Genomic DNA, 115,343 nt, shown 5'->3' with positions numbered 1-115,343 from the left:
GTTCTGCTCGACTCTGATGTAGAAAAAGCCAACCTGAAGAGCAGTGAAGCAAAACTGCCAGCAGCAGAAGCGAAGTACAAACGCTATCAAGGCCTCTTCAAAAAAGGCTCGATTTCAAAAGAAGCGTACGATGAAGCCGAAGCCAATTACTACTCGTTAAAAGCCGATATTGAAAGCTTGAAAGCTTCGATTGCACGCCGTGAAATCAAAGCGCCATTTTCAGGCGTCATTGGTATTCGTAATGTTTACCTAGGCCAATACCTACAAGCAGGTTCTGATATCGTACGTTTGGAAGACACCAGCGTGATGCGCTTGCGTTTTACCGTGCCGCAAAACGATATTTCTCGCATCAATCTTGGCCAGGAAGTGGATATTTTTGTCGATGCTTATCCGCAAAACCCATTCAAAGGCTCAATCACCGCGATTGAACCCGCTGTCAATATCCAAAGTGGTTTGATTCAAGTTCAAGCCGATATTCCTAACAGTGATGGTAAGCTTCGCAGCGGTATGTTTGCCCGCGCTAACATCATTCTGCCAAAAGTAGAAGACCAAGTCACACTGCCACAAACGGCGATCACATTTACGCTCTACGGTGACAATGTTTACATTCTAACGGAAGAAGACGGCGTGCAGCGTGTGAAACAACATGTGGTGAAAGTGGGTGAACGCACTGGGAATATCGCACACATTCTCGACGGCGTAAAAGTGGGTGATCAGGTGGTGACATCTGGCCAGGTTCGCTTGAGTAACGATGCCAAGGTTCGTGTTGTCGAAAGCGACGCGATTACACCTCCGGCTGAAACCCCTATGCTGTAATTGGAGGCATCATGCGCTTTACTGATGTTTTTATAAAACGTCCAGTTTTAGCGGTATCCATCAGCTTTTTGATCGCCTTGCTTGGTTTACAAGCGGTGTTCAAGATGCAGGTGCGAGAATACCCTGAAATGACCAATACCGTCGTAACGGTAACCACCAGTTACTACGGCGCCAGTGCTGACTTGATCCAAGGTTTCATTACTCAACCTTTGGAGCAAGCCGTTGCGCAGGCAGATAATATTGACTACATGACCTCGCAATCGGTGCTGGGTAAATCCACCATCACGGTGAACATGAAGCTCAATACGGATCCAAATGCTGCCTTGGCGGATATTTTGGCCAAAACTAACTCGGTTCGCTCACAGTTACCAAAAGAAGCCGAAGACCCAACCGTGACCATGTCGACGGGGTCGACAACGGCGGTGTTGTATATCGGCTTCACCAGTGATGAGCTGTCATCAAGCCAAATCACGGACTACCTAGAGCGCGTGATTAACCCACAACTTTTTACCATCAATGGTGTATCGAAAGTTGACCTCTATGGGGGTTTGAAATACGCGTTACGTGTGTGGCTGGATCCGGCCAAAATGGGCGCACTACGCCTCACCGCAACCGACGTGATGGGCGTACTCAACGCCAACAACTACCAATCGGCAACGGGTCAGGTAACGGGTGAATTTGTCCTGTACAACGGCAGTGCCGATACTCAGGTCTCAAACGTACAAGAGCTGGAAAACTTGGTGGTAAAATCGGGTGATGGTGAAGTGATTCGCTTGGGCGATATCGCAAAAGTCACACTAGAAAAAAGCCACGATGTTTATCGCGCCAGTGCAAACGGCCAAGAAGCCGTGGTGGCCGCAATCAACGCAGCACCAAGTGCCAACCCAATTAACATTGCGGCAGATGTTCTTCAACTGCTTCCTCAGCTAGAGCGCAACCTGCCTAGCAATATTAAGATGAACGTGATGTACGACTCGACCATCGCCATCAATGAGTCCATTCACGAAGTCGTGAAAACCATTGTTGAAGCGGCTGTGATCGTACTGGTGGTGATCACCCTATTCTTGGGATCGTTCCGCGCCGTTATCATCCCTATCGTCACCATTCCACTGTCGTTGATCGGTGTGGCTATGGTGATGCAAGCGATGGGGTTCTCGTGGAACCTGATGACGCTGCTGGCGATGGTTTTGGCTATCGGCCTAGTAGTGGATGATGCGATCGTCGTACTAGAAAACGTCGACCGCCACATCAAAGAGGGTGAATCACCATTCCGTGCGGCCATCATTGGTACGCGTGAAATTGCGGTACCGGTTATCGCCATGACGCTCACACTGGGCGCGGTGTACGCACCGATTGCGCTCATGGGAGGCATCACTGGTTCGCTGTTTAAAGAGTTTGCTCTGACCCTTGCGGGTTCGGTATTTGTATCCGGTATTATCGCGTTAACACTATCGCCAATGATGTGTTCGAAGATGCTAAAGGCGCATGAAAAGCCAAGCAAATTTGAAGAGAAAGTGCATCACGTGCTAGATGGCATGACCAACCGCTACGAAAAAATGCTCAAAGCGGTCATGGACCATCGCCCTGTGGTGATCGGTTTCGCACTGATTGTTTTTGGTACGCTCCCTGTTTTGTTTAAGTTCATTCCAAGTGAATTGGCACCTTCAGAAGATAAAGGCGTGGTGATGTTAATGGGTACTGGCCCATCTAACGCAAACTTGGATTACCTACAAAACACCATGAATGACGTAAACAAAATTCTGTCTGATCAGCCAGAGGTTGAGTTTGCTCAGGTGTTTACTGGGGTGCCAAACTCGAACCAAGCCTTTGGTCTAGCAACATTGAAGCCATGGAGCCAACGTGAAGCGAGCCAAGCGGAAATCACTAAGCGTGTTGGTGGTTTGGTTTCCAATGTTCCAGGTATGGCAGTGACGGCTTTCCAAATGCCAGAACTTCCAGGCGCAGGCTCTGGTCTACCAATTCAGTTCGTGATTACCACACCAAATAGCTTTGAAAGCTTGTACACCATCGCCAGTGACATTCTGACGGAAGTGACTTCAAGTCCATTGTTTGTTTATTCAGATTTGGATCTGAAATACGACTCTGCGACGATGAAAATCAAGATCGACAAAGACAAAGCGGGCGCATATGGCGTCACCATGCAAGATATTGGTATCACGCTAGGCACTATGATGGCCGATGGTTACGTCAACCGTATCGACCTGAATGGCCGCTCTTACGAAGTGATCCCGCAAGTGGAACGTAAATGGCGTCTAAACCCTGAGTCGATGAAGAACTACTATGTACGCGCTGCCGATGGCAAAGCGGTGCCACTGGGTAGCTTGATCACTATTGATGTGATCGCTGAACCGCGCTCATTGCCTCACTTCAACCAGTTGAACTCGGCTACCGTCGGTGCAGTTCCTTCACCAGGCACAGCGATGGGTGATGCCATCAATTGGTTCGAAAACATTGCTAGCAGCAAACTACCGACTGGCTACAACCATGACTACATGGGTGAAGCTCGTCAGTTTGTTACAGAAGGCAGCGCCTTGTACGCCACCTTTGGTCTTGCTTTGGCAATTATCTTCTTGGTATTGGCGATTCAGTTTGAATCGATTCGCGATCCAATCGTTATCATGGTATCGGTGCCACTGGCGATTTGTGGTGCTCTGATTGCGTTAGCATGGGGGCTTGCGACGATGAACATTTACTCGCAAGTGGGTCTGATTACCTTGGTAGGTTTGATCACTAAACACGGTATCTTGATTTGTGAGGTGGCCAAAGAAGAGCAGCTACATAACAAGCGTTCACGCATTGAAGCGGTCATGGAAGCGGCGAAAGTGCGTCTTCGTCCTATCCTAATGACAACAGCGGCAATGATTGCTGGTTTGATCCCACTAATGTATGCAACGGGCGCTGGCGCAGCTCAACGCTTCAGCATCGGTATCGTTATCGTAGCTGGTCTAGCGATTGGTACACTGTTTACGTTATTCGTGTTGCCTGTGATTTACAGCTACCTCGCTGAAAAACACAAACCGCTACCTGTATTCGTAGAAGATAAAGATTTGGAAAAACTCGCTCGAGTGGATGAAGCAAAAGCCGCTCAACGCCAAATCGCAGAACAGTAATTGCGATGCAATATAAACGAAAGGCCGCTTATGCGGCCTTTTTGTTACTTTTCACGCCACATCTGTGTCGCTTTTTTACGCTGGAGATAGCGACTTTCGCCAGTCAATTACATAGAATACCAACAAAGAAATCAGGAGCTACCTCATGTTTGACCCAAAGAAAATTGAGCAGATTGCAAAACAAATTCACGACTCTATGCCACAACCCGTTAAGGATTTAGGTGCAGATGTGGATCAAAAAATCCGTCAAGTCATTCAAGGCCAACTCAACAAGCTTGATGTGGTTAGCCGTGAAGAGTTTGATGTGCAAACGCAAGTCTTACTGCGCACTCGTCAAAAGCTAAGCGAGATGGAAAAGAAACTGTCAGAGCTTGAAGAAAAGCTCGCTGATAAGTAATCCCAAAACGCTACTGTTAGGGGCATTTTTTCTTGGTGCTAAAGCATCAATAAGCGAATAAACAAAAGGCTTGGTCAGAGACCAAGCCTTTTAATTACATGTTGTGTTTTCTTTTGTATTTATCACCCCAGTCTGTCTGGAGTTTTGTTAGCGCCCTTTTTAGACACTAGAATGAGGATAGGTGGATAAACGAGACTTAGCCACCAACAGCGATGCGTTTCATGTCAGTCATGTAACCACGCAGCTCTTCACCGATGTACTCAACAGGGTGATTGCGGATAGTTTCATTGACGGCAATGAGCGTCGCGTTATCAACTTGATTAGAGGTTTCACCTAACCCCTTACCAATCACATCTGTCCCGACCGACGGCATAAACTTCTCACGAAGTAGCGGTGTTGCCACATTAGCAAACAGGTAGTTACCGTATTCCGCTGTGTCTGAGATAACCACGTTCATTTCGTATAGACGCTTACGTGCAATCGTATTTGCGATAAGTGGTAACTCATGCAGCGACTCGTAGTAAGCCGATTCGTCGATAATGCCAGAAGCCGTCATTGCTTCAAACGCAAGTTCAACACCAGCACGAACCATAGCAACCATTAAGATACCGTTATCAAAATACTCTTGCTCAGAGATTTCAACATCCGTTGATGGGTAATTTTCGAATGCCGTTTCACCCGTTTCAGCACGCCAGCCTAGCAGATTTGCATCATCATTCGCCCAATCAGCCATCATAGTGCTAGAGAAGTGACCTGAGATAATGTCATCCATATGTTTGTTGTACAGAGGACGCATCAAATCCTTCAGCTCTTCAGAAAGCTCAAATGCTTTGATCTTCGCTGGGTTTGATAGACGGTCCATCATATGAGTGATACCACCAAACTTCAGTGCTTCAGTAATGGTTTCCCAACCGTACTGCAGTAATTTACCTGCGTAACCTGGGTCAATGCCTTCCGCAACCATCTTCTCGTAACATACGATAGAACCCGCTTGAAGCATGCCACACAGGATGGTTTGCTCACCCATCAAGTCTGATTTCACTTCAGCAACAAAAGAAGACTCTAGACAACCTGCACGATGACCGCCAGTCGCAGCCGCCCAAGCTTTCGCAATGTCCCAACCTTCACCCTTTGGATCGTTTTCTGGGTGAACAGCAATCAATGTAGGAACACCAAAGCCGCGTTTGTATTCTTCACGAACTTCTGTACCAGGACACTTAGGCGCCACCATAACAACCGTCAGGTCTTTACGGATTTGCATGCCTTCTTCAACAACGTTAAAACCGTGTGAGTAGCCTAGAGCCGCACCTTCTTTCATCAGAGGCATTACCGTTTCCACCACATTGGTGTGCTGTTTATCTGGCGTCAAGTTAACAACAAGATCAGCTTGAGGGATCAGCGTTTCGTAACTACCCACTTCAAAACCGTTCTCTTTCGCATTTTTGTATGATTGACGCTGCTCATCAATCGCAGCTTGACGCAGTGCGTAAGCAACATCAAGACCGGAGTCACGCATGTTTAGACCTTGGTTTAGACCTTGCGCACCACAACCTACGATGACGACTTTTTTACCCTTTAGATAATCCGCCTCTGTAGCGAATTCACTGCGATCCATAAAACGACAACGACCCAATTGGTCTAGTTGCTCACGAAGGTTCAAAGTATTGAAATAGTTCGCCATCAGGGCTCTCCTTAAAATTCATCCATCATGGTCGGTGGTTACTCACCGAATGAATTCATACTAAAGCAGACTTTAAGTTGCTCAAAGTGATATATTCACAATTAGTAATTGCAAATAATGCAACGCGGAAGAACATATACAATGAACATCAAAAGCTTACAGTTATTCATTCACCTCTGTGATAGTAAGAACTTTGCCAAGACGGCAGCAGCAATGCACATCAGTCCATCCGCGCTCAGTCGTCAAATTCAAAAGCTAGAAGAGGAAACGAACCAACAACTCTTCACCAGAGACAATCGTAGTGTTGATATAACACCTGCCGGTAAAAAATTGATGCCAGTTGCGCTTAAAATGCTTAACGAATGGCAGCAGTATCAATTACAAAATCGTTATTCAGAAACCGAACTCAAAGGGGAAATACGCTTATTTTGTTCCGTCACCGCCAGCTATAGCCACTTACCAGAACTTCTTTCTGAATTTCGACTACAACATCCTTTCATTGAGTTCAAAATATCTACCGGTGATCCTGCACAAGCCATGGATAAAATACTGAATGGAGAGGCTGATATTGCTATTTCCGCCAAGCCAGACACAGTACCTGCAAAAGTAGCTTTTGAGCCCATCAGCGAAATTCCGCTCTCTGTAATTGCCCCTCAAGGAGTGAGCAGTTTCACGGATGAAATGAATAGCGATAAACCTGATTGGTCTTCGATCCCCTATATAGTTCCTGAAGCCGGTACCGCTAGAGAAAGGGCTAATACTTGGTTTAAGAAGATGAAAATTAAACCCAATATTTATGCTCAGGTTTCAGGTCATGAAGCGATTGTGAGTATGGTCGCTTTGGGATGTGGGATCGGTATTGCGCCAGATGTTGTGATCAATAACAGCCCAGTCAAAGAGAAAATACAGAGATTAAAAGTCGCTCCCATTAAACCTTTTGAGCTGGGAGTATGCTGCATCAAATCTCAGCTCGAAAATCCCCTAATTCAAGCCTTGTGGAAAGTCGCTGAAAGTAAATACATCGTGATTTAATACCAACCTAACTAAAAATATGATCTAATTGAGGCTGTTACTTCTTCGTGATAAATGACACTATTGACAGTCTCAATAACATTGATTTCAAAAAACTTGCTAGCCAACAAAAATCTATTCAAATGAAGATGTGATTACTCACATTGGCCCATTTTAAAGATGGTCACTCTCGAACCCAAATAGCTAAGTTCCTGAAGGTAAGTAGAACCAGTGTGAATAAATGGGTACAAACATTCCTTGAAGAAGGGCTTGAAGGACTGCAAGAGAAACCAAGAACGAGTCGCCCAGCAAAACACGACAACTCGACTTTGGGCTGAGCGTGGCTCAAGACCAAGAGTGCTAAAACAGCAGCAGTTTGAACATGCGTGTTTGTTTGGCTCAGTATGTCCCGCTAGAGGTATTGGCGAGGCCATGGTCGTTCCTTGGGTTAACAAGAACATTATGGTTGAGCATCTGAAGCAGATCTCCGCGGTGACCGAAAAAGGTCGTCACGCAGTGGTCATTATGGTTGGCATACCAATGACATTGCTGAGCCATTTGATAATGTCAGTATCATCAAGCTCCCAACCTATTCTCCAGAGCTAAACCCGATAGAACAAGTGTGGAGTGGGTTAAGACAACACTATCTCGCCAATCCATCTTTTGCGGATTACGAAGACATTGTCTCCAAAGTATGTAGGGCTTGGAAGAGTTTTTTGGAATGTTCGGCCAGAGTCAGACAGATGTGCTCGAGAAGATGGATAGACCTGACAGTTAATTTTCCAGATTGGTATGACATGAGCAAGATGCATTCCCTTGAAAGAAAAATTCATCACGCTGAAAACGACAAAACCCAGTCCGAAGACTGGGTTTCTAAATAAGTGGCGGAGCGGACGGGACTCGAACCCGCGACCCCCGGCGTGACAGGCCGGTATTCTAACCAACTGAACTACCGCTCCGCACTGGTTAGACCTAAGTCTAAATTAAAAGCCTGGCGATGTTCTACTCTCACATGGGGAAACCCCACACTACCATCGACGCTATTTCGTTTCACTTCTGAGTTCGGAATGGGTTCAGGTGGGTCCAAAACGCTATGGTCGCCAAGCAAATTCTTAAAATTCGGAAAGCTGTCTGCGTTCTCTACACATTCAATTCGTTCTTGCTTTGAGTCCATCAAAACCCTTTGGGTGTTGTATGGTTAAGCCTCACGGGCAATTAGTACAGGTTAGCTCAACGCCTCACAGCGCTTACACACCCTGCCTATCAACGTTCTAGTCTCGAACAACCCTTTAGGATACTTAAAGTATCAGGGAAGACTCATCTCAGGGCTCGCTTCCCGCTTAGATGCTTTCAGCGGTTATCGATTCCGAACTTAGCTACCGGGCAATGCGTCTGGCGACACAACCCGAACACCAGAGGTTCGTCCACTCCGGTCCTCTCGTACTAGGAGCAGCCCCCTTCAATCTTCCAACGCCCACGGCAGATAGGGACCGAACTGTCTCACGACGTTCTAAACCCAGCTCGCGTACCACTTTAAATGGCGAACAGCCATACCCTTGGGACCGACTTCAGCCCCAGGATGTGATGAGCCGACATCGAGGTGCCAAACACCGCCGTCGATATGAACTCTTGGGCGGTATCAGCCTGTTATCCCCGGAGTACCTTTTATCCGTTGAGCGATGGCCCTTCCATTCAGAACCACCGGATCACTATGACCTGCTTTCGCACCTGCTCGAACCGTCATTCTCGCAGTTAAGCGGGCTTATGCCATTGCACTAACCTCACGATGTCCAACCGTGATTAGCCCACCTTCGTGCTCCTCCGTTACTCTTTGGGAGGAGACCGCCCCAGTCAAACTACCCACCAGGCACTGTCCGCAACCCCGATTAGGGGCCAACGTTAGAACATCAAACATACAAGGGTGGTATTTCAAGGACGGCTCCAACGCAACTGGCGTCACGTCTTCAAAGCCTCCCACCTATCCTACACATGTAGGTTCAATGTTCAGTGCCAAGCTGTAGTAAAGGTTCACGGGGTCTTTCCGTCTAGCCGCGGGTACACTGCATCTTCACAGCGATTTCAATTTCACTGAGTCTCGGGTGGAGACAGCGTGGCCATCATTACGCCATTCGTGCAGGTCGGAACTTACCCGACAAGGAATTTCGCTACCTTAGGACCGTTATAGTTACGGCCGCCGTTTACCGGGGCTTCGATCAAGAGCTTCGCTTACGCTAACCCCATCAATTAACCTTCCGGCACCGGGCAGGCGTCACACCGTATACGTCATCTTACGATTTTGCACAGTGCTGTGTTTTTAATAAACAGTTGCAGCCACCTGGTATCTGCGACTCTCGTCAGCTCCATCCGCAAGGGACTTCACCATCAAGAGCGTACCTTCTCCCGAAGTTACGGTACCATTTTGCCTAGTTCCTTCACCCGAGTTCTCTCAAGCGCCTTGGTATTCTCTACCCGACCACCTGTGTCGGTTTGGGGTACGATTCCTTACAATCTGAAGCTTAGAGGCTTTTCCTGGAAGCATGGCATCAATGACTTCACTACCGTAGTAGCTCGACGTCGTGTCTCAGCCTTAAGAGTGTCCGGATTTACCTAAACACTCAGCCTACGCACTTGAACCTGGACAACCGTCGCCAGGCCCACCTAGCCTTCTCCGTCCCCCCATCGCAATTGTAAGAAGTACGGGAATATTAACCCGTTTCCCATCGACTACGCTTTTCAGCCTCGCCTTAGGGGTCGACTTACCCTGCCCCGATTAACGTTGGACAGGAACCCTTGGTCTTCCGGCGGGGAGGTTTTTCACCCCCCTTGTCGTTACTCATGTCAGCATTCGCACTTCTGATACCTCCAGCATGCTTTACAACACACCTTCAACGGCTTACAGAACGCTCCCCTACCCAATGTTCATAGAACATTGCCGCAGCTTCGGTTTACAACTTAGCCCCGTTACATCTTCCGCGCAGGCCGACTCGACTAGTGAGCTATTACGCTTTCTTTAAATGATGGCTGCTTCTAAGCCAACATCCTAGCTGTCTAAGCCTTCCCACATCGTTTCCCACTTAGCTGTAATTTGGGACCTTAGCTGGCGGTCTGGGTTGTTTCCCTCTCCACGACGGACGTTAGCACCCGCCGTGTGTCTCCCGGATAGTACTTACTGGTATTCGGAGTTTGCAAAGGGTTGGTAAGTCGGGATGACCCCCTAGCCTTAACAGTGCTCTACCCCCAGTAGTATTCGTCCGAGGCGCTACCTAAATAGCTTTCGGGGAGAACCAGCTATCTCCGAGTTTGATTGGCCTTTCACCCCTAGCCACAAGTCATCCGCTAATTTTTCAACATTAGTCGGTTCGGTCCTCCAGTTGATGTTACTCAACCTTCAACCTGCCCATGGCTAGATCACTCGGTTTCGGGTCTATATCCAGAGACTATGGCGCCCAGTTAAGACTCGGTTTCCCTACGGCTCCCCTAGATGGTTAACCTTGCCACTGAATATAAGTCGCTGACCCATTATACAAAAGGTACGCAGTCACACCACGAAGGTGCTCCTACTGCTTGTACGTACACGGTTTCAGGTTCTATTTCACTCCCCTCACAGGGGTTCTTTTCGCCTTTCCCTCACGGTACTGGTTCACTATCGGTCAGTCAGGAGTATTTAGCCTTGGAGGATGGTCCCCCCATATTCAGACAGGATAACACGTGTCCCGCCCTACTCGATTTCACTGAACATGCATCTACAACTACGGGACTATCACCCTGTATCGTCGGACTTTCCAGACCGTTCGTCTAACACATGTAAAGCTTAAGGGCTAATCCAATTTCGCTCGCCGCTACTTTCGGAATCTCGGTTGATTTCTTTTCCTCGGGGTACTTAGATGTTTCAGTTCTCCCGGTTCGCTTCATTGAGCTATGTATTCACTCAATGATACTGGCTTATGCCAGTGGGTTTCCCCATTCGGAAATCGTAGACTCAAGTGGCTGTTACTGCCTCATCTACGCTTATCGCAAGTTACTACGTCCTTCATCGCCTCTGACTGCCAAGGCATCCACCGTGTACGCTTAGTCACTTAACCATACAACCCCAAAGGGTCTTTGTTAAACAACCAAAGTTGCTATCTCATTATTTGAATGAGCGAGATAGCGTTGATTTTGCCGGACTCAATTTCGAATAGTCACTAAAAGTGACATTCCCAAGAACACTTGAATGTGTTTGTTGGTGTTTGTCTTAAAGACAAACATTGAGAACTTTACAAACAACAATAAATTGTTGTTTTGTCAGCTTTCCAAATTGTTAAAGAGCAGATTTTCTAATGAAAACCATGTTTAAACACACTCGTAAGAATGCTTAAAGATGGTATCCCGTAGGGGAGTCGAACCCCTGTTACCGCCGTGAAAGGGCGGTGTCCTAGGCCTCTAGACGAACGGGACACTAAGATACTCTAAACTTTCTAAACCATATCAATCTGTGTGAACACTCATCGCAATAATCATCGTATAAGGAGGTGATCCAGCGCCAGGTTCCCCTAGCGCTACCTTGTTACGACTTCACCCCAGTCATGAACCACAAAGTGGTGAGCGTCCTCCCGAAGGTTAAACTACCCACTTCTTTTGCAGCCCACTCCCATGGTGTGACGGGCGGTGTGTACAAGGCCCGGGAACGTATTCACCGTGGCATTCTGATCCACGATTACTAGCGATTCCGACTTCATGGAGTCGAGTTGCAGACTCCAATCCGGACTACGACGCACTTTTTGGGATTCGCTCACTTTCGCAAGTTGGCCGCCCTCTGTATGCGCCATTGTAGCACGTGTGTAGCCCTACTCGTAAGGGCCATGATGACTTGACGTCGTCCCCACCTTCCTCCGGTTTATCACCGGCAGTCTCCCTGGAGTTCCCGACATTACTCGCTGGCAAACAAGGATAAGGGTTGCGCTCGTTGCGGGACTTAACCCAACATTTCACAACACGAGCTGACGACAGCCATGCAGCACCTGTCTCAGAGTTCCCGAAGGCACTCCAGCGTCTCCGCTAGATTCTCTGGATGTCAAGAGTAGGTAAGGTTCTTCGCGTTGCATCGAATTAAACCACATGCTCCACCGCTTGTGCGGGCCCCCGTCAATTCATTTGAGTTTTAATCTTGCGACCGTACTCCCCAGGCGGTCTACTTAACGCGTTAGCTCCGAAAGCCACGGCTCAAGGCCACAACCTCCAAGTAGACATCGTTTACAGCGTGGACTACCAGGGTATCTAATCCTGTTTGCTCCCCACGCTTTCGCATCTGAGTGTCAGTATCTGTCCAGGGGGCCGCCTTCGCCACCGGTATTCCTTCAGATCTCTACGCATTTCACCGCTACACCTGAAATTCTACCCCCCTCTACAGTACTCTAGTCTGCCAGTTTCAAATGCAGTTCCGAGGTTGAGCCCCGGGCTTTCACATCTGACTTAACAAACCACCTGCATGCGCTTTACGCCCAGTAATTCCGATTAACGCTCGCACCCTCCGTATTACCGCGGCTGCTGGCACGGAGTTAGCCGGTGCTTCTTCTGTCGCTAACGTCAAATGATAGTGCTATTAACACTACCACCTTCCTCACGACTGAAAGTGCTTTACAACCCGAAGGCCTTCTTCACACACGCGGCATGGCTGCATCAGGCTTGCGCCCATTGTGCAATATTCCCCACTGCTGCCTCCCGTAGGAGTCTGGACCGTGTCTCAGTTCCAGTGTGGCTGATCATCCTCTCAGACCAGCTAGGGATCGTCGCCTTGGTGAGCCCTTACCTCACCAACTAGCTAATCCCACCTGGGCATATCCTGACGCGAGAGGCCCGAAGGTCCCCCTCTTTGAGCCGAAGCTATCATGCGGTATTAGCCATCGTTTCCAATGGTTATCCCCCACATCAGGGCAATTTCCCAGGCATTACTCACCCGTCCGCCGCTCGCCACCCGAGAAACAAGTTTCTCTGTGCTGCCGCTCGACTTGCATGTGTTAGGCCTGCCGCCAGCGTTCAATCTGAGCCATGATCAAACTCTTCAATTAAAAGTTTTTTGAAGCTTTCGCTTCAGCTCAATGAATACTGAATAAATTGACTGTGCCGATACTTAGTATCGTTTTGGTCACTCAGTTCATTGATAAATCTTTTGGATTATCATCAACGAGTGCCCACACAGATTGATAGGTTTATATTGTTAAAGAGCTTTCTTCTTTTGTGAATCGCATCACTTCGGAAGAGGCGGCCATTTTAGCGAGTTAAGTTTTAGTGTCAACCACTTTTTTCAAAACTTTTTTCAGGTGATTCACCTGGCTAAATGCCTTGGCTGATGGGCTCTGGTTTCTTACGAAGCCTTGCCGTTTCAGCGAGGTGGCATTATAGAGATCGGCGTCACGTTGGCAAGCCCTTTTTCACGTTTTTTTTGATTTTTCTATCGTTTGAGTGTTTTTTATTCTAAACGGTGAGTTTTTGCTACTCTTCTCACTCGATATCACCATTGATAAGGCTTTATAAGGAGGAAAAATGAGTTCGATTAGAAGTTACAAAGGCATTCATCCCCAAATAGGCGAACGCGTCTATATCGATTCAACCTCTGTCATTGTCGGTGATATTCGAATAGGTGACGATTCGAGTATTTGGCCATTGGTTGCGGCACGTGGCGATGTTAACCATATCCACATCGGAGCTCGCACCAACATTCAAGATGGCAGCGTGCTGCACGTGACCCATAAAAACGCAGAAAATCCTCATGGCTACCCTTTGCTGATTGGTAATGACGTGACCATTGGCCACAAAGTGATGCTGCACGGCTGCGATATTCACGATCGTGTATTGGTTGGTATGGGGGCGATTGTTTTAGATGCTGTCGTGGTTGAATCAGACGTGATGATTGGCGCGGGCAGCCTAGTGCCACCAGGAAAAAGATTAGAGAGCGGTTATCTTTATGTCGGTAGCCCAGTAAAACAAGCCCGTCCTCTGTCAGAAAAAGAACGCGCTTTTTTACAAAAGTCAGCGGACAACTATGTCCAAAACAAGAATGACTATTTAAATGAAGTAAAAGACCTTCATGAAAGGTGAGTTAGTCGATAATGATATGGCCTTCTTCATTGAAGGCTTCATCTTCTATTAACTCTTCAGCTATTTCTTCCAGATCAAATCGGTAATCAATAAAAGCAGCGATCACGGCTTGCTCAGTATCTAGCTCTAAGCCAGATAACTTTTCTAGCTTATGTTTCGCCACAAAACACTCTATGAGTGCACCCGATTGTTGCGCTGCAAAATTCACGGATTGTGATGCTTCATCCCAAGATTGCATGTCTGGAAATAAGATGGCTTGATTCATCGCTTATAGCCCTTCAAGATTTTTTCTTAACTCGCGCAAGATTTGTTTAGACCCGGGACGCAACCCTCGCCATAGCATGAAACTTTCGGCAGCTTGCCCAACTAGCATACCCAACCCGTCATAGGCATGAGCAGCGCCGTGTTGCTTAGCCCATTGATTGAAGGTGGTATCGCCCTTGCCATACATCATGTCGTAGCTAGTACTGTTGGCGGCGAATATAGAGGAAGAAAGAGCTGGCAACTCACCACTCAATGATGCAGACGTAGAGTTGATAATAACATCGTACTCTTCATTCACTGTTTTCATCTCTTTTGCAGTAACAGACCCATAAGCAGCAAACAATGCAGCCAGTTCTTCGGCTTTAGAGAAAGTACGATTCGTAATGGTGAGAGAGACTGGCTTCTGGTCGAGTAGCGGTTTAAGCACGCCACGAGCTGCGCCCCCTGCTCCTATCACTAGAATACGTGCTCCTTCTAACACAACTTGGTGCTGCAACAAATCTTGCACAAGGCCTGCGCCATCAGTGTTGTCACCAATGATGTCACCATCATCCAGTTTTTTTAGTGTGTTCACTGCACCAGCCAATTGGGCTCGCTCCGTTAAACGACTCGCAAACTGATACGCCTCTTCCTTAAAAGGTAAGGTCACATTGCACCCTTTTCCCCCTTCAGCAAAAAACGCTTTCATTGCCTCAACAAAGCCCTCTTTTGGCGCGCTTTCTGCTGTGTAGATTAAAGACTGGTTGGTTTGGCGGGCAAACAAGGTGTGAATAAATGGCGATTTACTGTGTCCGATAGGGTTGCCAAACACAGCATAACGATCGATTTGTTGAGTCATTTCCTTACCTTTGTTGTTCTTACCGCTTGCTTAACTATAGAGAAAACAGGGCCACCTGATTAACGATGACCCTATCACTATCTATCTATATAGAAAAGAGGAGATTCCTTGCTTACCATTCTCTCGGTTTTAAGTAATGCTGGTAAAGGTCCGCTTCTGGTGAACCAGTTTGTGGTTCATAGCTGTATTCCCAGCGAGCCAGTGGCGGCATCGACATCAAAATCGACTCGGTACGCCCACCACTTTGCAAGCCAAACAAAGTCCCGCGATCATACACTAGGTTAAACTCAACATAGCGGCCACGGCGATACAACTGGAACTCACGTTCACGCTCGCCATACTCTGTGGCTTTACGACGTTCAACAATGGGTAAGTAAGCATCGCAATACCCTTCACCAACAGCTTTGATGTAGTCAAAGCACTTCTCAAACTCCCACAGATTGAGGTCATCAAAAAATAGGCCGCCGATACCTCGCGTTTCACCGCGGTGAGGCAAATAGAAATAGTCATCACACCAAGCTTTATGCTGCGGATACACATCAGCACCAAAGGGCGCACACACTTCCTTGGCGGTGTTGTGCCAAAATTGGCAATCCTCTTCAAACGGATAGAACGGAGTTAAGTCAAACCCACCACCAAACCACCAGATCGGTGCTTCCCCCTCTTTTTCAGCAATGAAGAAACGCACGTTTGCATGCGATGTCGGAACGTAAGGATTGTGAGGATGCATGACGAGAGAAACGCCCATGGCTTCGAATCGGCGCCCAGCCAATTCTGGACGATGCGCCGTTGCAGAAGCTGGCATTGCACTACCCTGCACATGGGAGAAGTTAACCCCCCCTTGCTCAAACACGTTGCCATCACGCATTACGCGTGTTCGGCCACCGCCACCTAATCGGTCTCCTGGCTCTCGATGCCAAGCATCTTCTATAAATGTTGCTTTGCCATCTTCTTGTTCCAGTCGTTGACAAATTTGATCTTGTAACTGCATCAAGTAAAGCTTGACGGCGTCTTTATCTATTGTGGACATCTAAACTACCTTTTGAAGCTGAGCAGGGTTATCCCTGTCTTAATAATTGTTCTGTACGAGCATCGCGGATTTCACTGGGTCGATGGCGCTCACCAATCTCACCAAGCAAAATGGCGGAGATCTGGTTGCCCAATTGACCTTGAACCTGCTCAACGGTTTTACATTCCGTTTGGCCTGACAAATTCGCACTGGTAGAGGTTAGCGGCTTTCCATACTCACTGCACAACTTTTGTACCAAAGGATGATCACTCACACGAACCGCAACGGTCTGGCGATAACCTGTGACGAGCGCCGACGCTCGTGCACTTGCTGGCATTACCCATGTATAAGGACCTGGCCAAGTGGCGAAAACTCTCTGAAGTTGCTCCGATGACAAACTTGTTAAATCGAGATACGGTTGAAGCTGTTGAAAATCAGCGGCGATCAAAATCAAGCCTTTATCTCTGGGTCGCTGTTTAATCGTCAGAAGACGCTCAACGGCCACCTCATTATCAGGATCGCAACCTAAGCCAAACACGCCCTCTGTCGGGTAAGCCACCACTTGACCTTGCTTTAACGCCTTCACGACTTGCTGTAAATTACTCACCGCTTCTTCTCTCTAGACACTCAACCTACTACAAATAAGCCAATAACCCGCCGAATGCCAGCGAAAAACGCGCGTGGTAGCTTTCACCCAAACGCAAACGTTTGCTTGCGGTAAAAAACCTCGTATAATGCGCACAAAATTGATCAGCTCACCCAATTATGCAGCTTGAAGGAGTTTGAGATGAAAGTCGGTATCATCATGGGTTCTAAATCGGATTGGCCAACCATGAAACTAGCAGCAGAAATGCTGGACAGATTTGGCGTGAAATACGAAACCAAAGTAGTTTCAGCACATCGAACTCCTCATCTCCTTGCTGAATATGCCTCAACCGCCAAAGAGCGTGGGTTGAAAGTGATTATTGCTGGTGCAGGTGGCGCGGCGCATTTACCTGGCATGGCGGCGGCATTTACCAGCTTGCCCGTTTTGGGCGTACCCGTGCAATCACGCGCGTTATCAGGGCTCGACTCTCTCTACTCTATTGTGCAAATGCCAAAAGGCATCGCAGTAGGGACATTGGCAATTGGTGAAGCTGGTGCAGCGAACGCTGGTCTTCTCGCTGCGCAAATCCTTGGAACTCACGACGAAAATATCATGGCCAAAGTTGAGTCCTTCCGCCAAGAACAAACAGCAAGCGTCCTTGCTAACCCGAATCCTGCAGAGGACTAAATCATGCACGTATTGGTTCTGGGCGCTGGACAATTAGCACGTATGATGTCATTAGCTGGTGCGCCTTTGAATATCCAGATTTCTGCCTATGATGTGACAACGGGTGATGTCGTTCATCCTTTGACGTTGCATCTTCTTGGTCACGGCTTAGAGCAAGCGATTGAACACATTCCTCATGACGTATTGGCGATCTGCCAAGCAAGTGGCAAGTTTCTTCCAAGCAGTGAGGCGATAAAGGCAGGTGGTGATCGTCGTTTGGAAAAAGCCTTGCTCGACAATGCGGGGGTACGCAATGCCAATTACTACGTCATTGAAACGCGTGAAGACTTCAATAAAGCGATTGAGCACGTTGGCATGCCAATGGTGCTAAAGAGCGCATTAGGTGGCTATGATGGTAAAGGGCAATGGCGTTTGAAAGATGCCGCGCAAATTGAAACCCTTTGGCAAGAGATGGAAGCTTGTATCGCGGCTACGCCAAATCAAGCGATTGTCGCTGAAGAATTTGTTCCATTTCAACGTGAAGTTTCATTGATTGGCGCTCGTGGTAAAGAAGGGCAGATCGAAGTCTACCCACTGGCAGAAAACATTCACGTCAATGGCGTGTTAAGCCTTTCAACGGCGATTGACTCACCAGAGCTGCAAGAGCAAGCACAACACATGTTTACTGCTGTCGCTGAAACACTGAATTACGTTGGTGTGTTGGCGCTTGAATTTTTCGATGTCGACGGACAATTGTTAGTCAATGAAATTGCACCTCGAGTACATAACTCCGGCCATTGGACCCAGCAAGGAGCCGAAACTTGCCAGTTTGAAAATCACTTGCGCACCGTTTGTGGTTTACCACTTGGTAGCACTAAGCTGGTTCGTGAAACCTCAATGATCAACATCCTTGGTGAAGATACTCTGCCCGCAAGCGTGATGGCGATGGACGGTTGTCATATTCATTGGTATGGCAAAGAGAAACGCGCAGGCCGAAAAATGGGCCATATCAACGTGTGTGGTGATTACAGCGGAGAGCTGCAGCGCCGCCTTTGTGCTCTCGCCAATGTATTGGATGAGAAAGCCTTTCCAGCGGTACATGAGTTTGCCAAAAAGTGGCAAGCGTAGTCGCCCTTTCGGCTTTTAAACAGATAGCAAAAGGGTCGCCATGTGCGCAATGTAGATCAGATAAGGATCGGTTGACCGATCCTTCTGATGAGAGACAATCGGAAACCTGTTTATAGGTTTCCGATTTTTTATGTCTATCCAAAACTATTTTGCTGACTTTCTTGAAGAGAGTCCTGTTGATGTCGCTCAGCTAACCACCTTCTCCGAGCATATTCCTGATGAGTGGGTTGCTAAAGCGGCAACACTTTCCGATAAAGCGACAATTCGTCGACGTCGTTTACCTAGTGATATGGTTCTTTGGCTTATTGTTGGAATGGCGTTTTTCCGCAATGAGTCTATTGCAGAAGTCGCACGGCGAATGAATGTCTGTGCCGAGGGCTTAGCCGATGAGGAACTGCTAGCTAAAAGTGCTTTAACGCAAGCAAGGCAACGCCTTGGTAAAGCTGCTCCAGAATGGTTGTTTAGACAATGCAGTCACACATGGGGTCTAGAGCGTTACCCCGAGGATACTTGGCAAGGCTTACAAGTCTTCGCTATTGATGGGGCTCTTTTTCGAACCGCTGATACATCAGAACTAAGAGAACATTTTGGGTCAGGTAATACATCCAGCGAGAGGCAGACACCTCATCCAGTACTTAGGGTGGTGACCATGATGAATGTTCGCTCACATGTCATTGTAGACGCAGCTATAAGCCCCTATCGTCGTGGTGAAATACCGCTTGCAATGCCCTTTATTGACTCTCTACCTGATAACTCAGTGACTTTACTAGATAAGGGGTTTTATGGCGCAGACTTACTTCTTTCTCTCCAAAATAGTGGCTCCAACAGGCATTGGTTGTTACCAGCGAAGAAAGGGGTGAAATTCAGACTTCTGGACGATGAAGAGAGCGACGACATGTTGGTAGAAATGAAAGTCTCTCCACAGGCTCGCAAGAAAAATCCTAACCTACCTGAAAAATGGCAAGTCAGAGCCGTTACTTATCAAGTACAAGGTAAGCACAAAACAGTGTTTACGTCTTTGCCTAGGGAAGAGTACGATGCGGAATCAGTAGCCGAGCTTTACCATGAGAGATGGGAAATTGAGTTAGGGTACAGAGACATAAAAAGTTCGATGCAGCACAACGCGTTAGTGCTGAGGAGTAAGACGGTCGAGCTTGTCTATCAAGAGTTATGGGGGCTGTTGCTTGGTTATAACTTGGTAAGACGAGAAGCCAGTCAAGCGGCCGTAGCACATGGTCGAATGGCCAATGAAATCAGTTTTAAATACGCTTGTCAGTTCATCGCTAGTCAACTGAAAGTAATGAGCAAAGCGGTATCTCCAGGTAATACACCGAAGCGTCTAAAAAGTCTGCGCGGAGACTTATCCATCCTTTTTATAGACAAACGCCCTAAGCCAAATCGGCCTAGGGCGGTAAAAATATCAAAGACCCGATATCCTGTTAATCGCAAGGCAGCTCCTCTTAAGTGAACTACATTGCGCCATGTGCGACCCTTATCAATGTGAACTCAATGCGATTGAGCATGCTGACATTTGCGGTTTGCGCATTGTAACTTCACACCACTGGCGAGCTTCTTCTCAACCAACAAAGTAAAACCACACTCTTCACAACAACCTTTTACCGGTGGCAGGTTAACCGCAAACTTACACTTCGGATAGTTATCACAGGCATAGAAGGTTTTACCAAAGCGAGTTTTACGCTCAACTAAGTGTCCTTTGCCACACTCGGGGCAAGCAAACAACGCTTTGGGATTCTGCTCTGGTTCAGGCTGGTTGATTGGTTCAATATGATGGCAATGTGGGTAATGACTGCACCCGACAAACATGCCGTAACGTCCCTGACGAAGCACCAACTCGTTCCCGCACTCAGGGCAAGCGACCCCCAACTCTTTGACGATATGGCCATCATTTTGATGAAGGGGCTTGACGTAATCACACTGTGGGTACTGATTACACCCCAAAAACGCGCCATGCTTACCGTGTTTTAACACCAACCCTCCACCACATTGCGGACAAGGCGTATGCTCAAGCGCATGCTCGTGAGCGGAAAACAAAGTGCGATCAATTTTACTACTCATAGATACTGTATTCGCGGAACAACTTAGTGAAGAATGCCTTGCTCTTTGGTGTATAACAGCTCTTCCATTAGCGTGTAGGCGTTCTCGTTACCGGGAACATTGAATAGCACCATCAAAATAATCCACTTGAGATCTTCAAGCTCAAACTCATTGGTTTCCAACCCCATCACTCGATCGATGACCATTTCACGAGTCTCAGTGGTTAACACATTGATCTGTTCTAGAAACAGCAAAAAGCCGCGACATTCTAGATCCAATCGTTGCATCTCTTTAGGTGTGTACACTCGTGTTGAAGAGATCGCACTGCAACGCGAAATAGCAGAGTGATCATCACTCTTTTGTAATGCTGCCAGCTCTTCTAACCAAAGAAGGGCTTTGTAGATATCTTGCTGGTGAAATCCCGCTCGAAGCAATTCGTCTTCAAGCTCATCTTGATCCACTTGTAAATCTGCATCGCTATGGATGTAGGTTTCAAATAGATACATCAGTATATCCATCATCATAGCTAGCCCCTCCCCCTTCGAATATAGCCACCGTTAACTGCAACAACATGCCCTGAAAGCTCAAGCTCTAAGAGCTGCATCATGACTTCTTGCACAGGTATATTGGTCCTGTTTGCTAGAATATCAACTGGTGTAGCCTCACTACCTACGTTAGCTAACAGCTGAGGAAATGGCAATTGTTCTTCAGTATTAGAGGAAGAAAATAAATCCGCTTGTTGGTTTGTCGACCAGTCAAGCAAGGTTTGCACTTCACTCAGTACATCCTCAACACCAGTGACCAAACAAGCTCCGCTTTTTATCAGCGCGTTTCCACCACGTGCGTTGGTAATATGAAGAGAACTGGGCAAAGCAAAGACTTCTCGGCCTTGCTCAGCGGCATAACGGGCAGTAATCAAAGAGCCACTTTTCTCTGCTGCTTCGACCACCAAAACCCCCAGAGACAAGCCACTAATGATTCGATTTCGACGAGGAAAATGTTCTGCTTTGGCTTTGGTACTCGGACGGAACTCCGAAACCAGCGCACCTTGTTGACAAATTCTCGCGGCAAGACCTTTATGGCGAGCGGGATAAATGTATTGAAAGCCCGAACCAAGTACTGCAACGGTTTCACCGCCCGCTGTCAGCGCACCATCATGGGCATGGCCATCAATCCCAAGCGCCAAACCACTGGTCACCACCAACCCATGCTGTACCAATTGAGCCGCAAAATCGCGGGCATGCTGCAACCCTTCCATGGTCGCATGACGACTCCCCACCAGCGCAACTTGTGGCTTGGTTAAACAATGAGGATCACCTTGTACAAACAGTTGGCAAGGCGGTGAAGCCGTTTCCTTAAGTAGCGGCGGATATAGGCCATCATGAAGGGTAATAATATGATGCTGGGAGGAAAGCTGCTGCCATTGAAGAGCGGCTTCAGCGTCTTGCTGAGCACTACTTCGCAAGGTGATGATTTGCTGGGACGACAGTCCCAGCGACAGTAGCTGCTCGTGGGAATAACGCAGAATATTGAGCGGAGAATCAATACTGAGTAACTTGGTTAGCTTCTTAACCCCAATATTGGGCGTAAAACTAAGTGCTAACCAAGCATGCAGTTCATCCTGACTCATCAGGGCGTTTGCGCCGTGGCTGATTCGTCAACTTGCACTGGCGCCACGACCAAAATGTCACGGCTGATCGGTTGAGTGCTGCGGGTGATCAACGCCAAGCTGAAATATTCGTAAGGACGAATGATCATCAACTCACCAATGCGGCTTTTCGGCAGGGAGATCTCATCCGAAGAACCACTTTTTTCGTAGCTGAATTGGCTATCACTGCTGCGATAAACGTTGTTTGAGGCTTTATAGAGTTCGAAAATATGCCCTTGACGTAAATTGTCTACTTTCCCCTTGTCCAAAATCACCACTTGGCTTGGTGCGCTATAATCGATGCCATCAATACTGCCCAATATCTTGGCATCAACATCTTGAGGGGCTGGCGCAGGATAAAAGGTCGTAGACAGTTCTTCGACGAGGTTTTCAGATTGAGGCAATGCAATGTCGTTGATCAATACTTCTTGTCGCTGACTGGTCACTTCAATGCCGGAATAATCTTGTGCCGATTCTTTAAGCTCACCTTGCGCAACCACACGTAGCGCGATCATGTTGGCATCGGGATCGGCTCGTTCAAATTCTTGCACTTGCCGATAAATCGCCCAATGGGTTTCCGTTTGTTGGCCACTGATGAAAATACGCTCATCTTTAGCAAGGTATTTTCGTCCATCACTGGTTCCCATCACGCGCGCGACACTGCTGAGCTTCTCTTTACTCAGCAGTCGGTCTGATTGCAGATAAGGCATCACTAACCCTTCATCCACTGTTGGAACCGCTTTTTTCTCCGTGATTCGAGCTTTCGGGCTCAATGTCACCACCGGTTTTAAACTCAACATCGGCTGACCATTTTTCCACACTAAAGAGAGCTTATCGCCAGGGTAGATTAAGTGAGGGTTGTCAATATCTGGGTTGATTTGCCATAAACGCGGCCATAGCCAAGGGCTATCCAAATAGAGCGCAGAGATATCCCAAAGAGTATCCCCCTTTACCACCACATAAGTTTGTGGCGCATCGGGCTTAATATTCAGTGGAGCTGGCGACTCTTGGGCTGCCACACTCACACTAAACAACAAGGGTAATAACACGCGTGAAGCGGCTTGCAGCACTGAGTTCATGCCTTAACTCCTAGATGGATTAGCGAAGCGACAAATGGGAAATTGCTGCTAGGATGCTGTCATTTAGGCTATAAAATGTCTAGAATTGAGCCAACAAGGTTTGTGCTGTTTCGGCACAGTTCAACATTTCGAGTGCATATGTCTGTATTACAAGTATTAACATTCCCGGATGATCGTCTTCGTACAGTAGCCAAACCGGTTGAAAAGGTGACACCAGAAATCCAAAAAATCGTCGATGACATGATTGAAACCATGTATGACGAAGAAGGTATTGGCCTTGCCGCCACGCAAGTCGATATTCATCAACGCATCGTTGTGATTGATATTTCTGAGAGCCGTAACGAGCCGATGGTGTTAATCAATCCTGAAATTTTAGAAAAGCGTGGCGAAGATGGCATTGAAGAGGGCTGTCTATCGGTCCCAGGTGCCCGCGCACTAGTGCCACGCGCCGCTGAAGTCACGGTTAAAGCGTTAGATCGTGATGGAAACGAGTTCACCCTCGAAGCCGATGATTTACTGGCTATCTGTATTCAACACGAGTTGGATCACCTGCAAGGTAAGCTGTTTGTCGATTACCTATCACCACTCAAGCGCAAGCGTATCCAAGACAAGCTAGCCAAAATCAAACGTTTTAACGAGAAACAGCGCTAAATCGCGCTGATACCATAAGAAGGAAGGTACCTTGAGCAAGCCTTTACGTATTGTATTTGCAGGTACTCCGGACTTCGCCGCCCAGCATTTGGCGGCGTTGTTGTCTTCGGAGCATGAAGTCATTGCGGTTTACACCCAACCTGATCGCCCAGCCGGTCGCGGGAAAAAACTCACTGCAAGCGCTGTCAAAACCATTGCTTTGGAACACAACATCCCGGTTTATCAACCAGAAAACTTTAAGTCTGACGAAGCCAAACAAGCCCTCGCGGATCTCAATGCTGACATCATGGTCGTGGTCGCTTATGGCCTGTTATTGCCACAAGCGGTGTTAGATACACCGAAGTTGGGTTGTATCAACGTGCACGGTTCGATTCTGCCTCGCTGGCGCGGTGCTGCGCCAATTCAGCGCTCAATTTGGGCGGGTGATGCTGAAACGGGCGTGACCATCATGCAAATGGACATCGGCCTAGATACCGGTGACATGCTGAAAATTGCCACGCTCCCGATCGACGCAAGCGATACCAGCGCCACCATGTACGATAAATTGGCTCAACTTGGCCCTGTTGCGTTAGTTGAGTGTTTAGCCGATATCGCCGCAGGTACAGCCATCGCGATTAAACAAGATGACGAGCGAGCAAATTACGCCAAGAAACTGAGTAAAGAAGAAGCTCGCATCAATTGGCAAGACGATGCAGAGCACATCGAACGTTGTGTCCGTGCTTTCAATCCGTGGCCAATGAGCCACTTCGAAGTAGCGGAAAACAGCATTAAGGTGTGGCAAAGCCGCGTCGAAGCGAGCAGTCATGACGCCCCTGCGGGGACCATCCTAAAAGCGGATAAAAGTGGCATTTATGTCGCCACTGGCCATGGCAGCCTAGTGTTGGAACACATCCAAATTCCAGGCAAAAAAGCGATGCCTGTACAAGATGTTCTCAACGCTCGCGCCGCTTGGTTTGAAGTTGGCAGTGTACTGAGTTAACCTGCCAAGCAATCGGGCATTTTTGTCCAGTTTAAGAACTTTACGAGGGCAGAGACGCCCTCTTTAACTTTAAGGTACTCATCATGAATGTTCGCGCTGCGGCTGCCAACGTCTTGTATCAAGTTGTCGACCGAGGCAACTCTCTATCGACCGCCCTTCCTGAAGCTCAACAATCCATTCGCCCTCGCGACCACGCCTTACTGCAAGAGATCTGCTACGGCGCGTTACGCTACCTGCCTCGTTTAGAGAGCATTGCCGGTAAGTTGATGGATAAGCCACTCAAAGGTAAACAACGTGTTTTTCATCATCTCATTTTGGTTGGCTTATACCAATTAGGTCACATGCGTATTCCAGCGCACGCGGCGGTTGGTGAGACAGTGGAAGGCGCACAAGCACTGAAAGGGCCTCGCTTACGCGGCTTGATCAATGCGGTTTTACGCAACTATCAGCGTGAACAACAAGCATTAGATGAGTTCTCTATCAGCCACAATGCCGGCAAGTACGTTCACCCAAGTTGGCTACTGAAAATCCTACAAGACGCTTACCCTGAGCAATGGCAGACGATTGTTGAAGCCAACAATAACAAAGCGCCAATGTGGCTGCGTGTGAATCACGCCCACCATGACCGCAATGAATATCTGCAACTGCTCAAAAATGCAAACATTGATAGCACCCTGCACAGTGAAGCGATGGACGCCATAAAATTGGCCGCCCCTTGCGATGTACACAGTTTGCCAGGGTTTGAGCAAGGCTGGGTATCGGTGCAAGATGCCGCTGCACAGTTGTCGTTTAACTATCTACAACCTAAAGATGGCGAACTGATCCTCGATTGCTGCGCCGCACCTGGTGGTAAAACCGCACACATTTTAGAGCGAGTCTCTGCTCGTGAAGTCGTGGCACTGGACTGCGATGAACAACGCTTGAAAAGGGTGACGGAAAACCTGAAACGCCTCAATCTTCAAGCAAAAGTGATTTGCGGTGACGCGCGCAATCCTGAACAATGGTGGCAAGGTGAACAATTTGACCGTATTTTGCTCGATGCTCCTTGCTCTGCCACTGGGGTGATTCGTCGTCACCCTGACATAAAATGGCTACGCCGAGCAGAAGACATTGCGGCTCTCGCTGAGCTACAAAGCGAAATTTTTGATGCCATGTGGGCACAACTTAAGCCCGGCGGTACCTTGGTTTACGCTACTTGTTCTATCACCCCAATGGAAAACGTGGAGCAAGTGAAAGCGTTCCTCGCAAGAACACCAGAAGCACAACTGATTGGCTCTGAACGCGAGAATCCAGGCCGTCAGATTCTTCCAGGGGAAGAAGATATGGATGGCTTCTATTATGCAGTGCTGGTTAAGCAAGCATAAGCAAACTGGCGATTGAATCTCTTCAATCGCCTTTTTCGAATTACGAGAACAGAGTATGAAAATCATTATTCTTGGCGCAGGTCAGGTTGGCGGCACGCTGGCAGAAAATCTGGTTGGCGAAAATAACGATATCACTATTGTCGATAAAAATGGCGACCGTCTGAGAGAGCTGCAGGACAAATATGACTTGCGAGTGGTGAATGGCCACGCCAGTCACCCGGACGTGCTACACGAAGCAGGTGCACAAGATGCCGACATGCTGGTGGCCGTGACCAATACTGATGAAACCAACATGGCTGCTTGTCAGGTGGCTTTTACTCTGTTCAACACCCCCAACCGAATTGCTCGCATTCGCTCACCGCAATACTTAATGCAAAAAGAAGCGCTGTTTAAATCCGGCGCGATTCCTGTCGATCATTTGATTGCCCCCGAGGAGCTGGTGACCAGCTACATTGAACGTTTGATTCAATACCCTGGTGCATTGCAAGTGGTGAGCTTTGCGGAAGAAAAAGTCAGCCTCGTTGCCGTAAAAGCTTACTATGGCGGCCCGTTGGTGGGTAACGCACTTTCTGCCTTACGCGAACACATGCCTCACATTGATACCCGTGTTGCCGCAATTTTCCGCCAAGGCCGTCCGATTCGTCCTCAAGGCACCACCATCATTGAAGCCGATGACGAAGTCTTTTTCGTTGCCGCCAGCAACCATATTCGCTCTGTGATGAGTGAGTTACAACGACTGGAAAAACCTTATCGCCGTATCATGATCGTCGGTGGTGGTAACATCGGCGCCAGCTTAGCCAAGCGTTTAGAACAAACCTACAGCGTGAAACTGATTGAGCGCAACCTGCAGCGAGCAGAAAAGCTTTCAGAAGAGTTGGAAAACACCATCGTGTTTTGTGGTGATGCTGCCGATCAAGAGCTGCTAACCGAAGAGAATATCGACCAAGTCGACGTTTTTATCGCCCTCACCAACGAGGACGAAACCAACATCATGTCAGCGATGTTGGCCAAACGCATGGGTGCTAAAAAGGTAATGGTGCTTATCCAGCGTGGTGCTTACGTCGACCTAGTGCAAGGCGGCGTCATTGATGTGGCCATTTCACCTCAACAAGCGACCATTTCAGCGCTCTTGACCCACGTTCGTCGTGCTGACATCGTCAACGTATCGTCTCTACGCCGCGGCGCTGCTGAAGCAATTGAAGCGGTGGCACACGGCGATGAAAGCAACTCGAAAGTGGTGGGCCGCGCCGTTGGCGACATCAAACTGCCACCGGGCACCACCATTGGCGCGATTGTGCGTGGTGAAGAGGTGCTCATTGCCCATGACCGCACCGTGATTGAACAAGATGATCACGTAGTGATGTTCTTGGTCGATAAGAAATACGTACCAGACGTCGAAGCCTTGTTCCAGCCGAGCCCATTCTTCCTCTAGGATTTTCCTATGGTGAACTTTCGTCCCGTACTGTTTGTGATTGGGCTAGTGCTTTCCAAGCTCGCCCTTTTCATGTACGTCCCTACCCTTGTGGCCTTTTTTACTGGCACAGGCGGCTTTCTTGATTTCGGCCAAGCGGTGTTGATCACCCATTTTGCCGCGTTTGTCTGCCTGAGCATTGGCCGCACCGCACACTTTAAACTCAGTGTACGCGACATGTTCCTTATCACCAGTTTGGTGTGGACCATCGCCAGCGCGTTTGCCGCGCTACCGTTTATGTTTATCAACCACATCAGCTTTACTGACGCCTACTTCGAAACCATGTCTGGTATCACCACCACCGGTTCCACCGTGCTGAGTGGTTTGGATAACATGGCTCCGAGTATTTTGCTGTGGCGTTCGATCTTACAATGGCTCGGAGGGATTGGCTTTATTGTGATGGCCGTTGCGGTGTTGCCGATGCTTAACGTCGGTGGGATGAAGCTGTTCCAAACAGAATCTTCCGATTGGTCAGACAAAAGCAGCCCAAGAGCCAAAACCGTAGCGAAAAACATTGTGGTGGTGTACTTGGTACTCACCGGACTATGTTTGATTGGGTATCTATTGACCGGAATGAATCTGTTTGATGCCATCAACCATTCCTTCACCACACTTTCAACGGGCGGCTACTCCACTTCTGATGGTTCAATGAACCATTTTTCTAACGGCGCACACTGGATCGCAACCTTATTTATGTTCTTGGGTGGCTTGCCGTTTTTGTTGTTTGTTTCGGCGATGCGCAAGCGCCGATTAGACGCTTTAATCAAAGACGCTCAAGTACGTGGTTTTACCTACCTGTTTTTAGGCACCAGCTTGGTCATTTCGGCTTGGTTGGTGATTCGTGACGGTTACACTATTGCTGACGCACTACGCGTGGCGATGTTTAACATTGTTTCTGTGGTGACGACGACGGGTTTTGGTTTAGAGGATTTCACCGCCTGGGGCGCACTCCCAACGACCTTGTTTGCGTTTTTGATGATGGCGGGCGCCTGTTCAGGCTCCACTTCTGGCGGCATTAAGATCTTCCGCTTCCAGATCGCCATGACACTGCTGAATAAACAGATAATGAAACTGATTCATCCATCAGGCATTTTTGTCCAACGCTACAATCAACGACCAGTGAATGATGACATTGTGCGCTCTGTGGTGGCGTTTGGTTTAATGTTCTTCATTACCATCATCGCCATTGCGGGCGGCTTAAGCGCGATGGGGCTTGATCCCGTCACCAGCATTTCTGGCTCAATTACCGCGGTGGCCAACGTCGGCCCAGGTATGGGCAGCATCATTGGGCCAACAGGTAACTTCGCTCCGCTGCCTGATGCCGCTAAGTGGCTTCTCAGTTTCGGTATGTTGATGGGACGCTTAGAAATTCTCACCTTATTGGTGCTGTTTTTTCCTGCTTTCTGGCGCCGTTAAGTTTTGTCGAAGCGGCGCTATCTACAGCCCCAAAACAAAGGACCCGGTTTAAACCGGGTTCACATAAAGATAGATCGCGAGGAAGTGACAAACACAACCGGCCAACACAAAACAGTGCCAAATGGCATGATTGTAGGGGATCTTCTTCGCCACATAGAAAATAACCCCGAGCGAATAAATCAATCCACCGGCAGCGAGCAGCGTCAAACCTCCAATCTCTAATGAGATCGCCAATTGGTAAATCACTATCAGTGACAACCAACCCATCAACAGATAGCTCACCAAGGAAAAGCGCTTAAAGCGATAGACAAACGCCACTTTCATAATGATGCCCAACAAGGCTATCGACCAAATCACAATCATTAAGCCGATCGCCAAAGGCGTGCGCAAACTCACCAACAGGAACGGGGTATAACTGCCCGCGATGAGCAGATAAATCGCACTGTGGTCAAAGGTTTTGAGCCAACGTTTCGCCTTAGGATGAGGAATGGCATGGTAAAGCGTCGAAGCCAAAAACAACACAATGATGCTCGACCCGTAAATCGCCATGCTGGCAATGGTCAGCCCATCGGCATGGTGCTCCGTGGCTTTCACCAACAGCATCACCAAACCAACAATACCAAAAATCATGCCTAACCCGTGTGTGGCTGCATTCGCCACTTCTTCACGCACACTATATTGACTGACTGACATAGCAAATACACTGAAACCTCTAATGGAATAGTTGCTCTAGTATGTCACACTTAGCTTACACGTGTAAGCTAAAAAGGTTAAATTTTGGTTATTTGATGTCGGCTTAAAGTGAGGGCGTATTTTTCGCTTTTCCATCATCATGCGAGTGAATGCTAGGTCGTTTCTTCTAAATAACCCAGCACCTTCTCTCCCGCCTGTTTTGCCGAGAAGTCCAGTGGTAACACCAACTCTCGCTGTAGTTTTCCCAACCCCAGCAAACTCGCCAACATGCCTCTTCCCCCTTCACGATGGCGATCAATTTCAAACCATAACTTCAGTTCACTCGGAGAACGATACGCCACCACTTCCAGCTCACGCCAACGACCATGAAATGGCCCAGTGGTTGGAACAAACTCGAACTCTTGCACAAAGGGCAGTTCAAAGCCTTTCACTTCTTCACACTCCACTTGGCGAATACGCAGCCCTTGCTCTTCCAAAGCGGTAAAAATGCCGTCCATCATAGGATCAGGCCTTACGGTGAGCATGTCTTTGTCTGTTGGGTCAATCGCCAAAGCGATATCCAAACCGGTTTCCAACCACACTTTGGCATCACCAATGGTAATTGGGGTGTTGAACGGAATGTCTAACACGACATCAAACACCCGCTCTTCACTCGGTTTGATGACAAACGCGTATGGCAGGCTCCAACTGGCCAGCACATGACTTTGTGGCACGCGGCGAGTTTGTTGCCCTTGAGAGCTGCTGCCGCGATCTTCTTTCACTTCCGCAATGTAACGACAACACAGCTTCAAATGAATATTGTCGATCTCTTGCTCGCTCGAACCGCCATAAACATGCACCTTAATGTTGGCCGCTTGGCCGGGGTACAGCACTTCTTGCTGTAAGATGGAATCAACTTTCGCACTTCCAATACCAAAACTGGCGAGGGTTTTCTTCAAAAATGACATACGCACCTCCTGCTGCTGTTCTGATAGTACTGATAATTTCTGATTGGGTACTACTATCTAGCTCACATCTCATTGGATATTTATCAAGATTGTAACGTTTTGCAGACATTTTTTTATCGCAGCAACTGCTCAACTATCGATCGATCAGCATAACGGTGCTACTCTATGTTCGATATGCATGCATATCGTTATTCCTGCACTTTTATTTGGATTGGCGAAAGCCAGAAAGAGCCAACCTTCACTCAACTGAAGCTCAACTCATAAAAATGTAGGCCATTACATTGGCAATGGATATGCCTGACAGTTAGGTAACTTAATGCGCCCAACAACAGTCAGGTTCTCGCACACCAATCGCAGTGCGATGCGTCGTCGTAGCGGCTTTGCCGCAGCTCCGACAAGCAAAAAAACGGCTTCAGGTATGACCTTGGTCGAGAAAAATGCACTTATGCCGCAGACTCCGGCTAAAGTCGTTCAAGCCGCTTAATTAAAAAGCGCAGCCACCGCTGCGCTTTTTTCTTTCTCTCCACTCGGTTTGTTATTTTGCTTCGCCAAGCAATTTGATACCTTTACGCCAAAGACCTATAAAATTTGTGGAGAAAGAAATGAAGTGTCACCGTATTGAAGAGCTACTTGAGTTGCTTGAGCCAGAATGGCAAAAAGACCAAGAGATGAATTTACTGCAGTTTATCGTTAAGTTAGCGGGTGAAGCGGGTTATCACGGCAAGCTAGAAGAGCTGACTGACGATGTGCTGATCTACCACCTAAAAATGCGTAACAGTGCGAAAGATGAAATGATTCCAGGCCTGAAAAAAGACCAAGAAGATGATTTCAAAACAGCGATTCTACGCGCACGCGGTATCATTAAATAAGTTAACAACTCACTCACTAAGCGACCTTTTGGTCGCTTTTTTATTTTCTGCCACTGTTCAGCGAAAAATTGCGTTAATTGTCCTGCTTTTTGTTGTTAAAGGTTGATAGCCTTAAAGAAATACAAATGTTATTGATTGTATAATCGTCGTCCATCAGTTTTTACTAAAATATTAGCAAAGCCTTATTGTGTATAAACACATCGGCATTTGTGAGCAAAGTCAGTGAGCGCAAACCAAGAGAAATTGCGCCATTAAAGCCTAAGAAGGATCAATCCATGAGTCAGGATAAAATCGATATCAAAGATGTGACTCCGAAAACCTTTAACCCCAAGACCCACAAAGGCAAGGGGGATAGGTTTAACCCAAGTAACCGCATTTACGTACGTGAGAGTAAAGGCACATTCCAAAAACTACGCCGATATGGTGGCTGGTTTTTGCTGCTGCTATTTACTTTAACTCCGTGGATTTCCTACGGCGATCGCCAAGCGATTCTGTTGGATATCGGTAGCCAACAATTTAACTTTTTCGGCACTACCCTCTACCCACAAGACCTGACGTTGCTGGCCTTGCTGTTTATGATTGCCGCCTTTGGTCTGTTTTTCATCACCACCTTTTTGGGCCGAGTGTGGTGTGGCTACTTATGCCCACAAACCGTTTGGACCTTTATGTACATCTGGTTTGAAGAGAAGCTCGAGGGCAGCGCCAACAAACGCCGCAAGCAAGATTCCGGCAAACTGACGCCCAATCTCGCCATGCGAAAAAGCGCCAAGCATATCGCGTGGTTTGCCATCGCGCTCGCGACAGGCTTCACCTTCGTCGGTTATTTTGTCCCGGTGCGTGAACTGGTGGTGGATTTCTTCACCTTTAACGCCAGCTTCTGGCCTGTTTTCTGGGTGATGTTCTTTGCCATCTGTACCTACGCCAACGCAGGTTGGATGCGCTCTATCGTTTGTTTGCACATGTGCCCTTACGCGCGCTTCCAATCGGCGATGTTTGATAAAGACACCTTCATCGTCGGCTATGACAGTCAACGCGGCGAACAGCGTGGCCCACGTTCACGCAAGGCCGATCCGAAGCAGCTCGGGTTAGGTGACTGTATTGATTGCGATCTGTGTGTGCAAGTGTGCCCAACGGGCATCGATATTCGTGATGGCCTACAATACGAGTGCATTAACTGTGGCGCGTGTATCGATGCCTGTAATACCACCATGGATAAAATGGGTTATGAAAAAGGGTTGATCAACTACACCACCGAGCATCGTCTGTCCGGGAAACACACCAAAGTCATGCGACCTAAGTTGATCGGTTATGGCTTGGTGTTGCTGATGATGTTGGGTTTGTTCTTCGCACAAATCGCGGCCGTCGATCCTGCTGGCCTCAGCGTAATTCGCGATCGCAACCAGTTGTTCCGCGTCAACAGTGCCGGTGAAGTGGAAAATACCTACACCCTCAAAATCATCAACAAAACTCAACAAGTGCAAGAATATCACTTGGATGTGAAGGGGCTCAGTGATGTAACTTGGTATGGTAAGCAAACCATTCAGGTCAACCCAGGCGAAGTTCTCAACTTACCACTCAGTCTTGGCGTGGATCCCGAGAAGCTCTCCTCTCCAATTAGCACGATTCAGTTTATACTGGACGACAAGAGCAACGACTTCACCATTGAAGTAGAAAGCCGTTTCATCAAGAAACTGTAACTTCAACCCAATTCATGGACAAAGGCTCAGCAATGAGCCTTTTTATTTACTATGTCGCTAGGCGCATTCAATTTTGACGCATTAACGCCCGATTTTATGTGGTATGCCCTTGAGAGCATCGGCATTCGCGCTGAATCAGGCTTATTGCCTCTCAACAGCTATGAAAACCGCGTATACCAGTTCACCGATGAAGAGCGTCGCCGTTTTGTGGTGAAGTTTTATCGCCCAGAGCGTTGGACGCCGGCACAAATTGTTGAAGAACATCAGTTCACTCAAGAGCTGGTGGAAAATGACATTCCTGTCGCCGCTCCGGTCAACATCAACGGTGCCACCCTACATCATTATCAAGGCTACCAATTTGCCTTGTTCAACAGTGTCGGTGGCCGTCAATTTGAAGTGGATAATCTCGATCAACTCGAGTGGGTTGGCCGCTTCCTCGGTCGAATTCACCAAGTGGGTGCAAAACAGAGATTCCAGCACAGACCGAGCATAGGGCTAGATGAGTACCTCTATCAGCCACGCGCACTCTTGCAACAATGCAACATGATCCCGATGCATTTAGAGAACAGCTTCTTTCAGGATCTCGACCGACTCATCGCCGCCATTGAAGCGCAGTGGCCAAAAAACACTCACGCTATCCGCTTGCACGGTGATTGTCATCCCGGCAATATTTTATGGCGTGATGGCCCGATGTTTGTTGACTTAGATGACGCGCGCAATGGCCCTGCGGTTCAAGATCTCTGGATGTTGCTCAATGGTGATCGCCAAGAAAAGCTCATGCAACTCGATATTTTGCTGGAGTCGTATGGCGAATTTAGTGATTTTTCGCACCAAGAGTTGAAACTGATCGAGCCTTTGCGTGGTCTACGAATGGTGCATTATATGGCATGGTTAGCAAAACGATGGCAAGACCCCGCGTTCCCACTCGCTTTTCCTTGGTTTAATGAGCCAAAATACTGGGAAGGTCAGGTATTGGCGTTTAAAGAACAAATCGCCGCATTGGAGGAGCCCCCTCTTTCATTGATGCCACAGTGGTAACTGCCTCAATAACATAACGGAGAAATAAATAGATGAAGAAACTGTTCGCGTTTTTTTCAATGCTGTTACTCAGCCTGACAGCCAACGCAGCGACCCAATTTAAAGAAGGTGAACACTACAAGGTGCTGAATACGCAAGTTTCTAAAAAGCCCATGGTAAGTGAATTTTTCTCTTTCTACTGCCCACACTGTAATACGTTCGAGCCCATCATCCAGCAGCTCAAAGCACAGTTACCGGAAGGGGTAAAACTGCAAAAAAACCACGTTTCCTTTATGGGTGGTGCGATGGGGCCATCAATGAGCAAAGCTTACGCCACCATGATCGCACTTAAAGTCGAAGACAAAATGGTGCCAGTGATGTTCAACCGCATCCACAACATGCGTAAAGCGCCAAAAGATGACGCGGAACTGCGCCAGATCTTCCTTGATGAAGGTGTTGATGCGACTAAATTCGATGCAGCCTTTAACGGTTTCGCCGTCGATTCGATGGTGCGCCGTTTTGACAAGCAGTTTAAAGACAGTGGCCTTTCTGGTGTACCTGCGGTGATTGTAAACAACAAATACCTCGTGCAGGCTCAAGGCATCAAGACCATGGATGAGTATTTCGAACTGGTGAATTTCCTGCTGAAAAAACAGTAAGCACCCAACGACAACTCACAAAAAACAGGGAGCCGTTGTGCTCCCTGATGTTTATCCTTTGTGGATCTCTTTCAACAACTGATCTTTTTCTTGCCAAACATCCCCTAACCAGAGCTGAAATTGGCGTTTATACGGCTTATCGTTGAAGTAATCCCCTTTCACCTGATCATCCACCGGCAGCAAACGAATCTTTACAACCACTTTGCGCATCCGACCCATTAACATATCTTGGAAAGGTTTATCAGTATTTTTCGGGTAGGCTAACGTCACATCGATAATGTGATCAAACTGCTCACCCATCGCCGCGAGTGTATAAGCGATACCGCCGGATTTCGGCTGTAACAGATAATCGTACCCCGCGTTACTTTTGTTTCGTTTTTCAGTCGTAAAGCGAGTGCCTTCCACATAGTTGACCACCGTAGTGGGCGTATGACGAAACTTCTCGCAAGAACGACGCGTCGTTGCCAAATCTTGTCCGCGCTTTTCTGGATGACGGATCAAATATTCACGCGAGTAACGGCGCATAAACGGCATGTCCAATGCCCAACAAGCCATACCAATAAAAGGCACGTACAGCAGTTGTTGCTTGAGAAAGAACTTGGGCATGGGAATGCGATCCTTAAACACGCAACACAACACCACAATATCGGTCCAGCTCAGATGATTACTGATCATCAGATACCATCCCTCTTTTTTCAGCCCTTCGCCGCCTTCGATATCCCATTCGATGCGGTTAAACATCACCAGAATCGCTGCGTTAACCGTCGCCCATAACCACATCATTTTGTTCGCCGCATCGGTTGCTTTCGCTTTCAGCCCTTGAGTCGGCAAGACCAGTTTGACGATCGCAATCAAACAGATCGTCATCGAGCACATTGCAGAATTAAGAATGACCAAAAAAACGTTAATAAAAAGTAACAGATATGCCAACATAGTGATGTTCGAAAACTCTTATATTCGATGAAGAAAAAAACAGCGTGTAATTATACTGCTCCCAGCCCAGTTTGGAATCTTTGTCAAAATGGTCAGATTAGTTTGTGACCAAAAAGGTGGGAAGTCTCTCTCGTCAGGATGAATGGCTAAAGGAATCGCAATGAAAAATCGAATCTTAATCACGACGGCTGCACTGTTTGCTCCGCTCACTCATGCTGCACTCAATGAAGCGGCAGGTTTTAGTGGTGAAATTTCACTGATTACTGGCTTTGGTGCCTCGGAATCTCATTTTAATACCGACGGTAATGCAACCATCAACAGTGACAAGCAAGCCCCCTCAAGTGAAAGTGCGGTGTTGTTCGCGCCCTTAGGTAATATCGCTTACACCTTTGGAGATCAACTCGAGCATCAAGTTTACCTCGGTACCGCGAGAGAGGATATTGCCGTTGGTACCCTTGCCTTTGAGTTGGGTTATCAGTACCAATTGAACTCTGGCGTGGTGATCGATTTTTCATTGTTGCCAACCGTGATGTCAGGAGAAACTTGGCAAGACCCTTATCTGCTCAATCAGAAGCGCACGGTCACCGATGAAAGTGGTATCGCCTATCGCCTGCAGTTTCACAACCTCTGGGGTGGCAATGTTAACCTCGACACCGCATATGGCACCAAAGAACTGGATAAAGACACCATCACCGATCCAAGCCTCAAACGTGATGGCGAAAGTTATTATGCCAAACTGGATTACCGCTACCGACTCAAACCCACCAGCTTTGTCCAACCCGCTGTGGTTTACTTAAAGCATCAAGCGGATGGCAAAGCGGCCTCTTATGATTCACTCGGGGCTGAAGTGAGTTGGTTTAATCTGTTTGCTAAACACCGCTTAGTTCTGACCGCGGGTTATAAAGTGCAAGATTATCAAGCCGCCAGTCAACGATTTGGCAAAACGCGTGAAGACCAACAGCTCAGCCTATTTCTTGCTTATGAATATGCCCAACTGTTCTCTTCCCCCGATTGGTCTTTCGTTGCTCTGGCTGGGTACAACCAAACCGACTCCAATATCAAGTTTTACGAGCAGAGTGATTACTTACTTTCTGTTGGCGTGAACTACAAGTTTTAACTCATCGCCACCGCGGTTTAATCACGTCATAATCGTGATTAAACCGCTTGCAGAGTTAACTGTTTGAGCAAGCGATCCATCGCCCGATAACCGAGTGCTTCGGCTAAGTGTGCACGTGTTATCTGAGGTGCGCCTTCTAAATCGGCAATGGTTCGCGCCACTTTAATGATGCGGTGATAAGCGCGAATCGATAATCCTAAACGGTGCAACGCCGTTTCAAGAAACTCGGCATCTTGCTTACTCAATGGGCAAAACGCTTCGATTTCTCGGCTGCCTAACAGAGCATTAACCTTGCCATTACGAAGCTGCATACGCTCTCTCGCCTGCGCCACTCGCTCCTTCACCACCGCCGTTGGTTCACCTCGGTCACCCCCTTCTGCCAATGTACCTTTGGGTAATGCAGGGATCTCGAGTGACATATCAAAACGATCCAACAGTGGGCCCGATAAACGGCCTAAATAACGCAAAATCGCCTGAGGATTGGCGCGAGCTTGGTTCCCTTCGTAATAGCCCGTTGGGCTCGGATTCAACGCACCGACCAACTGAAAGCGAGCAGGAAAACGAGTTTTACCTTGTGCTCGTGAAATGATGATTTCCCCAGACTCTAGCGGTTCACGCATTGAATCGAGCACTTTGCGCTCAAATTCCGGCATCTCATCCAAAAACAGTAAGCCGTTGTGGGCAAGTGAGATTTCTCCGGGACGCGGAATGGTTCCACCGCCCACCAGCGCCGCCATAGAACTTGAGTGATGCGGCGCGCGAAATGGCCGCTGCTTCCAATTGTGCTCGTTGATATCGCTTTGTGTTAAAGAAGCCACCGCTGCCGTTTCCATCGCCTCTTCCTCACTCATTTCAGGCAACAAATCTCGCAAACGTGACGCCAGCATGGTTTTTCCGGTCCCAGGAGGCCCTAAAAACAACAAATTGTGATTGCCTGCCGCTGCAATTTCTAGCGCTCGCTTTCCTTGTTGTTGACCAATGATGTCTTGTAAATCTCGACCATGTGATGAGGGCTGCAATGCTTGCTTGGTTTGATGTAATGACAGGGCTTGCTGGCCACATAAATGGGCACAAACTTCAATCAGCGAGCACGCCGACTTATGCATGTTCTTGCCCACCAGGGCGGCTTGATCCCCATTCGCATGAGGTACCACCAAACTGCGGGAGACCCCTTTGGCGGCAAGAGCAGCTGGCAACACCCCTTTCACCGCTCGTAGCTCACCACTTAAGGCTAACTCACCGACAAATTCATGTTGCTGGAGAAATTGAACGGAGATCTGCTCAGAAGCAGCTAAAATACCGAGTGCGATCGGCAAATCAAAGCGCCCCCCTTCTTTGGGCAGATCGGCGGGCGCCAAGTTAACGGTGATCCGCTTAGCAGGAAATTGAAAGTTGCTGTTGACGATCGCACTGCGTACGCGATCTTTTGATTCCTTTACGGTGGTTTCCGGCAACCCAACCAAGGTAAATCCCGGTAAGCCGTTACTGATGTGCACTTCCACGCTCACGGAAGGCGCTTCGACGCCCACACTGGCACGGCTATGAATAATCGCCAACCCCATCACTGCCTCTTCAATTTTAGTTGTTCTATAAATACAAGTTTTTTTATACAGAACTGTTATATAGCGTGAAGCGATGAGGCTTAAATGTGAAAAAAGAATGACTTTTTGCTTGTCACGAAACAGTTTTGTGTGTTACCACTAGTGACGCAAACAATTTCGTAGAACATTACACAACATTTTAACGACAGACAGATGAACTTTGCCGCTCAAATTAACTCTCTGATTAACCTGATTATCGTGGTCCTCATTAGCACCGCGCGGGGGAGAGTGGGCGCAAAATAACCACTAGATTTACAAACCCCCGCACTGAAAAGTTCGGGGGTTTTTTTTCAGCCATGGGTTGGCGAAGTTCTAAACTGATTGAATCACATTTAGACAGTTCAGAAATGACGGGAAGTATGGGAGCGCACACTATGTGCAAGATGTATGGAAACGGCTACAACCAAAAGAGTAGTCAAGGAGGCCAACGATGACAGGAGCAGAGTTAGTCGTTGCCGCATTAAAACAGCAAGGCATCAAAACCGTGTTTGGTTACCCAGGTGGTGCCATCATGCCAATCTACGATGCCTTGTATGACGGTGGTGTTGAACACATTTTGTGCCGTCATGAACAAGGGGCTGCGATGGCAGCGATTGGGATGGCGCGAGCCACACAGGATGTCGCGGTGTGTATGGCCACATCGGGCCCCGGAGCCACCAACCTTGTCACTGGTTTAGCCGATGCTTTTCTTGATTCAGTGCCGTTAGTTGCTATCACCGGTCAGGTCGCCAGTTCTCATATCGGCACCGATGCGTTCCAAGAAATGGATGTGATTGGTATGTCGCTATCGTGTACTAAGCACAGTTACCTAGTGACCGACATCAACGAGCTGGCTCCAACCTTGGCGGAAGCCTTTGAAGTAGCCAAAACCGGACGACCGGGCCCAGTGATTGTCGATATCGCCAAAGACGTCCAGCTAGCAAAAGCGCCTGTTGAACTGCTTCCTCCTTTTACGCCTCCAGCATTACCCCAAGTCAGCCAAGTTGATGTGGCTCGAGCCCAAACGCTTCTCGATCAATCCACCCGTCCAGTATTATACGTCGGTGGTGGTGTGCAACTGGCTAAAGCGACCCACACGGTACGCGAATTTTTGCGCCTCAACCCGATGCCTGCCGTCAGCACCTTAAAAGGGTTAGGTACCATCGAGCGTCACGATCCTCACTATTTGGGCATGCTAGGCATGCATGGCACCAAAGCGGCCAACCTCGTGGTGCAAGAAGCGGATCTTTTGCTGGTGGTGGGAGCACGTTTTGATGACCGTGTGACGGGCAAATTAGAAACCTTCGCCCCTCACGCGAAAGTGATCCACATTGATATCGACGCGGCAGAAATCAATAAACTGCGTCACGCGAATGCGCCTTTACGTGGCGATATCAATGTCATCCTGCCTCAGTTAGAACTGACTCGTGATATTTCCCCTTGGGTTCACCATTGTGAAAGCTTACGCAGCGGTTTTAAGTGGCGTTACGACCCCCCGGGAGAGCTCATCTACGCGCCGGGGCTGCTAAAGCAACTTTCCGATCTCATGCCAGACAACACCATCGTCTCCACCGACGTAGGCCAGCATCAGATGTGGGCAGCGCAGCACATTCAGCCACGCGAACCACAAAACTTCATCACCTCTGCTGGCCTTGGCACCATGGGTTTTGGCTTGCCAGCGGCGATGGGCGCCGCGGTGGCAAGACCGGATGCACAGTCGGTGCTGATCTCAGGTGATGGCTCAATCATGATGAACATCCAAGAGTTAGGCACGCTGAAGCGCCGCCAAATCCCAGTCAAAATCGTATTGCTGAACAACCAACGTCTTGGCATGGTGCGTCAGTGGCAATCGCTGTTCTTCGATGGTCGTCACAGTGAAACCATCCTTGATGACAACCCTGATTTCGTCATGCTGGCGAAAGCCTTCGACATTCCGGGCAAAACCATTACCAAGAAAGAAGAAGTGGAACCGGCACTCAAAGAGATGCTCGCAAGCAAAACGTCTTACTTGCTGCATGTGCTGATTGATGAAGAAGAAAATGTGTGGCCGCTGGTACCGCCAGGTGCGTCAAACAGTGATATGTTGGAAAACACCTAGGAGAGCCACTGATGGAACGTTATTTATTAGACATCAAAGCCGATGACAAACCCGTGCTGTTAGAGCGTGTTCTCCGTGTGATTCGCCACCGCGGCTTTGTCATCAAACAAGTTGCTGCAACGCAAAACCATGAGAGCAAGGTCGCCAGTGTCGAAATCATCGTAGACAGCGATCGCCCTATCTCATTTCTCACCAATCAAATTGAAAAATTGTGGGATATTCGTAGTGTTGAGGTAATGAAGATTCGTAACGACGAACTCCCTAACAACAATCTACAACAACACGTAAGTGCATAAGGAAGGCAATAATGGCAACGAAAACAGCAGATTATATCTGGTTTAATGGCAAGATGGTTCCCTGGGCAGAAGCGAATGTACACGTTCTGACTCACGCCATGCACTACGGCACCTCCGTGTTTGAAGGGGTTCGCTGTTACAACACGCCAAAAGGCCCGATTGTCTTCCGTCACCAAGAACATGCACAGCGCCTGAAAGATTCAGCCAAGATTTATCGCTTCCCAATCCCCTTTTCGGTGGAAGAGATCATGGAAGCGACTCGCGAAACTCTGCGTCAAAACAAGCTGGATAATGCCTATATTCGTCCACTGGCGTTTGTTGGCAACGTTGGCTTGGGCGTTTGTCCTCCGACCGACACAGAAATGGATCTGATCATTGCCGCCTTCCCTTGGGGCTCTTACTTAGGGGAAGAAGCGTTGGAAAATGGCGTTGATGCCATGGTCTCAAGCTGGAACCGCGCCGCGCCAAACACGATCCCAACCGCAGCGAAAGCGGGTGGCAACTACCTTTCTTCTCTCCTGGTTGGTGGTGAAGCACGTCGACATGGTTATGCCGAAGGGATTGCATTGAGTGTTGATGGTTACCTTTCAGAAGGCGCCGGTGAAAACATTTTCGTGATCAAAAATGGCGTCATCACAACACCACCTGCAACGGCCGCGATTCTACCGGGCATCACTCGTGACTCAATCATGACACTGGCGCGTGAGATGGGTTATGAAGTGCGTGAAGCCAATATTGCACGTGAAGCCCTCTACTTGGCAGACGAAGTCTTTATGACGGGCACAGCTGCAGAAGTGGTTCCAGTGCGTAGTGTCGATCAAATTCAAGTGGGCGCAGGTAAACGCGGCCCAATCACCAAAGCCGTTCAAGAAGCGTACTTTGGCTTATTCAATGGCACCACCGAAGATAAGTGGGGCTGGTTAGATTACGTGTACCCAGAGAAGAAGTAGGGAGACAACAGAATGCCTAAATACAGATCAGCCACCACCACTCATGGTCGCAACATGGCCGGTGCACGCGCACTATGGCGTGCCACAGGCGTAAAAGATGAAGACTTCGGCAAACCAATTATTGCCGTGGTCAACTCCTTTACTCAGTTCGTACCAGGCCACGTACACCTAAAAGACCTTGGCCAATTGGTGGCAAGAGAAATTGAAGCGGCTGGCGGCATTGCCAAAGAATTCAACACCATCGCGGTAGATGATGGTATCGCCATGGGTCACGGAGGCATGCTTTATTCACTGCCTTCTCGTGAATTGATTGCTGACTCGGTGGAATACATGGTCAACGCGCACTGTGCCGATGCCATGGTATGTATCTCCAACTGTGACAAAATCACCCCGGGAATGCTGATGGCGTCAATGCGCCTTAATATCCCGGTGATCTTTGTCTCGGGCGGGCCAATGGAAGCGGGTAAAACCAAGCTTTCAGATCAGATCATCAAGCTGGATCTGGTCGATGCCATGATCCAAGGCGCGGATCCTAAAGTCTCCGATGAGCAGAGCGAACAGATCGAGCGCAGCGCTTGCCCTACCTGTGGTTCCTGCTCGGGCATGTTCACCGCCAACTCGATGAACTGCCTCACCGAAGCGCTTGGCCTTTCTCAGCCAGGTAACGGCTCCTTGCTCGCAACGCATGCCGATCGCAAACAACTGTTTATCAGTGCAGGCCAACGCATTGTCGAACTGACCAAGCGTTACTATGAGCAAGATGATGAAAGCGCACTGCCACGCAACATTGCAACCAAAGCAGCATTTGAAAACGCCATGGCGCTAGACATCGCCATGGGCGGTTCAACCAACACCGTTTTACACCTATTGGCTGCGGCGCAAGAAGGTGAGGTGGATTTTGACATGACAGACATTGATCGCATGTCACGCATGGTGCCTCACCTATGTAAAGTGGCGCCATCAACCCAGAAATACCACATGGAAGATGTGCATCGCGCGGGTGGCGTAGTGGGTATTTTGGGTGAACTAAACCGAGCGGGCCTGCTGCACAATCAATCGAAAACCGTGCTTGGCCTCACTTGGGAAGAGCAGCTTGCCCAATACGACATCATGCTGACCGATTCGGAAGAAGTGAAACGCTTCTACCGCGCAGGCCCTGCGGGTATTCGTACCACTCAAGCATTCTCGCAAGATTGCCGCTGGGACACCTTAGACGACGATCGCGCCCAAGGCTGTATTCGCACCAAAGAAAACGCCTTTAGCCAAGATGGCGGCCTCGCTGTCCTCAAAGGCAACATTGCGCTGGATGGCTGTATCGTTAAGACGGCGGGTGTGGATGAAAGCATTCTTAAATTCACGGGCCCTGCAGTGGTCTTTGAAAGCCAAGAAGACGCGGTGGAAGGTATCTTGGGTGGTAAAGTCAAAGCAGGCGATGTGGTGGTGATTCGCTACGAAGGTCCGAAAGGCGGCCCAGGCATGCAAGAGATGCTCTACCCTACCACTTATTTGAAATCGATGGGCCTTGGCAAAGCGTGTGCGCTACTGACTGACGGACGTTTCTCTGGCGGCACATCGGGTCTTTCTATCGGCCACGCCTCACCTGAAGCGGCCAACGGTGGCGCGATCGGTTTGGTCAAACAGGGCGACTTGATTGCCATCGACATTCCAAACCGCACGATTTCTCTGCAAGTTTCCGAGCAAGAAATGGCAGAGCGCCGAGCAGAACAAGACGCACTTGGCTGGAAACCCGTCTCTCGCCAACGCGAAGTGTCGTTTGCACTGAAAGCCTACGCCAGCATGGCAACCAGTGCCGACAAAGGCGCGGTACGAGACAAGTCAAAGCTTGAGGGCTAAGCAATGTCATTAACCCAACAAACTGGCGCAGACTATCTGCGCCAGATATTGCGCGCTCCAGTGTATGAAGTGGCGACCGTCACCCCTTTGCAAGAGATGCCGCGTTTATCGGCACGTATTGGTAACAATGTGCAGATCAAACGTGAAGACCGCCAGCCGGTGCATTCGTTTAAGTTACGTGGTGCTTACAATATGGTGGCCAATCTGTCGCAAGCGCAGAAGGACGCGGGGGTGATTGCTGCCTCTGCGGGCAACCATGCGCAAGGCATGGCTCTGTCAGGAACGCGCCTTGGCATTGAAACCACCATCGTGATGCCTCGCACGACGCCAGATATCAAAGTCGACGCAGTGCGCGGCTTTGGCGGCAAAGTCGTCTTGCACGGCAGCAACTTCGATGAAGCCAAAGCCGAGGCCGAACGCCTTTCTCAAGAGAAAGGCTACACCTTTGTTCCTCCTTTCGATCACCCTTTAGTGATTGCTGGACAAGGCACCATCGGCATGGAAATGCTGCAGCAAAACGGCCATCTCGACCACATTTTCGTCCCTGTCGGGGGCGGTGGTTTAGCCGCTGGTGTGGCGGTGTTGGTGAAACAACTGATGCCAGAGATCAAAGTCATTGCGGTGGAGCCCGAAGATTCTGCCTGCCTTAAGGCGGCATTGGATGCAGGTGAGCCGGTTGTGCTGGATCAAGTCAGTATGTTTGCTGATGGTGTGGCAGTAAAACGCATTGGCGATGAAACTTTCCGTCTATGCCAGCACTACATTGACGATCACGTCACCGTCTCCAGTGATGAAATCTGCGCGGCGGTTAAAGATATTTTCGAAGACACCCGTGCGATTGCCGAGCCTTCCGGGGCACTGGCGCTGGCGGGGCTGAAAAAGTATGCCGAGAAGCACAAGCTCAAAGGGCGCAACTTGGGTACCGTACTTTCGGGTGCTAATACCAACTTCCATGGTTTGCGTTATGTTTCTGAGCGCTGTGAGCTGGGTGAAAAACGTGAAGGCTTGCTTGCGGTGACCATTCCAGAGCGCAAAGGGGCATTTTTTGAGTTCTGCCATTTGATTGGTGGACGTGCGGTAACGGAGTTCAACTACCGTTACAACGACGACTCTCTGGCCAATATTTTTGTCGGCGTTCGCCTGCAAAATGGTCAAGAAGAGTTGGATGGTATCATTCGTGACTTACGTGAAGGCGGCTACCCTGTGGTCGACCTTTCTGAGGATGAAATGGCCAAGCTGCACGTACGCTACATGATTGGCGGAAAACCGTCCAAACCACTTAAAGAGCGCTTATACAGCTTTGAGTTTCCAGAATACCCAGGCGCGCTACTTAAGTTCCTTAGCACACTGGGCACACACTGGAACATTAGCCTGTTTAACTACCGCAACCATGGGGCTGATTATGGCCGCGTACTGTGTGGCTTTGAGCTTGATGAGAGTGATTTAGCTCGCTTTTCGGCGCATTTGCGCGAACTTGGCTACCAATGCAAAGATGTTACGGATAACCCATCCTACCGTTTCTTTCTTTCCTAACTCGATCCAAACGCCCTGTTATACACGGGGCGTTTTTTAGCTCAGCAACCAATCTTGATGCAGTTGATGTGAGTTTCCTAAGTAGTCCACCATCCACTGAATCAACTTGTGATTGTCATCTTTTCGCCATACCAAGCAACATTGACTCAGCGGTTTGTCGTCCGGTAGCACCTTTTCCACCAGCACACCATCGTTGATCAGTGGCATGGCAATATGACGCGGCATATAACCTACGCCAACGCCATTTTTTAAACACTCGATGGCACTGTACCAATTGGGTAACAACAAACGACGCTGCTGCGGGTAATGCCCAGTATGGCGCTTAGGCAACACACTCGAGGTATCATCCAAGCAGATCGCAGGAAACTGACTGACAAACGCTTCTGTCAGCACTTGCTGACGCACGCAAGGGTGCGCTGGTGACATGACAAACGCCCAATCCAATCGTCCCATATCGCGCACTTCAAAATCCCCCCCAACAGGAATGGCGGAGGTGGCGCCGATGACTATATCCGCACGCCCTTGAGCAATCGCCTCCCAAGATCCATTGAACACTTCCATATTGATTTGCAGTTCTGCAAAATCAAATTCGCGATAGAAATCCTCGACCAAAGGTTTGAGCTTATCGAGCTTGACCACGTTATCCAACGTTAACTTCAGTGTGGATTGCCAGCCTTGCGCCGCGCGCCGCGTCTGCGATTTCACTTCTTCCATCTGCCTCAACAACATGCGTGCTTCTGCGATGAACAGCTCACCAGCTGGGGTCAGTTCTACTTTTCTCGGTAAACGACGAAACAGCAACACGCCAAGTTCTTGTTCCACTTGACGCACACCATAGCTGATAGCCGAAGGCACTTTGTGCAAAACCTCAGCGGCGGCAGTAAAACTGCCTAAACGAGCGACGGTATCCAACATTTCTAGCGACGGTTTTGAAAACACAGTCTACCTTTCAAAATTTTTGATTGATAACCACGAATTTTAGCGTTTTATTTTATCAAAAGCGAAAAATAGAATAGCAGGGCATATAAATCAGGGTTGGCGCCAACTGATCACAAAACATTTGTAGTGAAAAAAATTGAATGGAATAACTATGAACATTTCAAAATTACAGCTTGTGTATCTTGCAGCCCTCTCGATGCTCGGCTTTGTCGCAACAGACATGTATCTCCCTGCTTTTAAAGCGATGGAAATCGACTTTATGACCGGACCAGAACAGATCGCGCTCTCTTTAACCGTTTTCTTGGTCGGCATGGCAGTCGGTCAACTGCTTTGGGGCCTTGCCTCTGATAAGTTTGGCCACCGTAATACCTTGGCAGCGGGCCTTGCTCTGTTTACGCTGGCCTCATTCGGTTTGGCGTTCAGTGATCAAGTTTGGCAACTGCTCAGCTTGCGTTTTGTGCAAGCGATCGGGGTGTGCGCGCCGGCCGTGATCTGGCAAGCCATGGTCATCAAACGTTACTCCAGCAGTAGCCAACAAATTTTTGCTACCATTATGCCGCTGGTGGCGCTTTCTCCTGCGCTCGCCCCTCAGTTGGGTGTTGTATTAGCAGATAGCTTTGGTTGGCACAGTATTTTTGTCGCGTTAACGGTACTGGGATTGGTTTTAGTTGCAGCAACAATGGCACAGCCTAGTGTCGCCAATGAGCCAAAGCAAAGCAGTGTAACATCGGATATCAAACATCTGCTCAGCTCAAAAACCTACTTGGGCAACGTGCTGATGTTCGCCACTGCGTCTGCCGCTTTCTTTGCTTACCTGACCGGTATGCCTGAAATCATGGCGCAGCTTGGCTACGATGCCAAAGACATCGGCATGAGCTTTGTGCCGCAAACCATCGCGTTTATGGTCGGCGGATACTTAGGTAAAGTTGGCGTACGTAAATTTGGTGATGAAAAAGTCCTTCGTCAACTGATTGGTCTGTTTAGCGTCGCCGCACTGCTGATTTTCATCGCATCACAATGGCAGTTAACCTCGATTTGGCCAATCTTAGCGCCATTCTGTCTGATTGCTGTAGCGAATGGTGCCCTTTACCCTATCGTGGTTAACCGCGCACTTGCCAGTGCTAAGCAAAGCCCAGCCACGGCCGCAGGTTTGCAAAACAGCTTACAGATCACCGTCAGCAGCTTATCAAGCGCACTGGTCGCCGCTCTTGCTAGCCAAGCGCAAGCAGTCACCGGTATGGCGATTATTCTCTGCATGGGTGGACTTTGGATCGGCTATATTGTGTCGAACAAAGAACTTTCTCAGCACTTCACGACACCAGACAATGCACGTGTGGTGAGTGATGAAGAGATCTAATCTCTAGCTACAAAAGAGCCGCATAATGAGTATGCGGCTCTATGTTTTGAGGCGAAGCTAATAGCCAGTTATAACCCTTTTAGTCCCCATTTTTCTGCGGTCTGTTTAAAGAAACCTTGTGTCTTTTTCAGTTCAACCCAATGGTTAACGTAATTAATCCAAACTTGATCATCCTGTGGCAATAGCATGGCGATCGGTGTCGGCTTGCGCGGCTCTTTGACGGGTACAATCGCCAATTGCTGAAATTTCTCCACCAGCGTCGCCGCTTCTACATTTGAGGTCACAGAAACATCCGCTCGTTTGGCCAGCAGCTCTTGGAAATCACGGGCTGGGGCTTCGATCACGATGTGCTGCGCGGAAGGGAAAAACTCCTTCACCATTTTTTCTTGTACGGTCCCCAGAGTCGCTGCCACTTTTACATCCGCTTTATCAAAATCGCTCCAATCAGAGTACTTAGCGAGATCTTTTTTCTGCACCACAGGCACAAACGCAAGATAAAAGTAAGGCTGACTGTAACCAGCCACTTTCGCGCGAGACATACTCAGCGAAGCGCTGCCTGTCATGTCATACTTATCTGCGGTGATACCATTAACTAACGTTTTCCAATCCGTCGCCACGTATTCAACCTTGACGCCGAGGTCTTTCGCCAGCTCAGTCGTGACATCGATATCAAAACCACGATAACTGTTACTAGCTGGATCTTTCATCGTCATCGGGTTCCAATCCCCTGTCGTACCGACTCGTAATACCCCGTTGTCGAGAATCTCATTCAAACGACTTTGTGCATTAGCCAGAGTGGACGCAGCAAGCAAACCAAGCCCCAACGCTAACCAAGTTTTTTTCATTTTATTTTCCTTTAACTTATTGTTCCGTAATTAGTTGAGATTTCGCGTTACATCATTGATAACATAGCAGCAACACAACCATTTTTTTAGTTGATATAAGGTGTAGTGTGACCTGTCGATATTTATGTTTAATGATGTTACTGCCACTGACTGGCTGTTCTGACTATCAATGGGGCTGGTATGTGCTTGATCCGACGACCGAGCAAGGCCTAACGAACGTGAAGTTTCTTATCGCTGGCTTTGCCGACACCATCAGCGTATCGCTACTCAGTATGCTGTTTGCCATGACTCTGGGCTTAATGGTTGCCCTACCGGCCCTTTCTCCCCGCAAATCCCTACAACGCTTAAACCGGATTTACGTTGAAGTAATACGTGCCATTCCCGTGTTGGTTCTGCTGTTGTGGGTGTATTACGGCCTACCCACATTACTCGATGTTTCACTAGACCATTATTGGGCGGGAATTATTGCACTAACGATCGCGGAAAGTGCATTTATGGCAGAAGTGTTTCGCGGTGGCATTCAATCTATCGGTCGTGGCCAACATGAAGCAGCAAAGTCGCTTGGTCTCAACTATTGGCAAAAAATGCGTTTGGTGATTTTGCCGCAAGCATTTCGTCAGATGCTGCCCGCGCTCGGCAACCAGTTTGTTTATATTCTCAAGATGAGCTCATTGGTCAGTGTCATTGGTCTAAGTGATTTGACGAGGCGAGCCAATGAGTTGGTGGTGAATGAGTACTTACCTCTAGAGATTTATACTTTCTTAGTGCTGGAATATTTGCTGTTGATCTTGATGGTGTCTCAAGCCGTACGTTGGCTAGAAAAGCGCAGTGCCATTCCCAGCCATTAGTTCGTCATAACCATAAAAAACGCCGCTATTGCAGCGGCGTTTTTGTTATCCAGCGATAATTACTTTTTCTTAACTGGGCGTTGCCAGCCTGTAATTTTGCGTTCTTTGGCGCGAGTAATCACTAACTCACCTTCTGCAACATCTTTGGTCAAGGTGGTACCGGCACCAATAGTTGCACCATCAGCAATCGTCACCGGAGCGACCAGTTGGCTATCTGAACCAACAAACACGTCGTTACCGATGATGGTTTTGAATTTGTTAGCGCCATCGTAGTTGCAGGTAATAGTACCAGCACCGATATTGGTGCGTTGACCGATTTCAGCATCGCCAAGATAAGTCAGGTGGTTGGCTTTAGACCCCTCACCAATACGTGCATTTTTTACTTCGACAAAGTTACCCACGTGAGAGTCGTTACACATCTCAGCGCCAGGACGCAGACGAGTAAACGGACCAACGGTACATTGCTCACCCACTGTTGCACCTTCAATAACACTGTATGGACGAACGATGGTGTTATCATCGATTTCACAGTCTTTTAGCACACAGCCTGCACCGATAACCACGTTATCACCAAGGGAGACGTTACCTTCAATGATCACATTCACATCGATTTCAACATCAAGGCCACACTGCAGTTCACCACGTAGGTCAAAGCGCGCAGGATCACGCAACATCACACCTTGCTCAAGCAGCTTGTTCGCTTGGGCTGCTTGGAATGCACGCTCAAGACGAGCCAACTGAGCGCGATCATTCACCCCTTCCACTTCGATTGGGCTAACTGGGTGAACCGCTTCAACCGCATTGCCTTCATCATGCGCAGCAGCAATGACGTCTGTTAGGTAGTACTCACCTTGAGCATTGTTATTATTTAAGCCAGCAAGCCAACGCTTCAGATCACCGCCGGTCGCTACCATTACGCCCGTGTTGATCTCTTTAATTAGTTTTTGCTCTTCATTCGCGTCTTTTTGCTCGACGATCGCCACCACAGGACCGTTTTTACGTACGATGCGACCGTAGCCAGTTGGATTGTCTAGAACGACTGTTAATAATGCGATACCGCCTTTAGGCTGGGCATCGAGCAAACTTTCAATGGTTTCAGAAGAGATAAGTGGAACGTCACCGTATAGCACGAGGATTTTTTCATCGTCCTGAAACTGAGGAGAGGCTTGATCCACCGCGTGGCCAGTACCCAATTGTTCAGCTTGCAGCACCCAATTAACCGGCTCTTCCGCCAACGCAGCCTGCATTTGGTCACCACCGTGGCCGTACACCAAATGAATGTTCTGAGCACCTAAGCCTGTGCAAGTATCAATCACATGCTTCACCATTGGCTTACCTGCAAGCGTGTGCAGCACCTTGGGCATGTTTGAGTACATACGGGTTCCTTTCCCCGCCGCGAGAATCACCGCGCTAAATTTCATTATTTATAACCTATTGACGTTGCCAAAAATTCTGTCGGCTATTTTACCCAGCTAATGACGAATAGTTAACTTATGGATAAAAATTTCTAATAAAAATTAAGCAAAAAGGCGGTCAAATTGACCGCCTTTATCACTATTAAAACACCGCTAAAATTAACGACGTTTCTTTGTCAGCTCGATAACACGAAGCTGAGCAATGGCTTTAGCCAGTTCACTGGCCGCTTGTGCGAAGTCCATATCGCCATGCTGGTTGAGAATATTCTCTTTCGCACGACGTTTTGCTTCTTCTGCCTTCGCTGCGTCTAGTTCTTCACCACGAATCGCAGTATCAGCCAGTACTGTTGCAGTACCAGGCTGAACTTCTACGATACCACCAGAGACATAAATGAACTCTTCTTCGCCGTGAAGTTTAACAATACGCACCATACCAGGCTTGATAGCGGTCAGCAGCGGTGTGTGGCCATGGAAAATACCCAGCTCACCCTCGCTACCGGTCACCTGAAACGTTTCAACGCGACCAGAAAAGATTTTCTTCTCCGCGCTTACTACATCCAGATGAAAGGTTATTGCTGCCATATCGCCTCCTAGTTAGCCTTATAGCTTCTTAGCATTCTCAATCGCTTCGTCGATAGTACCGCAGTACATAAACGCTTGCTCTGGAATGTCATCGTATTCACCAGCTAGTAGACCTTTGAAGCCACGTAGAGTCTCTTTAAGAGGTACGTAAACACCAGGGTCGCCTGTAAATACTTCCGCTACGTGGTAAGGCTGAGTTAGGAAACGCTCAATCTTACGTGCACGCGCAACCACTTGCTTATCTGATTCAGATAGCTCGTCCATACCTAGGATTGCGATGATGTCTTTCAGCTCTTTGTAGCGCTGAAGTGTCTGCTGAACACCACGAGCAGTGTCATAGTGTTCTTGACCTACAACAAGTGGGTCTAGCTGACGAGACGTCGAATCCAGTGGGTCGATCGCTGGGTATAGACCCATCGCTGCGATGTTACGGTTAAGTACAACCGTTGCATCCAAGTGCGCGAACGTTGTTGCTGGAGACGGGTCAGTCAAGTCATCCGCAGGTACGTATACCGCCTGTACAGACGTGATAGAACCTTGCTTCGTTGACGTGATACGCTCCTGAAGTACACCCATCTCTTCTGCAAGAGTTGGCTGGTAACCTACCGCTGAAGGCATACGACCTAGCAGTGCAGATACTTCTGTACCCGCAAGCGTGTAACGGTAGATGTTGTCGACGAACAATAGAACGTCACGACCTTCGTCACGGAAACGCTCTGCCATTGTCAGGCCTGTCAGTGCAACACGTAGACGGTTGCCCGGTGGCTCGTTCATCTGACCGTAAACCATCGCTACTTTTGATTCTTCAGGCTTCTCGATGTTTACAACGCCCGCTTCCTGCATCTCGTGGTAGAAGTCGTTACCCTCACGAGTACGCTCACCAACACCTGCGAATACAGATAGACCAGAGTGTTGTAGTGCGATGTTGTTGATAAGTTCCATCATGTTAACGGTCTTACCTACACCTGCACCACCGAATAGACCGATTTTACCACCCTTAGCGAAAGGACAAATCAAGTCGATTACTTTAACGCCTGTTTCTAGAAGCTCAGTCGCGTTTGACTGTTCTTCGTAGCTTGGCGCTGGACGGTGAATTGAGTACAGTTCTTCTGCACCGATCTCACCACGCTCGTCAATCGCATCACCAAGCACGTTCATGATACGACCTAGGGTCTTAGTACCTACTGGTACTGAAATTGGAGCGCCTGTATTTACTACTTCAACTCCACGACGTAAACCATCAGAGCTACCCATTACGATACAACGAACTACGCCACCGCCTAGCTGTTGTTGAACTTCAAGAACAAGACGCTCTTTTGAGTCCTTTACGTTTAGAGCGTCGTATACACTTGGTACATCGCTCTGTGGGAACTCTACGTCGACTACCGCACCGATGATCTGTACGATCTTACCTGTAGCCATCGTTAATCCTCTAAACTGTTTCGTTTAACCTAAGCTTAAACCGCTGCTGCACCACCAACGATTTCCGATAGTTCTTGTGTAATCGCAGCCTGACGGGCTTTGTTGTACACAAGTTCTAAGTCGTCAATCAAGTTGGTTGCGTTATCAGTTGCAGCCTTCATAGCAACCATTCGAGCCGCTTGCTCACAAGCAAGGTTCTCAACTACACCTTGATAAACCTGAGATTCCACATAACGCACAAGTAGCGCATCAAGTAGAGACTGAGGTTCTGGCTCATAGATGTAATCCCATGAATGCTCACGCTGCATATCTTTGCTGTCCGATTTAGGCAAAGGTAGCAATTGATCGATCGTTGGTTGTTGAACCATCGTGTTTACGAACTTGTTAAATACAAGGTACAAACGGTCCAATTCACCTTCATCATATTTTTCTAGCATCACGCTAACCGAACCGATCAGGTCTTCCAAACTTGGGCTATCACCCAAACCTGAAACCTGAGCCGCTACTTTCGCGCCGCCATGTTTAAAGAAAGCTGTCGCTTTTGAGCCAATTACCGCAAGCTCAACCTCAGCACCTTTCTCTTTCCATGCCTGCATATCTGTAACCGCTTTTTTGAACACGTTGATGTTCAAGCCGCCACACAGACCACGGTCCGTTGAAATGATGATGTAACCAACACGCTTGGCTTCACGCTCATCTAGGTACGGATGACGATACTCTAGACTTGCATTTGCCACATGACCGATCACTTTACGCATTGTTTCCGCGTATGGACGAGAAGCTTCCATTGCGTCTTGCGAACGACGCATTTTTGAAGCTGCTACCATTTCCATCGCTTTCGTAATCTTCTGAGTGCTTTTAACACTCCCGATTTTACTACGTATCTCTTTTGCGCCGGCCATCGTTACTCTCCATTAGTTGGTGGCAGCCACTGCCACCGACCTATTACCAAGTTTGGGTTGCTTTGAAGTCGTCAGTCAGTTTCTTCAACTGAGCTTCGATTTCATCGTTGTAAGCACCCGTCTTGTCGATCTCAGCTGCTAATTCAGCGTATTGACCGCGAGCGTACGATAGTAGAGCTGCTTCGAAATCAAGAACTTTAGAAAGTTCGATATCGCTTAGGTAGCCACGCTCTGCCGCAAAGATAGTTAGAGCCTGGTCAAACACTGACATCGGAGCGTATTGCTTCTGCTTCATCAGTTCAGTTACTTTTTGACCGTGGTTCAACTGTCTCTTAGTCGCTTCATCAAGATCCGAAGAGAACTGAGCAAACGCTGCAAGTTCACGGTAAGCCGCTAGTGCTGTACGGATACCACCAGACAGCTTCTTGATGATTTTCGTTTGTGCAGAACCACCTACACGAGATACTGAGATACCTGGGTCAACGGCTGGACGTACACCCGCGTTGAATAGCTCAGTTTGTAGGAAGATCTGACCATCGGTGATCGAGATTACGTTGGTTGGTACGAATGCAGAAACGTCACCAGCCTGAGTTTCGATGATAGGAAGAGCGGTTAGAGAACCTGTCTTACCTTTCACTTCACCGTTAGTGAAACGCTCTACATACTCTGCGTTTACACGAGCTGCACGCTCTAGTAGACGAGAGTGAAGGTAGAATACGTCACCTGGGAATGCTTCACGGCCTGGTGGGCGTTTTAGCAATAGAGAGATCTGACGGTAAGCGACCGCTTGCTTTGATAGATCATCATAAACAATCAGTGCGTCTTCGCCGCGATCACGGAAGTATTCACCCATTGCACAACCTGCGTATGGCGCTAGGTATTGCAATGCAGCAGATTCAGATGCTGAAGCCACAACCACAATTGTGTTCTTCAGAGCACCGTGCTCTTCCAGTTTACGCACTACGTTGGCGATAGTAGAAGCTTTCTGACCAATCGCTACGTAGATAGAGAAAATACCAGAGTTTTTCTGGTTGATGATCGCATCGATCGCCATCGCTGTTTTACCAGTCTGACGGTCACCGATGATAAGTTCACGCTGACCACGACCGATTGGGATCATTGAGTCAACTGACTTATAACCAGTTTGTACAGGTTGATCAACCGATTGACGGTCGATTACACCCGGTGCAATCACTTCAACAGGTGACGTTAATTTCGCTTCAATTGGACCTTTACCGTCAATTGGCTCACCTAGTGTGTTCACTACACGACCCAATAGCTCAGGACCAACTGGCACTTCAAGAATACGACCAGTACCTGTTACTTTCATGCCTTCCTTAAGGTCAGCATATGGGCCCATTACTACCGCACCAACCGAGTCACGCTCAAGGTTAAGTGCTAGTGCATAACGGCCACCCGGTAATTCAATCATTTCACCTTGCATCACGTCCGCTAGGCCGTGAATGCGAATGATACCGTCGCTTACCGATACGATAGTACCTTCATTGCGAGCTTCACTAACAACGTTGAAAGATTCAATACGCTGTTTAATTAGATCGCTAATTTCCGTGGAATTAAGTTGCATGCTCCAATCCCCATTAAGACTGCAATGCATCGCTCAGGCGATTCAGACGACCGCGAGCTGAGTTATCGATGACTAAGTCTCCGGCTCGAATTATCACCCCACCTAGTAGGGCCTCATCTACACTGCAATTCAGCTTAACTTTGCGCTCTAGACGCTGTTCAAGTTTCTGACTGATATTTGCACATTGTTCATCAGAAAGTTCGGTTGCAGAAATCACTTCTACATCAATCTCTTTCTCATGCTCTTTCTTCAAAACGAAGAACAGGGTACATACATCAGGAAGGGCCGCAAGACGACCATTCTCAGCCATCACCTTAAGAAGGTTTTGACCAAATTCATCCACTTGTTCGCCACAAATCGCAATAAACAGTTCAGCCAGTTTGTCGGCTGACATAGAGCCAGATAACAGCTCACTAATTTGTTCGTTTTGGGCTACTTCAGCAGCGAAAGACAACATTTGACCCCATTGGTCTAGTTGGCCTTTCTCTACCGCAAAGTCAAAGGCTGCTTTAGCATAGGGGCGCGCGATTGTTGTAAAATCAGCCATGTTCGCCCCCAAACTTAAAGTTTTGCAGTAATGTTATCGAGAATATCTTTGTGCGCATCTTTATCGATTGAACGCTCAAGGATTTTCTCTGCACCAGCTACAGCCAGAGTTGCAACTTGTTTGCGCAGTTCATCGCGTGCACGATTACGTTCAGCTTCAAGTTGAGCTTCCGCTTGCGCTAGGATTTTTTGACGTTCAGTCTGTGCATCCTCGCGAGCTTCATCCAAGATTTGAGCTTTACGTTTGTTCGCTTGTTCGATGATCTCAGTTGCTGTGCGCTTTGCTTCTTTCAATTGAGAAGAAGCATTAGCTTGTGCTAGATCCAAGTCTTTTGCAGCACGTTCTGCCGCTTGTAGACCGTCAGCAATTTTCTTCTGACGCTCTTCAATCGCTTGCATGATTGGTGGCCATACGTACTTCATACAGAACCACACAAACAGTGCAAACGAGATTGCTTGACCTAGCAGAGTTGCGTTCATATTCACAACAGCTACCCCTCTATTCGGAATTAGTGTTCATCAAGGACACGCTGACGCATGCCGCTCAATACCGATGATTAACCAGCTAATTGACCTACGAATGGGTTTGCAAACGTGAATAGAAGTGCGATTACGATACCGATCATTGGAACCGCATCAAGTAGACCAGCGATGATGAACATCTTAACTTGAAGCATAGGAGCCATTTCTGGTTGACGAGCAGCACCTTCTAGGAATTTACCACCTAGAACCGCGAAGCCTACTGCAGTACCTAGAGCACACAGACCAACGATGATTGCTACTGCGATTGCAGAAAAGCTTAGTACAGTTTCCATTACTATCTCCAATTATAGCGATTAACTAAAAGTCTAATAAGAATAAACAAAATTAATGATCACTGTCTTCGTGAGCCATTGACATATATACGATTGTCAACATCATAAACACGAAGGCCTGAATCAGGATTACCAGAATATGGAAGATCGCCCATGGTAGCGAGCCCATCCATTGTAGATACCATGGTAGCATTGCCGCACAAAGAATAAATACAACCTCACCAGCGAACATGTTACCGAATAGACGCATACCAAGAGAAAGAGGTTTCGCCAATAGCGATACCACTTCGATTAGTAGGTTGAACGGAATCATTGTCCAATGGTTGAATGGGTGTAAAGCCAATTCTCTTGCAAAGCCACCTAGACCTTTCACTTTGATGCTGTAATAGATCATCAGAGCGAATACGCCTAGTGCCATAGCCATGGTGATATTCACATCAGCTGAAGGTACTACTTTCAAGTAAGGAATACCGAGCCAATGCTCTGCCGGGTATGGAAGGAAATCGATTGGAACTAAGTCCATCAAGTTCATCAAAAATACCCAACAAAAGATAGTCAGTGCTAGAGGTGCAATCAGCGGGTTGCGTCCATGGAACGTATCTTTGACGTTTGTCGCGACAAATTCTACGATCATTTCAACAGCACACTGAAGCTTACCTGGTACACCGGCTGTTGTTTTTCGAGCTACAGCGTAAAAAATTCCGAGGAAAATTAACCCTGTAAACCAAGAAAAAAACAGACTATCGATATGTACGTTCCAGAAACTCGACTCTTCCGCCACTAGCCCCAACTTGTAAGTTGAAAGGTTAGTAAGGTGGTGAGTGATGTAACCGGAAGGTGTTAGCGCTTCACCTGGCGCAGCCATAACTCATCCTATTTTTTGTTGTTAATGAATAGCGCTGGCGCAAAGATATTAATACCAAGAACCAGCAAATAGGTTAGTTTCAGGGGAACAAGTTCCACCTGCATATACATGTAGGCGACAGAAAACAGCACTACTGTAATGAGAATTTTCAGCGCTTCACCCGTGTAGAAAGAGATAGCAACGTACTTTGACGCTCTCGCTCCTACAAACAAGAATGCACACACAGAAAATACTGCATTGGCGACAACAAAAATGCCGCCGCCTATCAGCGAGGAAAATCCCCACTCAGCATTCACAGCCAAAGCCACTCCTGCTGCCACAAAAATAACCGCGCCGGACTCGATCATTAACAATTGCTTTGCAAGCTCTCGTCCTGGCCTAGCCAACGCAGCTACCATGTATTCGTACCTCTAGTAAATCCCACGGCTCCTCCGTTTTTGAGGGTCTGGGAAGTTGCGGAAAATTATACGGTGAGTCCAACTGATTGCAATTAAAACGCAGCAAAAACTTACAGTTTTGTTTACAAACCGACAACTTTCGTACAAAAATTGCTTTTTTACATAATTGACCTAAATCAATTATCTCATTTAGCTCTCTAGCTTGGCAATTAGTTGCTCTAATTTGTGAGGCTCATCAATACTTATCGTCAATTTGGCTTTTCCATTGCCATTTCTCACTAAAGAAACCTTTGCTCCCAACGTTTCACTTAGTTTTTGTGATATTTGTTGTGTTTCTTCATCTTTTGGCTGATTTTTTTCTTCAACCTTAGGTGTGAGACATTTTTTTACCAACTGCTCAGTTTGACGAACCGTGAGCGCTTTGCTGGCGACCTGCTGAGCCACTTCCACTTGTTGCTCGCCTTCCAGCGCTAACAATGCGCGGGCATGACCCATATCGAGCAGTTTCTGTGCAACAAACTGTTTTACTTCTAGCTCCAAGCCATTCAGTCGAAGCAGGTTGCTCACCGCGGTGCGTGACTTACCAATCACATCCGCTACTTGCTGATGAGTCAGAGAAAACTCGTCTTGCAATCGCTCAAGTGCTTGCGCCTCTTCGATCACATTAAGATCTTCGCGCTGAATATTTTCGATCAACGCCATGGCGATAGCTGCACGATCTTCGACATGTTTGATCAAGCAAGGGACGCGTTTTAACCCTGCGAGCTTAGCGGCTCGCCAACGTCGCTCACCAGCAATGATCTCAAAATGGCCATCTTGCACCGGTCGAACCACGATCGGCTGAATGATGCCTTGCGACTGAATCGAGGCCGTCAATTCTTCCAGCGCCTGTGGTGACATGTCTTTTCGTGGTTGGTATACCCCAGGTTGCAACTGACCTACCGCAATATCGGTCAACTCTCCTTCAGCGGAAAGAGCCTGACTCTGAGTGGCGATATGTTGTTTCTCACGAGCTAATGAACTGGTAGACAACAGTGCATCCAGCCCCTTTCCTAGACCACGCTTAGACATTGGTATGAATTCCTTTGGTGAAGGTTAAACTGGGATTTCTTCTCGACGCAGCATTTCTCCTGCAAGCGCTAAATACGCTTTTGAGCCTGCAGAGTGTTTGTCGTAGTACATTGCTGGTTTCCCATGACTTGGCGCTTCTGCTAAGCGCACGTTTCGTGGGATCACAGTACGGTAGACTTTACTGCCGAAATGCTTTTTGAGTTGATCGGAGACTTCATTAGACAGGCGGTTGCGAGGATCGTACATGGTACGCAACAATCCCTCGATTTTGAGTTTGTCGTTCACCACTGCCGCCAACTTACTAATGGTATCCATAAGAGCCGTTAAACCTTCTAATGCAAAATATTCACATTGCATTGGCACCAGCACGGAATCCGCCGCAGCCATGGCATTGATTGTAAGAAGGTTTAAAGAAGGAGGACAATCAATAAAGATGAAATCATAGTTATCGCGAACTGACGCTAAGGCGTTCTTAAGACGGACTTCTCGCGCGAACACTTCCATCAATTTGATTTCTGCGGCGGTGACGTCGCCATTCGCCGCAATCAGGTCATATTTTCCGGTGGTCGTCTTGCACACCACTTGGTCAAATGGGGTTTCTTCAACCAGCAAGTCGTACGCGGTGGCATCCACCATGTATTTGTCCACACCACTCGCCATCGTAGCGTTACCTTGTGGGTCCAAATCTATCACCAATACTTTGCGTTTGGTTGCGGCCATTGACGCTGCTAGATTGACACACGTTGTTGTCTTACCCACACCACCTTTCTGGTTGGCAATTGCTACTATTTTACCCACGATGACCTCGCTAATTATCCTTGCGCGATAAGATTACTAGATGGCGATCCCCTTCCAACTCAGGAACAGTCAAAGATATGATCTCCGTCACACTGCACCACTCAGGAAGCTGATCAATTTCATCTTTAGGGTGCAGTCCCTTTAGAGCAAGGAAGACACCTTGACCCGTTTTCGGTAGATGATGACACCACTCCACCATATCTGTCATTGAAGCAAATGCGCGACTTAGAACACCATCAAATTTTTCTTCTGGCTGGAACTCTTCGACACGACTTTGCACCGTGGTCACATTTTCAATCTTTAATTCATGGAGAACTTGTTTGATAAAGCGAATGCGCTTACCCAAGCTGTCCAACAAAAAGAACGTTTTCTCTGGATGCATGATCGCCAACGGAATACCAGGCAATCCAGGTCCAGTACCCACATCGATAAAACGCTCACCGTCAAGGTGAGGCGCTACTACGATGCTATCGAGAATATGTTTCACCAGCATGTCTTGCGGATCACGCACAGAGGTCAGATTGTAAGCTTTGTTCCACTTATTGAGCAGTTCCACATAACCCAACAGTTGTTCACGTTGACGTTCACTGACCTGCAAATCGGTTTGCGCGATTAAAGCGTCCAGTTTTTGGCGAAGAGCACTCATGCGTTTTCTTCTCCCACTTTCAACATGCCGATTTTCTTTAAGTGAACCAGCAAAATCGAAATGGCCGCAGGCGTAATACCAGAAATGCGTGATGCAATCCCCAATGTCTCGGGCTTGGCGGTGTTGAGTTTAAGTACCACCTCGTTGGATAAGCCTTTCACATCGCTGTAATCAAGATCCGCTGGCAATTTGGTGTGTTCATGACGCAGGGATTTTTCAATCTCATCTTGCTGACGCTTGATGTAGCCTTCGTATTTCACTTGAATTTCCACTTGTTCCGCGGCTTCAAGATCGTCGATTGCAGGCGCAAAAGCGGTCAATGAAGTGAGCTGATCATAAGTCATCTCAGGGCGACGAAGAAGATCTTCACCGCTGGCTTCACGGTTCATTGGTGTTTTCAATAATTGGTTAAGCTCGTCAATACCAGCAGAAGTCGGATTCATCCACGTCGATTTCAGACGTTGGCGCTCTTGTTCCATGTTGTCGATCTTCTGGTTGAAACGAGCCCAACGAGCATCATCAACCAAACCGAGTTCACGTGCTTTTTCTGTCAAACGCAAATCAGCGTTGTCTTCACGCAGTAACAAGCGGTGTTCCGCGCGCGATGTGAACATACGGTACGGTTCTTTGGTACCCATGGTTGAGAGATCGTCAATCAATACGCCCATGTAGGCTTGATCTCGACGTGGGCTCCAACCTTCTTTCTCTTGGCTGAACAAGCTGGCATTGAGACCCGCCATCAAGCCTTGTGCGGCCGCTTCTTCGTAACCAGTCGTGCCGTTAATTTGGCCAGCAAAGAACAAACCTTGGATAAACTTGGTTTCGTAAGTCTGTTTCAAGTCACGTGGATCGAAGAAATCGTATTCAATTGCGTAACCAGGGCGGACAATGTGCGCGTTTTCAAACCCTTTCATCGAACGAACAATCTGCACTTGCACATCAAATGGCAAGCTGGTGGAGATCCCGTTTGGATACAATTCGTGAGTCGTTAAACCCTCTGGTTCGATGAAGATCTGATGGCTGTTCTTATCGGCAAAACGCATCACTTTGTCTTCGATAGAAGGACAGTAACGAGGGCCAATACCTTCGATGATGCCAGCATACATTGGACTACGATCGAGGTTGTTACGAATCACCTCATGCGTCTGTTCATTGGTATGGGTAATGAAACAAGGAATTTGACGTGGGTGATGGGTGCGATCGCCCATAAAAGAGAATACCGGCGTTGGATTGTCACCGTGTTGTGCTTCTAACACAGAAAAATCCACACTACGTGCATCGATACGTGGTGGTGTACCCGTTTTGAGTCGATCGACTCTAAATGGCAGTTCACGCAGACGATCGGCCAACGCGATCGAAGGAGGATCCCCTGCGCGTCCACCAGAAGAGCTTTGCAAACCGATGTGGATCTTTCCGCCAAGGAAAGTTCCTACTGTCAGAACAACCGCTTTGGCATGGAACTTTAATCCCATTTGCGTGATCACACCACGAACTTGATCCTGTTCGACAATTAAGTCATCCACTGCTTGTTGGAAAAGGGTCAGATTCGGCGCATTTTCGAGAAAATCACGCACGTAAGCTTTGTAAAGCGCTCGGTCGGCTTGTGCACGTGTTGCTCTCACTGCTGGCCCTTTCGAGGCGTTTAGTGTTCTAAATTGAATACCTGCGTGATCGATCGCTTGCGCCATCAAACCACCCATCGCATCCACTTCTTTGACCAAATGCCCTTTACCAATACCACCAATGGCTGGGTTACATGACATCTGGCCCAAGGTATCGATATTGTGCGTGAGTAATAAGGTCTTCTGACCGGTGCGTGCTGATGCGAGTGCGGCTTCCGTTCCTGCGTGTCCGCCACCGACAACAATGACGTCAAATGTTTCGTGATAAAGCATGAACTGACCTCAGGTATTCAAAGGATTCAACAGTGAGAGAAAAAGAGCGATATTCTACCTTCTTTTGTGGATGAGTGAAAATTGTTTTCGTCTCGCGAATCACGAGATCATCCCACTAAATATATATAAAGATCTTTATATATGATCTTTTATTGGATCTATTATTAGGATCGAGGTGATCTGTGGATAAGTTAAAAATGATCAACAAGATCATGGATCTTATTTGGATCATATCGTGTGATCATGATTTGATCTACACAAGGATTACCTGGGATCAAAATGGAGGGTTATACACAGGGGCCGCTAAGTGTAAAAGTTATTATTTGGATAACTATAGGAAAAACACTGGATCTTCTCTATTTTATCCACAGACGGATCGTGTGATTTTTCGGCGAATTGGCGATGGGATTTGTAGAAAGGTTATTCACAGAGGGGAAAAGCGAGGGAGAGCTTCCCCCGCAATAGGCATCAAAACTGTTCGATATGTTGTTTTAGCCAAACTTCGGCAGCGTCTTCTGGTACGGTATGGCTGAGCACATCAATGGTCAGACATTGAGTGATCGCAGTGGCGCCAATGTCAGTCAGTAACGCGTGAGCGTGCAAACCCGCGGCACAAAACGTGTCGTAACTGGAGTCTCCAATTGCCACAACAGCATAGCGAACATCACTCATTTTCGGTGGGGTCGTTTGCAGAGCGTGGATAAAAGGCTGAATGTTGTCTGGGTATTCGCCTGCGCCATGTGTAGAGGTGATGATCAACCAAGTACCTTGATTAGGGATTTCGCTCAACTGAGGGTGATTGTGAATGGTGGTTTCAAACCCAGCCTCTTGCAGTAGGTCGCTCAAGTGATCGCCCACGTATTCTGCGCCACCGAGTGTGCTGCCTGTGATGATGTGAATCATAGTATGTCCTTAAATGAAAAAGCGCAGCCAATGGCCACGCTTTGAAGTTATTTTCCGATACAGAATGAGGAGAAAATACGTCCGAGCAAATCGTCGGAGCTAAACTCGCCCGTGATCTCGTTGAGATGCTGCTGAGCGATGCGGAGTTCTTCTGCAAGGATTTCTCCGGCCATGTACCCTTCCAATTGTTCTTGGCCAATCAGCAGGTGCTCTGCGGCGCGCTGAAGTGCATCCAGATGTCGGCGTCTTGCCATAAAGCCACCTTCGGTGTTGCCAGAAAAGCCCATGCAAGCCTTTAGGTGATTACGCAATGCATCAACCCCTTGACCTGTTTTGGCCGACAAACGGATCAGCGTCGGCTGACTGACGTGGCAGATCCCCAATTGTTCTTGGGTTTGATCGGCTTTGTTGCGGATCACGGTAATGCCGATTTGCTCGGGTAGGCGATCAATAAAGTCTGGCCAGATCTCTTTGGGATCGGTGGCGTCGGTGGTGGTGCCATCGACCATGAAGAGTACGCGATCGGCTTGACGGATCTCATCCCAAGCGCGCTCGATACCGATTTTTTCCACTTCGTCTGAAGCATCACGCAGACCAGCCGTATCGATGATGTGCAGCGGCATACCATCGATATGGATGTGCTCACGGAGGACATCTCGTGTGGTGCCTGCAATGTCGGTGACAATCGCGGAATCCTTACCTGATAGCGCATTCAGTAGGCTGGATTTGCCAGCGTTCGGACGGCCCGCAATCACCACTTTCATCCCTTCACGCATGATTGCGCCTTGGTTGGCTTCTTTGCGCACCGCATCTAAGTTGTCGATGATGGCTTGCAGATCGCCCGCCACTTTACCATCGGCTAAAAAGTCGATTTCCTCTTCTGGAAAATCGATGGCCGCTTCAACGTAGATGCGCAGATGGATGAGAGATTCCACCAGCGTATGAATTCGCTTAGAAAATTGCCCTTGTAGCGATTGGAGTGCCGATTTAGCCGCTTCTTCGGAGCTCGCGTCAATCAGGTCTGCGATCGCCTCTGCTTGTGTGAGGTCCATCTTATCGTTAAGGAAGGCTCGCTCAGAAAACTCCCCAGGTCTTGCTGGACGAACACCAGAGATGGTCAGGATGCGTTTAATCAGCATGTCCATCACCACGGGGCCACCGTGGCCTTGCAACTCAAGGACATCTTCGCCAGTAAATGAATGAGGATTGGGGAAGAACAGTGCGATCCCTTGGTCAAGTTCACTGCCATCTTGGGCTTTAAAAGGGATATATTCAGCGTAGCGTGGCTTCAACGTCTTCCCTGTTACTTCCAAGGCAACTTGAGCGGCTTGTGGGCCTGAGACACGAATAATCCCGACCCCACCTCTGCCCGGCGCTGTAGCCTGGGCGACAATCGTATCTGTTGTCATAAATGAGCCTATCGTTTTAACGACCATTTGTCTGGTCAGTGAATCAATTAGCTGAATTGTAATCAGCCGAAAACAAAAAGGCGACCTTTTGGCCGCCTTTCTTTACTCTGTTGTCACTTACTTGGTGTGTAAGCCTTTTTTCTCCAGTGCTTTGTAAATCAAAGACTGCTGGATCAGAGTAACGATGTTCGATACTAGCCAGTATAGAACCAGACCTGATGGGAACCATAGGAAGAAGAAGGTAAACATCACCGGCATAAAGGTCATGATCTTCTGCTGCATAGGATCGGTCACAGTCGTTGGGCTCATCTTCTGAATTAGGAACATTGAACCACCCATCAATAGCGGCAGGATGAAGTATGGGTCCTGTGCTGAAAGGTCGTGAATCCATAGGATGAACGGCGAGTGACGCAGCTCAACCGATTCCATCAATGCCCAGTACAGAGCGATGAAGATAGGCATCTGCAGAATGAGAGGAAGACAGCCACCGAGTGGGTTAACTTTCTCTTTCTTGTACAGTTCCATCATCTCTTGGCTCATGCGCTGACGGTCATCACCGATGCGCTCACGCATTGCTTGCAGCTTAGGCTGTAGCATGCGCATTTTGGCCATTGAGGTGTACTGTGCTTTTGTCAGTGGGTACATCGCACCACGAACGATGAAGGTTAGACAGATGATCGCCACACCCCAGTTACCCACAACGCTTTGGATAACAGACAGTAGCCAATGCAGAGGTTTCGCGATGAACCACAACCAGCCGTAATCGACTACTAAGTCAAGGTTTGGTGCGACTTCTGCCATTTGGTCTTGCAGTTTAGGACCAGCCCAAAGGGTTGCTGTGAAGTGTGCGCTATCGCCATCAGCAACCGTTTTGTTTGGCATACGAACGCCAATGTCGCCCATATTGCCAATCACGCGAGTGTACAGGTTGGCACCTGGTTCGTTACGTGGGATCCACGCCGCAGCGAAGTAGTGCTGGATCATTGCTGCCCAACCTTGACCATTGGTCAGAGTAAGAGACAGATTGCGATCTTGCATATCTTCGAAGCTGTATTTTTTGTAACGAGTATCTTCAGTTGAGTAAGCACCGCCACGGTAGGTTGGCATGGTGATGCTGCCGCCTGCGTCCATCAGATTTTGACGTAGGTGCGCGTACATGCCTAACGTTGCGTTGTTACCTGATTTGTTGATGACATCGAACTCAACGTCAATCGCGTAGCTACCACGTTTTAGGATAAAAGTTTTGGTGTACTCCAAGCCATTCGCTTGGTAGGTCATTGGAATACGTAATTCGTTTTGATCGTCAGCTAACGTAAAGCTGTCCGCGCTCACTTGGTAGCTTGGACGATTGTTGCTGCTTAGGTCGATGCCTTGTGGGCCAACCAGACCACTTTGTGCGATGAATTGATGACCTTGAGTGTCTCTAAGAAGCTCGAAGGCATTCGCAGAATTGAGTTCTGCAGAATATTGGTTCAAATCCGCAGCCACTACATCACCACCAACAGTGTCGATTGACAGAGTCAACACATCCGTTGTTACCGTGATGAGTTTTGCTGACGCTTGTTGCGCTGGCGCTGGGTCCAGTTCATCAGCAAAAGATGGTGCAGGTAAAGTGCTGCTTGTTTGAGCCTGTTCAACGGCTTGAGGGGCTGGGTTCTTTGCAACTTGCCACTGTTGGAACAGCAAGAAAGAAACCAGCGCCAGAAGCAGGACCAGGAGAGTACGTTGAGAATCCATCGTTATTTATCTCTGTCTTGTTTTTGGACTGGTGGAACGGGGTCAAAGCCCCCTTCATTCAAAGGGTGGCATTTTAATAGACGTTTGCCTGATAACCAACACCCTTTTACAAAACCGTGAGCTTTCAACGCTTCTATGGCATATGTAGAACAGGTTGGAGTAAAACGACAGCGCGGTCCAAGGAGAGGACTGATAAGACCTTGATAAAGACGGACGAGTCCGATTGTTAACCACGCGAGGGGCGAGACAGGCGATGCCATAGCTTATCAAACAACTTAAACAGTTCCTCATTGCTCAAATCTTGCGCGCTTTTCTTGGCGATCACAACAAAATCTTTATTGGGAAGTTGATGTTGTGTGTTACGAAAGCTTTCACGGGCTAGGCGTTTGAATCGGTTGCGACCAACGGCAGTTTTGATTTGCTTCTTGGGTACAGCCAAGCCTAAACGAGGATGAGAAAGGTTATTATTGCGAGCAATGATAGTGAAATGAGGAGAGCCAGCTCGATGAGCTTGCTGAAAGACGTTTTGATAATGCTCGGGAGTTAACAAACGTAACTCCCGATTGAACGCGTACGTATTCAAAATAAGCTAATGATTATTTTGACAGGCGCGCACGGCCTTTCGCACGACGTGCATTGATTACTTTACGACCGTTCTTAGTCGCCATGCGTGCACGGAAACCGTGAGTACGCTTGCGCTTTAGAACTGAAGGTTGAAAAGTGCGTTTAGTAGCCATTGTTATTACCTTTACTGATCAGTAGTTTTAGGTTCTAAGTTAACCCGGCGTGGGTCTGTTTTCTTCTCTATATAAAGAAGAGTTCACCGACGCCTCTCAACAAAGAGGCGGAATTGTAATCACAGTCACACAAAGTGTCAATCTTTGTGGTGTATCAACAAATCCGCCGGGCGATTATACGGAGTGTGAGTAAAATCTCAAGGATCTCGCGATCTTTGTCGGGATCTTTACTCCATTCCTACTTGGCGTAGGAATTTTTGTAAGCGAGGATCCTGTGGATTTCCAAAGATATCCTGTGGAGATCCCTGCTCAACAATCTTGCCTTCCGCCATAAAGATCACGCGATCCGCCACTTCTCGGGCAAATTGCATCTCATGGGTGACCACCAGCATCGTTTGGTGTTGGTTGGCTAATTTCTTCATTAATGAGAGTACTTCTCCGACCCATTCAGGATCCAATGCCGAAGTTGGTTCATCAAAAAGCAACAGTTCGGGTTGCAGTGCCATGGCGCGGCCAATACCGACGCGTTGTTGCTGGCCACCAGAGAGGGCCGCCGGGTAGCTGTCGCCTTTTTCTCCCAGACCAATGTCATCTAAGATTTGCTGCGCGCGCTTCAGAGCGTCTTCTTTTTTCCAGCCGCGAACGGTGATCAAACCCTCGGCAATATTTTGTCGCGCCGTCATGTGGGCAAATAACGCGTAGTTTTGAAACACGAAACCAGTGCGGCGGCGCAGCGCAAGCACTTCGGCTTTGGTGTGTTGTTGGCTATCGACGCTGATGTCATCAATGGTGATTTTGCCTTGGTCCGCTTGCTCTAGAAAGTTAACACAGCGCAGCAAGGTGGACTTGCCAGTCCCGCTTGAACCAATGATGACGATGATTTCACCTTGGTTGATGGTCAGATCAATGCCTTTGAGTACTTCTGTATCGCCAAAGCGTTTGTGGATATTGTCTAATTTGATCATCTCGCATACGCCTTATTCAGTTTGTTCTCGGCCCAAATTTGTACTCGGGTTAGCACCAGCACGACACCCCAATAGATAAGAGCGACGGCCAAAAATGCTTCAAAGAAGCGGAAGCTCGACGAGGCTTCCATTTGCGCCTTAGCCATGATTTCCGCCACGCCGAGCGTAAAAGCTAACGAGGTGGATTTGATCATGTCGATGAAGTAGTTCATTAATGACGGTAAAGCGACGCGAGTGGCTTGTGGCAAAATAATGCGGCGCATTGCTTGAGTCGTGGTCATGCCGACTGACAAGCTGGCTTCCATCTGGCTACGGTCAATGCCAATAATCGCGGCGCGAATGCTTTCTGCCATGTAGGCAGCAAAATGCAATGTTAAACCGATAACAGCGGCACTGAACGCGTCGAGTCCAACCATGATTGGGAAGATCTGAGGTAAGCCATAGTAAAGCAAGAACAGTTGTACCAGCAGCGGAGTGCCACGGAAAAAACTGATGTAGAGTTGGCTGAGTGGATCGAGGATGGGGACGCGGAACACACGAATATTGGCCAGTATTACCGCCAAGACCAAAGAGAAAACCAAACCCAGAATCGCCATTTCCATGGTGGTGCCGAGGTATTTGAGCAGAATCGGCAGTAGCTCTAGCATGTAGTTAAAATCAAATCCCATACCAGTTACCCTTAAAGAAAACAAAAGGTGGAATCGCAAATTCCACCTTAAAAAAGAAAGCTGTGACGAGCTGTATTCGCTTTATTTGGTGATATCTGCACCAAACCATTTGATTGAGATTTGCTCAACCGTACCGTCTGCGCGCATCTCAGCAAGGGCTTTGTTGACTTCACCTTGCAGCTTCACGCCACGTTCGTTGTTCACAAATGGCCATGCGTTAGCGATGGTTTCAAACGGTTCACCTGCCAATTGTAGCGGCAAACCGGTTTTCTTGATCAGTTCTAGTGCTGACAGGCGATCCATCACGAATGCATCGGCGCGTCCCAAGGTGACATCATGTTCAATACCGGTATCGTAAGTCTTGATATTGATTTTGCCGTCTTTATCGTAATCGCGTAATAGCTGTTCAAAGTTTGAGCCAAGGTTGACCGCAACGGTTTTACCTGCGAGGTCTGCAACGCCTTTGATGCTGTCATTGCCCTTGCGTACAGTGATCTGAGCGCCGTCTACCACATAAGGGTCAGCAAAAAGGTATTTGGCTTTGCGCGCATCCGTCATGGTGATTTGGTTGGAAATGGTATCGATGCGACCCGTTTCAAGCAAACCAAACAGACCTGAGAAGTTTGCGGTTACGTATTCGACTTTGTAGCCATTACGCTTACCAATCTCATCCCACATATCTACTTCAAAACCTTGCAGTTGGTCTTGCTTTACAAAGGTGAATGGGAAGTAGCGGCCAGACATACCCACTTTAACCACTTCTTCGGCAACCGCCTGAAAAGTTGCTGCAGAAAGCGCGATGGCAGCAATACTCGCTTTAATCCAGTTATTCATCTTGTGACTCCTTATCTTTATGGGAGGTGATGTTAATGTGATTTATCTCAATAGAATAAATAACTAGTTGTTATTAACCATAACCAGATGAACAGTCTATTTTGGGGATAAATCGCCAAGATCCGTGGAAAAGTGGATCGTCTTGTGGGTAATCATTGGGCAAGGTGTGTTGATCCGCAAAAATCAAGCGAAATTATTGTGAATAACTTGGATCTTATTCACTGGATCGTCGATCAATCGCTGGCGATCTTGGTTATCAACAGGTAAAATTGCCAATCTTTTCAGATTAATTTCGTACTCAGTGGGGGCACCGTGTCATCTTCGCTTTGGTTGCAGTGTATGCAACGGCTTCAAGAAGAGCTACCAGCTACAGAATTCAGTATGTGGGTTCGCCCGTTACAAGCGGAGCTCAATGACAATACGCTCACTCTGTTCGCGCCAAACCGCTTTGTGTTGGATTGGGTGCGAGACAAATACCTCAATAGCATTAATCGTTTACTGCAAGAGTATTGTGGTAACGATATTCCGAGCTTGCGTTTTGAAGTCGGCAGTCGACGTGTGGCCGCACCTAAGCCTGCGCCGACCCGAACGCCAGCGGATGTGGCGGCCGAATCGTCGGCACCTGCGCAATTGCAAGCACGTAAGCCAGTACACAAAACTTGGGATGATGATGCTCAAGCGATCGCTGACATCAATCACCGCTCAAATGTGAACCCTAAGCATAAGTTCAATAACTTTGTCGAAGGTAAGTCGAACCAATTGGGTTTGGCTGCGGCACGTCAGGTGGCGGATAACCCAGGTGGGGCGTACAACCCACTGTTCTTATACGGCGGCACCGGTTTAGGTAAAACCCACTTGTTGCACGCCGTTGGCAACGCCATTGTTGATAACAAGCCCAACGCCAAAGTGGTGTACATGCACTCTGAGCGTTTTGTGCAAGACATGGTTAAAGCCCTGCAAAATAACGCAATTGAAGAGTTCAAACGCTACTATCGCAGTGTGGATGCCTTGCTTATCGATGACATTCAATTCTTTGCCAACAAAGAGCGTTCGCAGGAAGAGTTCTTCCATACCTTTAACGCGCTATTGGAAGGCAACCAACAGATCATTCTGACTTCGGACCGTTATCCAAAAGAGATCAGCGGGGTAGAAGATCGCCTGAAATCCCGTTTTGGTTGGGGTTTGACGGTGGCGATTGAGCCGCCAGAACTGGAAACCCGCGTAGCGATCTTGATGAAGAAAGCCGAAGATCACCAAATCCATCTTGCCGATGAAGTGGCGTTCTTTATTGCTAAGCGTCTGCGTTCTAATGTTCGTGAGTTAGAAGGGGCATTAAACCGCGTGATCGCCAATGCCAACTTTACTGGCCGTCCGATTACCATTGATTTTGTGCGTGAAGCACTGCGTGACCTACTGGCGCTGCAAGAGAAGCTGGTGACCATCGACAACATTCAAAAGACGGTTGCGGAATACTACAAAATTAAAGTGGCCGATCTGCTCTCTAAGCGACGTTCTCGCTCGGTTGCGCGTCCTCGCCAATTAGCCATGGCACTGGCCAAAGAGCTCACCAACCACAGTTTGCCGGAAATCGGTGATGCGTTTGGTGGCCGTGACCACACCACCGTGCTGCACGCGTGTCGTAAGATTGAGCAGCTGCGTGAAGAGAGCCACGATATTAAAGAAGATTACTCTAACTTGATTCGCACCCTGTCGTCTTAATCGGTTAGAATGACACAATTCTAAACACTTTATTGAAGCGGACAGCGTAAAGAGCCAAGCATGAAATTTACTATCGCACGTAGTCATTTTATTAAACCCCTTCAACAGGTTTCCGGTGCACTCGGTGGGCGACCAACGCTACCGATCCTCGGTAATTTGCTGATCAATGTTGAAAATGGTCAACTGTCAATGACCGCCACTGACTTAGAAGTGGAGCTGATCAGTAAAGTGACCTTGGAAGGGGAGTTTGAAGCGGGCAGCATTACGGTTCCTTCGCGCAAGTTTCTCGATATCTGCCGTGGATTACCTGACGATGCAGTGATCACGTTTGTATTGGAAGGCGATCGCGTGCAAGTGCGCTCCGGACGTAGCCGTTTCTCGTTGGCCACACTACCGGCGAATGATTTTCCGAATATTGAAGATTGGCAAAGTGAAGTGGAAGTCTCCCTCACTCAGGGCGAACTGCGCGCGCTGATTGAGAAAACACAATTCTCGATGGCAAACCAAGACGTACGCTACTACCTCAATGGCATGTTATTTGAAATTGAGGGCAGTACACTGCGCAGTGTTGCGACCGATGGTCACCGTATGGCTGTGGCACAGGCGCCATTGAATGCTGATTTCGCACAAAAGCAGATCATCGTACCGCGTAAAGGTGTGCAAGAGCTGGTTAAACTGCTGGATACACCAGAGCAACCCGTCACGCTGCAAATTGGTAGCTCTAATCTGCGCGCTGAAGTAAACGATTTTGTCTTTACTTCTAAACTGGTGGACGGTCGTTTCCCGGATTACCGTCGCGTATTGCCACAACACACAACCAAAACACTGGAAGCAAGTTGTGATGAATTGCGCCAAGCGTTTTCTCGTGCGGCGATTTTGTCGAATGAAAAATTCCGTGGCGTTCGTGTTAACTTGGCAGGCACTGAAATGCGCATTACCGCCAACAACCCAGAGCAAGAAGAAGCGGAAGAGATGTTGGACGTCAGCTTCGAGGGTGAAGCGATTGAGATTGGTTTCAACGTTAGCTACGTATTGGATGTGCTGAACACCTTGCGTTGTGAACAAGTGCGAATCTCAATGTCGGATGCTAACGCCAGTGCGCTGGTTGAAAATGTCGATGATGACAGCGCCATGTACGTGGTTATGCCAATTCGTCTATAAGCTGATTGAATGCCGCTTTCTCGTCTGATTATTCAGCAGTTTCGTAATATCAAAGCCTGCGACATTGCACTGTCGCCAGGCTTTAACTTTCTTATTGGTCCGAATGGCAGTGGCAAAACCAGTGTCTTGGAAGCCATCTATTTGCTCGGTCATGGGCGCTCATTTAAAAGTGCTTTGACCGGACGCGTGATTCAAAATGAGTGTGATCAACTGTTTGTCCATGGTCGTTTTTTGAACTCGGATCAATTTGAGCTACCTATCGGCATTAATAAGCAGCGCGATGGCACAACAGAGGTTAAAATAGGCGGTCAATCTGGGCAAAAGTTGGCGCAGCTTGCACAAGTGTTGCCATTGCAATTGATTCATCCCGAAGGCTTCAATTTGTTAACGGATGGGCCCAAGCATCGTCGAGCGTTTATTGATTGGGGCGTGTTTCATACCGAGCCCGCGTTTTATGATGCATGGGGGCGTTTTAAGCGCCTCAACAAACAACGTAATGCGTTGTTGAAGTCGGCAAAGAGCTATCAAGAGCTGAGTTATTGGGACAAGGAAATGGCACGTTTGGCCGAGTTGATTAGCCAATGGCGTGCCGATTACGTTGCCCAAATGCAAAGTAAAGCGGAACAGTTGTGCCAAGAATTTTTGCCAGAATTTCATATCCAATTGAAGTATTATCGTGGCTGGGAAAAAGAAACCCCATACCAACAAATACTGGAAGAGAATTTCGAACGCGATCAAACACTAGGTTATACCGTTAGCGGGCCAAATAAGGCCGATTTACGGATAAAAGTGAATAACACCCCGGTGGAAGATGTGTTGTCGCGTGGCCAATTGAAATTAATGGTGTGTGCGCTCCGCTTGGCACAAGGCCAGCACCTAACGGAAAAAACCGGTAAGCAATGCGTCTATCTCATAGATGACTTTGCCTCTGAATTAGACAGTCAACGTCGCAAGCGTCTTGCTGATTGCTTGAAACAGACGGGGGCTCAAGTTTTTGTAAGTTCGATTACGGAAAACCAGATCAGCGACATGCGCGATGACTCTGGCCGACTGTTTCATGTGGAGCAGGGTGTAATCGAGCAAGGATAAATAATGAGAGAGTAACTCATGTCGAACAATTACGATTCATCGAGTATTAAGGTACTGAAGGGTCTGGATGCGGTACGTAAGCGTCCGGGTATGTACATCGGGGACACAGATGATGGCACCGGTCTGCACCACATGGTTTTTGAGGTGGTGGATAACTCAATTGATGAAGCCTTAGCAGGCCACTGTAAAGATATCGTAGTCACGATTCATGAGGATAACTCAGTTTCTGTTAGCGATGATGGCCGTGGTATCCCGACCGAAATGCACCCAGAAGAGAAAGTGTCTGCCGCTGAAGTTATTATGACGGTACTGCACGCTGGCGGTAAGTTTGACGACAACTCTTACAAAGTGTCTGGCGGTCTTCACGGTGTTGGCGTTTCGGTGGTGAACGCATTGTCTGAAAAAGTGCTACTGACGATTCATCGTGGTGGTCATACTCATAGCCAAACCTATCGTCATGGTGTGCCTGATGCACCGCTTGCTATCATCGGCGATACCGAAAAAACCGGTACCACGGTACGTTTCTGGCCAAGTGCGCAAACCTTCACCAACATCGAATTTCATTATGACATCCTAGCGAAGCGTTTACGTGAGCTCTCTTTCCTGAACTCTGGCGTGTCGATCAAACTGTTTGATGAGCGCGAAGAAGATAAGAAAGATCACTTCATGTATGAAGGTGGTATTCAAGCGTTTGTTACTCACTTGAACCGCAACAAGACCCCCATCCATGAAAAAGTATTCCATTTCAACTCTGAGCGTGAAGACGGGATTGCGGTTGAAGTGGCGATGCAGTGGAACGATGGTTTCCAAGAAAACATCTACTGTTTTACCAACAACATCCCACAGCGTGATGGTGGTACCCACTTAGCGGGTTTCCGCGCGGCATTGACGCGCACACTGAACAGCTACATGGACAAAGAAGGCTACTCGAAGAAAGCGAAAACCGCGACTTCTGGTGATGATGCGCGTGAAGGTTTGACCGCTGTTGTTTCAGTAAAAGTGCCGGATCCAAAATTCTCAAGCCAAACCAAAGACAAACTGGTTTCTAGTGAAGTGAAGTCCGCAGTGGAATCCTTCATGGCAGACAAACTGAACGACTTCTTAGCCGAGCACCCAAGCGAAGCGAAAACCGTTTGTTCTAAGATTATCGACGCCGCACGTGCGCGTGAAGCAGCACGTAAAGCGCGTGAAATGACACGCCGTAAAGGGGCGTTAGACCTTGCTGGCCTTCCAGGTAAACTTGCTGACTGTCAGGAAAAAGATCCTGCGCTGTCTGAACTTTACATAGTGGAGGGTGATTCGGCAGGCGGCTCCGCAAAACAAGGCCGTAACCGTAAGAACCAAGCAATCCTACCGCTAAAAGGTAAGATTCTAAACGTAGAAAAAGCGCGTTTCGACAAGATGCTCTCTTCTCAAGAAGTCGCAACGCTGATCACTGCACTAGGTTGTGGTATCGGTCGTGACGAGTACAACCCGGACAAACTGCGTTACCACAACATCATCATCATGACCGATGCGGACGTCGATGGTTCGCACATTCGTACGCTACTGTTGACCTTCTTCTACCGTCAAATGCCGGAGCTTATTGAGCGTGGCTACGTGTATATCGCTCAGCCACCACTGTACAAAGTGAAGAAAGGCAAACAAGAGCAGTACATTAAAGATGAAGATGCGATGAACCAGTACCAAATTTCCTTGGCATTGGATAACGCAGCGCTGCACGTGAACCCAGACGCACCTGCATTGGCCGGTGAAGCACTGGAGAAACTGGTTCAGCAATACAATGCAGCGATCAAGCTGGTGGATCGCATGAGCCGTCGTTACCCACGTGCACTGATTCATGAGCTGATTTATGTACCGCGTCTCAGCGAAACACAATTTGCCGATCAAGCCGCTATGGCAGCATGGACAGAGCAACTGGTTACTCAGTTGAACGCCAAAGAAGTGGGCGCAAGTCAATACAGCTTTGAAATCGAACACGATGCAGAGCGCGGACTGTTCTCACCGAAGATTGTGGTTCGTACCCACGGTGTGATGCACGAGTACCCATTGAGCGTGGATCTGATCAACTCAAAAGAATACCAGAAGCTGGCAGAACTGGCGGATGCGTTGGACGGTTTGATCGAAGAAGGTGCGTATATTCAGCGTGGTGAACGTACTCAACCCGTGAACAGCTTTGCAAGTGCGCTGGAGTGGCTGATTAAGGAATCTCGTCGTGGTTTGAGCCTACAACGCTACAAAGGTTTGGGTGAGATGAACCCAGATCAGCTTTGGGAAACCACCATGGATCCAGAAACTCGCCGCATGATGCGCGTGACCATTGAAGACGCCGTTGGTGCGGATGAGCTGTTCACGACCTTGATGGGTGATCAAGTTGAGCCACGTCGTAACTTCATCGAAGAAAACGCATTGAAAGTAGCGAACCTAGACGTGTAGTCGATAAGACGCGATCAACATTAATGAAAATGCCACCTCGTAAGAGGTGGCATTTTTACATAGGGCAGGAAAAAAGGTCCTAGACCCTAGACCCTGACAGCACAGACTGAAAAATTATTATTCTGATCCCTTGAAACCCCATTTCTAGGCCTTATATCTAATTAGGAAGAGGGATGGCTAGCTTGCTCAACAAGAGAAGAACAGCACCTCTGGCATCGCTAAACCAGATCGCTCAAGAGAGGATACTGAGTTTTAGCACTCAATTTGACCCTAGATTCGACACCATGTCCCCGTCCCCATTCTTGGGTTGTGGAGTGGATTATCGAATCCCTTAGCTCGGCGTTGCTTGCATAAACACGCCAATAAGATAGGTTTATCTGGGCTAAGACTATTGCTTAATAAGAGGATAGGATTATGCGTAATGTAGATTTCTCACCACTATACCGTAATGCGATTGGTTTTGACCGTCTGTTCAACCTGATGGAAGCCAGCGCAGCCAAAAACAGTTCTGGCGGTTACCCTCCGTACAACATTGAGCAAAAAGATGAGCACAACTACCGCATTACGATGGCAGTTGCAGGTTTTGCTGAAGATCAGCTCGATTTGACGCAAAACGAAAACATGTTGATCGTGAAGGGTGAACGCAAAGCCGAAGAAGGCAAAAACTACGTTTATCAAGGCATTGCAGAGCGCGACTTTGAGCGTAAATTCCAGCTAGCGGATTACGTCAAAGTGGTGGGTGCATCGATGGAAAATGGCTTACTGCACATCGATTTGGTGCGTGAAATTCCAGAAGCGATGCAACCACGTAAAATTGCCATTGGTGGCACTAAACTGCTTGAGAATTAATGCTCTTGGTGTTGGCTCTTATTGAGTCGAGAGGGGCAGGGCGACCAAATAGGTAGCCTTGCCCAAAATCACATTGAAATTGAGCAAGTAACTCTTCTTGCTCAATCTGCTCCACCCCTTCCGCTATCACCTGCATATCTAGATGATGCGCCAAAGTAATGATGCTTTGCGCGACCTTTTGATCGCCGATATTGGAATTTATTTGGTCGATAAACGACTTATCAATTTTTAAATAGTTGGCTGGCACGTCTTTCAACACCGCTAATGATGAGTAACCCGTACCAAAATCATCAATCGCTATCTGTATACCCAGTTGTTTAAATTTGAGCAAGATATTGGTACAGGCCTGAATGTTCTGCATCAAGGTGGTTTCTGTTAGCTCAAACTTCAGTGAATGAGCATCTACGCCATACTTCTGGATAATGCCGATAAACCGTTCAAAGAGTTGAGGTTCGGACAGTTGGCTGGCGGAAATGTTGATCGACACGATCGGTTTCTCCGGTGCTGCTTGTGCAATAAATTGGCAGGCTTGAGCAAGGACACAATCGCCAATCTCGTTGATCAAGCCGCTTTGCTCTGCAAGCTCAATAAAGCTTGCGGGATAGAGTAAACCTTTAGTTGGGTGCAGCCAACGGACGAGAGCTTCATAGCAATGTATCTGGTGCGATCGAATGTCATAGATCGGTTGGTAATGAAGCACAAAATGATTTTGTTCAATAGCGATCTTCAAACTTTCAACGAGTTGGATTTTTTCGTCGTCTCTGAGTTTCATGAACTTATCAAAGAAACAATATTGGTTGCGACCTTGGCTCTTGGCTTGGTACATCGCAAAATCGACATGTTTCATCAGTGTCGTGGAGTCTTGACCATCTTGTGGAATAAGCACGACGCCGACGGAAACGGTTAAGCGATGAGAGTTAGGAAGATGTTCACTGGATTGTGATAGCGCGGCAATCAGTGCAGAGAGACGCAGCTTGAGGCCGTCGAACTCTGGATATTCAAGGAGAACGGCGAACTCATCGCCACTGATTCGTGTGATAGATTGCGCATCGGAAACGTGGTGGCACAAGCGTTGGGCGACCACTTTTAGCACTTGATCTCCAACATAGTGGCCCAGTTGGTCATTGATCTGTTTGAAATTATCAATATCGAGATATAACAGGGCGTGGCGATGCGCCAATGCGTCTGGTTTTTGTAGAATCTGGTTAAGCACATCCGTGAACTTTCGCCGATTATCCAGCCCAGTGAGCATATCGGTATTGGCTAGCTTTTTGAGCTGAAACGTCTTTTGCTCCACGGCGTGCTGCAACTTCTTCGGGAGTGTGATGTAGTAAAAAAAGCAAAAACTGGCGAAGCCGCTGATGATTAAGGCAATCGCCAATTGAACTGACGCAGAGGCAAACAGTTGCTGGCTTTGTGGAAGGCCAACGATGAGTGTCCACTGATTGTTGGGCACGTCAATGGTGACCTTGCTGCTGATCCAGTCTTGAGATATCGCCTCACCATAAAAGGCATCAACTTGGTTGGTATCGGGGTGGATGCGCGAGAGTTGAAAATGCAGATTGTCTTTCTGTAATTCTTGAAGGTCGCTACTGGCAATTAAGTTTTCTAACAAAATGAGCGCGGAAACAAATCCCCAAAACCGGCTTTCACCTTGTTGTTTAAGAAACACGGGCCGGCGAGCAATCATGCCTACGCCGCCTTGTTTGAGCGTGAAAGGGCCCGCAAGGGTGAGCTTACCTGACTCCACCGCATTCAGTGCCTCTTTCTTTCTTGCATCGTCTTTAAGTAAGTTATGGCCAATGGCTTTTTCATTGCCAGCTAGAGGGTAAATGGACTGAATGATGCCATTCGGCGCTAATTGAAGATTGGAGATAACTTTGCTTAAAGAGAGAATTTCTTGCGCGTATTCTTCAAAGTTGTCCATGTTACCGTTGTTTTGAATCACTTCGACGGCAAGAATTTGCGTGGAGGCGATCAACGCGGTGTGCAGCTCTTTCTCTAAGTTTTTGCCTTGAGTCATCGCGACTTGGCTCACCAATAGCTCTTTTTCTCGCAGATTAGCGTCGGTCACTAAATGGATAATCCACAAAGTGATCGAGAATATCGATGCAAATAAGAGCAACGTCGCGAATAGGGGATGCTTTATATTGAGAAAGGTATTCATCCATGTACACCAAACGAAATAGAGCAAAAAGGGAAAACCAGCCTGCCCATCGAACATGAGCAAACCAGTTTTCATTATTGAGAGATATTAAGAACTATGACTCTCTTTCAGCATAGGCACGATTGACCTCTTCAGCAATGATCGCAATGCCTTTCTGCATGAGCTCATCGTCTTGCACATAGTTCATTCGTAAACATTGGTGAGCGTGTTCCCAATCGCCTTCTTGGCCGATAAAGAAGTATTCGCCAGGGACGATCAACACACCGCGAGCCTTTAAGCGTTGGTAAAGCGCCATGGTGGTGATGGGAAGCTCATCAAACCACAACCATAAGAAAATCGCGCCTTCCGGTTTATGGATACGGAAGCGCTCATCGGGCATGGCAGCTTGCAGCAGTTCAACCGCGCGTTGCGATTTTTGTTGGTAGAACGGTTTGATCACCTCTGAGCTGAGGTGCAGTAGATCTTCCTTTTCTATCATGTAGTGACCGAGAGCAGGGCCAACGCTGCCAGGAGCGAGGCTAATAATGCCATTCATATTGGTCAGGGCTTGGGTCACGGCTTCATTCGCAATGACGATGCCACAGCGAACCCCTGGGAGCCCTAGTTTGGACAAACTCATGCACAGAATGGTGTTTTCATTCCAAAATGGTTCAACATCTTCAAAGATAATATTTGGAAAGGGTAAACCGTAGGCGTTATCAATGATGAGGGGAATATGGTTGTCTCTGGCTAACTGATCCAGTTTGCGAATTTCTTCATCTGTCAGCACGTTACCGGTTGGGTTGGTTGGGCGAGAGGCACAAATCGCAGCGACAGAGTTATCCACTTTGAGTTGTTCGAAATCAACGTGGTATTTGAACAAGCCATTGTCGAGCAACTCAATTTCAGGACGGTAAGAAACAAATATGTCTTCATCAATCCCAGCATCGGCATAGCCAATGTATTCTGGCGCCAGCGGTAGCAAGATTTTTTTATGTGAGCCGTCTGGCTGTTGACCAGCAAAAAGATTAAACAGGTAGAAAAAGCCGCTTTGGCTGCCATTGGTCAAACTGATGTTCTTTTCACTGATATTCCAACCATAGGTTTCCTTGAGTAAACGTGCCAGTGCTTTAACAAAGACATCTTTACCTTGAGGACCATCGTAGTTTGCCAGTGCAGCAAGCAGTTTGCCGTTAGAGAGCATGTTTTCGCTGGCTTGGTGAAAGTATTCGAGCATGGCTGGGATAGCGGCTGGGTTGCCTCCTCCGAGCATGATGGCACCCGGTGTGCGCAGGCCATCATTCAGATCGTCCATTAATTGGGTTATTCCAGAATACTGATTAAACTTTTCGCCAAATTTTGAAAACTGCATTTGTTGTTATACCTAATTCATTGTGATTGCTTTCGTGTGCCTAAATGGCCAGTACGTTGCTGGCTGATAGAGTAATAGTTGAACATACCTGAATGTAACAGAGAGTAAAAGCGTGAAATTGCTCGTAAGCTGAAACTTTTTCCCGCGAAATAGCTCTCGGTAAAGAAGAAAAATTCAGCAAATGTAAGAGCGGATGATCCATATAACATTTTGATAAATTAGAACGCCATATGGCTTTGTTGTTATGTGCGTGGTGAATGTATTATGCGTGCGCATTACATAACTAAATGGAATTACAATGAAAATGAGAAAGTGCTTATTATTGACCATGTTGGCAGGCTTAGCCGCGTGTAACACAATGAATTATCAAGCCAGTGCACCAACAGCAGCCCCAGAGCTGGTGGCAGAATTACAAAATGAACTAAAAGAGATCCAAGATTTAAAAGTCACCGATGAAGGCTATATTGATTACTACGTTTGGGTACCAGAAGGTTATCAATGGGATACTCATGCGATTAAGAAAGGCGGATACGAATGGGCATGTGAAGATATGCGTGATCTGTTGAGTCAAGGGTTTGTTGTTCGCATGGGATTCAAAGGGAACGGTGGTCGTGAAGAGCATTATGACTTTGCTCGCTGTGAACAAGAAGCCACCAACTAAGCTGTTTGGATGCCGAGAAACAAAAAAGGGAAGCCGATGCTTCCCTTTTACTTATCTCTTAATCACTTCGAAGCGTAATGAATTACTTTTGAAGCAAAGAAATGTCTGCGATCTGTAGGAACAGGTTACGCAGGTTGTTTAGGAGCGTTAGACGGTTGGTCTTCAGTGCTTCATCATCAGCCATAACCATTACGTTATCGAAGAACGCATCCACAGGTTCGCGAAGGTCTGCCAGTTTACTTAGCGCTTCTTGGTAGTTACCAGTGGCAAATGCTGGCTCAAGCGCTTCCGTCATCACTTCCACGTTTTCAGCCAGTACTTTCTCTGCGTCTTCTTGCAGTAGCGCAAGGTCGATTTCTGCTGCTAGCTCGCCATCGAATTTCGCGAGGATGTTACCTACACGCTTGTTCGCTGCCGCCAGTGCTTCTGCCGCTTCCAGTTCACGGAAGTGAGAAACCGCTTTAACACGTTGGTCAAAGTCAGCAGGCTTCGTTGGACGACGTGCCAATACCGCTTGGATGATGTCGACACTGAAGCCTTCGTCTTGGTACCAAGCGCGGAAACGACCCAGCATAAACTCAATCACTTCTTGCTCAACGTTATCGTTAGTTAAACGCTCGCCGAACAGTGATTTCGCTTTCGCAACTAGGTCAACAAGATCTAGGTTGTAGCCGTATTCAACGATGATACGCAGTACACCTAGAGATGCGCGGCGCAGTGCGAATGGGTCAGAACCTTTAGGCGCTTGACCAATACCGAAGATACCGACGATAGTATCGAGCTTGTCTGCCATAGCCACCGCGGCTGATACACCATTTGATGGTAGTTCGTCACCAGCAAAACGAGGCATGTATTGCTCGTTCAGTGCCACAGCAACTTCTTCCGCTTCACCGTCGTGGCGAGCGTAGTGCATGCCCATCACACCTTGCGTATCGGTAAATTCGAATACCATCGAGGTCATGAGGTCACATTTAGCGAGTAGACCTGCGCGCTTTGATTTCTCAACGTCGGCACCGATTTGCTCAGCAATGTAGCCAGCCAGTTCCGTGATGCGATCGGTTTTGTCTTTGATGGTGCCAAGTTGCTGTTGGAAAATCGCGTTTTCTAGCATTGGCAGACGATCGACTAGCTTGCTCTTACGGTCAGTGTTGAAGAAGAACTCTGCGTCTGCAAGACGTGGGCGAACCACTTTCTCATTACCTTCAATCACATAACGAGGCTCTTTAGACTCGATGTTTGATACGAAGATAAAGTTAGGTAGTAGCTGCTTGTCTTCGGTGTAGACAGGGAAGTACTTTTGGTCACCTTTCATGGTGTAAACCAACGCTTCAGCCGGCACTTTTAGAAACTCTTCTTCAAATTTCGCCGTCAGTACCACTGGCCATTCAACTAGAGAAGTCACTTCTTCAACGAGGTCATCTTCGAGATCCGCGATACCGCCGATCGCTGCTGCCGCTTTTTGCGCGTCAGCGAGGATGATCGCTTTACGTGCTTCGTAATCAGCCATCACTTTACCGCGCTCTTCGAGGATCGCTGGGTATTGCTCTGCAGAGTCGATAGTGAACTCGCGCTCACCCATAAAGCGGTGACCACGAATCACGCGATCAGAGGCCACGCCTAGGATTTCGCCTTGGATAAGGTCAGAACCCATGAGCATCGTCAGCGTTTTTACTGGACGGATAAATTGAGTGGTTTTGTTACCCCAACGCATAGGTTTTGCGATAGGTAGACCCGCTAGCGCTTTTGCTGCCAGCTCAACCACGATATCAGCCGTTGGTTGACCTTTGACTTCTTGTTTGAATAGCAGCCATTCGCCTTTGTCGGTGACCATACGCTCTGCTTGATCAACGGTAATACCACAACCACGAGCCCAACCTTGTGCGGCTTTGGTAGCATTACCTTCCGCATCAAAAGCGGCAGAAACGGCAGGACCACGCTTTTCAACGATTTTGTCTGCTTGGTTTTCAGCTAATGCGGTGACTTTCAGTGCTAGGCGACGAGGTGCCGCGTACCACTTCACACCTTCGTGTGTCAGTTCAGCGCCTTTTAGCTCTGCTTCGAAGTTAGCCGCGAAGGCTTCCGCCAAAGTACGAAGTTGCGTTGGTGGTAGCTCTTCGGTACCTAGCTCGATTAAAAATTCTTTTGCCATGTTACTCTACCTCTTACGCTTGTTCTTTCTTACACATTGGGAAGCCAAGTGCTTCGCGTGATGCGTAGTATGCTTCTGCCACTGACTTAGTCAGGTTACGGATGCGCAGGATGTAGCGTTGGCGTTCCGTTACTGAGATCGCTTTGCGAGCATCGAGTAGGTTGAACGCGTGAGCCGCTTTTAGAATACGCTCGTAAGCAGGTAGAGGTAGTGGTTTTTCTAGCTCAAGGAGTTTTTGACACTCTTTCTCACATTGTTCGAAGAAGCTGAAGAGGAAATCCACATCAGCGTGCTCGAAGTTGTAAGTGGATTGTTCTACTTCGTTTTGGTGGAAGATATCACCGTAAGTCACCTTGCTACCATCGGGTGCGATGTTCCAAGTCAGATCGTAAACCGAATCGACTTCTTGGATGTACATAGCAAGACGCTCGATACCGTAAGTGATTTCACCCGTAACCGGTTTACACTCAAGGCCGCCGACTTGTTGGAAGTAAGTAAACTGAGTCACTTCCATACCGTTTAGCCAAACTTCCCAGCCTAAACCCCAAGCGCCTAGCGTTGGGTTTTCCCAGTTGTCTTCCACGAAGCGAATGTCGTGAACCAGTGGGTCAATACCAAGAACTTCTAGAGAGCCTAGGTACAACTCTTGAATATTGTCTGGCGACGGTTTTAGCGCAACTTGGAATTGGTAGTAGTGCTGTAGACGGTTAGGGTTTTCACCGTAACGGCCATCGGTCGGACGACGAGAAGGTTGTACGTAAGCTGTCGACATTGGCTCTGGGCCAAGCGCTCGTAGACAAGTCATTGGGTGAGAGGTACCCGCACCCACTTCCATATCCAGCGGTTGAACAATGGTACAACCATTTTGAGCCCAATAATCCTGCAGCGCGAGGATCATTCCCTGGAAGGTTTTGATATCGTATTTTTGCATAAGTCAGGTTCGCGCGATTCTCTTATTACGGATTCATTCATCGATTTTGTTGGGTTTTCAGTTGCCAACAGGGGTGAATGAAGGTAATGACGGTTGAATAAAATAACGATCAAGTATACCCAGATATTCAGCATGGGAGTAGAGCTAATCTTGATTAATTCGTGGGCAATTTTCTCGTTTAATGGAATTTTACCGCGTTATCGACTGAATTTTTCCTAAAAGGGAGTTTTTGACGGATTTCGCACTTGAGATGTTGCCGCAAGCTGGCTAGAATTGCGCCTGTCTTTGGGGAGTAGCTTACTGGATGAAAAGCCATTTTCATCGAGTTCGTCCGTCAACATAATTGGTGCCAAATCACCATGGCGTTCGAGACTTGAAGCCTTTCAAGTTTAGCAAGACCTTAGACAAACATCACGAACCGGGGTGGGGCGTGGGGTTTGTCTATGGTTACTATAATTATCCCGCCCCAATGAGCATGTTGTGAGCGTTTTAGCTATTTCAATTACTACTGTCGCCTTAGCCGAAATTGGCGATAAAACTCAATTGTTGTCCCTGCTGTTAGCCAGCCGTTACCGCAAACCGATCCCAATCATTGCTGCGATCTTTTTCGCGACGATCGCTAACCATGCCCTTGCAGCTTGGCTGGGGGTGGTGGTTGCCGATTATCTTTCTCCCGACGTGTTGAAGTGGGTGGTGGTGGTCAGTTTCTTAGCCATGGCGGGGTGGGTGTTGATTCCTGATAAGTTGGATGACGAAGAAGAGATTTCCAATCGCGGTCCTTTTGTGGCCAGTTTTATTGCTTTCTTTATCGCTGAGATTGGCGATAAAACGCAGATCGCAACTTCTATTCTAGGGGCGCAGTATGCAGACGCGCTGACTTGGGTTGTGTTAGGAACCACCATTGGTATGTTGCTGGCCAATGCTCCTGTGGTTTTGATTGGTAAGTTGTCCGCAGACAAATTGCCATTGGCGCTAATCCGCAAAGTAACAGCGGCTCTGTTTGTCGCGTTAGCGGCCGGTGCTGCTTTATTTTAAAGCGCGATGCCTAGCCAGAAAATAGAGATAAATATCAGGTAAATAACAGCCAATTATCTGATTGTTAGCGTCATCTTGCTGTAGCGTGACCTCGGACATATCCGTGTCATGATTGTCATGCTACTTTATTCTTGTGAATGATAGCGAGAGGGCAAGTTTATGCTGACACGTTACATGGGGATGACCCCAAAAAGTCAAAGTTATTTATTCACTTTTGGTTTGGCACTTTGTTTGTTGGCAATGGTTTTAACAGATATGTGGCTACCAATTGTGGCGGGATCCTTTATTTTGACAGGATTGACTGTTGAAGCGTGGATTCGAGTCGCACACATTATTCCCATGCATGAAGAGATGCGAGCGATGAAAAAGCAGTTGAATAAGCTGCAATCGGAAATTCGCACTATCGAATTCGATCAATAAAGAAACGGCAGCCGTGTGGCTGCCGTTTTTTTTATCTCGTGTTATAAGCCTTTTTTAATCAGATACTGATAGGGTAGCTCGTCGGTTTGTGCCGCAATGAGTTGGTGATCCATAAAACGACAAAAGCTAGGAATGTCTCTGGTGGTGGATGGATCATCCGCTTTTACCAATAAAACCTCACCGTCTTGCATGGTTCGAATTGTCTTCCTGACCATCATTACTGGCTCTGGGCAGCGTAGTCCTTCCGCTTCTAAGGTCTTGGTCGCCAGTTCAGGATTAAAGCTCATAATGTGATTCTCTTAACTTACTTAGCGGTGAATTCTACTTTCGTAGAAAAAATATTCAATAACCACTTGGCAAAGCGATCATTTTGTTTTAACTTTAGTTAACAATTTGGTAACAACTGGCGGAGGGAGCGATGCTAACAGCATTAGATAGATTGACCATTTATTCGGTTTTGTGCTTCATCTCGTTTTGTGCACTCGTGTTCAGGACGCCAGCAGAAACCTCATTGATGCCCATTTTAGGCATGAGCGCGACCATCATCGGGATTTGGATTGAGATGCATCGATGGTCCGGTGCATCTGAAGAACAAGAGAATTAGCGCTTTTGTTAACAAACCTACGCTCACCAATTTAACGACACTTCATTCCGACACTATCCCCATTTTTCTTGGGCTTCCCCGCTGAAAGGCGGGATTTTTTTTGCCTGAAGAGTACAATTGCCACAGGCATTGAGCGTGGATAGGAGCTTCAACGTGGAGTTGGAAGAGATTTACCGTCGAGATCTGAATTTGCTGGTGGCGCTGCGAGTGTTAATTGAAGAAAGTAGCGTCAGCAAAGCCGCAGTGCGTTTGAATCTCAGTCAATCTGCGATGAGTCGAGTGTTGGGGCGTCTGCGCGATTTACTTGGCGATCCGCTGTTTACGCGTGAAGGGCAACATTTATTACCGACTGAAAAAGCCTTGGAGATCGATCGGGCTCTCGGCGAGCCACTGGAATCGTTGCGTCAATTGCTTTCTCCATCTGAGTTTGATCCTCATCGCTGTACTCAAACGTTTACCATCGCCACCACTGATTACGCGATGCAGACGATCTTGCCATTTGCTCTGCCGAGGATCTATCAAGAAGCGCCCAATGTGTCGTTTAATTTTCTTCCTTTGCAACATGATCGCTTAGCGGATCAGTTGACTTATGAAGGGGCTGATCTGGCTATTTGCCGTCCCACAGGTCCGGTTGAACCGCTGCGTAGCGAAGTCTTGGGCCGAGTGGGGGTGCTGTGTTTGCTTTCCAAACAGCATCCGCTCGCGGGGAAAGAGATGAGCCTGGCAGATTATCTGTATTATCCCCATGCCATGATTGCCATCAGTGATGGCGTGAAAGCGCTGATCGAGCAAGCGTTAGTCGATCAGCCGCAACGTAAGATGGTGCTGCGTGCCTATCATCTTGAAGCGGCACTGGCGATAGTGGACACCATGCCATTGATCATTACGGTCCCCGCCGACTTAGCCTATTTGGTTGCCGAGCGCTACGATTTGGTGGTGAAAGCGCTGCCGTTTCAGTTTACCCCCTTTGATTATTCGATGATTTGGCATCCAAGATGTGAACATTCTCCGGCTCAAGAATGGTTGCGCTCCGTCGTGCGTGAAGAGTGCAGCCGGCTGATTGCCAAACGTATTGAAGATATGGGGCTCGATTAATGCGAGCTGGAGAAAGAACAGCAAAAAGCCGAGTGTGACTCGGCTTTTTTTCGCTACTTTTACGGTGATAGCTTACAGCTTGATGACCACGCGACCGGTCACTTGGCCACTGGTGATGTCTTCCGCGTATTTTGCCGCTTCGCTGAGTTCAACTTCGGTACACGCTTGTTCGAAGTAGCTTTCTGGCAGTAGCGCTACCAGTTTTTCCCACGCTGCGATGCGTTTCTCCGTTGGGCACATCACCGAGTCGATGCCTTGTAGGCGAACGTTGCGTAGAATGAATGGCATGACGGTGGTCGGCAGATCAAAGCCGCCCGCGAGGCCACACGCGGCTACCGCACTGTTGTAGTCCATTTGCGCCAGCACTTTTGCCAGTACTTTGCTGCCAACGGTGTCCACCGCACCTGCCCAAATTTGTTTCTCTAATGGGCGAGCGGGCTCTTCAAATTCAACCCGATCGATAATGCGGCAGGCGCCCAGTTTTTCTAAAAGTGGACCGTTTTGTTCAACACGACCAGTCACCGCTGCCACCTGATAACCGAGTTGAGCCAGTAGTGTCACGGCGACGGAGCCGACACCGCCACTTGCGCCAGTGACAAGAATTTCTCCCGCTTCTGGTTTGATACCGGCATCAAGTAGTGCTTGAACACACAACATTGCCGTGAAGCCCGCAGTCCCAACCATCATCGCTTTTTTGCTGTCGATTCCTGTTGGTAGCGGCACTAGCCAATCAGCGTTAAGGCGCGCACGCTGCGCCATTCCGCCCCAATGATTTTCCCCGACACCCCAACCAGTGAGAACGACGTGATCCCCTGCTTGGTAGCGTGCGTCTTGTGATTCGATGACGGTGCCTGCTAAATCGATACCTGGAATCATCGGAAAGTTACGGATGATTTTTCCTTTCCCCGTGATCGCTAAGCCATCTTTAAAGTTGAGAGATGAATAGTCAACGGCCACCAGCACGTTGCCTTCGGGTAGCTGAGACTCATCCATTTGTTCAATAGTAGCGATGGTGCGTTTTTCTTCCTGATTTAGAACTAAAGCGTGAAACATGAGATTTCTCCAGCGATTGCAGATAGGTCAAACGGGATTAGTGTAGGCGCAAGTGAACTATGAATAAAATGAAACTTTAGCATTATAGTAATGCGTTTTACGCATAAATTAAGAGCGGCTCAAGCCGCTCTTAATGAGTGAGGGTGTTTAGCCGGATAGGTTAAGGACGTTCAAATACCGTTGCAATGCCCTGGCCTAAACCAATACACATGGTCGCAAGACCGTATTTGGCGTCTTTTGCTTCCATCAGGTTAATCAGGGTGGTTGAAATGCGAGCCCCCGAGCAACCCAGTGGGTGGCCAAGAGCGATCGCGCCGCCGTTAAGGTTGACCTTTTCATCCATCATCTCAAGCAAACCAAGGTCTTTAGCACATGGTAGAGATTGTGCAGCAAACGCTTCATTTAGCTCAACCACATCCATGTCTTCAATCGATAGACCGGCACGCTTGAGTGCTTTTTGCGTCGCAGGTACAGGGCCGTAACCCATGATGGACGGATCGCAACCGGCGATCGCCATGCCTTTAATGCGAGCACGAATCTTCAGGCCAAGCGCATTCGCTTTCTCTTCACTCATGATCAACATCGCAGATGCACCATCTGACAACGCAGAGGATGTACCGGCAGTCACGGTGCCATTGGCTGGATCAAACACAGGGCGAAGCTGAGAGAGTCCTTCCACCGTGGTTTCTGGGCGAATCACTTCGTCATAATCCAAGGTGAACAAGGTGCCATCTGCGGCATGCCCTTCGGTAGGCAGAATTTCGTTTTTGAATCGACCTTCAAGTGTTGCCGCATGGGCACGAGCGTGAGAGCGCGCGGCAAACTCATCTTGTTGCTCACGGCTAATGCCGTGCAGCTTGCCAAGCATTTCAGCGGTTAAGCCCATCATGCCCGCCGCTTTGGCAACGTGTTTCGACATGCCTGGGTGAAAATCCACACCGTGGTTCATTGGCACGTGACCCATGTGCTCCACACCGCCAATCAAGCAGATCTCTGCATCGCCAGTCATGATGGCGCGCGCACCATCGTGCAGCGCTTGCATCGATGAACCACAGAGGCGGTTGACCGTCACCGCGCCAATTTCAATGGGCAAACCTGCCAGCAGTGCTGCGTTTCGCGCCACGTTAAAGCCTTGCTCTAAGGTTTGTTGTACACATCCCCAATAGATATCTTCAATCTCACTTGGGTTAACTTGTGGATTACGCGCCAAAATCCCTTTCATTAAATGGGCAGAAAGGTCTTCTGCTCGAGTGTGGCGGAAAGCGCCACCTTTGGAGCGACCCATTGGCGTACGTAGACAATCGACAATTACGACATTTTTCATTGTGGGAACTCCTTAGATAGAACCTTGCTGTTGCGTGCCGTAAAAGGTTTGCCCTTTTTCAGCCATATCAATAAGCATTTGCGGAACCTGATACATAGCGCCAAGTTCGGCATACTGCTGTGCCATTGCGACAAAGTTTGCAATACCAACACTATCCAAGTAGCGGAATACTCCACCGCGGAAAGGAGGGAAACCAAGGCCATACACCAGCGCCATATCCGCTTCTTGCGCTGAGGCGATGATGCCTTCTTGCAAGCAAAGCACCACTTCATTGATCATCGGAATCATCATGCGTTGGATAATGGTCTGATCATCAAAGGCTTGTTGAGCGGCACAAACTGGAGCAAGAATCGGTACGATCTCATCACTGAATGCTTTCTTCGGTTTGCCTTTCTTGTCCGTGGTGTACGTGTAGAAACCACTGCCGTTTTTCTGGCCATATTTGTTGGCTTCAAACAAGGCATCAATCGCATCTCGACCTTGTTTACCCATGCGCTCAGGGAACCCTTGCGCCATGACGGCTTGAGCGTGGTGTGCGGTATCAATACCCACCACATCTAATAAGTAAGCAGGGCCCATTGGCCAACCAAACTTACGTTCCATCACTTTATCGATTTGAGTGAAGTCTGCACCATCGCGCAGCAGCATGCTAAAACCACCAAAGTATGGGAACAGCACGCGGTTCACAAAGAACCCTGGGCAGTCATTGACCACAATTGGGGATTTGCCCATTTTGGCTGCATAAGCGACGACACGGTTGATGGTTTCATCGGAGGTGTGTTCGCCACGAATGATTTCGACCAAAGGCATGCGATGCACTGGGTTGAAGAAGTGCATACCACAGAAGTTCTCTGGTCGTTTGAGTGATTTGGCCAGCAAGTTAATTGGAATGGTCGAGGTGTTCGAGGTGAGAACGGTCTCTTCGCTCACTTGCTCTTCCACTTCACTTAATACGGCTGCTTTCACTTTCGGGTTTTCGACCACGGCTTCTACAATGATATCGGTGTTGTCGATGCCCGCGTAGTGAAGGCTTGGTGTAATAGAGGCGAGAATGCCGGCCATTTTAAAGCCATCAATCTTGCCGCGCTCAAGCTGTTTGTTGAGTAGCTTTGATGCTTCTGTCATGCCCAGATCCAGTGATGCTTGCGCGATGTCTTTCATGATCACGGGCACACCTTTGAGAGCAGATTGATAGGCAATACCGCCCCCCATAATACCCGCGCCTAGCACAGCTGCGCGTTGGGTCTCTTTGTTGGCGGATTTTGCAGCTTTCTTCGCGATGCCTTTGATGTACTGGTCATTGAGGAAAAGCCCCACCAATGCTTTGGCTTCTTCTGACTTCGCCAGTTTAACGAAGTGTTTTCTTTCGATGTCTAGCGCTTGATTGCGAGCAAAACGGGCGCCTTCTTCAATCGTGACAACGGCGGTCATCGGTGCTGGGTAGTGGGGGCCAGCCACTTGAGCCACCAAGCCTTTGGCCATGGTGAAACTCATCATCGCTTCGAGCTTGCTTAACGTTAACGCTGAGGTTTTTTGCTGGCGACGTGCTTTCCAGTCAATTTTTTCATTGATCGCATCGGTCAGTGTTTGCAGTGCGGATGCATAGAGGCGATCGGAATCGACCACGGCATCAAGCAAACCAATTTTTAGTGCTTCCTCTGCACGGCAAGCTTTGCCTTGGGTGATGATTTCCATGGCGCTGTCTGCGCCGATCACGCGCGGCAAACGCACGCAACCGCCAAAACCAGGCATAATACCGAGCTTAGTTTCAGGAAGACCAATGCTGGTGGTTTTATCACCGATGCGTAAGTCGGTAGCAAGTACACACTCACATCCACCGCCTAAGGTATGCCCTTTGACAACTGCGACAGTCGGAACGGGCAAATCTTCCAGTTTATTGAAGATGCTATTGGCAAATTGAAGCCATTGGTCGAGCTCTTCTTCTGGCTTGGCAAACAGTCCTAAAAACTCAGTGATATCTGCTCCGACAATAAAGGCTTCTTTGTCTGATGTAAGCATTACGCCTTTCAGACCGGAGTGAGCGGTGAGCGCATCAAGCGCTTTGTCGAGTGAAGCAAGGGTTGCTAGATCGAGCTTATTGACGGAATTTGGCGCGCAGAAAAGGATTTCTGCCACTCCATCTTGTACTTCCTTTACCTGTAGGGTTTCGGCTTGGTAAATCATTGTCTATCTCCATGACATACAATCTTGGATTGTCTGTATACCTAAGGCGCACATTCGCCAATGTAGATATAGTGGAAAGTGTTGTATTTATATTCTGGTTAGACCAGTTTGCTTAGTGTGGACCTCGGTTTGTCTAATTTCAATACATTTTTTAAACAAGTGTTTAACATTGTGCGTTGGAGCAGATCTTATGCACTCTCAATAGGGGCATGTTACACTTGCCACTCTTGTTTATAGTGCGAATGTCATGAACGAAAACCCATACCTCATCCCAGCCCAAGTGATTAAATTTGAAGAAGAAATCAAAAAGAGTCTCTTCATTACGTATCTTGCTCATACCCCGACGATAGAGGCAGCAAAAGCTTTTGTAGAGAGGATTAAAACGCAACATGCCGATGCGCGTCATAACTGTTGGGCGTTTGTTGCAGGGCGACCAGAGGATTCAATGAAGTGGGGTTTTAGTGATGATGGCGAGCCATCGGGTACAGCAGGAAAGCCGATTTTGGCGCAGCTCTCGGGGTCGGGTGTTGGTGAGATCACCGCAGTCGTGACACGATATTATGGTGGCATTCGCCTCGGCACGGGTGGATTGGTGAAGGCGTATGGCGGTGGCGTGCAGCAGGCACTCAAGCTGCTTCAAACAATTGAGAAAAAAATAACCACAAAACTCAGACTGGAGTTAGACTATGCGTTCGTACCAATTGCGCAATCTATAATGCAGCAATTCGGCGCTTTTGAGGTGGACGCTCAATACAGTGAGAGCGTCGTGCTGGTGGTTGAACTGGAAGTGAGAAACGTGGAGATGTTTACTCAAACCATGATCAACAAAAGCAGTGCAAAAGCGCTCGTGACGCCGTATACCGGGAAATAACAATAACAACTAGGAAGTCTGTCGACTTTATTGATTCAATCATCCATGCAATTTCGTTCAATTATCCGTATTGTCGGGCTGTTGCTCGCACTCTTCAGTGTCACTATGCTTGCGCCCGCGTTGGTGGCGCTTATTTATCGCGATGGTGCGGGTGTTCCTTTTGTTACGACCTTTTTTGTGCTGCTTTTTTGCGGCACCGTATGTTGGTTTCCAAACCGCAGGCATAAACACGAACTTAAAGCGCGCGATGGCTTTTTAATTGTAGTGCTGTTTTGGACCGTACTTGGCAGTGCTGGTGCGTTGCCCTTTCTGATCGCTGATAACCCCAGTATTTCAATCACCGATGCGTTTTTCGAGTCCTTCTCCGCGCTGACCACCACAGGGGCGACGGTTATCGTCGGTTTAGACGAACTGCCCAAAGCGATTTTATTCTATCGCCAGATACTGCAATGGTTTGGCGGTATGGGAATCATCGTGCTGGCGGTCGCGATTTTGCCTGTTCTAGGCATCGGTGGCATGCAGTTGTATCGAGCTGAAATTCCTGGCCCAGTCAAAGACAGTAAAATGACCCCGCGTATTGCCGAAACGGCTAAAGCGCTTTGGTATATCTATTTGAGTCTGACTATCGCTTGTGCAGGGGCTTTCTGGTTGGCGGGAATGACGCCGTTTGATGCGATTAGCCATAGTTTCTCGACCATCGCGATTGGTGGCTTTTCTACTCATGACGCCAGTATGGGGTATTTCGATAGCTATGCGATTAACTTGATCACGGTTATCTTCCTACTGATCTCGGCATGTAACTACTCACTTCACTTTGCTGCCTTTGCCTCTGGCGGTGTTCATCCAAAATACTATTGGAAAGACCCAGAGTTTAGAGCGTTTATCTTTATTCAAGCACTGCTGTTTGTCATTTGCTTCTTATTATTGTTGGCACACCATTCTTACGACTCCATTTATGATGCCTTCGACCAAGCGTTGTTCCAAACGGTCTCCATCTCAACGACTGCTGGTTTCACCACCACGGGATTTTCCGATTGGCCACTATTTCTCCCTGTGTTACTGCTTTTCTCTTCTTTTATTGGGGGATGTGCGGGTTCAACTGGTGGTGGTATGAAAGTCATTCGGATTTTATTGCTCACGTTGCAAGGTGCGCGTGAACTTAAGCGCTTAGTTCATCCTAGAGCGGTCTACACCATCAAAGTGGGTGGTAATGCTCTGTCGCAACGTGTGGTGGATGCGGTGTGGGGGTTCTTCTCCGCTTATGCATTGGTGTTTGTCGTTTGTATGCTCGCGCTCATTGCAACAGGAATGGACGAACTAACCGCGTTTTCGGCCGTCGCAGCGACGCTAAACAACCTAGGTCCAGGCTTGGGTGAAGTGGCGGTGCATTTTGCGGATGTGAACGATAAAGCCAAATGGGTTTTGGTGGTGTCTATGCTCTTTGGTCGTTTAGAAATCTTTACCTTACTTATATTGCTAACCCCCACTTTTTGGCGCAGTTAAGGAGAAATGATAGTGAAAGCCCTATTTCTTTATTCTTCCCGCGAGGGGCAAACTAAAAAAATCCTTCAATATATAGAAGAACAGTTACCGAGCTATCAATGTGATGTGAAAAATCTACATGACGTCGACACGGTGGATTTTTCCTCTTATGACAAAGTGCTGATTGGTGCGTCGATTCGCTATGGTCATCTCAATCAAAAGCTCTATCAATTTATCCAGCGTAACCTAGCTCAGTTGGACGAACATAAAGTGGCGTTCTTTTGCGTCAACCTAACCGCAAGAAAAGAAGAGCAAGGGAAAGACACTCCGGAGGGAAGTGTTTATATACGAACATTTCTTAAAAAGTCTCCTTGGCAGCCTAACCTAATCGGTGTTTTTGCTGGTGCACTCTATTACCCACGATATAACTGGTTTGATAGAAATATGATTAAACTCATCATGACCCTAACAGGGGGAGAGACGGATACCCGTAAAGAAGTGGAGTACACCAACTGGGAAAAAGTACACCAATTTGCTGAGAAATTTGCTCGTTTGTAGAAATAAACTACACTTTTTGCTTGTTTTGACTCTTTTTTAAACGAACGATAGAAAAATCAAAAAAAACGTGAAAAAGGGCTTGCCAACGTGACGCCGATCTCTATAATGCCACCTCGCTGACACGGCAAGGCTTCGTAAGAAACCAGAGCCCATCAGCCAAGGCATTTAGCCAGGCGAATCACCTGAAAAAAGTTTTGAAAAAAGTGGTTGACACTAAAACTTAACTCGCTAAAATGGCCGCCTCTTCCGAAGTGATGCGATTCACAAAAGAAGAAAGCTCTTTAACAATATAAACCTATCAATCTGTGTGGGCACTCGTTGATGATAATCCAAAAGATTTATCAATGAACTGAGTGACCAAAACGATACTAAGTATCGGCACAGTCAATTTATTCAGTATTCATTGAGCTGAAGCGAAAGCTTCAAAAAACTTTTAATTGAAGAGTTTGATCATGGCTCAGATTGAACGCTGGCGGCAGGCCTAACACATGCAAGTCGAGCGGCAGCACAGAGAAACTTGTTTCTCGGGTGGCGAGCGGCGGACGGGTGAGTAATGCCTGGGAAATTGCCCTGATGTGGGGGATAACCATTGGAAACGATGGCTAATACCGCATGATAGCTTCGGCTCAAAGAGGGGGACCTTCGGGCCTCTCGCGTCAGGATATGCCCAGGTGGGATTAGCTAGTTGGTGAGGTAAGGGCTCACCAAGGCGACGATCCCTAGCTGGTCTGAGAGGATGATCAGCCACACTGGAACTGAGACACGGTCCAGACTCCTACGGGAGGCAGCAGTGGGGAATATTGCACAATGGGCGCAAGCCTGATGCAGCCATGCCGCGTGTGTGAAGAAGGCCTTCGGGTTGTAAAGCACTTTCAGTCGTGAGGAAGGTGGTAGTGTTAATAGCACTATCATTTGACGTTAGCGACAGAAGAAGCACCGGCTAACTCCGTGCCAGCAGCCGCGGTAATACGGAGGGTGCGAGCGTTAATCGGAATTACTGGGCGTAAAGCGCATGCAGGTGGTTTGTTAAGTCAGATGTGAAAGCCCGGGGCTCAACCTCGGAACTGCATTTGAAACTGGCAGACTAGAGTACTGTAGAGGGGGGTAGAATTTCAGGTGTAGCGGTGAAATGCGTAGAGATCTGAAGGAATACCGGTGGCGAAGGCGGCCCCCTGGACAGATACTGACACTCAGATGCGAAAGCGTGGGGAGCAAACAGGATTAGATACCCTGGTAGTCCACGCTGTAAACGATGTCTACTTGGAGGTTGTGGCCTTGAGCCGTGGCTTTCGGAGCTAACGCGTTAAGTAGACCGCCTGGGGAGTACGGTCGCAAGATTAAAACTCAAATGAATTGACGGGGGCCCGCACAAGCGGTGGAGCATGTGGTTTAATTCGATGCAACGCGAAGAACCTTACCTACTCTTGACATCCAGAGAATCTAGCGGAGACGCTGGAGTGCCTTCGGGAACTCTGAGACAGGTGCTGCATGGCTGTCGTCAGCTCGTGTTGTGAAATGTTGGGTTAAGTCCCGCAACGAGCGCAACCCTTATCCTTGTTTGCCAGCGAGTAATGTCGGGAACTCCAGGGAGACTGCCGGTGATAAACCGGAGGAAGGTGGGGACGACGTCAAGTCATCATGGCCCTTACGAGTAGGGCTACACACGTGCTACAATGGCGCATACAGAGGGCGGCCAACTTGCGAAAGTGAGCGAATCCCAAAAAGTGCGTCGTAGTCCGGATTGGAGTCTGCAACTCGACTCCATGAAGTCGGAATCGCTAGTAATCGTGGATCAGAATGCCACGGTGAATACGTTCCCGGGCCTTGTACACACCGCCCGTCACACCATGGGAGTGGGCTGCAAAAGAAGTGGGTAGTTTAACCTTCGGGAGGACGCTCACCACTTTGTGGTTCATGACTGGGGTGAAGTCGTAACAAGGTAGCGCTAGGGGAACCTGGCGCTGGATCACCTCCTTATACGATGATTATTGCGATGAGTGTTCACACAGATTGATATGGTTTAGAAAGTTTAGAGTATCTTAGTGTCCCGTTCGTCTAGAGGCCTAGGACACCGCCCTTTCACGGCGGTAACAGGGGTTCGACTCCCCTACGGGATACCATGGGTCGTTAGCTCAGTTGGTAGAGCAGTTGACTTTTAATCAATTGGTCGCAGGTTCGAATCCTGCACGACCCACCATTTCCTTCCACGGGAAAACAAATAATGTGGGCGATTAGCTCAGTTGGGAGAGCACCTGCCTTACAAGCAGGGGGTCACTGGTTCGAACCCGGTATCGCCCACCATCTTTAAGGGTTTTTCCTTAAGAATCTTTAAAAATGGTTTTCATTAGAAAATCTTGCTCTTTAACAATTTGGAAAGCTGACAAAACAACAATTTATTGTTGTTTGTAAAGTTCTCAATGTTTGTCTTTATGACAAACACCAACAAACACATTCAAGTGTTCTTGGGAATGTCACTGTTAAGTGACTATTCGAAATTGAGTCCGGCAAAATCAACGCTATCTCGCTCATTCAAATAATGAGATAGCAACTTTGGTTGTTTAACAAAGACCCTTTGGGGTTGTATGGTTAAGTGACTAAGCGTACACGGTGGATGCCTTGGCAGTCAGAGGCGATGAAGGACGTAGTAACTTGCGATAAGCGTAGATGAGGCAGTAACAGCCACTTGAGTCTACGATTTCCGAATGGGGAAACCCACTGGCATAAGCCAGTATCATTGAGTGAATACATAGCTCAATGAAGCGAACCGGGAGAACTGAAACATCTAAGTACCCGAGGAAAAGAAATCAACCGAGATTCCGAAAGTAGCGGCGAGCGAAATTGGATTAGCCCTTAAGCTTTACATGTGTTAGACGAACGGTCTGGAAAGTCCGACGATACAGGGTGATAGTCCCGTAGTTGTAGATGCATGTTCAGTGAAATCGAGTAGGGCGGGACACGTGTTATCCTGTCTGAATATGGGGGGACCATCCTCCAAGGCTAAATACTCCTGACTGACCGATAGTGAACCAGTACCGTGAGGGAAAGGCGAAAAGAACCCCTGTGAGGGGAGTGAAATAGAACCTGAAACCGTGTACGTACAAGCAGTAGGAGCACCTTCGTGGTGTGACTGCGTACCTTTTGTATAATGGGTCAGCGACTTATATTCAGTGGCAAGGTTAACCATCTAGGGGAGCCGTAGGGAAACCGAGTCTTAACTGGGCGCCATAGTCTCTGGATATAGACCCGAAACCGAGTGATCTAGCCATGGGCAGGTTGAAGGTTGAGTAACATCAACTGGAGGACCGAACCGACTAATGTTGAAAAATTAGCGGATGACTTGTGGCTAGGGGTGAAAGGCCAATCAAACTCGGAGATAGCTGGTTCTCCCCGAAAGCTATTTAGGTAGCGCCTCGGACGAATACTACTGGGGGTAGAGCACTGTTAAGGCTAGGGGGTCATCCCGACTTACCAACCCTTTGCAAACTCCGAATACCAGTAAGTACTATCCGGGAGACACACGGCGGGTGCTAACGTCCGTCGTGGAGAGGGAAACAACCCAGACCGCCAGCTAAGGTCCCAAATTACAGCTAAGTGGGAAACGATGTGGGAAGGCTTAGACAGCTAGGATGTTGGCTTAGAAGCAGCCATCATTTAAAGAAAGCGTAATAGCTCACTAGTCGAGTCGGCCTGCGCGGAAGATGTAACGGGGCTAAGTTGTAAACCGAAGCTGCGGCAATGTTCTTTGAACATTGGGTAGGGGAGCGTTCTGTAAGCCGTTGAAGGTGTGTTGTAAAGCATGCTGGAGGTATCAGAAGTGCGAATGCTGACATGAGTAACGACAAGGGGGGTGAAAAACCTCCCCGCCGGAAGACCAAGGGTTCCTGTCCAACGTTAATCGGGGCAGGGTAAGTCGACCCCTAAGGCGAGGCTGAAAAGCGTAGTCGATGGGAAACGGGTTAATATTCCCGTACTTCTTACAATTGCGATGGGGGGACGGAGAAGGCTAGGTGGGCCTGGCGACGGTTGTCCAGGTTCAAGTGCGTAGGCTGAGTGTTTAGGTAAATCCGGATACTCTTAAGGCTGAGACACGACGTCGAGCTACTACGGTAGTGAAGTCATTGATGCCATGCTTCCAGGAAAAGCCTCTAAGCTTCAGATTGTAAGGAATCGTACCCCAAACCGACACAGGTGGTCGGGTAGAGAATACCAAGGCGCTTGAGAGAACTCGGGTGAAGGAACTAGGCAAAATGGTACCGTAACTTCGGGAGAAGGTACGCTCTTGATGGTGAAGTCCCTTGCGGATGGAGCTGACGAGAGTCGCAGATACCAGGTGGCTGCAACTGTTTATTAAAAACACAGCACTGTGCAAAATCGTAAGATGACGTATACGGTGTGACGCCTGCCCGGTGCCGGAAGGTTAATTGATGGGGTTAGCGCAAGCGAAGCTCTTGATCGAAGCCCCGGTAAACGGCGGCCGTAACTATAACGGTCCTAAGGTAGCGAAATTCCTTGTCGGGTAAGTTCCGACCTGCACGAATGGCGTAATGATGGCCACGCTGTCTCCACCCGAGACTCAGTGAAATTGAAATCGCTGTGAAGATGCAGTGTACCCGCGGCTAGACGGAAAGACCCCGTGAACCTTTACTACAGCTTGGCACTGAACATTGAACCTACATGTGTAGGATAGGTGGGAGGCTTTGAAGACGTGACGCCAGTTGCGTTGGAGCCGTCCTTGAAATACCACCCTTGTATGTTTGATGTTCTAACGTTGGCCCCTAATCGGGGTTGCGGACAGTGCCTGGTGGGTAGTTTGACTGGGGCGGTCTCCTCCCAAAGAGTAACGGAGGAGCACGAAGGTGGGCTAATCACGGTTGGACATCGTGAGGTTAGTGCAATGGCATAAGCCCGCTTAACTGCGAGAATGACGGTTCGAGCAGGTGCGAAAGCAGGTCATAGTGATCCGGTGGTTCTGAATGGAAGGGCCATCGCTCAACGGATAAAAGGTACTCCGGGGATAACAGGCTGATACCGCCCAAGAGTTCATATCGACGGCGGTGTTTGGCACCTCGATGTCGGCTCATCACATCCTGGGGCTGAAGTCGGTCCCAAGGGTATGGCTGTTCGCCATTTAAAGTGGTACGCGAGCTGGGTTTAGAACGTCGTGAGACAGTTCGGTCCCTATCTGCCGTGGGCGTTGGAAGATTGAAGGGGGCTGCTCCTAGTACGAGAGGACCGGAGTGGACGAACCTCTGGTGTTCGGGTTGTGTCGCCAGACGCATTGCCCGGTAGCTAAGTTCGGAATCGATAACCGCTGAAAGCATCTAAGCGGGAAGCGAGCCCTGAGATGAGTCTTCCCTGATACTTTAAGTATCCTGAAGGGTTGTTCGAGACTAGAACGTTGATAGGCAGGGTGTGTAAGCGCTGTGAGGCGTTGAGCTAACCTGTACTAATTGCCCGTGAGGCTTAACCATACAACACCCAAAGGGTTTTGATGGACTCAAAGCAAGAACGAATTGAATGTGTAGAGAACGCAAACAGCTTTCCGAATTTTAAGAATTTGCTTGGCGACCATAGCGTTTTGGACCCACCTGAACCCATTCCGAACTCAGAAGTGAAACGAAATAGCGTCGATGGTAGTGTGGGGTTTCCCCATGTGAGAGTAGAACATCGCCAGGCTTACTTACCGCTTTTAGATTGTTAAAGTCTAAGAGCAAAACTAAAACCTAGCATTATTTAAGTAAGACTAAGTTTTAGGACAATTTGTGGAGAGATGGCTGAGTGGTTGAAAGCACCGGTCTTGAAAACCGGCGTACGTTAATAGCGTACCTAGGGTTCAAATCCCTATCTCTCCGCCACTTTTAAATGAACAAAGCTCTGATTTATCAGGGCTTTTTTCATATCTGATGCATACCGAAAGTCACCTACTACATTGAGGTGATACATATGTATCTGTTAAAACTTCCATCTAGTGTCTACTACCACCGCTCTCCTGTCCCTGTTTCACTGCGTGAACGGGGCTTTCCAAATGAAATTCGCCTGTCTCTTCTTACCAAAGATCGTAATGTCGCTTTAGAGCGCAATATCCATGTATCTCTAGCAATGAAGCAGAGTTTCGAGAGTGCTCTTACAGATGACGCTCTTACTTACAATGACATCAAAGATGCCTTGAATCAGAAAATCTCGTCATTAAGAGATAGTTATACAGTTAGTACGTCTCAGGTAATGCGTCTGAGTGTTATTGCTCCAAAACCTAAGCTTAAACATGTTGATGCTATGCATGCCTTACGCGAATTTTTACGTTCCAAAGCATCAGATAACGTGACTGCTTTGACTCTGCACCAGCTCGAACAGCGTATAATGCATTGCTTAGACTTTCTTGAGAGTTCGTCAAAACCGTACAGTGAAGAAGCTCTAGAAGCGTACCTAGAGCACTTAAAATCTCAAGGGCGTTCAGCTAAAACGAACAAAGATTACTTTGCTTCCATTAAGCAATTTTTTACATGGTGTCACATCAAGCGCCTGATCGAAGTAAATCCATGCCTGAATCTCAAACCAAAATTTAAATCTACAAAGCATGCCAGCGAAGAGCGAGACACATGGAAAGCCGATGAACTTGATGCGATTTTCCATTGTCGTGAATATCAGAATAAATCAGCAGATTTTCGTTACATCACTGAGCTTCAAGCCTATCACGGTCTTCGACCTAATGAAGCTTGCCAGCTTTTCATTTGCAATGTCCAGTGTGACGATAATCTCTGGTTTTTGGATATAACAGATACTGGTGATAAACAGCACCTCAAAAATGAACACTCCGTCCGCCAGATCCCTCTCCACCCAGATATAGTCAAAAATGGCTTCCTTGAGTTTGTGCAAGATAGAGCCAAATTAAATGCACTGAATAGTCCTCTATTTCACTACGAACCATACGGCAAGGATCATGATTGGTCTAAATACTATCGAGTTGAATTCGGCAAGTTGCAGAGCAAGATAGGGATGAAAGCTGGTTCTAGACCCACTCCGTATGGCTTTCGTCATACGTTCATCGATGAGTTAAAAAATGCGGAATTAGCTGAACCACTAGTGGGTGAATACGTAGGGCATGCCAGTCACGGCATGACTTTTGGAAGATATGGAAAGAAACTCAAGCTTGAGAAGCTATTAAAAGTAGTACAAACATTCAGCCTTCCTTCGAACAAAAAGGAGGGGCGAAATGAGAAAGCTTAATGATGCAATTTTAAAAGACATATTAGCTCGGCGACTGGGTGATGAGGATTGGAAACGTGATTGTTCAAACTTATTGGCTCAAGGTGTTTCATTACGCCAGATTGGTCTTGTAATGGACACAGCAAATCAACTGGAAGTTGATCCGTTACTTACTGAAGACTCCTTGGTAGAGGACGGGATTACTCACAAAGAAATCGAACACACCTTCAGTAGCGTTGAGAAGCTCAAAAGCTTACTAGGTATAAGTTACCATTTCAGTGACTACCTAACTGCTAAGAATTTCGATCCTGCTGCGGGGATAGATATTCCATACTTCATCTATCAATATTTTTATGAAGAAATCCGCAACGACTATAGCATTGACTTAAAACTCGACTGGCAAATATGTGTAGAGCTTGGAAATAACATAGCGTTGTCTTCAATCCCACTTTTCGGTAAATATAACGCCATTATACCTGCCACGGACGAAGAAGCAGCGGGCATCACAGCCGCTTTACTTGCTGACCGCTATAAATGCCTCAGTTATGACACAAATAATGGTCTTTTAGAGCTAGAAACGATAGATGATAAGCGCAAAGTTCAAGTCGAAGTACGCTGCTTATCATCAAAATTTAAGAGCCATCGTCACTGCGGTGTCTGTGTTGTAGATGATAATGAAATATGTCACCCAAATTGCCAGCAAAGTAAGAGATTAAGCTTTTCTCATTTGTTAAAGCGCCACATGTCTGACTAACTTGCTAACTCACTGACTAACTTTCTATGAAGGTTAGTCAGTTCTCCTCTCCCTCAAAAAACACATCCCTTATGTATACTATTAGCATAACTTATGTATAAAAATTCACTCGCTAACATTTTTTTGAAAAAAATTTAGGTTGATTTTCTTTTAGGCAGATCTGTACTTTAACCAAGTAAATAAAGGATAAATCAGCGTTGACTTTTGTTTAACTTGTTGTATTTATTGGTTTTGTTGACTTTTGTTTTGTTGCCATGGGATTTTTATCATGTATCATTGTTTATAAAAGAAGCATAAATAATAAAAATAAGGTAAATAATTATGCCAAATTACAACATTGATAGTCGGTCTATTTTTACACATCAAACATTAGAAAAATTTGAAGATTTTGCGTGGCTATTTTTTTCATCGAGAGAAAACACGCACGCAACATCGACTTTACGTGCAGATAAAGCACGTATAAATAAACTTTGCAAAATTTTTGGGCCGATGCTGATTTCAGCAATTAAGCACTCAGACTTGCTGAGGTGGTTGATGGCGATGGAATCAAAATATAAGCCAAAAACCACGGTTGAATATCTCAATCTATTAAAAGGGATTTTTAAGCTAGCAGTGTATGAGAAAGCAATTACTGGATCTCCTGCTGAAGCGCTTTATGTAGAAGTTGAGCCTTACTCCGCTCCAGATCCGTTCTTGAAGTCTGAGCTAGAAACGATGTCAGTAACACCAACTGAGTATATCTCCGATCATAATTTAATTATGTCCGATGCGACGTCTGGAGCCAGGGTGTGTGAGTGGCTTGCCTCAAAGATGGGTGGTGTAAATTTAATCAAAGGGACCGTTCGCATAGATTCTAATCAGGTCCTTGGTGAAGCAAAATCGACGAAAAATACATACTCAGAGCGTTGTATAGAAATGAGTGAGCCGCTCAAGGTGATTCTCACTGAGCAGATGAAGATCGCTGCAAAAAATGCTGAAATGACGATTACAGAAAAACTGAGAAAAACGAATCGTACTAAAACGTATCAAGACCGATACTTGTTCGTTAATCCTCGAACTGGTTTACCTTACAGAGATGTAAAAGATTTTAGCCAGCGGGTTTGGAAGCAATTTATGGCTGATGCGTCTGCTCTACATCAACAACGACATGGTAAGCCTATTAGATATCGCGGAATGTCTCAGCTCAGGCACACCTATGCGAGTCAAGCTCTTAGCGCAGGTGCAAACCCTGTTTGGTTAGCAAAACAACTTGGCCATGCTAATACTGACATGATATTCAAACACTATGCGAAATGGATTAAAGAAGACGCTCAGGTTGATAATAATCAAGCCGTTAGCCATCAATTTAGTCGACTTATTGGAGAGACAAAAGATCCGATAATCGTTGGTAGTTTAAAGAAGCGAGCAGAGCTGAGAAGCTTGATTCAGGTAAAGAAAGCGCTGGTTTATTCAAAAGATGAGACTTTAAAACGAAGCATCGAGAATGCAATTCGTACACTTGAAGCGGAGATTAAGCGCTTTGAGGAGTTGAATCGTGGATAATTTTGTACATGACTTCATTGAAGGCTGTAAGAGAGAAGGGATCAAAGATCCCTCTCGATTGAAATACACACCAAAGCATTATTTGGCTGTATTTGTCGAAATGACTAGCAATGGAAAGAACCCAATAAGAGTCAAAGAGTATCATCGTGCCGTCGGTGGTGGTGAATACAAAGTAGCGAAAGTAGCTTTTAACTTGCTAAATCAAGTAAATGATGTTCAAGACAGAATCGCGGCTCCTCGTCCACAGTGGTTTCAACAGTTTGTCGCAAGCACTGCTGGTTTTGTTCAAGATCTCTGGGAAGAAATAAGCATGGAAATTCAGCGAGAAGTTGAGGAAAGAGTGCAAGTTTCCGAAGCTGCTAGAAATATGGCGGAAAAAGAGCAAGCGAGCACTGAAGATTACCTTGAAGAGATCATTGCTGAAAAACATGAACTAGAGATTACGGTAGAAGAATTTGCGGGATATCGAGAAAGGAACGAAGAACTGCATCATGAACTAAAGGATTTAGCACGAGATAAATATCATATTGAAGAAAAGCTGTCAGATGTAGTGGAAGAAGTAAATGCCCTCCGTTTACAAATACCAGAATTGCAGTCGCTGAGAATTCACGTTGCAAAGATCGAGGCGGAGCTTGAAATTAAAACACAGCAAGTCAGTGACTACAGGGAAATGCTTCGATTTTCTGAATCGTTCAAATTGGTATCTGATAATACCGAAACTCTTAGCAAGCACGCTCTCCAAGCTGAGGAGTGTGACTCATGATGCTTCCATCTGCAATAGAAAAATGCAAGCGCTTATGCGCTTGCTTCTCCGTGTTTGGTCTAGCACCCTTGGTGAAGGGTATGCGACAAATAAAGGGTATCAAGAAACTGATACGCTTTAGTAACCCGCTACGCTTTCGTCACACTTTTGCTTCGCAAAAGATGCACGAAAGCTGCGGTCCAGAGAAGCTTCTCTGGACTCTCTCAAACATAACCTCGCAAGGAGGTTATGATGGCTAATCAAAATAGAACGATTCGTCTGTTCCACCGCCACGTTAATTTCAATTCCACCTCTAAGGACCGTAAGAAATGTGAGAAGTCGCTCAAGCACTCTTTGAGAATTGCGCCACCTTCTGACTCTGTGAAACAACTGGAGTGGAATCCCGAACTCACAAACAATAATTTACTGTATAGAGCTGGCAAGCTCTATCGCCTTGATACTCAGATGAGCGATGAACAGAGATGGAAAGTGCTACTTGATATTGCTCCAAAACCCAAAATCAAGAACCACACTAAATATCAGACCCAACACAGACAGTATCGTAAAAAACTAAAGGATGCGGCTAAAGCAGAGAGAAAGCTTGGTAATGAAGTCAGTGCAGAGTGCCTAGAACGTATTGTCGAAGAAAAAGGGGTAATTAAGCGAAAGCACATACAAGATATCCATCAAGTGGGATTCTCTAGATATAAACAACGTATAGGCGCGATTCGGAAGTATGTGATAGCACACAATAAGCTATGCCAGTACCCACCGAGTGCAAACAGTACGTTCGTACAAGAAGGAATTTTTAAAATCCCCCATCAATGGGAAGTCACATCTGATGATATTTCTTTACGAGAGTATGTACTTGCAACCAAGCAGTTTCTAGATTCTCACTTTCCTGAGCATCCTATAAAGGCAATTGTAGGTCATGATGACGAGCGCAGTGGGAATGAAAAAACTGGTTTGCACACCCACTACTTTATCGACGGGAAAAATCAAAAAACTGGTGAATATGACCTGCGGAAACGTCAAATTTTGGTTGTAAATGAGTATCTAGCTAAGCAAAGGCCAAACGTTGAACTGCTTCCCGTCAATAAGGACTTAACTCGCACTCAAACTAAAGCGTTTGGGCATTATTGGCAGTGTTTAGTTCAGGATTTCATGAATGCTCAATTGCTCAACCCTAAGCGTTTGCATGCAGAGTTTAGTGATGAAACAGAGAAGAAAACCGAACAGTATCAGTACATGATCCGCCAGGGAAAACTACCTAAGTCTCAGCGGGATTTTAGCTATCAAACTCGGCTCATTGATAAGCTTAACCTGGAAATTCAGGTGCTTAAAAATGAGCGTCAAGACGAATCGACGCAGCTTAATGCAATCAGCACTACCCTTGAAGAATTATCGGAGAATCTCAAAGCCAAGGCTTTAGAGCTAGAGCAGCTTGAGCTAAAGAAACACCAGTTTCATCAGGAGTTGCAAGAAGCGGCACATCGCTATATCTATTTGGAAGAATGCTTCGAGGAAAAAGATGCCAAGCTAAATCACGTTGAAATGCTACTGGCAGAGAAAGAGGCTCAATTTGCTGATATTGACACTAGAATGAAGCAACAGATGAAAGAGACCATACTAGACGCTTACATGCTAATGCAGGCGAGGCATAAAAAGTTTCCAAAAGCTGCGCGAGAGTTTGCACAGAAGATATCTGACCGACTAGACGGTGATATACCGAGTCAATTGTCTCCTCTGCTTGATGCAGCATTGACAGAGAGCGGCTATTACACTTCAACCAACGAGACTCTTGATTTTTAGGGTTTAAGTTTGTGAAGATTGTGATTTTAACAATTGATAAATAATACAATTTATGCGGTTCGTAAAATGAGAACCGCGTTTTACGAACTAAACTTATCAGGACGTATTGAAAGCAAACTAATACCTCTGAGTCGAAGGAGTGAATCAGCCAACCTAACCTCATTAATTTTGCCTCATTCCGTGCAGGCAACTAGGAAGGAATCCTTCTAGGTTGCGTAAATTACCTTTTCCCCAAAGCAAGTTAGCTACCGTTTAAGACTCACGTCTCTGAATCATCATTTGGCTTATTTCTCCTAATGCCTGTCAGGCGTCTATAGGAACGCGGGAACATCTCCCCTTGTTTAACGAACACTCAACCTAGTAACCAAAGTCTTTCACATCAACTTCTAGCTCTCTGACTTGAGAACCTATTTTTTTATGGAAGTGGTAACGAATTTCTTCATCAGCCATATTGGTCAAATCAAAACTAAAATATTGAACTAAAACCTCTTTCATCTCAGGTATGTCATGCTGGTCGAAGTTTGGTACATAACTGGTGTTATATTTGTTGTGGCTAATTTCTTTGAAAGTGCGAACAAACTTTTTAGGTTTGATTTCTACCCCAAAACGCTTACATAGGCGCAGGACATAATGATCTAATCTGTGGAGTAGCTTTTCATCATTGATCTCAGCGAAAAAAAATTGCCAACCCTTACATTTCTTCTCAAACACACAGCCAGTGATTCGTAGGTTTAATCGCCATTCTAAAATTTTTAAGCTCTTATTTTTAGAGTGCTTATAGCTTGTGAAAATCCCAGCAAGAGAAGCCTTTAACTTTTCAATCGAACCGTTTCTTGCAGAGATATGCTCATTGGTGAATTGATACCCAAGATAATCAAAACCGTTGGCAAGTGAGTCAATTTTTGACTTCTCTGGCACTTTCACAGGGCAGTGTATTTTTAAACCAATATTGCGAAACTTCTTGATAATGATTTGTGCTAGATCGTGTGCTTGATCAGCAGAACAAAGAACTAATACATCATCAACGTAGCGGTAGCATTTTACGTTAGGCAATTCAGATAAAAATTTGTCAATGTTTTGGAGGTAGATGGCTGCAAGGATGTTGGAAACAGCCAACCCTTGAGGTACGCCGACTTCACTTGGCTTATCATCCTTTCTCGAAACTAGAACTGAAGGGGCAGTGACAGCCGAAAAGATCATGTCTAGTATGTGATCTTGCCTAATGCGCTTTCTCAATTGAGAGCGTAGGTTTTTATGTCTTATTGATGGGTAAAAATTCGAAACATCTAACTTAATATAGCTATCAAAGTCACCAGATAAAGCGTGAGCCTTGACATCTTTAATGACATCTTGAGGAAGCGTGAACGCCACTGATTCTGCAAATCGCTCTTGTAGAAAGTTACACATAGCACGTAATGCAATTCTATCTCTCACTGTAGGGATAGAGATTTCACGAGGGGCCTTATTTCTCCCTTTAGTCAGCAACTTTAACTTGTACTTGGAAAACGCATACGAACCTTCAATCATTTTACGAGAAATGATTTCAACTTGCGGGTCTAACTGCTTTCTAAAAGCATACTGATTCATATTGTCTATGCCAGTCGCACCAGAATATACAATATGGTTGGAAAAGATTTCTTTTAGATTTTCTTGACTAAACTCTTTACTAAATTGGTCTTGTACACGCATTTTATTCACCAGTACAAGTTGGAAAAGATGAGTTTAATGAAAACCATATCAGTACGGGCAAGGCATAGAAAAACACGAGAGTTAAGAACCTAGTGGTAAAATAAGATACCGCTAAAAACCAGTGATGTGATGTTGGTATTCTGCTAAGAGCTTGTTTTGGTTTTGTATTTTCCGATGTGTCTGAATGAAACTCTTTGCTTACTTGTCTTACGGTGCTAGTACTTGCCCAATACTCTTGGCATAGTGCAATGGCAAAATCTTTGTCAGTGTGGTTTTCACAAGCATTCAGCTTAGATTCGTAGATTATTGATAAATCGGTAAAATCAGCACCTTCCTTGGAGGCTTGATGCATAATGCTATTCAAACTTTCATAACATTCTTTAATTAGGTTTGCTCTTTCCTTAAATGAAAGCCCGTTGATGAATCCTGAAATACAAAGTACGAGGACAGAATATACAACCCAAGAGATCGCTTCGATTCCATTTTGTGGGTTCTTTAGATAATAAACGGATACGGCGACAGAGAAGAATGAATACCAGAGTAGTATTACTTGTGAGTGAAAGGCGTTAGACAAAAGTCGTTTTTCAGTTTGAATTCGTGCTTTTCTTGTCCACCAAATATTGTCTGCTAAAGCCACCATCTTCTCCTAAATGTTGGGGGTGTGCTTCATAGAGGTAGTTTAGTTACAATAAGTTAACACTCCTACTGGAGTAAGCATATCCGAGATACACTAAGGGCGAACCCTTCGAAATTAGTTTCACTCTTACTGCTAAGAGTGGACAGCTACTAAGAACTGTCACCACTATGAAACACAGTGTGTATGGTACATTTTCGGAGTTCGAGGCTCAATAATTTTTTGTCACCGTTAAGCTAGTTTCCATACTTTAAGTAATTAAAGGATCACTAATTTAGCAAAATCACTGACTCATTTCTGTCCATAGGTGAGTTTGAAAATACTAAGCATTTTCTAGAACCCTTGCCCAGTCAAACCTCTTAATCCTGGCTATAACTAATTACCCCTGTACGGGGGTAAAATTAACTTTAACCCCTTAAGGGGTTAAAGTGCTAATATCCTCTGTAGGGGTTAGTTTACATTGGAGGCAGACATGCTCATAACAAGTCCTAAGCAGTTGGGAATATACTTGCGTGATGTACGAAGGAATCAAAGTCGCAACCAAACCAAAGTCGGAGATACTGTTGGTCTAAAACAGACAACAGTATCGAAACTTGAACGTGATCCTGCTTCGTCCAATATTGAAAGCCTGATGCGCTTGCTGTCATCACTAGATCTTGAGCTACATATTCAAGACAAAGCTGTAAGCCGCGAACAGGCAAAGCTCCGTGACCCTGATGATTGGTAAAACCCTATAGAACAAAGCCAACTCTATAACTAAGTTGTTCCATCACAATCATCATCGAGTTTGCAAATCAATGGTTGCGCGACCAGCTTGTTTCTTCCCCAAAGTGAGCTACAGCTCGAATTCTTATTTAGATAAGTTACCAGTTTTGAGATACAAAAGTAATAAATAGCAAGAAGCGAAACCTAATCCCATTGCTTCTCTCGATGAAATGAACTTAATGAATATCAGTTGGTTATATTCACTCGATTTCATTGCAAGATATCGGGTATATTTGTATGAAAATCAAACCCACTTGTGTTTCGATAGAAGTAACGAATGTGTATGATCTTGTTTGCTCATGGGGTGCCACATTTTAGATCAGAGCAACACGAATCCAAGTATTGAATCAACGGAGCCAACAGAAAGTGTACAAAAAATATGGCGAATTAATTACCAATCTCATAGCTACTGACCAAAACCATTATGTTGAACAGCAAGATGATGGTACATATAGAAAAAAAGCAGGAGTGGTCAACTCAGAATTGATTAAGCAAGTTCTCCTCAATCAAGAGTCAATTGCAATATATCAAAAAAACAATGACTTAACTATAAAATGGATATGTTTTGACTTTGACATTTTGAAATCATGCATCGACTCGGGCTTGATTCACCGAGGAGAAAAAGAGCTAGAGAAAACAATTAATACCTTTTGTCATACACTCGAACAATGTGGGATCCCATTCCTTCTTGAGTACTCAGGAAATCGTGGCTTCCACGTCTGGGTTACTTTTAACGAAGCGATAAACTACAGAACTGGATATGATATACAGCAAGCGATTTTACAATATGTTGCTTTAGATTTTGATAGTAGCTTAATTGGCATAGACCTATTTCCGCATTCCGCAACACCGACAGGAGGAGTTGGTCTAGGGGTAAAAATACCTCTATCTAAGCACAAAAAATCTGGTTGTTACTCTTACCTTTTGCCTAATACAACAGAAGTTGGGAACATTCAGAAACTTAGTTCCTTATCTGACACAATGCTGTCTGATAACATTAATATTCTAGAAGAACACACCTCAACCTGTAGATCAGCATTAGAGAAATGCCTAGGGACATTTTTTGAGAGCTATGAATTAGAAAATGTCCAGTACAACAGAATCAAAAGCATTAAAGTCCAAAGAAAACCATTCGATCTAAAAGCTCTGCTAGGTTTGTGGAATGGGACAAAACCGCTTAAGAAGCTATCTCTAAAGATTAATCTTGGGGAAAACCTAACACACAAAGAGCGAGTATTAATAGTCGGTTTGCTGTGCAATTTAGAATGTAGAGACGAACCTAATTTAAGTAGTATTATCTTACACGAAATATTTAGTAGACTAGATAATTATGATAAAAATATTACTGAATCAGCGATACAAGCTCTTAAAAATTTCAACTTTCCTACTCAAGATAAGATAGAAAGTACGCTATCTTGCAAGTTCGATGATGTACTTTCTGTTGAAGAACTTCTTCGGGTTTGTATTCCAAACTTCCTTGAATATACAGAGGCAAATTTTGAATTTTCAAATAAGGATATAGAAATAACAAGAGCCGCCGAACTGAATTACCTGTTTATGAACGATGAGGTTCAAGCCAAAATAGTCGTTGAAGAGCTTTCTTCAAAAGACAACAGTGAATTTCTAACCGAAATTGAGGAGTTTATAAAAGGCTCAAAGAACTGGGGCTACTATAAACATGTAAGGAATGAGGAAGGCAAAACTCGTGAATTAATTACATTAAACTCAAGTACGAGGGTCGTGACGTCCTGCATTCTTAAGCAAATCGCATATTACCTTGATATCAAGCCTGATAGTAATTCTCATGGTTATCAGATCAACAAAGGATTTGACGGCGGATATATATTTAAACCATGGCTATATCTATGGTTGAAGTTTATATCAAATATCACGAATGCTATTGAGAATGATCTATATAAAGATTTTTACATTATTAAAACAGATATAAGCAGCTTTTATGATAATATTTCACATGATAGACTTAAAAGGCTATTATTAGGTGATAGTGGCTCTACAATAAAAGATAAAATAGAGTCAATGAGAAGCGAAACAAGTGATAGATACAAAAAATGTCTAGGTGCTATTTTCAACATGACACAGGAGATTGTTGGTGATAATAAGGGTTTGCCACAAGGCCCAGCCTATGCACGTTTTTTCGCAGAATTATACTTATCTGAGATTGACATAGGCTTTAAAAATAAATTGGCTAACAGCGAAATATTATTATATGAAAGATACGTTGATGATATTTTTTTGGTTGCAAAGTCAAAAGGTGATGCTGAAAAAATTCTAAGTGAGCTTAGCAATAACTTAGAACTCCTGAGTCTAACTCTCAATAGCGATAAAACTGTAGTTTCGAAGATATCATCTTTTCATAACAAATTTGACAAGTATAGGTCTCAATCAAAATATGCAGTAGATCAGGTATCAAAAACATTTGTTACGTCAAGTGAAAAGCAAAAAAACAATGCTATAAATGAATTCGTAACACTTGTACAGTCAGATTCGTGTCAGGAAGATCTATCTTTCATCTTCTCACATCTAGATGGCGTAGAAGAATTAAATGCAATGAAGACAGAGCAAATTCTTCCCGCTCTTGAAAAAGCTATAGGACGAGGAAGTTTATTCAAAAATTTGTTTAATTTCCTGTTTGAGATGAATGAAGGGTGGGAAGTAATTCATAAGATAGAAAGATTTGACACCTTACAATCTGAAGTATTGACATCATGCTTAATAAACGCAATTGAAACAAACAAAGACAATAGATACGCACTGAAGAACATCATTGAAGCCGTCGAACCTAAACTTACATACTCAACGATCGTTTATGAACATATAGCTTACTTGATTACAAACTTTAACGTAAATGTAGAAATAACCAAGATTCCTCCAGAGCATTACCTTTCAGCATTAATATCTATATCTGATTATAGTAAAGTTAACGCGACAAATGAATTAATATCACATTTAGATATCTATCTGAATGAAATTAAATCTTCAAAAAACTTTATTAAAGTCATTTATAACTTCTGTTTTAATGATAATGAAGTTGATCTCAAGAAAATTGCTTCTTTATTCTTTGCAAAAATGTCTGTAGAAGAGAAAAAGAATACCTTCTCCATTTCAAATTTTGAAAAATCTATTTTTGATCCAATTACAACAAAGAAATTTTATTATCTACTTTGCCTATTTTCAGTATCTAGAGAGAACCGATCAACAGATTTACTCGAATCTATGTGGAAATATTGTTCTTTGTCGTTTAATTTGCTTTCCAGTTCTAGCTCCAGTTTTTCTGCTCCAAACTGGTTGGAAAAATTAGATCAAGTCGAGATTGATAACGCTATAGCAAACTGGATAATATCCTCAATAGTAGATGGTAACATTTTCAGAGGACTTACTGATGAGAAAAAGGTGTTCGAGCAGTACCATAACGCCTTACTAGTATATTTAACAATAGAAAACGGTAACTGGAACAAAGATACGATTTTAAGTCAACTCAATGAGCTAAAAACTAAGTCAACTTTCTACGAGTGGCTTATAGACAATGATGGAGTTTCTATTTTCCCTAAAGTCAATAAAAAATGGTTTGAACGGAATATAATCGAAAACGGCACAACTACTCTTTGTAAAGATAACAAGATCCTCATAAGAAAGCCTAGCCATTTGTTCCTTTCTGACAAAGATGACTTGGAACATTACAATGGATTTTCTGAAATTATCGTCGATTATGACAGAGAAAAATTAAAAACATTCCGTCGCAATGTAGATAATGTTGACATAAATATTAAATTTAAGCTCTTAACAGAATTCCTTAAGACTTTACAAGATGGAGAACCAATTCCTAGTATATTCTGCCCTGAGAGGGTAATGACATCAGATGCTTTGTCAGTTTTTTCTAAGGAATTTTGCTACCATTCAAAAATCATTTCATATGATGAAATTGGTAATGTTACTTCGTATGAAAATTCAATTGATAGTTTCATAAACTCCTTTTTGTCTTACGTTTCTGAAAGTGATGCCACTACAAAGAAATTAAAGGAAAAGTATGTTAATAATCTGGATATGGATATCGACAAAGTACAATTCCTTATTAAATTCTACTCACAGATAACAAATGAAGTATGTGACGATTCTGATTTTTTCTTTGATGTCGCTATGGCAACATCTCTTTATATATACCTTTCTAATTTAGATTCAATAACACGACTTGAAAGATTTTCAAAGCAGTACTCGACTTTTCACAATAAAGTGATTAGTCAGCATATATTTATAGTTGAAGACGATATGGAGATAGATGATTCTAATCTACACTCTGTGTTGTTTTGTATCCAGCATTCCCTTTCTAAAATAAGTAAGGAAATTTTAACTACTATACCTTTCCATCTGCATGAAGATATTTTAACTTATATAGAGACAATTAAAGAGCAAATTGCCAACAGTCAACTTGATAAAAATAGCATCACGCTTGAAGATTTTAAGTTATCTCAAGTCAATGCTTTCCTGACATCAAGAGCTGTAAAGATTGATACTCAAAGTTATCCGTTCAACAATGTGCTAATAGTAAACCCTAAACTGAAAGAGGTTGTACCGTTTGAAACGAAACATCTAGCCTTGATAAATGGTTCTCAGCATATTTATTCTTATCAAAGTGGTGAAACGGTTTATATTATTTCCTTAGCTAATTGTTTAAGCGTCATGTACTCGACTCTTTGGGAGCGTTACAGTGTTCTAATAGAAGAACAGAAGTTACAACATAGTTACCCTTCCATTACATCATCGGCTAGAGATATAACCTCACTAAACGGTTTTGATGATGCTTCATGTATAGTGAAACATCATAATGGTATCTCGTTATTAGAAGCGGAAGATCGGCTAAGAAATTGGCTTCACCACTTACCACAGAAGTTCCATCAACCATTAATTACTTTGATTAGATCACACGAATGCATGCTGGAAAATGAGATACAGAAGTTCATAGACAAAGTAAAGGAACTAGATACGCCAAACAGCAACCTCTTTTTGCTCAAAGACGTTGCTGATTATAACGGTACACATAGGATCCTCTATCGCGACAACGAAATTGGTAGAGGCGTTGCCACATTCACGCCACGTTCACTCACTAAGGATTCGAAGCAAGCAACTCTTGTTACAGATCTTGTTCTTACTGGATCTCAGGTGAAAAGAGCCTTAAAGTTCTATTTAATAGGTGAAGGTAGTAGGCCAAACGACAACTATTTTTATTTTACTGATGAAGATCATACAAATCTCTTTGATACATTCTCAGAGCTTGAAGTGCTTAATATTTGTACCGTTCTTTATACCAAAGATGCCATCGACAAAATACAAGAGGCACTGCAAATAATCTTAGGCA

General features: G+C 46.8%; 94 protein-coding genes, 6 tRNA genes, 6 rRNA genes and 1 pseudogene (2 of these 107 cut by a window edge). 54 read left to right on the top strand and 53 right to left on the bottom strand.

The features are described from left to right. The 3 genes from AOT11_RS07185 to ubiK all read left to right on the top strand — a co-directional run. Nucleotides 1-816, top strand: partial view of an efflux RND transporter periplasmic adaptor subunit gene (locus AOT11_RS07185; RefSeq protein ID WP_089529795.1) — the 3' portion only. Its footprint begins 291 nt before the window's first position; the window shows 816 of its 1,107 coding nt (coding positions 292-1,107); its start codon lies beyond the left edge, outside the window; the stop codon is at nucleotides 814-816. A gap of 11 nt (nucleotides 817-827) precedes the next feature. Next, nucleotides 828-3,947 carry a multidrug efflux RND transporter permease subunit VmeD gene (vmeD, locus tag AOT11_RS07180; protein ID WP_017420445.1) on the top strand — a complete coding sequence of 1,040 codons (3,120 nt, stop codon included), beginning with the start codon at nucleotides 828-830 and terminating at the stop codon, nucleotides 3,945-3,947. A 145-nt stretch (nucleotides 3,948-4,092) separates the two neighbouring features. Further along, nucleotides 4,093-4,344 carry a ubiquinone biosynthesis accessory factor UbiK gene (gene ubiK / locus AOT11_RS07175; RefSeq protein ID WP_017420446.1) on the top strand — a complete coding sequence of 84 codons (252 nt, stop codon included), beginning with the start codon at nucleotides 4,093-4,095 and terminating at the stop codon, nucleotides 4,342-4,344. A 196-nt stretch (nucleotides 4,345-4,540) separates the two neighbouring features. Here ubiK and ilvC read toward each other — a convergent pair whose 3' ends face one another. Further along, nucleotides 4,541-6,025 (bottom strand): ketol-acid reductoisomerase, encoded by a 1,485-nt coding sequence (ilvC, locus tag AOT11_RS07170; RefSeq protein ID WP_011079096.1) that lies wholly within the window; start codon nucleotides 6,023-6,025, stop codon nucleotides 4,541-4,543. A 141-nt stretch (nucleotides 6,026-6,166) separates the two neighbouring features. Here ilvC and ilvY point away from each other — a divergent pair, with 141 nt between their 5' ends. Both ilvY and AOT11_RS07160 read left to right on the top strand, forming a co-directional pair. Further along, nucleotides 6,167-7,057 carry an HTH-type transcriptional activator IlvY gene (gene ilvY / locus AOT11_RS07165; protein WP_026050284.1) on the top strand — a complete coding sequence of 297 codons (891 nt, stop codon included), beginning with the start codon at nucleotides 6,167-6,169 and terminating at the stop codon, nucleotides 7,055-7,057. Nucleotides 7,058-7,179: 122 nt separating this feature from the next. Then, nucleotides 7,180-7,797, top strand: a pseudogene (locus AOT11_RS07160) (IS630 family transposase); the annotation flags it as partial. 121 nt (nucleotides 7,798-7,918) lie between these two features. On the opposite strand, the gene AOT11_RS07155 reads toward AOT11_RS07160, so the two are convergent. The 5 genes from AOT11_RS07155 to AOT11_RS07135 form a co-directional block, all read right to left on the bottom strand. Beyond that, nucleotides 7,919-7,995, bottom strand: a tRNA-Asp gene (locus AOT11_RS07155). Between the two features lie 30 nt (nucleotides 7,996-8,025). Then, nucleotides 8,026-8,141, bottom strand: a 5S ribosomal RNA gene (rrf, locus tag AOT11_RS07150). 89 nt (nucleotides 8,142-8,230) lie between these two features. Next, nucleotides 8,231-11,118: ribosomal RNA gene (locus AOT11_RS07145) — 23S ribosomal RNA — on the bottom strand. Between the two features lie 279 nt (nucleotides 11,119-11,397). After that, a tRNA-Glu gene (locus tag AOT11_RS07140) sits at nucleotides 11,398-11,473 on the bottom strand. Nucleotides 11,474-11,540: 67 nt separating this feature from the next. Further along, nucleotides 11,541-13,083 (bottom strand): 16S ribosomal RNA (locus AOT11_RS07135). 475 nt (nucleotides 13,084-13,558) lie between these two features. Between AOT11_RS07135 and AOT11_RS07130 the strand changes: the two genes are divergently transcribed. Continuing rightward, on the top strand, nucleotides 13,559-14,113 hold the full coding sequence (locus tag AOT11_RS07130; RefSeq protein ID WP_026050283.1) for a gamma carbonic anhydrase family protein: 555 nt from the start codon (nucleotides 13,559-13,561) through the stop codon (nucleotides 14,111-14,113). A gap of 1 nt (nucleotide 14,114) precedes the next feature. On the opposite strand, the gene AOT11_RS07125 is transcribed toward AOT11_RS07130, so the two are convergent. The 4 genes from AOT11_RS07125 to tsaC form a co-directional block, all read right to left on the bottom strand. Beyond that, a complete protein-coding gene (locus AOT11_RS07125) occupies nucleotides 14,115-14,378 on the bottom strand; it encodes a DUF1488 family protein (RefSeq protein ID WP_011079091.1) in 264 nt (87 codons plus the stop codon). Nucleotides 14,379-14,381: 3 nt separating this feature from the next. Next, on the bottom strand, nucleotides 14,382-15,215 hold the full coding sequence (gene aroE, locus AOT11_RS07120) for a shikimate dehydrogenase (RefSeq protein WP_017420268.1): 834 nt from the start codon (nucleotides 15,213-15,215) through the stop codon (nucleotides 14,382-14,384). A 112-nt stretch (nucleotides 15,216-15,327) separates the two neighbouring features. Further along, a complete protein-coding gene (gene hemF / locus AOT11_RS07115; protein WP_017420267.1) occupies nucleotides 15,328-16,245 on the bottom strand; it encodes an oxygen-dependent coproporphyrinogen oxidase in 918 nt (305 codons plus the stop codon). 28 nt (nucleotides 16,246-16,273) lie between these two features. After that, complete coding sequence (gene tsaC, locus AOT11_RS07110; RefSeq protein WP_026050282.1) at nucleotides 16,274-16,831, bottom strand: L-threonylcarbamoyladenylate synthase type 1 TsaC; 558 nt, start codon at nucleotides 16,829-16,831, stop codon at nucleotides 16,274-16,276. A 180-nt stretch (nucleotides 16,832-17,011) separates the two neighbouring features. Here tsaC and purE point away from each other — a divergent pair, with 180 nt between their 5' ends. The 3 genes from purE to AOT11_RS07095 all read left to right on the top strand — a co-directional run bounded on the left by purE (nucleotide 17,012) and on the right by AOT11_RS07095 (nucleotide 20,072). Then, nucleotides 17,012-17,497, top strand: a complete 486-nt coding sequence (purE, locus tag AOT11_RS07105) for a 5-(carboxyamino)imidazole ribonucleotide mutase (RefSeq protein ID WP_017420266.1) — start codon at nucleotides 17,012-17,014, stop codon at nucleotides 17,495-17,497. A gap of 3 nt (nucleotides 17,498-17,500) precedes the next feature. After that, a complete protein-coding gene (locus AOT11_RS07100; RefSeq protein WP_089529794.1) occupies nucleotides 17,501-18,604 on the top strand; it encodes a 5-(carboxyamino)imidazole ribonucleotide synthase in 1,104 nt (367 codons plus the stop codon). A 130-nt stretch (nucleotides 18,605-18,734) separates the two neighbouring features. Continuing rightward, on the top strand, nucleotides 18,735-20,072 hold the full coding sequence (locus tag AOT11_RS07095; RefSeq protein ID WP_011149570.1) for an IS4-like element ISVvu3 family transposase: 1,338 nt from the start codon (nucleotides 18,735-18,737) through the stop codon (nucleotides 20,070-20,072). Nucleotides 20,073-20,110: 38 nt separating this feature from the next. Here AOT11_RS07095 and AOT11_RS07090 read toward each other — a convergent pair whose 3' ends face one another. The 4 genes from AOT11_RS07090 to AOT11_RS07075 are packed head-to-tail and all read right to left on the bottom strand — an operon-like array spanning nucleotide 20,111 to nucleotide 23,386. Then, nucleotides 20,111-20,680 (bottom strand): DNA topoisomerase family protein, encoded by a 570-nt coding sequence (locus AOT11_RS07090; RefSeq protein ID WP_026050365.1) that lies wholly within the window; start codon nucleotides 20,678-20,680, stop codon nucleotides 20,111-20,113. A 23-nt stretch (nucleotides 20,681-20,703) separates the two neighbouring features. Then, entirely contained in the window at nucleotides 20,704-21,183 is a 480-nt protein-coding gene (locus AOT11_RS07085; RefSeq protein ID WP_026050366.1) for a DUF494 family protein, read from the bottom strand. Nucleotides 21,184-21,185: 2 nt separating this feature from the next. Continuing rightward, complete coding sequence (gene dprA / locus AOT11_RS07080) at nucleotides 21,186-22,289, bottom strand: DNA-processing protein DprA (protein WP_017419871.1); 1,104 nt, start codon at nucleotides 22,287-22,289, stop codon at nucleotides 21,186-21,188. Then, a complete protein-coding gene (locus AOT11_RS07075) occupies nucleotides 22,289-23,386 on the bottom strand; it encodes a LysM peptidoglycan-binding domain-containing protein (protein WP_017419870.1) in 1,098 nt (365 codons plus the stop codon). Before AOT11_RS07075 ends, dprA begins: the two co-directional genes overlap by 1 nt. Before the next feature lie 138 nt (nucleotides 23,387-23,524). On the opposite strand from AOT11_RS07075, the gene def reads away from it, so the two are divergent. The 5 genes from def (at nucleotide 23,525) to AOT11_RS07050 (ending at nucleotide 29,267) form a co-directional block, all read left to right on the top strand. Further along, entirely contained in the window at nucleotides 23,525-24,037 is a 513-nt protein-coding gene (def, locus tag AOT11_RS07070; RefSeq protein WP_038964320.1) for a peptide deformylase, read from the top strand. 31 nt (nucleotides 24,038-24,068) lie between these two features. After that, a complete protein-coding gene (gene fmt, locus AOT11_RS07065) occupies nucleotides 24,069-25,016 on the top strand; it encodes a methionyl-tRNA formyltransferase (RefSeq protein WP_017419868.1) in 948 nt (315 codons plus the stop codon). 83 nt (nucleotides 25,017-25,099) lie between these two features. Next, entirely contained in the window at nucleotides 25,100-26,380 is a 1,281-nt protein-coding gene (gene rsmB, locus AOT11_RS07060) for a 16S rRNA (cytosine(967)-C(5))-methyltransferase RsmB (RefSeq protein ID WP_017419867.1), read from the top strand. Nucleotides 26,381-26,435: 55 nt separating this feature from the next. Continuing rightward, nucleotides 26,436-27,812, top strand: coding sequence for a Trk system potassium transporter TrkA (trkA, locus tag AOT11_RS07055; RefSeq protein ID WP_017419866.1), 1,377 nt, complete (start codon nucleotides 26,436-26,438; stop codon nucleotides 27,810-27,812). Nucleotides 27,813-27,821: 9 nt separating this feature from the next. Next, nucleotides 27,822-29,267, top strand: coding sequence for a TrkH family potassium uptake protein (locus AOT11_RS07050; RefSeq protein WP_017419865.1), 1,446 nt, complete (start codon nucleotides 27,822-27,824; stop codon nucleotides 29,265-29,267). A 48-nt stretch (nucleotides 29,268-29,315) separates the two neighbouring features. Here the strand turns inward: AOT11_RS07050 and trhA are convergent, their stop codons facing one another. Both trhA and AOT11_RS07040 read right to left on the bottom strand, forming a co-directional pair. After that, complete coding sequence (gene trhA, locus AOT11_RS07045) at nucleotides 29,316-29,960, bottom strand: PAQR family membrane homeostasis protein TrhA (protein WP_017419864.1); 645 nt, start codon at nucleotides 29,958-29,960, stop codon at nucleotides 29,316-29,318. A gap of 152 nt (nucleotides 29,961-30,112) precedes the next feature. Then, the gene (locus tag AOT11_RS07040; RefSeq protein WP_026050367.1) at nucleotides 30,113-30,907 is read right to left on the bottom strand and encodes a sporulation protein; all 795 of its coding nucleotides are present in this window, start codon (nucleotides 30,905-30,907) and stop codon (nucleotides 30,113-30,115) included. A 316-nt stretch (nucleotides 30,908-31,223) separates the two neighbouring features. Between AOT11_RS07040 and AOT11_RS23585 the strand changes: the two genes are divergently transcribed. The 5 genes from AOT11_RS23585 to AOT11_RS07015 all read left to right on the top strand — a co-directional run bounded on the left by AOT11_RS23585 (nucleotide 31,224) and on the right by AOT11_RS07015 (nucleotide 35,149). Beyond that, the gene (locus tag AOT11_RS23585) at nucleotides 31,224-31,391 is read left to right on the top strand and encodes a hypothetical protein (protein ID WP_011079074.1); all 168 of its coding nucleotides are present in this window, start codon (nucleotides 31,224-31,226) and stop codon (nucleotides 31,389-31,391) included. A 118-nt stretch (nucleotides 31,392-31,509) separates the two neighbouring features. Then, nucleotides 31,510-31,776, top strand: a complete 267-nt coding sequence (locus tag AOT11_RS07030; RefSeq protein ID WP_011079073.1) for a YihD family protein — start codon at nucleotides 31,510-31,512, stop codon at nucleotides 31,774-31,776. Nucleotides 31,777-32,051: 275 nt separating this feature from the next. Beyond that, a complete protein-coding gene (gene ccoG / locus AOT11_RS07025) occupies nucleotides 32,052-33,473 on the top strand; it encodes a cytochrome c oxidase accessory protein CcoG (protein WP_026050368.1) in 1,422 nt (473 codons plus the stop codon). 51 nt (nucleotides 33,474-33,524) lie between these two features. Then, a complete protein-coding gene (locus tag AOT11_RS07020) occupies nucleotides 33,525-34,511 on the top strand; it encodes a serine/threonine protein kinase (RefSeq protein WP_017419860.1) in 987 nt (328 codons plus the stop codon). A 32-nt stretch (nucleotides 34,512-34,543) separates the two neighbouring features. After that, entirely contained in the window at nucleotides 34,544-35,149 is a 606-nt protein-coding gene (locus AOT11_RS07015; protein WP_017419859.1) for a thiol:disulfide interchange protein DsbA/DsbL, read from the top strand. Nucleotides 35,150-35,200: 51 nt separating this feature from the next. On the opposite strand, the gene AOT11_RS07010 is transcribed toward AOT11_RS07015, so the two are convergent. Beyond that, nucleotides 35,201-36,082 carry an acyltransferase gene (locus AOT11_RS07010; RefSeq protein ID WP_017419858.1) on the bottom strand — a complete coding sequence of 294 codons (882 nt, stop codon included), beginning with the start codon at nucleotides 36,080-36,082 and terminating at the stop codon, nucleotides 35,201-35,203. A gap of 142 nt (nucleotides 36,083-36,224) precedes the next feature. Here AOT11_RS07010 and AOT11_RS07005 point away from each other — a divergent pair, with 142 nt between their 5' ends. Continuing rightward, complete coding sequence (locus AOT11_RS07005) at nucleotides 36,225-37,199, top strand: DUF2860 domain-containing protein (protein WP_017419857.1); 975 nt, start codon at nucleotides 36,225-36,227, stop codon at nucleotides 37,197-37,199. Between the two features lie 38 nt (nucleotides 37,200-37,237). Here AOT11_RS07005 and AOT11_RS07000 read toward each other — a convergent pair whose 3' ends face one another. Then, nucleotides 37,238-38,761 (bottom strand): YifB family Mg chelatase-like AAA ATPase, encoded by a 1,524-nt coding sequence (locus AOT11_RS07000; protein WP_026050370.1) that lies wholly within the window; start codon nucleotides 38,759-38,761, stop codon nucleotides 37,238-37,240. 469 nt (nucleotides 38,762-39,230) lie between these two features. Between AOT11_RS07000 and ilvG the strand changes: the two genes are divergently transcribed. Genes ilvG through ilvA form a run of 5 tightly spaced genes read left to right on the top strand, consistent with a single transcriptional unit; the run spans nucleotide 39,231 to nucleotide 45,510 of the window. Beyond that, nucleotides 39,231-40,877, top strand: coding sequence for an acetolactate synthase 2 catalytic subunit (gene ilvG / locus AOT11_RS06995; RefSeq protein ID WP_017419855.1), 1,647 nt, complete (start codon nucleotides 39,231-39,233; stop codon nucleotides 40,875-40,877). 11 nt (nucleotides 40,878-40,888) lie between these two features. Then, on the top strand, nucleotides 40,889-41,173 hold the full coding sequence (gene ilvM / locus AOT11_RS06990; protein ID WP_011079065.1) for an acetolactate synthase 2 small subunit: 285 nt from the start codon (nucleotides 40,889-40,891) through the stop codon (nucleotides 41,171-41,173). Between the two features lie 11 nt (nucleotides 41,174-41,184). Further along, nucleotides 41,185-42,123 carry a branched-chain-amino-acid transaminase gene (gene ilvE, locus AOT11_RS06985; RefSeq protein ID WP_011079064.1) on the top strand — a complete coding sequence of 313 codons (939 nt, stop codon included), beginning with the start codon at nucleotides 41,185-41,187 and terminating at the stop codon, nucleotides 42,121-42,123. Between the two features lie 12 nt (nucleotides 42,124-42,135). Continuing rightward, nucleotides 42,136-43,977, top strand: a complete 1,842-nt coding sequence (ilvD, locus tag AOT11_RS06980; protein WP_011151437.1) for a dihydroxy-acid dehydratase — start codon at nucleotides 42,136-42,138, stop codon at nucleotides 43,975-43,977. A 3-nt stretch (nucleotides 43,978-43,980) separates the two neighbouring features. After that, complete coding sequence (gene ilvA, locus AOT11_RS06975; RefSeq protein ID WP_017419854.1) at nucleotides 43,981-45,510, top strand: threonine ammonia-lyase, biosynthetic; 1,530 nt, start codon at nucleotides 43,981-43,983, stop codon at nucleotides 45,508-45,510. Between the two features lie 36 nt (nucleotides 45,511-45,546). Here the strand turns inward: ilvA and punR are convergent, their stop codons facing one another. Further along, nucleotides 45,547-46,449, bottom strand: coding sequence for a DNA-binding transcriptional activator PunR (gene punR, locus AOT11_RS06970; protein WP_017419853.1), 903 nt, complete (start codon nucleotides 46,447-46,449; stop codon nucleotides 45,547-45,549). A 151-nt stretch (nucleotides 46,450-46,600) separates the two neighbouring features. Here punR and punC point away from each other — a divergent pair, with 151 nt between their 5' ends. Beyond that, nucleotides 46,601-47,806, top strand: coding sequence for a purine nucleoside transporter PunC (punC, locus tag AOT11_RS06965; RefSeq protein ID WP_017419852.1), 1,206 nt, complete (start codon nucleotides 46,601-46,603; stop codon nucleotides 47,804-47,806). 68 nt (nucleotides 47,807-47,874) lie between these two features. Here the strand turns inward: punC and AOT11_RS06960 are convergent, their stop codons facing one another. Beyond that, nucleotides 47,875-48,651, bottom strand: coding sequence for a transporter substrate-binding domain-containing protein (locus AOT11_RS06960; RefSeq protein ID WP_026050371.1), 777 nt, complete (start codon nucleotides 48,649-48,651; stop codon nucleotides 47,875-47,877). Between the two features lie 107 nt (nucleotides 48,652-48,758). Here AOT11_RS06960 and AOT11_RS06955 point away from each other — a divergent pair, with 107 nt between their 5' ends. Next, entirely contained in the window at nucleotides 48,759-49,499 is a 741-nt protein-coding gene (locus AOT11_RS06955; RefSeq protein ID WP_011079058.1) for an amino acid ABC transporter permease, read from the top strand. 59 nt (nucleotides 49,500-49,558) lie between these two features. Here the strand turns inward: AOT11_RS06955 and glmU are convergent, their stop codons facing one another. The 23 genes from glmU to AOT11_RS06835 form a co-directional block, all read right to left on the bottom strand. Next, the gene (gene glmU / locus AOT11_RS06950; RefSeq protein ID WP_017419851.1) at nucleotides 49,559-50,920 is read right to left on the bottom strand and encodes a bifunctional UDP-N-acetylglucosamine diphosphorylase/glucosamine-1-phosphate N-acetyltransferase GlmU; all 1,362 of its coding nucleotides are present in this window, start codon (nucleotides 50,918-50,920) and stop codon (nucleotides 49,559-49,561) included. A gap of 153 nt (nucleotides 50,921-51,073) precedes the next feature. After that, a complete protein-coding gene (locus AOT11_RS06945) occupies nucleotides 51,074-51,496 on the bottom strand; it encodes a F0F1 ATP synthase subunit epsilon (protein ID WP_011079056.1) in 423 nt (140 codons plus the stop codon). Nucleotides 51,497-51,514: 18 nt separating this feature from the next. Further along, nucleotides 51,515-52,918 carry a F0F1 ATP synthase subunit beta gene (gene atpD / locus AOT11_RS06940; protein ID WP_011079055.1) on the bottom strand — a complete coding sequence of 468 codons (1,404 nt, stop codon included), beginning with the start codon at nucleotides 52,916-52,918 and terminating at the stop codon, nucleotides 51,515-51,517. Between the two features lie 35 nt (nucleotides 52,919-52,953). Then, nucleotides 52,954-53,820, bottom strand: coding sequence for a F0F1 ATP synthase subunit gamma (gene atpG, locus AOT11_RS06935; RefSeq protein ID WP_017419850.1), 867 nt, complete (start codon nucleotides 53,818-53,820; stop codon nucleotides 52,954-52,956). A 43-nt stretch (nucleotides 53,821-53,863) separates the two neighbouring features. After that, the gene (gene atpA, locus AOT11_RS06930) at nucleotides 53,864-55,405 is read right to left on the bottom strand and encodes a F0F1 ATP synthase subunit alpha (RefSeq protein WP_013570873.1); all 1,542 of its coding nucleotides are present in this window, start codon (nucleotides 55,403-55,405) and stop codon (nucleotides 53,864-53,866) included. A gap of 13 nt (nucleotides 55,406-55,418) precedes the next feature. Continuing rightward, nucleotides 55,419-55,952: a F0F1 ATP synthase subunit delta gene (atpH, locus tag AOT11_RS06925; RefSeq protein WP_011079052.1), complete on the bottom strand. Its 534-nt coding sequence runs from the start codon at nucleotides 55,950-55,952 to the stop codon at nucleotides 55,419-55,421. A gap of 14 nt (nucleotides 55,953-55,966) precedes the next feature. After that, the gene (atpF, locus tag AOT11_RS06920; RefSeq protein WP_017419849.1) at nucleotides 55,967-56,437 is read right to left on the bottom strand and encodes a F0F1 ATP synthase subunit B; all 471 of its coding nucleotides are present in this window, start codon (nucleotides 56,435-56,437) and stop codon (nucleotides 55,967-55,969) included. A 71-nt stretch (nucleotides 56,438-56,508) separates the two neighbouring features. After that, nucleotides 56,509-56,766: a F0F1 ATP synthase subunit C gene (gene atpE / locus AOT11_RS06915; protein ID WP_011079050.1), complete on the bottom strand. Its 258-nt coding sequence runs from the start codon at nucleotides 56,764-56,766 to the stop codon at nucleotides 56,509-56,511. A 52-nt stretch (nucleotides 56,767-56,818) separates the two neighbouring features. Next, nucleotides 56,819-57,631 (bottom strand): F0F1 ATP synthase subunit A, encoded by an 813-nt coding sequence (atpB, locus tag AOT11_RS06910; RefSeq protein WP_011079049.1) that lies wholly within the window; start codon nucleotides 57,629-57,631, stop codon nucleotides 56,819-56,821. An 8-nt stretch (nucleotides 57,632-57,639) separates the two neighbouring features. Beyond that, nucleotides 57,640-58,029 carry a F0F1 ATP synthase subunit I gene (locus AOT11_RS06905; protein ID WP_011151443.1) on the bottom strand — a complete coding sequence of 130 codons (390 nt, stop codon included), beginning with the start codon at nucleotides 58,027-58,029 and terminating at the stop codon, nucleotides 57,640-57,642. 189 nt (nucleotides 58,030-58,218) lie between these two features. Continuing rightward, nucleotides 58,219-59,100 carry a ParB/RepB/Spo0J family partition protein gene (locus tag AOT11_RS06900; protein WP_011079047.1) on the bottom strand — a complete coding sequence of 294 codons (882 nt, stop codon included), beginning with the start codon at nucleotides 59,098-59,100 and terminating at the stop codon, nucleotides 58,219-58,221. Nucleotides 59,101-59,124: 24 nt separating this feature from the next. Further along, on the bottom strand, nucleotides 59,125-59,898 hold the full coding sequence (locus AOT11_RS06895) for a ParA family protein (RefSeq protein WP_011079046.1): 774 nt from the start codon (nucleotides 59,896-59,898) through the stop codon (nucleotides 59,125-59,127). A gap of 10 nt (nucleotides 59,899-59,908) precedes the next feature. After that, nucleotides 59,909-60,544 (bottom strand): 16S rRNA (guanine(527)-N(7))-methyltransferase RsmG, encoded by a 636-nt coding sequence (gene rsmG / locus AOT11_RS06890; RefSeq protein ID WP_017419848.1) that lies wholly within the window; start codon nucleotides 60,542-60,544, stop codon nucleotides 59,909-59,911. Further along, complete coding sequence (mnmG, locus tag AOT11_RS06885) at nucleotides 60,541-62,439, bottom strand: tRNA uridine-5-carboxymethylaminomethyl(34) synthesis enzyme MnmG (protein ID WP_017419847.1); 1,899 nt, start codon at nucleotides 62,437-62,439, stop codon at nucleotides 60,541-60,543. The genes rsmG and mnmG overlap by 4 nt, the downstream gene beginning before the upstream one ends. 468 nt (nucleotides 62,440-62,907) lie before the next feature. Further along, nucleotides 62,908-63,342, bottom strand: a complete 435-nt coding sequence (gene mioC, locus AOT11_RS06875; protein ID WP_017419846.1) for an FMN-binding protein MioC — start codon at nucleotides 63,340-63,342, stop codon at nucleotides 62,908-62,910. A 47-nt stretch (nucleotides 63,343-63,389) separates the two neighbouring features. After that, complete coding sequence (mnmE, locus tag AOT11_RS06870; protein ID WP_086016739.1) at nucleotides 63,390-64,751, bottom strand: tRNA uridine-5-carboxymethylaminomethyl(34) synthesis GTPase MnmE; 1,362 nt, start codon at nucleotides 64,749-64,751, stop codon at nucleotides 63,390-63,392. Between the two features lie 117 nt (nucleotides 64,752-64,868). Further along, complete coding sequence (gene yidC / locus AOT11_RS06865) at nucleotides 64,869-66,488, bottom strand: membrane protein insertase YidC (RefSeq protein WP_017419844.1); 1,620 nt, start codon at nucleotides 66,486-66,488, stop codon at nucleotides 64,869-64,871. A gap of 2 nt (nucleotides 66,489-66,490) precedes the next feature. After that, nucleotides 66,491-66,748 carry a membrane protein insertion efficiency factor YidD gene (yidD, locus tag AOT11_RS06860; RefSeq protein WP_072599185.1) on the bottom strand — a complete coding sequence of 86 codons (258 nt, stop codon included), beginning with the start codon at nucleotides 66,746-66,748 and terminating at the stop codon, nucleotides 66,491-66,493. After that, complete coding sequence (rnpA, locus tag AOT11_RS06855; RefSeq protein ID WP_013572637.1) at nucleotides 66,715-67,038, bottom strand: ribonuclease P protein component; 324 nt, start codon at nucleotides 67,036-67,038, stop codon at nucleotides 66,715-66,717. The genes yidD and rnpA overlap by 34 nt, the downstream gene beginning before the upstream one ends. A gap of 46 nt (nucleotides 67,039-67,084) precedes the next feature. Next, nucleotides 67,085-67,225: a 50S ribosomal protein L34 gene (rpmH, locus tag AOT11_RS06850; RefSeq protein ID WP_011079039.1), complete on the bottom strand. Its 141-nt coding sequence runs from the start codon at nucleotides 67,223-67,225 to the stop codon at nucleotides 67,085-67,087. Between the two features lie 227 nt (nucleotides 67,226-67,452). Then, nucleotides 67,453-68,190, bottom strand: a complete 738-nt coding sequence (locus AOT11_RS06845; protein ID WP_011149048.1) for an amino acid ABC transporter ATP-binding protein — start codon at nucleotides 68,188-68,190, stop codon at nucleotides 67,453-67,455. Next, complete coding sequence (locus tag AOT11_RS06840) at nucleotides 68,187-68,858, bottom strand: amino acid ABC transporter permease (protein ID WP_026050372.1); 672 nt, start codon at nucleotides 68,856-68,858, stop codon at nucleotides 68,187-68,189. Before AOT11_RS06840 ends, AOT11_RS06845 begins: the two co-directional genes overlap by 4 nt. A gap of 81 nt (nucleotides 68,859-68,939) precedes the next feature. Next, on the bottom strand, nucleotides 68,940-69,692 hold the full coding sequence (locus tag AOT11_RS06835; protein WP_017419842.1) for an amino acid ABC transporter substrate-binding protein: 753 nt from the start codon (nucleotides 69,690-69,692) through the stop codon (nucleotides 68,940-68,942). A gap of 312 nt (nucleotides 69,693-70,004) precedes the next feature. Between AOT11_RS06835 and dnaA the strand changes: the two genes are divergently transcribed. The 5 genes from dnaA to AOT11_RS06805 all read left to right on the top strand — a co-directional run bounded on the left by dnaA (nucleotide 70,005) and on the right by AOT11_RS06805 (nucleotide 76,946). Then, nucleotides 70,005-71,411 (top strand): chromosomal replication initiator protein DnaA, encoded by a 1,407-nt coding sequence (gene dnaA / locus AOT11_RS06825; RefSeq protein ID WP_017419841.1) that lies wholly within the window; start codon nucleotides 70,005-70,007, stop codon nucleotides 71,409-71,411. 60 nt (nucleotides 71,412-71,471) lie between these two features. Then, on the top strand, nucleotides 71,472-72,572 hold the full coding sequence (dnaN, locus tag AOT11_RS06820; RefSeq protein ID WP_017419840.1) for a DNA polymerase III subunit beta: 1,101 nt from the start codon (nucleotides 71,472-71,474) through the stop codon (nucleotides 72,570-72,572). A gap of 9 nt (nucleotides 72,573-72,581) precedes the next feature. Continuing rightward, nucleotides 72,582-73,661 carry a DNA replication/repair protein RecF gene (gene recF, locus AOT11_RS06815; RefSeq protein ID WP_017419839.1) on the top strand — a complete coding sequence of 360 codons (1,080 nt, stop codon included), beginning with the start codon at nucleotides 72,582-72,584 and terminating at the stop codon, nucleotides 73,659-73,661. A gap of 18 nt (nucleotides 73,662-73,679) precedes the next feature. Beyond that, a complete protein-coding gene (gene gyrB, locus AOT11_RS06810) occupies nucleotides 73,680-76,097 on the top strand; it encodes a DNA topoisomerase (ATP-hydrolyzing) subunit B (protein WP_017419838.1) in 2,418 nt (805 codons plus the stop codon). A gap of 414 nt (nucleotides 76,098-76,511) precedes the next feature. Continuing rightward, nucleotides 76,512-76,946, top strand: coding sequence for an Hsp20 family protein (locus AOT11_RS06805; RefSeq protein WP_011149056.1), 435 nt, complete (start codon nucleotides 76,512-76,514; stop codon nucleotides 76,944-76,946). Here AOT11_RS06805 and AOT11_RS06800 read toward each other — a convergent pair. Continuing rightward, entirely contained in the window at nucleotides 76,927-79,113 is a 2,187-nt protein-coding gene (locus tag AOT11_RS06800) for a bifunctional diguanylate cyclase/phosphodiesterase (RefSeq protein ID WP_223848409.1), read from the bottom strand. The two genes, AOT11_RS06805 and AOT11_RS06800, sit on opposite strands and share 20 nt — an antisense overlap. Nucleotides 79,114-79,207: 94 nt before the next feature. Further along, nucleotides 79,208-80,464: a valine--pyruvate transaminase gene (locus AOT11_RS06795; protein WP_017419836.1), complete on the bottom strand. Its 1,257-nt coding sequence runs from the start codon at nucleotides 80,462-80,464 to the stop codon at nucleotides 79,208-79,210. A gap of 298 nt (nucleotides 80,465-80,762) precedes the next feature. Here AOT11_RS06795 and AOT11_RS06790 point away from each other — a divergent pair, with 298 nt between their 5' ends. Then, nucleotides 80,763-81,125: a hypothetical protein gene (locus tag AOT11_RS06790; RefSeq protein ID WP_017419835.1), complete on the top strand. Its 363-nt coding sequence runs from the start codon at nucleotides 80,763-80,765 to the stop codon at nucleotides 81,123-81,125. 82 nt (nucleotides 81,126-81,207) lie between these two features. On the opposite strand, the gene glyS is transcribed toward AOT11_RS06790, so the two are convergent. Continuing rightward, nucleotides 81,208-83,274: a glycine--tRNA ligase subunit beta gene (gene glyS, locus AOT11_RS06785; RefSeq protein WP_017419834.1), complete on the bottom strand. Its 2,067-nt coding sequence runs from the start codon at nucleotides 83,272-83,274 to the stop codon at nucleotides 81,208-81,210. Between the two features lie 13 nt (nucleotides 83,275-83,287). Further along, nucleotides 83,288-84,205, bottom strand: a complete 918-nt coding sequence (gene glyQ / locus AOT11_RS06780) for a glycine--tRNA ligase subunit alpha (RefSeq protein ID WP_017419833.1) — start codon at nucleotides 84,203-84,205, stop codon at nucleotides 83,288-83,290. Between the two features lie 480 nt (nucleotides 84,206-84,685). Between glyQ and AOT11_RS06775 the strand changes: the two genes are divergently transcribed. Together AOT11_RS06775 and AOT11_RS06770 are read left to right on the top strand one after the other, a co-directional pair. Further along, on the top strand, nucleotides 84,686-85,240 hold the full coding sequence (locus tag AOT11_RS06775; RefSeq protein ID WP_017419832.1) for a TMEM165/GDT1 family protein: 555 nt from the start codon (nucleotides 84,686-84,688) through the stop codon (nucleotides 85,238-85,240). 159 nt (nucleotides 85,241-85,399) lie between these two features. Continuing rightward, the gene (locus AOT11_RS06770; protein WP_017419831.1) at nucleotides 85,400-85,660 is read left to right on the top strand and encodes a hypothetical protein; all 261 of its coding nucleotides are present in this window, start codon (nucleotides 85,400-85,402) and stop codon (nucleotides 85,658-85,660) included. 41 nt (nucleotides 85,661-85,701) lie between these two features. Here AOT11_RS06770 and tusA read toward each other — a convergent pair whose 3' ends face one another. Continuing rightward, nucleotides 85,702-85,947 (bottom strand): sulfurtransferase TusA, encoded by a 246-nt coding sequence (gene tusA, locus AOT11_RS06765; protein ID WP_011079023.1) that lies wholly within the window; start codon nucleotides 85,945-85,947, stop codon nucleotides 85,702-85,704. A gap of 131 nt (nucleotides 85,948-86,078) precedes the next feature. Between tusA and AOT11_RS06760 the strand changes: the two genes are divergently transcribed. After that, entirely contained in the window at nucleotides 86,079-86,264 is a 186-nt protein-coding gene (locus tag AOT11_RS06760) for a hypothetical protein (RefSeq protein WP_011079022.1), read from the top strand. Nucleotides 86,265-86,417: 153 nt separating this feature from the next. Beyond that, complete coding sequence (locus AOT11_RS06755) at nucleotides 86,418-87,359, top strand: LysR family transcriptional regulator (protein ID WP_026050373.1); 942 nt, start codon at nucleotides 86,418-86,420, stop codon at nucleotides 87,357-87,359. A 72-nt stretch (nucleotides 87,360-87,431) separates the two neighbouring features. On the opposite strand, the gene acuI is transcribed toward AOT11_RS06755, so the two are convergent. The 3 genes from acuI to fadB form a co-directional block, all read right to left on the bottom strand. Then, nucleotides 87,432-88,412, bottom strand: a complete 981-nt coding sequence (gene acuI / locus AOT11_RS06750; protein ID WP_017419829.1) for an acrylyl-CoA reductase (NADPH) — start codon at nucleotides 88,410-88,412, stop codon at nucleotides 87,432-87,434. 160 nt (nucleotides 88,413-88,572) lie between these two features. Next, nucleotides 88,573-89,736, bottom strand: a complete 1,164-nt coding sequence (gene fadA, locus AOT11_RS06745) for an acetyl-CoA C-acyltransferase FadA (RefSeq protein ID WP_017419828.1) — start codon at nucleotides 89,734-89,736, stop codon at nucleotides 88,573-88,575. Nucleotides 89,737-89,748: 12 nt separating this feature from the next. Beyond that, nucleotides 89,749-91,920: a fatty acid oxidation complex subunit alpha FadB gene (gene fadB / locus AOT11_RS06740; RefSeq protein WP_017419827.1), complete on the bottom strand. Its 2,172-nt coding sequence runs from the start codon at nucleotides 91,918-91,920 to the stop codon at nucleotides 89,749-89,751. A 247-nt stretch (nucleotides 91,921-92,167) separates the two neighbouring features. On the opposite strand from fadB, the gene AOT11_RS06735 reads away from it, so the two are divergent. From AOT11_RS06735 to AOT11_RS06660, 15 genes are all read left to right on the top strand, one after another. Further along, nucleotides 92,168-92,791 (top strand): YigZ family protein, encoded by a 624-nt coding sequence (locus AOT11_RS06735; protein WP_017419826.1) that lies wholly within the window; start codon nucleotides 92,168-92,170, stop codon nucleotides 92,789-92,791. Nucleotides 92,792-92,836: 45 nt separating this feature from the next. Continuing rightward, the gene (locus tag AOT11_RS06730; protein ID WP_011079016.1) at nucleotides 92,837-94,294 is read left to right on the top strand and encodes a TrkH family potassium uptake protein; all 1,458 of its coding nucleotides are present in this window, start codon (nucleotides 92,837-92,839) and stop codon (nucleotides 94,292-94,294) included. A gap of 9 nt (nucleotides 94,295-94,303) precedes the next feature. Next, nucleotides 94,304-94,831, top strand: coding sequence for a menaquinone-dependent protoporphyrinogen IX dehydrogenase (gene hemG / locus AOT11_RS06725; protein ID WP_026050374.1), 528 nt, complete (start codon nucleotides 94,304-94,306; stop codon nucleotides 94,829-94,831). Between the two features lie 434 nt (nucleotides 94,832-95,265). Beyond that, nucleotides 95,266-96,808: ribosomal RNA gene (locus AOT11_RS06720) — 16S ribosomal RNA — on the top strand. 67 nt (nucleotides 96,809-96,875) lie between these two features. After that, nucleotides 96,876-96,951: transfer RNA gene (locus AOT11_RS06715), tRNA-Glu, on the top strand. A gap of 1 nt (nucleotide 96,952) precedes the next feature. Further along, nucleotides 96,953-97,028, top strand: a tRNA-Lys gene (locus tag AOT11_RS06710). Between the two features lie 28 nt (nucleotides 97,029-97,056). Then, a tRNA-Val gene (locus tag AOT11_RS06705) sits at nucleotides 97,057-97,132 on the top strand. A gap of 283 nt (nucleotides 97,133-97,415) precedes the next feature. Then, nucleotides 97,416-100,302: ribosomal RNA gene (locus tag AOT11_RS06700) — 23S ribosomal RNA — on the top strand. Between the two features lie 89 nt (nucleotides 100,303-100,391). Continuing rightward, nucleotides 100,392-100,507, top strand: a 5S ribosomal RNA gene (rrf, locus tag AOT11_RS06695). Between the two features lie 88 nt (nucleotides 100,508-100,595). Continuing rightward, nucleotides 100,596-100,686 (top strand) — tRNA-Ser (locus AOT11_RS06690). An 88-nt stretch (nucleotides 100,687-100,774) separates the two neighbouring features. Further along, a complete protein-coding gene (locus tag AOT11_RS06685) occupies nucleotides 100,775-102,055 on the top strand; it encodes a site-specific integrase (protein WP_017420192.1) in 1,281 nt (426 codons plus the stop codon). Next, nucleotides 102,042-102,788, top strand: coding sequence for a hypothetical protein (locus AOT11_RS06680; RefSeq protein ID WP_017420193.1), 747 nt, complete (start codon nucleotides 102,042-102,044; stop codon nucleotides 102,786-102,788). The genes AOT11_RS06685 and AOT11_RS06680 overlap by 14 nt, the downstream gene beginning before the upstream one ends. 321 nt (nucleotides 102,789-103,109) lie before the next feature. Then, nucleotides 103,110-104,330, top strand: coding sequence for a tyrosine-type recombinase/integrase (locus AOT11_RS06675; protein ID WP_017420194.1), 1,221 nt, complete (start codon nucleotides 103,110-103,112; stop codon nucleotides 104,328-104,330). Then, complete coding sequence (locus tag AOT11_RS06670; protein WP_017420195.1) at nucleotides 104,323-105,093, top strand: hypothetical protein; 771 nt, start codon at nucleotides 104,323-104,325, stop codon at nucleotides 105,091-105,093. The genes AOT11_RS06675 and AOT11_RS06670 overlap by 8 nt, the downstream gene beginning before the upstream one ends. Before the next feature lie 231 nt (nucleotides 105,094-105,324). Next, a complete protein-coding gene (locus AOT11_RS06660) occupies nucleotides 105,325-106,884 on the top strand; it encodes a hypothetical protein (protein ID WP_017420197.1) in 1,560 nt (519 codons plus the stop codon). Nucleotides 106,885-107,241: 357 nt separating this feature from the next. Here AOT11_RS06660 and AOT11_RS06655 read toward each other — a convergent pair whose 3' ends face one another. Continuing rightward, on the bottom strand, nucleotides 107,242-108,573 hold the full coding sequence (locus tag AOT11_RS06655) for a reverse transcriptase domain-containing protein (protein ID WP_017420198.1): 1,332 nt from the start codon (nucleotides 108,571-108,573) through the stop codon (nucleotides 107,242-107,244). Between the two features lies 1 nt (nucleotide 108,574). Further along, on the bottom strand, nucleotides 108,575-109,213 hold the full coding sequence (locus tag AOT11_RS06650) for an SLATT domain-containing protein (RefSeq protein ID WP_017420199.1): 639 nt from the start codon (nucleotides 109,211-109,213) through the stop codon (nucleotides 108,575-108,577). Nucleotides 109,214-109,679: 466 nt separating this feature from the next. Here AOT11_RS06650 and AOT11_RS06645 point away from each other — a divergent pair, with 466 nt between their 5' ends. Next, complete coding sequence (locus AOT11_RS06645) at nucleotides 109,680-109,934, top strand: helix-turn-helix domain-containing protein (RefSeq protein ID WP_017420200.1); 255 nt, start codon at nucleotides 109,680-109,682, stop codon at nucleotides 109,932-109,934. Nucleotides 109,935-110,338: 404 nt separating this feature from the next. Further along, nucleotides 110,339-115,343, top strand: the 5' portion of a protein-coding gene (locus tag AOT11_RS06640) for a TOTE conflict system archaeo-eukaryotic primase domain-containing protein (protein ID WP_017420201.1). It continues 323 nt past the right edge of the window; the window shows 5,005 of its 5,328 coding nt (coding positions 1-5,005); its start codon is at nucleotides 110,339-110,341; its stop codon lies beyond the right edge, outside the window.

Origin of the sequence: Vibrio vulnificus NBRC 15645 = ATCC 27562, assembly GCF_002224265.1 — a bacterium.
Classification (GTDB): Bacteria; Pseudomonadota; Gammaproteobacteria; order Enterobacterales; family Vibrionaceae; genus Vibrio; species Vibrio vulnificus.
The sequence above is the reverse complement of the archived record's forward strand: the minus strand, read 5'-3'. Positions and strand labels throughout refer to the sequence as shown.

What these genes read in the sequence shown, in the direction of transcription:
- vmeD (WP_017420445.1), top strand. Translation starts at nt 828, where the DNA reads ATGCGCTTTACTGATGTTTTTATAAAACGTCCAGTTTTAGCGGTATCC.
- ubiK (WP_017420446.1), top strand. Translation starts at nt 4,093, where the DNA reads ATGTTTGACCCAAAGAAAATTGAGCAGATTGCAAAACAAATTCACGAC.
- ilvC (WP_011079096.1), bottom strand. Translation starts at nt 6,025, where the DNA reads ATGGCGAACTATTTCAATACTTTGAACCTTCGTGAGCAACTAGACCAA.
- ilvY (WP_026050284.1), top strand. Translation starts at nt 6,167, where the DNA reads ATGAACATCAAAAGCTTACAGTTATTCATTCACCTCTGTGATAGTAAG.
- AOT11_RS07130 (WP_026050283.1), top strand. Translation starts at nt 13,559, where the DNA reads ATGAGTTCGATTAGAAGTTACAAAGGCATTCATCCCCAAATAGGCGAA.
- AOT11_RS07125 (WP_011079091.1), bottom strand. Translation starts at nt 14,378, where the DNA reads ATGAATCAAGCCATCTTATTTCCAGACATGCAATCTTGGGATGAAGCA.
- aroE (WP_017420268.1), bottom strand. Translation starts at nt 15,215, where the DNA reads ATGACTCAACAAATCGATCGTTATGCTGTGTTTGGCAACCCTATCGGA.
- hemF (WP_017420267.1), bottom strand. Translation starts at nt 16,245, where the DNA reads ATGTCCACAATAGATAAAGACGCCGTCAAGCTTTACTTGATGCAGTTA.
- purE (WP_017420266.1), top strand. Translation starts at nt 17,012, where the DNA reads ATGAAAGTCGGTATCATCATGGGTTCTAAATCGGATTGGCCAACCATG.
- AOT11_RS07100 (WP_089529794.1), top strand. Translation starts at nt 17,501, where the DNA reads ATGCACGTATTGGTTCTGGGCGCTGGACAATTAGCACGTATGATGTCA.
- AOT11_RS07095 (WP_011149570.1), top strand. Translation starts at nt 18,735, where the DNA reads ATGTCTATCCAAAACTATTTTGCTGACTTTCTTGAAGAGAGTCCTGTT.
- AOT11_RS07090 (WP_026050365.1), bottom strand. Translation starts at nt 20,680, where the DNA reads ATGAGTAGTAAAATTGATCGCACTTTGTTTTCCGCTCACGAGCATGCG.
- AOT11_RS07085 (WP_026050366.1), bottom strand. Translation starts at nt 21,183, where the DNA reads ATGATGATGGATATACTGATGTATCTATTTGAAACCTACATCCATAGC.
- dprA (WP_017419871.1), bottom strand. Translation starts at nt 22,289, where the DNA reads ATGAGTCAGGATGAACTGCATGCTTGGTTAGCACTTAGTTTTACGCCC.
- AOT11_RS07075 (WP_017419870.1), bottom strand. Translation starts at nt 23,386, where the DNA reads ATGAACTCAGTGCTGCAAGCCGCTTCACGCGTGTTATTACCCTTGTTG.
- def (WP_038964320.1), top strand. Translation starts at nt 23,525, where the DNA reads ATGTCTGTATTACAAGTATTAACATTCCCGGATGATCGTCTTCGTACA.
- rsmB (WP_017419867.1), top strand. Translation starts at nt 25,100, where the DNA reads ATGAATGTTCGCGCTGCGGCTGCCAACGTCTTGTATCAAGTTGTCGAC.
- trkA (WP_017419866.1), top strand. Translation starts at nt 26,436, where the DNA reads ATGAAAATCATTATTCTTGGCGCAGGTCAGGTTGGCGGCACGCTGGCA.
- AOT11_RS07050 (WP_017419865.1), top strand. Translation starts at nt 27,822, where the DNA reads ATGGTGAACTTTCGTCCCGTACTGTTTGTGATTGGGCTAGTGCTTTCC.
- trhA (WP_017419864.1), bottom strand. Translation starts at nt 29,960, where the DNA reads ATGTCAGTCAGTCAATATAGTGTGCGTGAAGAAGTGGCGAATGCAGCC.
- AOT11_RS07040 (WP_026050367.1), bottom strand. Translation starts at nt 30,907, where the DNA reads ATGTCATTTTTGAAGAAAACCCTCGCCAGTTTTGGTATTGGAAGTGCG.
- AOT11_RS23585 (WP_011079074.1), top strand. Translation starts at nt 31,224, where the DNA reads ATGCGCCCAACAACAGTCAGGTTCTCGCACACCAATCGCAGTGCGATG.
- AOT11_RS07030 (WP_011079073.1), top strand. Translation starts at nt 31,510, where the DNA reads ATGAAGTGTCACCGTATTGAAGAGCTACTTGAGTTGCTTGAGCCAGAA.
- ccoG (WP_026050368.1), top strand. Translation starts at nt 32,052, where the DNA reads ATGAGTCAGGATAAAATCGATATCAAAGATGTGACTCCGAAAACCTTT.
- AOT11_RS07020 (WP_017419860.1), top strand. Translation starts at nt 33,525, where the DNA reads ATGTCGCTAGGCGCATTCAATTTTGACGCATTAACGCCCGATTTTATG.
- AOT11_RS07015 (WP_017419859.1), top strand. Translation starts at nt 34,544, where the DNA reads ATGAAGAAACTGTTCGCGTTTTTTTCAATGCTGTTACTCAGCCTGACA.
- AOT11_RS07010 (WP_017419858.1), bottom strand. Translation starts at nt 36,082, where the DNA reads ATGTTGGCATATCTGTTACTTTTTATTAACGTTTTTTTGGTCATTCTT.
- AOT11_RS07005 (WP_017419857.1), top strand. Translation starts at nt 36,225, where the DNA reads ATGGCTAAAGGAATCGCAATGAAAAATCGAATCTTAATCACGACGGCT.
- AOT11_RS07000 (WP_026050370.1), bottom strand. Translation starts at nt 38,761, where the DNA reads ATGGGGTTGGCGATTATTCATAGCCGTGCCAGTGTGGGCGTCGAAGCG.
- ilvG (WP_017419855.1), top strand. Translation starts at nt 39,231, where the DNA reads ATGACAGGAGCAGAGTTAGTCGTTGCCGCATTAAAACAGCAAGGCATC.
- ilvM (WP_011079065.1), top strand. Translation starts at nt 40,889, where the DNA reads ATGGAACGTTATTTATTAGACATCAAAGCCGATGACAAACCCGTGCTG.
- ilvE (WP_011079064.1), top strand. Translation starts at nt 41,185, where the DNA reads ATGGCAACGAAAACAGCAGATTATATCTGGTTTAATGGCAAGATGGTT.
- ilvD (WP_011151437.1), top strand. Translation starts at nt 42,136, where the DNA reads ATGCCTAAATACAGATCAGCCACCACCACTCATGGTCGCAACATGGCC.
- ilvA (WP_017419854.1), top strand. Translation starts at nt 43,981, where the DNA reads ATGTCATTAACCCAACAAACTGGCGCAGACTATCTGCGCCAGATATTG.
- punC (WP_017419852.1), top strand. Translation starts at nt 46,601, where the DNA reads ATGAACATTTCAAAATTACAGCTTGTGTATCTTGCAGCCCTCTCGATG.
- AOT11_RS06960 (WP_026050371.1), bottom strand. Translation starts at nt 48,651, where the DNA reads ATGAAAAAAACTTGGTTAGCGTTGGGGCTTGGTTTGCTTGCTGCGTCC.
- glmU (WP_017419851.1), bottom strand. Translation starts at nt 50,920, where the DNA reads ATGAAATTTAGCGCGGTGATTCTCGCGGCGGGGAAAGGAACCCGTATG.
- AOT11_RS06945 (WP_011079056.1), bottom strand. Translation starts at nt 51,496, where the DNA reads ATGGCAGCAATAACCTTTCATCTGGATGTAGTAAGCGCGGAGAAGAAA.
- atpD (WP_011079055.1), bottom strand. Translation starts at nt 52,918, where the DNA reads ATGGCTACAGGTAAGATCGTACAGATCATCGGTGCGGTAGTCGACGTA.
- atpG (WP_017419850.1), bottom strand. Translation starts at nt 53,820, where the DNA reads ATGGCCGGCGCAAAAGAGATACGTAGTAAAATCGGGAGTGTTAAAAGC.
- atpA (WP_013570873.1), bottom strand. Translation starts at nt 55,405, where the DNA reads ATGCAACTTAATTCCACGGAAATTAGCGATCTAATTAAACAGCGTATT.
- atpH (WP_011079052.1), bottom strand. Translation starts at nt 55,952, where the DNA reads ATGGCTGATTTTACAACAATCGCGCGCCCCTATGCTAAAGCAGCCTTT.
- atpE (WP_011079050.1), bottom strand. Translation starts at nt 56,766, where the DNA reads ATGGAAACTGTACTAAGCTTTTCTGCAATCGCAGTAGCAATCATCGTT.
- atpB (WP_011079049.1), bottom strand. Translation starts at nt 57,631, where the DNA reads ATGGCTGCGCCAGGTGAAGCGCTAACACCTTCCGGTTACATCACTCAC.
- AOT11_RS06905 (WP_011151443.1), bottom strand. Translation starts at nt 58,029, where the DNA reads ATGGTAGCTGCGTTGGCTAGGCCAGGACGAGAGCTTGCAAAGCAATTG.
- AOT11_RS06900 (WP_011079047.1), bottom strand. Translation starts at nt 59,100, where the DNA reads ATGTCTAAGCGTGGTCTAGGAAAGGGGCTGGATGCACTGTTGTCTACC.
- rsmG (WP_017419848.1), bottom strand. Translation starts at nt 60,544, where the DNA reads ATGAGTGCTCTTCGCCAAAAACTGGACGCTTTAATCGCGCAAACCGAT.
- mnmG (WP_017419847.1), bottom strand. Translation starts at nt 62,439, where the DNA reads ATGCTTTATCACGAAACATTTGACGTCATTGTTGTCGGTGGCGGACAC.
- mioC (WP_017419846.1), bottom strand. Translation starts at nt 63,342, where the DNA reads ATGATTCACATCATCACAGGCAGCACACTCGGTGGCGCAGAATACGTG.
- mnmE (WP_086016739.1), bottom strand. Translation starts at nt 64,751, where the DNA reads ATGACAACAGATACGATTGTCGCCCAGGCTACAGCGCCGGGCAGAGGT.
- yidC (WP_017419844.1), bottom strand. Translation starts at nt 66,488, where the DNA reads ATGGATTCTCAACGTACTCTCCTGGTCCTGCTTCTGGCGCTGGTTTCT.
- yidD (WP_072599185.1), bottom strand. Translation starts at nt 66,748, where the DNA reads ATGGCATCGCCTGTCTCGCCCCTCGCGTGGTTAACAATCGGACTCGTC.
- rpmH (WP_011079039.1), bottom strand. Translation starts at nt 67,225, where the DNA reads ATGGCTACTAAACGCACTTTTCAACCTTCAGTTCTAAAGCGCAAGCGT.
- AOT11_RS06845 (WP_011149048.1), bottom strand. Translation starts at nt 68,190, where the DNA reads ATGATCAAATTAGACAATATCCACAAACGCTTTGGCGATACAGAAGTA.
- AOT11_RS06840 (WP_026050372.1), bottom strand. Translation starts at nt 68,858, where the DNA reads ATGGGATTTGATTTTAACTACATGCTAGAGCTACTGCCGATTCTGCTC.
- AOT11_RS06835 (WP_017419842.1), bottom strand. Translation starts at nt 69,692, where the DNA reads ATGAATAACTGGATTAAAGCGAGTATTGCTGCCATCGCGCTTTCTGCA.
- dnaN (WP_017419840.1), top strand. Translation starts at nt 71,472, where the DNA reads ATGAAATTTACTATCGCACGTAGTCATTTTATTAAACCCCTTCAACAG.
- recF (WP_017419839.1), top strand. Translation starts at nt 72,582, where the DNA reads ATGCCGCTTTCTCGTCTGATTATTCAGCAGTTTCGTAATATCAAAGCC.
- gyrB (WP_017419838.1), top strand. Translation starts at nt 73,680, where the DNA reads ATGTCGAACAATTACGATTCATCGAGTATTAAGGTACTGAAGGGTCTG.
- AOT11_RS06805 (WP_011149056.1), top strand. Translation starts at nt 76,512, where the DNA reads ATGCGTAATGTAGATTTCTCACCACTATACCGTAATGCGATTGGTTTT.
- AOT11_RS06800 (WP_223848409.1), bottom strand. Translation starts at nt 79,113, where the DNA reads ATGAATACCTTTCTCAATATAAAGCATCCCCTATTCGCGACGTTGCTC.
- AOT11_RS06795 (WP_017419836.1), bottom strand. Translation starts at nt 80,464, where the DNA reads ATGCAGTTTTCAAAATTTGGCGAAAAGTTTAATCAGTATTCTGGAATA.
- AOT11_RS06790 (WP_017419835.1), top strand. Translation starts at nt 80,763, where the DNA reads ATGAAAATGAGAAAGTGCTTATTATTGACCATGTTGGCAGGCTTAGCC.
- glyS (WP_017419834.1), bottom strand. Translation starts at nt 83,274, where the DNA reads ATGGCAAAAGAATTTTTAATCGAGCTAGGTACCGAAGAGCTACCACCA.
- glyQ (WP_017419833.1), bottom strand. Translation starts at nt 84,205, where the DNA reads ATGCAAAAATACGATATCAAAACCTTCCAGGGAATGATCCTCGCGCTG.
- AOT11_RS06770 (WP_017419831.1), top strand. Translation starts at nt 85,400, where the DNA reads ATGCTGACACGTTACATGGGGATGACCCCAAAAAGTCAAAGTTATTTA.
- tusA (WP_011079023.1), bottom strand. Translation starts at nt 85,947, where the DNA reads ATGAGCTTTAATCCTGAACTGGCGACCAAGACCTTAGAAGCGGAAGGA.
- AOT11_RS06760 (WP_011079022.1), top strand. Translation starts at nt 86,079, where the DNA reads ATGCTAACAGCATTAGATAGATTGACCATTTATTCGGTTTTGTGCTTC.
- acuI (WP_017419829.1), bottom strand. Translation starts at nt 88,412, where the DNA reads ATGTTTCACGCTTTAGTTCTAAATCAGGAAGAAAAACGCACCATCGCT.
- fadA (WP_017419828.1), bottom strand. Translation starts at nt 89,736, where the DNA reads ATGAAAAATGTCGTAATTGTCGATTGTCTACGTACGCCAATGGGTCGC.
- fadB (WP_017419827.1), bottom strand. Translation starts at nt 91,920, where the DNA reads ATGATTTACCAAGCCGAAACCCTACAGGTAAAGGAAGTACAAGATGGA.
- AOT11_RS06735 (WP_017419826.1), top strand. Translation starts at nt 92,168, where the DNA reads ATGAACGAAAACCCATACCTCATCCCAGCCCAAGTGATTAAATTTGAA.
- AOT11_RS06730 (WP_011079016.1), top strand. Translation starts at nt 92,837, where the DNA reads ATGCAATTTCGTTCAATTATCCGTATTGTCGGGCTGTTGCTCGCACTC.
- AOT11_RS06685 (WP_017420192.1), top strand. Translation starts at nt 100,775, where the DNA reads ATGTATCTGTTAAAACTTCCATCTAGTGTCTACTACCACCGCTCTCCT.
- AOT11_RS06680 (WP_017420193.1), top strand. Translation starts at nt 102,042, where the DNA reads ATGAGAAAGCTTAATGATGCAATTTTAAAAGACATATTAGCTCGGCGA.
- AOT11_RS06675 (WP_017420194.1), top strand. Translation starts at nt 103,110, where the DNA reads ATGCCAAATTACAACATTGATAGTCGGTCTATTTTTACACATCAAACA.
- AOT11_RS06660 (WP_017420197.1), top strand. Translation starts at nt 105,325, where the DNA reads ATGGCTAATCAAAATAGAACGATTCGTCTGTTCCACCGCCACGTTAAT.
- AOT11_RS06655 (WP_017420198.1), bottom strand. Translation starts at nt 108,573, where the DNA reads ATGCGTGTACAAGACCAATTTAGTAAAGAGTTTAGTCAAGAAAATCTA.
- AOT11_RS06650 (WP_017420199.1), bottom strand. Translation starts at nt 109,213, where the DNA reads ATGGTGGCTTTAGCAGACAATATTTGGTGGACAAGAAAAGCACGAATT.
- AOT11_RS06645 (WP_017420200.1), top strand. Translation starts at nt 109,680, where the DNA reads ATGCTCATAACAAGTCCTAAGCAGTTGGGAATATACTTGCGTGATGTA.